The sequence below is a fragment of the Paracoccus sp. KR1-242 genome (genome assembly GCF_049446195.1).
Taxonomy (GTDB): Bacteria; Pseudomonadota; Alphaproteobacteria; order Rhodobacterales; family Rhodobacteraceae; genus Paracoccus; species Paracoccus broussonetiae.
Genome location: NZ_JBMSED010000012.1, coordinates 56,300 through 164,779 on the forward strand (window position 1 = coordinate 56,300; position 108,480 = coordinate 164,779).

Sequence of the window (108,480 nt, forward strand, 5' to 3'; positions counted from 1 at the left end):
CGCCCTCCTTGATCAGCGGCAGGCGGCGGCTGTCCTCGTCTTCCTCGTCGTCGCGGCCCTGGTCGTAGACCTTCAGGAAGCCGTCGAACATCATGACCTGGCCATTGGCCCGCAGACCGACCTGCGCGTCGGCCGACGCAATCTCGACGGTCGTGCGCTCCATCCGCGCCGATTCCATCTGGCTGGCAATGGTGCGCTTCCAGATCAGGTCATAAAGCGCCTTCTGGTCCTTCTCGGCCACCGGCAGCTTGTCCGGCGACATGAACATGTCCGTCGGCCGGATGCATTCATGGGCTTCCTGGGCGTTCTTGGCCTTGTTCTTGTACATGCGCGGCGATTTCGGCAGGTACTCCTCACCGAAGCGCTTCTTGATCGCATCGCGGGCGGCCATAACCGCCTCGGGAGCCATGTCGATGCCATCGGTCCGCATATAGGTGATATGGCCGGCCTCATACAGCCGCTGCGCCGCCGACATGCAGGCCTTGGCACCCATGCCCAGCTTGCGGCTGGCCTCCTGCTGCAAGGTCGAGGTCATGAAGGGCGGCCAGGGATTGCGGCTGGCGGGCTTGGCAGTGACGCTTGTCACGTTCAGGTCGCGCGCGGCAATGGCCGAAACCGCCAGCATCGCATCCTTCTCGGTGGCGATGTCGAAACGCTCCAGCTTCTTGCCGCCATAGACGGTCAGCGTCGCGTCGAACTGGTCGCCGCGCGGGGTCGCCAGCTTGGCATGGACCGACCAGTATTCGCGGGCCCGGAACGCCTCGATCTCCATCTCGCGGTCGACGATGACGCGCAGGGCGACCGATTGCACCCGGCCCGCCGATTTCGCGCCGGGCAGCTTGCGCCACAGCACCGGGGACAGGTTGAAGCCGACCAGATAGTCCAGCGCGCGGCGCGCCAGATAGGCGTCGACCAGCGGCTGGTCGATCTGGCGCGGGTTGGCCATCGCCTCGGTCACGGCGTTCTTGGTGATCGCGTTGAAGGTGACGCGGCTGACCCCGGCGCCCTTCTTCAGCGCGGGTGCCAGCGTCTCCAGCAGGTGCCAGGAAATCGCCTCGCCCTCGCGATCGGGGTCGGTGGCAAGGATCAGGTTCGGATCGGATGCCAAGGCATCCTTGATCGCCTTGACGTGTTTCTTCGACTCCGACGCAACTTCCCATTTCATCGCGAAATCGGCTTCCGGATCGACGCTGCCATCCTTGGGCGGCAGGTCGCGGACATGCCCGAAGGACGCCAGAACCGTATAGTCGTCGCCCAGATACTTGTTGATCGTCTTGGCCTTGGCCGGAGATTCGACGACGACGACAGGCATGGATAATCCTTCGAGATGATTCGGGCCGGAAAAATGAGCATAGCCCGGCGCAGTGTCAACGCCGGGCATTCATCGTTTCAAAAATACCCCACGGGGGTCCGGGGGTGTGAAACCCCCGGCAGCCGCCTCAGACGCCGTCGCCGACAAAGGCCTTTTCGACCACGAATTCCTTGGGATCGCTGTTGGCGCCCTCGGTCAGGCCAAAGCCTTCCAGCACCGCTTTCACGTCGACGTTGAAGGCCAGGCTGCCGCAGACCATCGCGCGGTCATTGGCAATATCCATGGGCGGCAGACCCAGATCCTCGAACACCTTGCCCGAGGTCAGGTTGTCGGTGATCCGGCCCATGAAGGGGCTCTCTTCGCGGGTGGTGGTCGGGTAATACAGCAGCCGGTTGGCGAAATCCTCGCCATAGATCTCGCCCAGCAGCGGGTCATGCTTCAGGTTCTCGACCAGCTCGCGACCATAGGTCAGCTCCTCGGTGGTGCGGCAGGTATGCATCATGATGACCTGCTCGTAACGCTCATAGGTTTCCGGGTCGCGCATCAGGCTGGCAAAGGGCGCAAGCCCGGTCCCGGTGGCCAGGAACCACATCCGCTTGCCCGGCAGCAGCGCGTCCAGCACCAGCGTGCCGACCGGCTTCGGACGCAGGATGATTTCGTCGCCCGGCTCGATCAGTTGCAGCTTCGAGGTCAGCGGCCCGTCCGGCACCTTGATCGAATAGAATTCCAGCTCGTCATCCCAATTGGGCGAGGCAATGGAATAGGCGCGCAGGATCGGCTTGCCGTTATCGCCCGGCAGACCGATCATCACGAATTCGCCCGAACGGAAACGCAGGCTGGCGGGACGCGTCACGCGGAACGAAAACAGCGTATCGCTCCAATGCTGGACCGAGGTGACGGTCTGGGCATCAGGCAGGGTCTTGGCGGGTTTCACGGCAACATCGGCCACGGAGAGATCCAGTGTCATATCAGGGTCCCGGTCTATCTAGGTCATCAGGAAGCCGGGGAAAACCCCGGCAAGCTCAGCCGGCAAGGCGCGAACGGTGATCCCATTGCTGCCAGTCGGCACGGTACAGCCACTGTTCTTGCGGCTGGCGAGCCGCCAGGGCCGCTGAGATCCGCACTTCGTCGAAACCGACGCGGCGCGCCATGGCATATTGGTCCGAAATCATCCCGCCAACCGCGCGCAGCCGCCCCTTGTAGCCCTTTTCGCGCAGGATGCGCGCCAGCGAAAAGCCGCGTCCATCGCTGAACGAGGGGAACTCGATCGCAAGAAGATCGTGGTCCAGATAGTCATCCAGCGTCGCCGGATCAACATCGGGCGCCAGCACGACAGGCTCGGCCCCGTCATCGGGGTGGAAGCCGTCATCGCGGACCAGAAAGAAATCGCTCATGAAGTCGCTCCTGCGCGGACCATGCGCCCGCCGATGAAATGGATGCCGCACTCGGTCTTCTGGCTGCCACGCCAGCGACCGGCCCGCGGGTCTTCGCCCGGCTTCACCGGCGAGGTGCAGGGGGCGCAGCCGATCGAGGCAAAGCCCTTGGAGACCAGCGGATGCCGCGGCAGATTGTTCTCGGCCATATAGTCCTGAACGTCCTCGGACCGCCAATGGGCCAGCGGGTTGATCCGCAGTCGGGCCGGAGGCTCGGCCTCGAAGAACTCCAGCTGCTGGCGCTCGCCACCCTGGAACCGCTTGCGCCCGGTGATCCAGGCATCGAACTTGCCCAGCTCGCGTTCAAGCGGGACAGTCTTGCGGAAGTTGCAGCAGGCATCGGTGCTGAACTGGTGCAGCGTGCCGTCCGGATCGTTCAGCGCGACCTCGCGTTCGGTCGCACGGACGACGCGCACATCGGTCAGCTTCAACCGTTCGGTGACCTCAAGCTGATAATCCAGCGTCTCCTGGAACAGCATCTGCGTGTCGATGAACAGGACCGGCGTGCCCGGCGCCACGACCGAGACCATGTGCAGCAGCACCACCGATTCCGAACCGAAGGACGACACCAGCGTCACCCGGCCCAGATCGGGGTCGTTGAGGGCACGCCGCAACACCTCGGTCGCGGCGTGATGCTTGTAGCGGTCGTTCAGAAGCGCCGCGCGATCGTCCAGGCTTCCATCAAGCATCGGCCGGATACAGCGCCGCCTTGAACGGAGCTGCCCCTACGCGACGATAGGCGTCGATGAAGCGTTCCTCGGCCGAGTCGCGCAGGTCCAGATAGGTATCGATCAGGCGGTCGATGGCGCCCACCACCTCCTCGGCCGGGAAGCCCGCGCCGGGCTTCTGGCCGATGGCGGGAATGTCGTAGCCGTCTCCGCCCAGCGTGATCTGGTAATTCTCGACACCGGCACGGTCCAGACCGAGAATGCCGATATGGCCCAGATGGTGGTGGCCGCAGGCGTTGATGCAGCCCGAGATGCGGATGTCGATCTTGCCGATCTCGTCTTCGATGTCACGGGCGCGGAAATGATCCGCGATTTCTTGTGCGATCGGGATCGAACGCGCGGTGGCAAGGGCGCAGTAATCCATGCCCGGGCAGGCCACGATATCGCTGATCAGCCCGGCATTCGCAGTCGCCAGCCCCGCCGCCTTCAGCTCTTGGTAAAGCGCATACAGGTCCGACTTGTGGACATGCGGCAGGACGATGTTCTGGTCATGGCTGACGCGCAGGTCGTGATGGCCGTAGCGCTCGGCCAGGTCCGCCAGCAGGCGCATCTGTTCGGCCGAGGCGTCGCCCGGCGTCTGGCCCGGCGCCTTGAAGGTCACCATCGCGCTGGCATAGCCCGGTGCCTTGTGGGCCGAAAGGTTGGTATCCGTCCAGCTGCGGAAACCCGGATTTGCAGCGCGCTGCGCTTCGAAATCGCCATCTTCCTCATTGCGGAAGGCGGGGGGCGAGAAAACGGCCTTGAACTCGGCCAGAAGCTCCTGATCGGCGCCGGTGAAGGTCGAGCGACGGTTCAGGAATTCCGCCTCGATCTCGTCCCGCATGACGTCAAGTCCGCGCTCGGCGACGGTGATCTTGATGCGGGCCTTGTACTTGTTGTCGCGACGGCCCGACAGGTTGTAGGCCGAGATGATCGCCTCGACGTAGGGAAGCAGATCACCCTCGGGCAGGAACTCGCGCACGACCTGACCCAGGATCGGGGTCCGGCCAAGGCCGCCGCCGATCCAGACCTGGAAGCCCAGCTCACCCTGCTCGTTGCGGCGCAGGCGCAGGCCGATATCGTGGGCTGCGATGACGGCGCGGTCCTTTTCGCCGCCGGAAATGGCGATCTTGAACTTGCGCGGCAGGAACTGGAATTCGGCGTGATCGGTGGACCAGGCGCGCAGCAGCTCTGCATAGGGGCGCGGATCGATGACCTCGTCGGCGGCCGCGCCGGCATAGGCGTCGGTCGTGACGTTGCGGATCGTGTTCCCCGAGGTCTGGATCGCGTGCAGCCCGGCATCCGCCAGCGCATCCAGCATGTCCGGAATGTCCACCAGTTTCGGCCAGTTGTACTGGATGTTCTGCCGGGTGGTCCAATGGCCATAGCCTTTGTCCCATTTCCCGGCCAGCAGGGCCAGCGTACGCATCTGGTCGGGGCTGATCGTGCCATAGGGGATCGCCACGCGCAGCATATAGGCGTGAAGCTGCAGATAGACCCCGTTCATCAGGCGCAGCGGTCGGAACTCGTCCTCGGTGAGGCTACCGTCCAGGCGGCGCTCGACCTGCTGGCGGAACTGCTGCGCCCGGTGGCGCAGATATTCGTTGTGCTGGGGACGGGCATCAAACATTGCTGGCCTCGAGATCGGCTTGCTTGCCATGGAAATAGTTGGACGGACCGCGGCGACGGAAAGCCTCGCGGAAATGGGTCGGCTCGGGGCGGCCATCTGCGCCGCGCTTCGCCTCGGCCAGATAGGGGCCAACGACGATGCTCGCCTGCCCGATCGCGTCCAGCAGGGCGAGATCGGCGATGGCCTCGTCCTCGAAAAGCTGCGCCTCGCGCGGATCGGCGGTCCAGCCACCGTCACTCATCCAGACGCAATGGCCCATGCGCAGATCATTCGCGGTGATGACGGCGGGTCGTGCTTGCGTGGGGGTGAAGGTCTTGGACATGGCCTTTTGCCTTTCGGATTGGGTCTGTCTTATATAGAAAATTCTCCCCCATATTGACGAGTGGGGCAGAAAAATAAGAAACCGTTTCCAGTAACCAGCCATGCAAACAGGACCAAATTTCGCGATGAGCCAAGACAGACAAACTCCGGTCCGGCTGGACGACACGGATCGTAAAATCCTGTCCCTTCTGCAGGAGGATGCCACCCTGTCGCTGGACGATATCGCGGCCCGCGTGGGCGCCTCCAAGACTCCGGTCTGGAACCGGATTCGCAAGCTGCGCGAGGCGGGGGTGATCCGTGGGCAGGTCGCGCTGCTTGATCCGGATTCACTGGGGCTGGACGCGTGTTTCTTTGTCCTGATCCGAACCAGCGAGCATGACCCGGATTGGGCGCGGAAATTCCTGACCGCCGTGCGCGCCCGCCCCGAGGTGATCGAGGCGCACCGGCTGGCAGGCGATATCGACTATATCCTGAAGGTCCGGGTCCGGAATGCGCGCGCCTATGACCGCTTCTATCAGGCGCTGATTTCCGAGGTGAAGATCCACAACGTCACCGCGCTTCTCTCGATGGAAGAACTGAAGGCGACGACCTCATTGCCGCTCGACTGACCCGCGCGACGGCAAGCGCCGCGGGGGTATTTGGAAAAACGGTGAAGCGCGCAGGCCGGCGCGCGTCAGGCGGTGCGCGCGCGCGTCAGTGCCAAGGGAAGCGCCTCGGCAAAGGCCGCCAGTTCGGCTTCCGGCCCGCAAGAGATGCGGATGCAACGGTCCATCGGCGCGACGCCGGGCATCCGTGCGAAGATGCCCTGTGCCTCAAGCGCCGACAGCACGGCACGGGCGAAGCTTCCATCACGCCCACAATCGATGGCGACGAAATTTGTGGCCGAAGGCAGCGCCGACAATCCGTTGTCTTGCGCAATCCCGGCGATCCGCAATCGGGCAGCGGCGACATTGGCGCGGGTCTGTTCCAGCCAGGCCTTGTCCTGCAACGCAGCCAGGGCCCCGATCTGTGCGGTGCGGTTGATCCCGAAATGGTTACGGATCCGGTCGAAACCCGCGATCAGTTCGCGCGGGCCGATGGCATAGCCGACACGTGCGCCCGCCATGCCATAGGCTTTCGAGAACGTGCGCATGCGGATGACGCGGTCATCCTCGGGATCGATGCGGGGAATGGCATCTTCGGGCGCGAATTCGGCATAGGCCTCGTCCAGGACCAGCAGCGCTCCTGCCGGCAGGCGATCCAGCATCGCCAGGATCGTCGCTCCGGAATGCCAGCTGCCCATCGGATTGTCGGGATTGGCGAAATAGGCCAGCCGCGCCCCCGCGTCATGCGCAGCGGCGACCAGCGCGTCCGGATCCTCGGCATCGCCTCGATAGGACACCTTGTGCAGTCGCCCGCCGAAGCCCGCCACGTGGTAATTGAAGGTCGGATAAGCCCCGTCCGAAGTCACCACGATCTCGTCCGGTGCAACCGTCAGCCGGACCAGAAGACCCAGCAGCCCGTCGATCCCCTCGCCCAACATGATCTGGGCAGGATCGATGCCATGCAGTTCGGCCAGCGCGGCGCGCAGGTCATGGCTGTCGGGATCGCCGTATTTCCAGACTTCGGCCGCGGCACGGGCCATCGCCTCGACCGCGAGGGGCGAGGGGCCAAACCCGTTCTCGTTCGCGCCCAGCCTGGCACGGAACGCGGCCCCCCGGCGGCGCTCCAGCGTTTCGGGGCCGGTGAAGGGAACAGAGGCGGGAAGGCTGGCGGGGATCGGGGCAAAGCGAAGGCGTGTCATGGCGAAACCAGAACCTCAATTGGCCCGCGGGTGCAAGGGGCGCGAACGGCGCGGCCCGCCCCCCACGGCATGGCTTCACCGTTTTTCAAATACCCCTGTAACGCCGATCGCAGGTGCAGGTTCAGCCTTCGGGCCCCGACCTCTCGCGCGCACCGTGCCGGATCAGGCGGCGATCCTCGTCCATTTCCAGCCACATCGCGTTCAGGACCGCAAAGCCCGCGGCCAGCGGCAATCCCAGGATCCAGGCGAAATACCACATCGCATTCTCCTCAATAGGCGTGACGTTCGGGGTCCTCGACATCCTCGGGGCCGACCTTGCCCCAAAGCACGCGATAGACCCAGGCCGTATAGGCCAGGATGATCGGCAGGAAGATCAGCCCCGCCACCAGCATCACGAACAGCGTCTGGTGCGAGGAAGAGGCATCCCAGACCGTCAGCGAACTGTTCGGATCGGTCGAGGACGGCAGGATGAAGGGAAACATCACCAGCCCGACCGACGAGATCACGCCGAAGATCGCCATCTTCGACCAGAGCAGCGGCGAAAGCTCTCCCTGCCCCGACAGCGCGCGCCGCGCCATGAAGGTGCCAAGGAACCCCAGCACCGGGGCAATGATGATCCAGGGCCGGGCGGAATAGGCTGCAAGCCAGCTTCCCGTGCGCGTCACCTCGGACAGAAGCGGGTTCGACGGCCCGTCATGGGGCGGCTCGGTGACGAAGGCATAACCGCCGATTCCGAAGGCCAGCCATAGCCCGGCAAGGGCATAGCCCGCCATGACGATCAGCGCCGTCGTCTGGCCAAAGCGTCTGGCGCGCGCCTGCACGTCTCCGGTTGTCTTCAACACCAGCCAGCCCGCGCCATGCATGACCAGCATCGAGATCGACACGATCCCGCATAGCAGCGCGAAGGGGCGCAACAGCCCGAACAGCTTTCCGAAAAGCCCGCCTTCATAGATTGGCATCAGGTCCGGGGTCAGATGGAAGGGCACGCCCAGAAGGACGTTCCCCACCGCCACCCCGAACAGCAGCGCGGGCAGCGCGCCGCCGAAGAAAAGCACCCAGTCCCAGAAATTGCGCCAGGCCGGGTCCTCTCGCTTGCTGCGATACTTGAACCCGACCGGACGCACGATCAGCGCGACCAGGATCAGGAACATCGCCAGATAGAAGCCCGAGAAGCTGACTGCGTAAAGCGGTGGCCAGGCAGCGAAGATCGCCCCGCCGCCCAGGATGAACCAGACCTGGTTGCCCTCCCAGACCGGGCCCACCGTGTTGATGACGACCCGTCGCTCGGTGTCGGTCTTGGCGACGAAGGGCAGCAAGGCCCCCGTCCCCATGTCGAAGCCGTCGGTCAGGGCGAAGGCGATCAGAAGCACACCCAGCAGCAGCCACCAGATCACGCGCAGGTATTCAAACGGAATAAGCTCGAACAGGATCATTTGCGCACCTCCGCACCGGCGGTCAGCAGGCTTTCATGCCGCTCGACCCAGGCCCGCGTGAACTCGACATCCTCATGCGGGCCCTTGCGGATGTATTTCAGCATCAGGCCCATCTCGACGACGAACAGCGCGGAATAAAGCAGGAAGAAGCCGCACAGCGTCAGCGCCACCTCGGCCACGCTGAGGTGGCTGACCGACAGCGCGGTTGGCAGCACCTCGGCGACCGTCCAGGGCTGGCGCCCGTATTCGGCCACGATCCAACCCATCTCGACCGCAATCCACGGGGCGGGGATCATCAGGACTGCAAGGCGCAGCGACCACCGCGGAAAGCTCATCCGCTTGAACGAGGCCCGCCAGAAGAAGAAGGCCATCGTCGCGATGAAGCAGAAGCCAAGCCCCGCCATGATGCGGAAGGCCCAGAAGATCGGCCAGACGGTCGGGATGGTGTCCATCGCCGCCTGCTGGATCTGCGCCTCGGTCGCCTGCCGCGGATCGTCCAGATACCGTTTCAACAGCAGGGCATAGCCCAGGTCGCCGCCATGCTCGCGGAACTGCGCGACCAGCGCCGGATCGACATCGCTGCTGCGCTGGTCCTGGATCTGCATGAGCAGGTCATAGGCGATGATGCCGTTGCGCACCCGGACCTCGGCCTCGCGCTCCAGATCGGCGATGCCCCGGATCTCCTCGGTCAGTGATCGGGTTCCGATCAGGCCCATGACATAGGGGATATGGATGCCCCACTTGGTCTCTCGGGCGTCCTGATCGGGCCAGCCGAACAGCGTGAAACTGGCGGGCGCGGGTTCGGTTTCCCACATGGCCTCGATCGCGGCCATCTTCATCTGCTGGTTCACCCCGGCATCATAGCCGGATTCATCGCCCAGCACGACGACCGAGAACGCCGCCGCCAGCCCAAAGGCCGACGCGATCCCGATCGAGCGTCGCGCCAGATCGACATGGCGGTTCTTCAGCAGGTACCAGGCCGAAACCCCAAGCACGAACACCGAGGCCGTGACATAGCCTGCGCTGACGGTATGGACGAACTTCGCCTGCGCGACCGGATTGAAGATGACGTCGTAGAAACTGACCATCTCCATCCGCATCGAGATCGGGTTGAACTCTGCGCCGACCGGGAACTGCATCCAGCCATTCGCGATCAGGATCCACAGCGCCGAGAAGTTCGACCCCAGCGCAACCAGCCAGCCGACGACCAGGTGCTGACGTTTGGACAGTTTTTCCCAGCCAAAGAACCACAGGCCGACAAAGGTGGCCTCAAGGAAAAATGCCATCAGACCTTCGATGGCCAAGGGGGCACCGAAGATGTCCCCGACATAATGCGAGTAGTAGGACCAGTTCATACCGAACTGGAATTCCATCGTCACCCCCGTCGCCACACCGATGGCGAAGTTGATGCCGAAAAGCATGCCCCAGAACTTGGTCATCTGCCGCCAGATCGGGCGATCGGTCATGACATAGACCGTCTCCATGATCGCGACGATGACGGACAGGCCAAGGGTCAGGGGAACAAACAGGAAGTGAAATAAAGCAGTGGCAGCAAATTGCAGACGGGAAAGCTCGACGACTCCGAATTCCATGGCTCTCTCCTCGGGGAATCGGGAAAAAGTCTAGTCCAAGGCAATGAATTGGGTAGCGAGGGCAAGGTCGCAGCGACGATGTGACGCAACCACCAGCGGAACATCGCATGAATATCGCGCAATTGCAGTCATAATCTGTGCGGCAAGGGCGTCGTCCAAGCCTTCGGTGGGTTCATCCAGCAACAGGATTGCCGGACGTTTCAGCAGGGCGCGCGCAATGGCGACGCGCCGGGCCTCGCCCCCGGAAAGCGGAGCGCCCCCGTCGGACAGGCGCATGTCCAGCCCGCCCGGCAGGTGGTCCAGCCGCATTGCGGCCAGCATTCCGGCCAGCTCCTCCTCGCTTGCCCCGGGCGCGGCCAGGGCAAGGTTCTCGCGCAGGGTTCCCGCGACCAGCGCGGTCCGCTGCGGCACCAGCGTCAGGACGGTGCGCAGCTCGTCCTCGGGCCAGTTCTGGACCTCGCGCACTCCAAGGATGATCCCGCGTCCCGCCGGCGGGATCAGCCCGGCAATCTGCGCCAGCAAGGTCGACTTTCCGGCGCCGCTTGGCCCGGTGATCCCCAGCACCTCGCCGGGGCCAACCGTGACCCCGTCCACGACCAGCGGCACCGGATTTCCTGCATTTTCCCTTACCCGCGGCATGGGCTGTTCGAGAACGGCCGCGACTCGCAGCATCGCCTGCCGGATGCGTCCCCAATCACCGACCGCGCGACGCAGCGGCGCCACCGCCTCGGACAGGGCCAGCGCGGCAAAGAAGCACATGGCGGCGATCGCGGGATCCAGCGCCCCTTGCGCGACGGCACGGCCGCCAAGGACCAGCGCCCCGACCATCGCCGCAAGGCGGCCCAGTTCCTGCACCGCCACGACTGCGCGCTCGGTCGCCTCGATCTCATCGGCAAGCGCCCCTGCCCGCCTTTCCGCAGCCATGGCCTGCGCGATCTGCGCATCGATGCGGCCGTGAACCAGCAGGTCGTCCCGCGCTGCGGCAAGATCCAGCGCGTGGCTGCGGAAATCGCTCTCGGCATCGTCAAGCGGACCGCCGAGGCGTGCGGACCGGGCAAATCCCCAGGCCCCGGACAGGCCCGAGGCAAGCAGATGGCAGCCGCAGATCCACAGCGCCATGACCCAGCCGGCCAGCCAGCCCAGGACCAGCAGCGACAGCAGGATCACCACCGCCGCCGCGACCCCCGGCAAAACCAGGCGCAGCGGCAGGCCGTCAAGGCGGTCGGTATCGGCGATGACCCGCGCCAGCGCCGGGCCGCGCCGCAGCATCAGCAGCCTTTGCCAAGGTAAGTCCGACAGACCCGACAGGACCGCGCCGCGCAGGTCGACGACCGCCCGCAGCGTCGCATCGTGGCCCAGCATCCGCTCGCCATAGCGTGCGGCGGTGCGGATCAGGGCCAGACCGCGCACGGCGGCGGCCGGGCGGAACACGTCGAACATGACGGCACCCCCGGCATAGCCCGCCAGCCCGGCCAGCGCGGCGGCGCTGATGAACCAGCCCGACAGCATCAGCAGCCCGACGCCCGCCAACAGGACCAGCACCGCCAGTCCCATCGCCCGCAGCATGGCAGAGGAACGGGCCATGACCTTCCACAGTTGCCACATCACGCCGCCCCGATCCGGTATTCGCGGCCGATGGCGCGGATCAGAGCGCCGTCATGGGTGGCGATGACCAGCCCCGCCCCGGCGCGGTGTGCTGCCAGCAGGCCCTGGATGACGCGGGCCGCCGTCTCGGCATCAAGGTCAGCGGTCGGTTCATCCGCAAGGATCCAGTCAGGCTGGCCATGCAGTGCACGGGCCAGCGTCAGGCGCCGCCCCTCGCCGCCCGACAGGCCGGCGCCACGCTCGCCCAGCCGCGTCTCCAGCCGCTGCGGCAGGACATCGACCAGATGCGCCGCCTGCGCCCCCGCCAGCGCCGGGCCCAGATCGCCGCCCCTTCCCAGCCGCAGGTTGTCCTCAAGGCTGGCGTCCAGGAAATGAACCGACTGCGGCATCCAGCCCAGGCGCGCGCGCGAAGGACGCATGACCTCGCCTCCGTCCGGCGTCTCCAGCCCGGCCAGCAGGCGCAGCAGCGTGGTCTTGCCCGCACCGCTGGGTCCAGTCACCACAAGCGCCTCGCCGGGCAGAAGCTCAAGGTCGGGATAGTCAAGTCCACGCAGCGACACCCCCCGCAGTGCAAGGCCGCTTGGCCCTTTGGCGGCAGCGTCGCGTGGCAGCATCTTTGCCGGGGCAAGCTCATCGACCAGAATATCTGCTGCGGCCTCGGCGGCAGCACGGTCATGCCACAACCCGGCCAGATCGCGCAGCGGCTGGAAGAATTCGGGCGCGATCAGCAGCAGAAACAGCGCCGGGCGGATCCCCAGTGGCCCGCCCCAGGTGCCGGTGCCGATCTCACCCAGCACCGAAAACCCGCAGAACACCGCCATCATCGCGATCCCTAGCGCCGCGAACAACTCCAGCACGGCCGAGGACAGGAACGCGATCCCCAGCACCCGCATGGTGCGCCGGCGCAGTCGATCGGCGGCCATCCTGAAGCCACGGGACAGCGCGGGCACGGCATCCAGCAGCCGGATATCGGGTAGCGCTCCGATGCGGTCGGCCAACAGCGCGCCCATATTCGCCATCTCGCCCAGTTGCGCGCGGCTGGCACGCCCCGTCGCCTGTCCGATCAGGACCATAAAGACGATGATCGCCGGCCCCGCAACCAGCAGGATCAAGCCCGCCGCCCATGCACTTGCAAATGCAGCCGCGCCAACCGCCAGCGGCACCGCCAGGCTGCGGTCGCGGATCAGCGCATTGCGCGCGGCGAATGTCCCCAGCAAGGCCAGTTGATCCCCGGCAAGCGTCGCGATCGCCCCGGCGCGGGATCGCGCGGCCCGGAGGGCAACATGCTCCAGCAGCTCGCCCCGCAAGCGTCCCACGGCAATCCGCCCGGCACGCTGCGCCAGACGTTCGGCGACCAGCGTCAACGCCAGCCGCAGCAATCCGGACCCGCCCAGCAGCCAAAGCGAGCCCGGAACCGCAGCCCGTTTCTCGATCATCGCCGACAGCATATCCGCAGCCCCCCAGGCCATCGGCAACCAAAGCAGCCCGGCCAGCACCGACAGGGCCGAGGCTCGACGCAGCAGGACAGCCTCGGGCGCGAGCAGGCGCGAAGCGGAACCGGATCGCGCATCAGACATGAACGCTCACCCGGCTTCTCCGTTTCGGAAATACCCCAGGGGAGTCGCGCGGAACGCGCGGCGGGGGCAGCGCCCCCATGCCCTCGCCCCCCGCTCAGAACGCCTTGAAGGTCATCGTCGTCAACGTGCGCGAGATATGGGGAATGTCGAATAGGTTCTCGGCCAGGAACCGGCCGACATCCTGATCCTCGGGGACATAGATCTTGGCAATCAGGTCGTAATCGCCCGAGGTCGAGTAAAGCTCGCTGACGATTTCCCGGTCGTAGATCGCATCGGCAACCTCATAGGTCTTGCCGGGCGTGCAACGAAACTGGACGAATACCGGACGCATGGCGAACCTCCTGGGCTTGGCGCGGACAACCTAGACCGCGCTCGGCGCCGGGGTCCAGTCCCCGCGCGCATGGCCGCGCCAGAACCGGCGCATCAGCAACGTCGCGGCAAGGGTCAGGCCTGCGACCAGCCCCAGCCACAGGCCCTTGGGGCCCAGTCCCAGCACAAAGGCCAGGCCATAAGCCACCGGAATCCCGACCAGCCAATAGCTGATCCCGGCAATGACCATCGGCATCCGGGTGTCCTGCACGCCGCGCAGCAGGCCAAGCGCGATCACCTGCAGCGCATCGGCCATCTGGAACAGGGCGGCATAGAACATCAGCCCGGTGGCGAAATCGATCAGGGCCGGCGTCTCGGGATGGTTCACGTCCAGATACAGGCCGACCAGCGCGCGCGGGAACAGGATGAAGGTAGCGACCGCGATCAGGGCGATGCAGACCGAAACCACGGTGACCGTTACCGCGGCATCGCGCATCCAGCCGCCATCACCCCAGCCCTTGGCCTGACCGACACGCACGGTCGCGGCATTCGACATGCCAAGATGCAGCATGAAGGTGATCGAGGCCAGTTGCAGTGCGATCCCATGCGCGGCCAGTTCGCGCGTCCCGATCCAGCCCATCATCACGTTCGAGCCGACGAACAGCCCGCCCTCGGCCACCATGGTCAGACCGATGGGCAGGCCCAGCAGGAAGACCTTGCGCATATAGGCCCAGTCAGGGCGCCAGAAACGCTTGAACAGGTGATACTTGCGCGCCACGGGCAGCCATGCCGCATAGGCCGTGATCGCGGCCAGTTGCAGGAATTGCACGATGATCGCGGCGACGGCCGCGCCTTCGACCCCCAGCGCGGGCACGCCAAGGTTGCCGAAGATCATCACCCAGTTCAGGAAAATCACCAGTGGCAGGCCCGCCAGCGTGATCCACAGCACGACCTGCGGACGCTCCATCGCGGCCAGATAGCTGTTCAGCGTCAGCTGGCACAGGACGGCCAGCAGGCCGAAACCGGCAATGCGCAGGTAATCCTGCGCCAGCTCGGCCACGACGGGGGCCTGGCCGATGGCCAGAAGGATCGCCTCGGAGTGCCACAGCAGCGGCAGCATGACGATGGCATGGATGATCGACAGCCACAGCGCCATCCGGGCCGAACGGCGGACCTCGGTCTCGTCATCGCGGGCGATCGCGGCGGCGATCACGCCCATCACACCGATGCCGAATCCCATGCCCAAGAAGAACAGGATGTTGAAGAACGAAACGGCGATGACCAGCGCCGCCAGTTCGTTGACCCCGTACCAACCGACCATGATGGTATCGGCGACGCTGATCGCCATGCGCGCAAGATGGCTGCCGACCAGTGGCAGGCCGAGCGCGAGCGTCGCGCGCAGATGGGGGGCATAGCGATCAAAGGTCATGCCCCTGCCTTATCCTTGGGCAAAGGCCAGAGCAAGCTGCACGTTTCAGGGCCGGATCTCGACCTCGGTTCCGATCCTCGCCAGCGCATAGATTTCCTCGATCTCGTCATCCAGGATGGCGATGCAACCTTCGGTCCAGTCGCCCCGCACGCGATAGCCCTTGGGGATCTGGTTCGGCTGTCCGTGGATCATGATGTCGCCGCCCGGATCGATCCCGGCCTTGCGCGCGGCCTCGCGGTGGCGGCGCTGGGGATAGTCGATGCCCAGGGACAGGTGAAAGCGGCTGCGATCGTTCAGCCTGTCGATGCGGAAAACCCCCTCAGGCGTCCTACCGTCCCCTTGCCGCGACTTGTCGCCGCGCGGGGATGAACCCAGCGCGACGCGAAATGTCTTGGGCGGCCCGTCCTGCTGAAAGACGGTCATGCGCCGGGCGGCCTTTTCGACAAGGATCCGCTCGATGGGCGATGTCAGGCGGGCGGGTTCCTCGGGTCCGGTCTGGGGGACATAGCCGCCCTGTCCGGGCCGCGTCGGAAATTCGGGCAGGCGCGCCATGATGCCCGGATGCGGGCGCACCAGCATCCACCCGCTCCAAAGCAGGAAAAGCACGGCCAAGGCCGAAAACAGCGCCGCCAGCCTTTTCATCGCTCGCTTCCTTCAACCTCCTGCTATTGCAGGTCGGCAAAGGCCTTTTTCAGACGGGCCACGGCCTCGACCACGCGCGCCCGCGGCGTCGCCAGATTGAACCGCAGGAAGCTTTCGCCCCCCGTCCCGAAGGTCGGCCCATGATTCGCCGCGATGCGCGCGCCCTGTTCGACGCGGACAGTGAATTCGGCGGCAGTCATGCCCGTGCCCGAAAAATCGACCCAGGCCAGATAGGTCGCCTGCAGCGGCATCGAGCGCAGACCGGGGATCGCGTTCACACCCTCGTCGAAGATGCGGCGGTTGCCGTCCAGGTATTCGACCAGGGCATCGACCCATTCCGCACCCTCGGGGGAATAGGCGGCGGTGACCATCTGCGGGCCGAACATGTCCGGCTTGACCCCAAGCGCCAGCAGCCGCTGCCTGATGCGGTCGCGCAGGGCTTCATCGGCGATGATCATGTTGCCGATATGCGCGCCCGCGATATTGAACGTTTTGGTCGCGGCATTCAGCGTGACCAGTCGCGGCGCCAGTTCCGGCACGACTTTCGCAGTTACCAGATGACGCGGCGCGCCCGGCATCACCAGGTCGCTATGCACCTCGTCCGAAACCAGGATCAGGTCATGCGCCTCGCAGAAGGCGGCGACTTCGAGCAATTCCTCGGCCGACCAGACACGCCCGCCGGGGTTGTGGGGCGAGCACAGGATCAGCATCTTCTCGCGCCCGGTCATCAGCGGGCGCCAGTTGTCCCAGTCCATGCGGTACTGGCCGTCGTGCATTGCCAGCGGCAGTTCGACGACCTCGCGCCCCGAGGCGCGGGCCACGCGGGCAAAGGCGTGATAGACCGGGGTCATCAGCACGATCCCGTCGCCCGGTTCGGTCAGCGCGTCGATGCAAAGCCCGGTCGCGTTCACCAGCCCTTGCGTGGTCAGGATCCAGTTCGCCTCGATCTCCCAGCCGTGGCGCGTCTTCAGCCACCAGCGGATCGCGTCGCCATAGGCGCGGGTGTCGGACGGATAGCCATAGACCCCGTGCGCGGCGATCGCCTCGACCGCACGCTGGACCGAGGCCGGGGGGCGGAAGTCCATGTCGGCGACCCACATCGCGATGCCATCCGAGGCGGACACGCCAAAGCCCTGTTCCATGTCGTCCCATTTGGAACAATCGGTGCCCACGCGGTTGATGATCTCGTCGAAATCGGGTCTGGTCATGGCGTCGCTTTCTCTCAATTCCCCGCGCCACCATAGCGGCTTGTTGCGCAAGGCCAAGGGTTGCCCTAGATCACAGTCATGACATTGCGCAGCATCATCCTTCACCCCGATCCGCGGCTGAAAAAGCCTTGCGACCCCGTCGCCCGCATCACGCCCGAGATCGAGACCCTGGCCGCCGACATGCTGGCGACCATGTATGACGCACCCGGCGTCGGCCTGGCCGCGCCGCAAGTGGGCGTGATGTCGCGCCTTTACGTCATGGATTGCGAAAAGGATCCGGACGCGCCGCACAATCCGATCGTCATGGTGAACCCGCAGATCACCTGGACCTCGGAAGGGCTGAACACCTATGAGGAAGGCTGCCTGTCTATCCCCGACCAATATGCCGACGTGACCCGCCCGGCCGAGGTCCGCGTGGAATGGCTGGGCCTTGACGGCAAGACGCATGAACGCGAATTCGACGGCCTTTGGGCGACCTGCGCCCAGCACGAGATCGACCATCTCGACGGGCGGCTGTTCATCGACTATCTCAGCCCGATGAAGCGCCAGATGATCACCCGCAAGATGGTCAAGCTGAAGCGCGAGCGCGCGCGCCCCTGACCGCAGCCGCCTCTCAACGACTTATGCAAAGGCGCCGCAGATGACCGTCCGCCCGTTCATTCCCTATTCCGATCGCCGTCTGCATGTCGCGGCCGAACCCGTCGCCGCGATCACCGAGACGGTGCGCATGATCTGGGACGACATGATCCACACGATGGACGCGATGCCCGGCGTGGGACTTGCCGCGCCGCAGATCGGCATCATGCAACGCCTGGCGGTGGTCGACGCCTCGGACAAGCGCGGGCAGGCCGTCCGCATGGCCAATCCCGAGATCCTGCACGCCTCGGTCCAGTTGCGCGCCCATGACGAGGCAAGTCCGAACCTGCCCGGAGTCTTTGCCCGGATCGAACGCCCCCGCGCCGTCACCGTCCGGTTCCTGAACGACCGCGGCGAAATCGAGGAACGCGATTTCGTCGGCCTGTGGGCGACCTCGGTCCAGCACCAGATCGACCACCTGAACGGCAAGCTCTATGTCGACCACCTGTCGCCGCTGCGCCGCAAGATGCTTGTCGCGAAATCCGCGAAGCTTGCCCGCGCCTGACACGTCAAGCGCGCTTTCCTTTGCCGAAGGCGCCGTCTAACCTTGCGCCGATGCGCCCGTCTACGCGGGTCCGATCCTGAAGGAAGGGACCGAAATCCGCATGATTTCAGTTTTGCCTTTGCTTGCCGGGCTGCTGCTGGCCGCCGCTTCACTGACGCCATCGCTGATTCCGCGTGACTGGGTCATGCAGGGGGCGCTGGCCGGTATCTCGACCGCGGCCGGTTATCTGGTGACGGTTTTCCTGCTGGCGCTGTGGCGCACGCTGCAGATCCCGATCTTGTCGCGCAAATGGGCGATGATCTGCCATTCCGTTCTGGCTGTCCCTGTGCTGGCGCTGCTGGTCCGCTGCATCGCGCTGTCCGACGACTGGCAGAACAGCATCCGCGAACGCATGCAGATGCCCCCCCTCGAGGCCGCGAACACCACCAAGATGCTGCTTCTGGCCGCGGCGGTCTTTCTGGTTCTGGTGGTGCTTGGCTGGACGCTTCAGGGGTTGTTCAACCTGCTGCGCAACCGCCTTGCCCGCTATATCCCGGCCGCCAGCGCCAACGTGCTGGGCCTGCTGCTGGCGGCGCTGATCGTGGTGACGATCACCCGAGACGGCGTCGTGAACTGGGCGCTGAAAGTGGCCGACAGTTCCTATGCCGCCGCCCAGCACCTGACCGATCCCTCGACCGCGCCGCCGACCGAAGGCTGGCGCTCGGGCGGGCCGGGATCGCTGGCGGACTGGGATCTGATGGGCAAGCCCGGCCGCGACTTCGTCCTGGACGGGCCGCGCGCCGCCGCGATCCAGGCCTTTACCGGCCGCCCGGCGCATGAGCCGCTGCGGATCTATGTCGGCCTTGCGCAGGAAAAAAGCGCCGAGGCCCGCGCCCGCGTCGCCTTGGCCGAGATGATCCGCGTCGGCGCCTTCGACCGCAAGATCCTGATCGTCTCCAGCCCGACCGGCACCGGCTGGATGGACCCGGCCAGCTATGACGCGCTGGAATACATGAACGATGGCGATGTCGCGACCGTGGCGGTGCAGTATTCCTATCTGCAAAGCCCGCTGGCGCTGATCTTCGAAACCGAATCCGGGCTTGAACAGGCGACCGCCACCATGCGCGCCGTCTATGACCATTGGCGCGAACTGCCCGCCGACGCCCGGCCAAGGCTCTACCTGCACGGCATCTCGCTGGGGGCGTGGTCGTCGATGTATTCGATGAACCCGTTCCAGATGATGAACGAGCCGATCTCGGGCGCGTTCTGGGCCGGACCGCCCTTCCCGTCCGAGCTGTGGCGGCAGGCCAACACCGCACGCCGCCCCGGCAGCCCCTTCATCCTGCCAGAGGTCGATGAGGGAGAGGTGATCCGCTATGCCAGCCAGTTCGCGCCGCCCGACCGTTCGGGCCGGCCCTGGGGCAGGCTGCGCATCCTGTTCCTGCAACATGCCAGCGACCCGATCGTGTTCTACAACCCCGCCTCATTGTGGCGCGCGCCGGAATGGATGCACGAGCCGCCAGCGCCCGATGTCTCGCCCCGGCTCAGCTTTACGCCCATCGTCACGCAGCTTCAGCTTGCGGTGGACATGCTGGTCTCGACCTCTACCCCTCCGGGATTCGGGCATATCTATGATGCCGACGAATATATCGACGGCTGGGTGTCGATCACCGCACCTCAAGGCTGGACTGCCGAGGATACCGCGCGGCTGAAGGCGAAATGCGGCAAGGGCGGGCTGATCGGATGCGACAACGGTTGATCGTGATGGGCGGAGCAGCGGCGGCAATCATCCTTGTGATCCTGGGGCTCAACACGGCGCGTAACGCGGCCGGGTGGCAGCCGATCACCCAGACCCCGGCAGAGCGGGAAGCGATGCTGGCCCCGGCCTGGGACATTCGCCAGCCGCCGACGCCCGGCCCCCACAAGGCGGCCATCCTGCTGTCCGGCTGCGACGGGGTCCATGACAACATGGATTACTGGGCCAATGTCCTGCTGGGCCAGGATCGCACGGTGATGATCCTGGACAGCCATTCACCGCGCAAGCTGGACAAGGTGCAATCCTGGCGGGCGGTCTGCGCGGGCCAGATCCTGCCCGGCTCGGAACGGGCGGGCGATCTTGCGGTAGCCATGGCCGCGCTGCGCCGGATGCCGGGGATCAGGCCCGAAGACACGATGGTCCTTGGCGCGTCGCATGGCGGCTGGACGGCGATGGAATTCATGGCCGAGCTGGACAGCGACAAGCCCCCGCCCGGCCTGACCGAATGGCCCGAGGATCCCCACTCCCTTGCCGCCCGCGTCGGCCCGGTCGTGCTGCTTTACCCCTATTGCGGGTTGCTCAGCCGGGGCGAGGAAGGCCGCTGGCCCGAGGGCGCGCGCGGTTTGATGATCCTTGCCGAGAAGGACAGCATCACCGACCCCGATGCCTGCCGCCAGATGGCAGACAAGCTGGTCGGCAAGGGCGTCGACCTGCACAGCATCACCCTGCCCGGCATCAATCACGGCTTCGACCAAAGCGAGCGGTCGGCCCTGTCCTCCTTGCAACTGGACCCTGCGGCGCGGAAGAAAGCGACAAGCCTTGTGACGCGGTTCCTGCAGGGTTTTGCATTGCGCAAGGCCGGTCTATAGGGGCCGGATCAGCACAAGGGCCAGGATCATGCGCGTCGTTTTCATGGGAACTCCGGATTTTTCAGTGCCCGCGCTGCGCGCCATCGCGGCCCGGCACGAGGTCGTCGCGGTCTATTCCCAGCCGCCGCGCGCCGCCGGACGCGGACAAAAGTCGCGCCCCTCGCCCGTCCACAAGGCGGCCGAGGAACTGGGGCTGACCGTGCGGGTACCCGAAAGCCTGAAATCGCCCGAGACTCGGACCGAGTTCGCGGCGCTGGCCGCAGATGTCGCGGTGGTCGTGGCCTATGGCCTGATCCTGCCCCGCCCCGTGCTGGACGCGCCGCGGCTGGGCTGCCTGAACATTCACGCCTCGCTGCTGCCGCGCTGGCGGGGGGCCGCACCGATCCATCGCGCGATCATGGCCGGGGACGCGGAAACGGGCGTCGCCATCATGCAGATGGAGGCGGGGCTGGACACCGGCCCCGTCCTTGCCGAAAGCCGTACCGCCATCGGCACCGACGACACGACCGCCGACCTGCACGACCGGCTGTCCGACATGGGCGCGCAACTGATCGTCCAGACGCTGGACCGCCTGCCCCTGCCCGCGATGCCGCAGCCCGAGGCGGGCGTGACCTATGCCGCCAAGATCGACAAGGCCGAGGCCCGGATCGACTGGACCCGGCCCGCGGCTCAGATCGACCGCCAGATCCGCGGCCTTTCTCCGTTTCCGGGTGCGTGGTGCATGATCGGCGAGGAAAGGGTCAAGCTGCTCCGCTCTCGACTGGCAGAGGGGTCGGGACAGCCGGGACGCGTGCTGTCGGACTTCACCATCGCCTGCGGCCAGGGCGCGGTCGAAATCGTCGAGGCCCAGCGCGAAGGCAAGCGCCCGATGCCCGCGACCGAGATCCTTCGCGGCCTGACCCTGCCCGATACGCTGGGCTAACCCGGCGGCTTTGCTGCATTTTCATCACAGGCGCCGCGTGAATTCACCCGGGCGTGGGCGCGGCGGCAAAAGCGCGTGCTATCCTCTTACAGGTTTGAACCCAAGGAGGGGCTTTCGATGGACGATTTGGTCCGCATGATGGCTGCGAACTGGTGGATGGTCCTGTTGCGCGGGATCGCGGCGGTGCTGTTCGGCATCATCGCGCTGGCCTGGCCCGGCCTGACGGTCTATGTCCTGCTGCTGACCTTCGGCGCCTATGCGGTTTTCGACGGCATCCTGGCGCTGGTCACGGGCTATCAGCGGCGCAAGACCGACGAACGCTGGTGGGCCTGGGGGCTGGAGGGGCTGCTGTCCATCGCGATCGGCCTGATGGCCCTGTTCTGGACCGAGGCCACGGCCTTGGCCTTCATCATCTGGATGGCGATCTGGGGCGTCATCGCGGGCGTCTTCCGCATCGTCGCCGCGATCCGCCTGCGTCACGAGATTGACGGCGAATGGGCGCTTGTCCTCAGCGGCGTGCTGCTGGTCATGTGGGGCCTTTTGATGGCGATGCTGCCGGCCGCGGGCCTGCTCAGCATCGCGTGGCTTCTTGGGATCTTCGCGGTGCTGATCGGGATCACCCTGATCGCGCTGTCGCTGCGCCTGCGCAAGCTGAACGCGGGCTAGGTTCCGCGCGGTTTGGCCCGCGTGGTCGGATCGGCCTCCAAGGGATTTTCGGGCCAAGGATGGCGCGGATAGCGGCCCCGCATGTCCTTGCGCACATCGGCATAGCTTCCGGCCCAGAAGCCGGGCAGGTCGGTCGTCACCGCGACGGGCTTGCCCCCCGGTGACAGCATCGAGATGCGCAGCGCCCGCCCGCCCACGACCGGATGCTGCGCGACCCCGAACAGTTCCTGCAGCTTCAGTTCGATCGAGGGCGTCTCGTGGTCATAGTCGATGGGCACCTTGCGGCCCAAAGGCGTCACGAAATGCGCGGGCGCGGCGCGGTCCAGCCGTTGCTGGCCGTCCCAGCCGATGCGCGCCTTCAGCGGCTCGGTCAGGTCCAGGCCGCGCAGGTCCGCGGCGGTCCGCACCTTGCCCAGCCAGGGCAGCAACCATTCGGGATCGGCCAGAAGCGTTTCGTCATCGACCGGGCCAAGTTCCGGGATCAGCGCGACGCGCGCCCGCAGCCGGGCCGCACCGGGCGTCCAGTTCAAGCCCGACGCACGCAAACCCTCGACCGCCGCGCGGGCGATCGCAGCCGGTTCGGGGCTGTCCAGCGCGTGATCTGCCAGCACCAAGGCCCCCAGCCGCTCTTGCCGCCGCGCCAGTATCCGGTTGTCGCGCCGCGACCATTCGACCAGTTCGACTGACCGGATCAGGTCGGGAAACAGCGCGCGAAGATCGTCTTCGTCGACGGCGGCGGCCATACGGACCCGGGCCTCGCGCGCATCTCCGTCCAGATCGGTCGCCACGATGAAGCGGGACGCGCCCAGCGCGTCGCCTTCGGGCAGGATCGCCCCCTTGCCGCCCGACAGGACATAGCGCGGCTGGTCGCCCTTGCGGCGCTGGCCGATGCGGTCGGGATAGGCCAGCGCAGCCATGGCGCCCGCCGCCATCCCCTGCCCCTCTGGCGCAAGACGACGCAGGCGGCGGGCCTCGTCGCGGATGCGCTGGACTCCCCCGGCATTGAGCGGCCAGGGATGGCGCGCCTCATAGGCCCGCGCGTCGCGGATCGCGGCAAGGCGCAGGGTCAGATCGACTGGGGCGCCGGTCAGGGGATCGCGCTCGCCCATCAGGGCGGCAAGATCGGCGGCATCCTTGCCGGCAAGAACCAGCATATGCGCAAGCCGCGGATGCAGCGGCAGGGCCACCAGCGCGCGACCATGCGCGGTGATGCGGTCACCTGCGTCCAGCGCGCCAAGATCGCGCAAAATGGTCCTTGCCTCGGCCATTCCGGCTTCGGGCGCGGGCGTCAGAAAAGCCAGGTCCGACCCGTCCGAGCCCCAGTTCGCAAGCTCCAGCGCCAGCCCCGCAAGATCGGCGACCGCGATCTCGGGTGGGGCGAAAGCGGGCAAGGCGCCTTCCTCGGCGCGCGCCCACATGCGATAGCAGATGCCCGGCGCGACCCGCCCCGCCCGACCGCGGCGCTGTTCGGCTTCGGCCCGGCTGACACGCTCGGTCACAAGCCGCGACATGCCCGAGCCGGGATCGAAGCGCGACCGGCGCGCCCGACCGGCATCGACCACCACAGTCACGTCGGGAATGGTCAGCGAAGTCTCTGCGATCGAGGTCGCCAGCACGATCCGTCGCCGCCCGCTGGCGGGGCGCATCACCGCGCGCTGCGCCTTGAAATCCATCGCGCCAAACAGCGGCGCGACCTCGGCATCGACATCCCCCAGCATCGCGGCGACCCGGCGAATCTCTCCCTCGCCCGGAAGGAAGCACAGCAGGGTGCCGCCGGTGGCGCGAGTCTCGGCCTCGGCCTGACGGACCAGCCGCGCGGCTTCGGGCACCAGCCGGACGCCTGCGGGCAGCGGACGGTCCAGCCAGCGCGTCTCGACCGGAAAGGCACGCCCATCGGACCGGATCACGGGGGCCGCGTCCAGAAGTGCCGCCACGGGTTCGGCATCCAATGTCGCCGACATGACCAGCACGGCAAGATCGGGCCGCAGCGCCTGACGCGCCTCCCATGTCAGGGCAAGGCCAAGATCGGCATTCAGATTGCGTTCGTGGAATTCGTCGAAGATCACGCAGCCAATCCCCTCAAGCGAGGGGTCGGACTGGATCATCCGGGTCAGGATGCCCTCGGTCACGACTTCGATGCGCTGGCCCGCGACGGACTCGCCCCGGATGCGATAGCCGACGGTCCGGCCCACCGGCTCGCCCAGCGTCTCGGCCATGCGTTCGGCGGCGGCGCGTGCGGCCAGCCGGCGCGGTTCCAGCATCAGGATGCGGCCCGCGACCACCGGCAGCAGCGCCAGCGGGACGCGCGTCGTCTTGCCCGCGCCGGGCGGGGCCATCAGGACAGCGCGACCCTGCGCGGCAAGCGCGGCGGTCAGTTCGGGCAGGACGGCGTCGATGGGCAGGGTCATGAATGGCTTATGGCAAAGCCATAACGGCGCGAAAAGCCTTCACACCATCCGATTGACAGGGTTCGCGACGAATGTCCGAATACCGACGCACAACTTTGTCGGGAGGCATCGTGGAAAGCCTGCTACTGCTTCTGATGGTCCCGCTTGGCGCGGCGGCGCTGGCGGAGCTGTTCAACCACGATGATGGGCATGATGACGGATCAGGGACTGAGCCTGAACCGGAGCCTGAACCTGAACCGGAGCCTGGCACCGAACCCGAGCCGCAGCCCGAGCCCGAGCCAGAGCCAGAGCCGGAACCACAGCCGGAAACGGTGATCCTTGGAACCGAGGGCAATGACACCATTTGGGCAACCGATCCCGTGACCGAGGTTCGTGCTGGTGACGGAGACGACTTTGTCGGGATCCGCGGATCGATCCTTGTCGAGGGGGGAAATGGCGCTGACCTTCTCACCAACGACTACAGCCAGGCGGGCCACTCGACCCTGTCCGGTGGCGCGGGAGATGACACAATCCGCGGGAATGACGGGATGGGCTTTCACGCCTCCTCTCAAGTCGACCAACATTCCTGGCATGTGGGATTGTCCGACGACGTCCTGCGTGGCGGTGACGGGGACGATATCATCGGCTTTGACCGCGCGGACACCGTCACCGGTGGCGCGGGGGCCGACGTGATGGACGGGTTTGTGAATCAGGGCCACATTGCCCACGTGACCGATTTCGACCCCGCCGAGGATCGCCTGCGGATCAATGTCGACCCTCAGGAATCGGCGCAGGGATCCGATCCATTCGGACGCGTCTCTGTGGTCGAGGTCAATGGCGATACCGTAATCCGGCTGGGCGGCGAAGACGTGGCCCGGATTGCCGGGCGCACTGGCCTGAACGTCGGATTCGAAACGAACTGGTATCGCGAGGAACTGGGCGGCACCGTCTATACTGTAGAGTCGAGCAGCGACCTCGAACTGGGGCCGAACCCCATCCACACGGACCTGAACGGCAACGAGGTCGATCGCGCAACGCTGGACGTTGTCATCAACGCCTATATGCGCTTCGACACCTGAGCGTGAACGCCCCCTGTAAATCCCGCACATGCCTGCATATCTTTGGACGCGCGGAACAAGGCCGGGGACAGGATGGGTATCGCTGACGATCTGATGCAGGGGCTGGGAATCTCGGACCCGGTCATCCGGTTGGGCGTGACGGGGCTGTCGCGGGCGGGCAAGACGGTGTTCATCACCTCGCTTGTCGCGAACCTTTTGGACCGCGGCCGGATGAGCGCGTTGCGCGCGGCGGCGGACGGATCGCTGAAATCCGCATGGCTGCAACCCCAGCCCGACGATACCGTGCCCCGCTTCGATTTCGAGCGTCATCTGGCGGCGATGACCGGACCCGATCCGCATTGGCCCGAGGGCACGCGCCATGTCAGCCAGTTGCGGCTGTCCCTGCGCGTCCAGCCGCGCGGCCTGCTGACGGGCTGGCGCGGACAGCAGGTGCTGCATCTGGACATCGTGGATTATCCCGGCGAATGGCTGCTGGACTTGCGCCTGATGGACAAGGACTTCGACAGCTGGTCGGCCGAGGTGCTGGACCGCATGAAGGGACGCCCCGGCGCCGCGCGGTTCCAGGACGTGCTGGCCGCGACCGACCGCACGCGCTTTGACGAAACCGCCGCGCAGGCGCTGGCGGCCGCCTATACGGGCCATTTGCACGAGGCCCGCGACGCCGGCTGGTCGGACTGCACGCCGGGCCGCTTCCTGATGCCGGGCGAGCTTGAGGGGTCGCCCGCCCTGACCTTCACGCCGCTGCCGCCCGAATTCCGCGACACCCCCGTCTGGCGCGAATTCGCGCGCCGTTTCGGGGCCTACAAGTCGCGTGTGGTGAAGCCCTTCTTCCGCGACCATTTCGCGCGGATCGACCGGCAGGTCGTGCTGATGGACGTGCTGGGCGCGATCCATGCCGGCCCCCAGGCGGTCGAGGACATGCGCCGCGCCATGGCCGACATCCTGACCGCCTTTCGCCCCGGTCGCGCGGGGTGGCTGTCGCAACTGCTGGGCTCGCGCAGGGTGGGGCGCATCCTGTTCGCCGCGACCAAGGCCGACCACCTGCACCATATCCAGCACCCGCGTCTGACCGCGATCACGGGGGCGATGCTGCGCGAGGCCCGCGACCGGGCCGATTTCTCGGGCGCGCGGACCGAAGCGATGTCGATCGCCGCCCTGCGAACCACCACGGAAGAGATCATCCATCAGGATGGCGACGAACTGCCCGCCGTGCGCGGCACCCTGATGGACGGGCGGCAGGCCGCCTTCTATCCGGGCGAGCTGCCCGCCAACCCCGCCGACCTGCTGGTCCACGCCCGGAAGGGCGCGGATCGCTGGCTGGATGGCGATTACGCGATCATGGATTTCGCACCCGCACCCGGCACCCTGCGTCCGGGCGACGGCCCGCCGCATATCCGGCTGGACCGCGCGGCCGAGTTCCTGTTCGGCGATCAGATCTGAAGGGATTCAAGATGGCTGAACCTCCGAAACGCCGCGGCCCTGTCCTGATCGAGATGGATGCCGCACCCGCCACCCGCGCGCCGGGCGGGCCGGAAACCACACCTCCGGGTGCGCAGAGCACGGCCGAGCCCGACCGCCGCAGCCGCCGCGCCCCGCGCAGCGCGCCCCGCGATGGTGAGGACGCGCCCTCGCCCGCGGATGCACCGATGATCGATGACGGGCTGTCGCCGGCGATGCCACAGCCGCGCACCATGCAGCTTGTGGCGCGCATCGCCGGGGCCGGGCCGTCGCCGCTGACCCGGTTCTTCCTGAACACCGGGGCCGCGCTTCTGACCTTCCTTTTGTCGGTCGCCGCGCTGCGCTTTCTGTCCGACCTGCTTCGGACCTATCCCCTTCTGGGATGGATCGGCATCTTCCTGATGGTGCTGTTTTGCCTTGCGGCGCTGGCGATGGGCTGGCGCGAATACCGCGCCTGGTCGCGCTTTGCCGCCATCGATGGGATCAATCGGGCGGCGGGGGCGGCGCTGGCCTCGGGCGATGTCGCGGCGGCACAGGACGTCGTCGGGCGGCTTGAACGGCTTTACCGCGCGCGTCCGGAACTGGAATGGGGACGTGAGCGGCTGGCCCGTCACAAGGCCGAGGCCTATGAGGCGCAGACGCTGATCGCGATGGCCGAGACCGAGCTTCTGGCCCCGCTGGACCAGCAGGCGCGCCGCGAAATCGAGGCCGCCTCGCGCACCGTCGCCGCGGCGACCGCCCTGATCCCGCTGGCTTTGGCCGATGTCGTCGCCGCGCTGGCAGCGAACATGCGGATGATCCGCCGCATGGCCGAGATCTATGGCGGGCGCGCCGGGGCCGTGGGCGGCTGGAGGCTGGCGCGCACCGTGATGACGCATCTGGTCGCGACCGGCGCGGTCGCGGCGGGCGATGACCTGATCCATACCGTGGCCGGGGGCGGCATCCTGGCCCGCGTCTCGAAACGCTTTGGCGAAGGCGTCGTCAACGGCGCCCTGACCGCCCGCGTGGGGATCGCCGCGATGGAGGTCTGTCGCCCCCTGCCCTTCATCCAGCAGCCGCGACCAAAGGTCGGAAACCTGATCGCGCGCGGCCTGAAAGGTCTGTTCGGCGAGGATCAAGAGGCGAAGTGACCGCCCGGTCGCTGTGCCGCGGCGGGTATTTGAAAAACGGTGAAACGGTGCGGTTCTTTCTGCTGCATCGCTGCGCTAGTTTGAAACCATGACATCGCGCCGCCTCGCCCTGATCCTTTTCGCGCTGGCCCTGGGCCTTGGCCTGGCGGCCTGGGGGCGGGACCGGGTGGATGAATGGGTCGATGCCACCCGAATGCCGCGCCTGACCGTTCCCGTCGGGACCGAGGTGCTGGCGCGCGACGGCAGCCTGCTGCGCGCCTTCCAGGTTGCGGACGGGCGCTGGCGGCTTGATCCGGGACCGGTCGATCCGCTGTTTCTGGACATGCTGGTCGCGTGGGAAGATCGCCGGTTTCCGCGCCATCACGGCGTCGACGCGCTCGCCGTCCTGCGCTCGGCCGGTCAGGCGCTGCGGTATCGCCGCGTGGTTTCGGGCGGATCGACCCTGACCATGCAGGTCGCCCGCCTGATCGAGGAGGGACCCACCGGCGAATGGGCCGGAAAGCTGCGGCAGATGCGGCTGGCTTTGGCGCTGGAGCGGCAGCTGGACAAGGCCGGGATCATGGACCTTTACCTGCGGCTGGCCCCCTATGGCGCGAATGTCGAGGGCGTGCGTGCCGCAAGCCTGCAATGGTTCGGCAAGGAGCCGCGCCGCCTGACCCCCTCCGAGGCGGCATTGCTGGTCGCCCTGCCCCAATCGCCCGAAACGCGGCGGCCCGACCGTTTCCCGAAGGCCGCGACCGCGGCGCGCAACCGCGTGCTGGAACGGGCTGCGGATCGAGGATTGATCAGCCAGGGCGACGCGCGCGCGGCGATGGCCGAGCCGGTTCCCCGCCGTCGCCGTGCTTTTCCGGCGCTGGCTCCACTGCTGTCGGGACGGCTGGCACGGGAAAACCCCGGCGCGGTGCGGATCGAAACCACGATCGATGCCGGCCTGCAGCGACGGGCCGAGGCGCTGGCCCTGCGCGCGGCACGCGGGGCGGGACGCAGCGTCTCGGCCGCGATCCTGCTGGCTGACCATCGCACGGGCGAAATCCTGGCCGATGTCGGCGCGGCCGACTGGACGAATCGCGGGGCGGCAGGATTCGTGGACATGACCCGGGCCTGGCGCTCTCCCGGATCGACGCTGAAGCCCTTTGTCTATGGGCTGGCCTTTGACCAGGGACTGGCGCATCCCGAGACGCTGATCGAGGATCGTCCGACCGTCTTCGGCCGCTGGCAGCCCCAGAATTTCGACCACATGTTCCGGGGCACGGTCAGCCTGCGGCAGGCGCTGATCTGGTCGCTGAACATCCCCGTGGTGAAATTGGCCGAGGCGCTTGGACCGAACCGCGTCGCGCAAGCACTGGACCGCGGTGGTATCCTGTTGCGCCTGCCGGGCGAAGCGCCGGGGCTTGCGCTGGTGCTGGGCGGCGGCGGGGTGACGCTGGAGGGGCTGACCTCGGGCTATGCCGCGCTGGCGCGGGGCGGGCTCGGCATCACCCTGTCCGCATTGCCGGGTGGATCGCGCGACATGCCCTCGGCCATGTTCGGGCCGGTCGCCGCATGGCAGGTCGGGAACGTGCTGGCCGCCAATCCTGCGCCACAGGGCGCGCGGCTGCGGCCGATGGCCTACAAGACCGGGACATCCTATGGGCATCGGGATGCGCTGTCGGTGGGATTTGACGGCGCCCATGTCGCCGCGGTCTGGCTGGGACGCCCGGACGGGACGCCGGTTCCCGGCGCCTTCGGCGGCGATCTTGCGGCACCGGTGCTGTTCGATCTGTTCGACGCACTGGCGCCTGTGCCGCTGCCTCCTCCGCCGCCGCAGACACTGACGGTCCCGAACAGCGCACTGCCCTTGCCGCTGCGCCGCTTTGCCCCGGCGGGCCAAGTCAGTCGCACCGCCGCGCAGCCGGCCGCGCCCGATCGGCTGGTCCTGCTTTACCCGCCCGACGGCTCGGTGCTGGATCCCGCGGGTGGGTTGATCGTCAAGGCGCGGGGCGGGCGCGGGCCGTGGACCTTTCTGGTCAACGGCGCGCCCGCCGCCCTTGCCCTGCCCCGGCCGGAAAGCCTGCTGCCCGATCCCGGTCCGGGCTTTGTGCAATTGTCCGTCATCGATGCCGCAGGAGCCTCGGCCAGTGCCACGATTTGGTTGCATCCTGCCGAATTGACGTCACGCTGAGCGAGAGTGGTCTTTTCATCCCCGCGCGTTGCGACATATTCGCGTTATGTTGCGCATTGACGATCAGATCACGATTCATGAATGGGAACTGTCCGAACAGTTCAGCCGGTCGCAGGGACCGGGCGGGCAAAACGTGAACAAGGTGGAAACCGCGGTCGAGCTGCGGTTCGAGGCCGAGCGTTCGCCCAGCCTGTCCCCGGCGGTCAAGTCCCGCCTGCAACGACTTGCGGGGCGGCGCTGGACGCAGGACGGTGCTATCCTGATCCGGGCCGAGGAAACCCGGAGCCAGTTGCGCAACCGGGAAATCGCCCGCGAGCGGCTGGTCGAACTGATCCGCAAGGCGCTGGTCGCCCCGCGACGCCGCATCGCGACGCGACCGACATTGGGAAGTCAGAAAAGAAGGCTCGCGGCCAAGACGCAAAGGGGAACCGTCAAATCCCTGCGCGGCAGGATCAGCGGGAGCGAGGAGGAAGGGTGAGGAGGAGCATTCGGGACAGGCTGACAAGCCTTCTGGGCCGCAAGCCGCCGGACATGCAGGTGGCGGCGCTTTGCCGCGACAGCCGCTCGGGGCGGGTTCTGCTGGTGACGAGCCGCGGCACCGGGCGCTGGATCGTGCCCAAGGGCTGGCCGATGCCCGGCCGCAGCCTTGCCGATGCCGCCCTGCGCGAGGCCTGGGAGGAGGCCGGCGTGCAGGGAACGGTCGTGCAGACCGCCATCGGCAGCTATCACTATGACAAGCAGCAGGAGCAGGGCTTCGCCATCCCGGTCGAGGTTCATGTCTTCGCGGTCGAAGTCGACGGGCTGTCCGAGCAGTTCCCCGAAGCCTCGCAACGACGGCGCGAATGGTTTGCCCCGGTCCGCGCGGCGGAGCTGGTCGCCGAGGCGGGGCTGAGAAAGCTGCTCCTGGCGCTGCCCGCATCGGCGCGGTCGCGGACCTGACATGCCAAAGGGCGATCGGGACTATCGCATCCTCGACAAGGATCTGGGACGCGTCACCAATGCCGAGCGTGCGGCGCTGGCCTCGGCCCGCCCGATGGTCAGGATCGGCATCGCGGTCGTCTTCGTGGCCGCGGTCGCCGAATTCGCGGCGGCTGCCACGGCCGGCCAGCCGATGCTGGGGATCATGGCAGCCTCGGTCGCGGTCGCAACTTACCTGGCGCTGTCCATCGGCGCGAACGACGTGGCGAACGCGTTGGGGCCAGCGGTCGGCGCAGGCGCGATCGGGCTGACCACGGGGCTGGTCCTGGTCGCCGGCATGGACGTGCTGGGCGCGGTTCTGGCGGGCGAGGCCGTCACGCGGACCCTGACCGAGGGGTTGATGGGCGAGACGCTGGGCGACAGCGCCCCCGCTGCCTCGATGATGCTGGCGGCGCTGATCGGTGCCGCAAGCTGGATCAGCGTCGCGACCCGGATGAACGCACCGGTCAGCACCACCCACTCGGTCGTCGGCGCCATCGCGGGCGCGGGGATCGCGACTTACGGTTTCGGCGCGGTCAACTGGTCGGCCATGGCGGTGGTGGCGCTTGGCTGGATCGTCTCGCCCGTGATTTCGGGGCTGCTGGCGGCGGGGATCCTGTCCAACCTGCATCGCCATGTGTTGGAAAAGGACGACCCGATCCGGTCTGGCAGGATCTGGCTGACGCTGCTGGTCGCCTTGGTCACGGGGCTGCTGGCGGCCATGATCGCATTGGCCTTCAAGGGGGCGGGCTGGATCCCGGTCCTGCTTTGGACTGCCGCCGGATGCGGCCTTGGCGGGATCTATTCTCATGTCATGCTGGGCCGACAGATCCGGCGCGAAGCGGGGGGCAAGCTGGCGCTGAAAAACCTGCTGGGCGTGCCCCTTACTGCGACCGCGCTGGTCATGGGTTTCGGTCACGGGGCCAATGACACCTCGAACGTCGCCGCGCCGCTGACGATCATCCTGGGCCAGATCTCGGACCGGCCGGGCGAATTGATGGACATGCAGATGGTGCTGCTGCTGTCGGGTCTGGGGATCGCGGGCGGGATCATCCTGTTCGGCGGCAAGCTGGTGACGATGGTCGGCAGCGGCATCACCCGGCTGAACCCGTCGCGGGCGCTGTGCATCTCGCTTGCGACAGCGCTGACGGTCCTGGGCTTCTCGATGATGGGACTGCCCGTCTCGACCACCCATGTCGCGATCGGCGGGGTCTTCGGCGTCGGCTTCTATCGCGAATGGCGGGACCGCCGGAAAACCAAGAAGCGCGCGCCGATGCCCGACGAGGAACTGCGCCGCCGCCATCTGGTGCGGCGGTCGCATGTGCGCACGATCCTGGGGGCGTGGCTGATCACCGTGCCGGTCAACGCGGCGCTGGCCGCCGCGTTGGTCCTGATCCTGAGGCTTTAGGCCCGGCGCTGCAGAGCCTCGCCCGCCGCGCGGGTTTCGGCCAGGGTTGCGCCTGTCGTCAGCGCCTCGGGGTCAAGGCGCAGTTCTATGACCGCAAGCGTGCCCGCCTGAACCGCCCGCTGGAAGGCGGGGCCGAAATCGTCCTGCGTCGCCACGATTTCGCCGTGACCGCCATAGGCGCGGGCAAGGGCTGCGAAATCGGGATTGCTCAGGTCGGTCCCCGACACGCGGCCGGGATAGGTCCGCTCCTGATGCATCCGGATGGTGCCATAGCGGCCGTTATTCGCCACGATCACGATCACCGCGGCGCCGTGCTGGGCAGCGGTCGAAAGCTCGTTCAGCGTCATCTGGATGCAGCCGTCGCCCGCGACGCAGACCACGGTGCGTTCGGGATGCGCCAGCTTTGATGCGATCGCGGCCGGCAGGCCATAGCCCATAGACCCTGACGTCGGCGCGACCTGGCTGCCCCAGCGACGGAAGCTGTAATAGCGGTGGATGAAGGCCGCGTAATTACCCGCGCCGTTGGTGATGACCGCATCGGGCGGCAGGTTGGCGGACAGCCACAGGATCACATCCTCCATCCGCACGGCGCCGGGCGTGGCCTTGGGCTTTTGCCACGCCAGATACCTGCCCCTCAGGTCGGCAGTCCATTCGTCCCAGCGCCGGGGCGCCGGCAGGCTGGCCAGCGCCGCCACGACTTCGCGCGGGTCCGCGACCAGCCCCGGCGCGGGGCGCCACAGGTGGCCCAGCTCATCCGGCGAGGGATGGACATGGATCACCCTTGCATGGGGATTGGCGGGCGACATCAGTTCATAGCCGCGGGTCAGCGTGTCGCCCAACCGCGAACCAAGGGACAGGATGCAATCCGCCTGTTGCAGCGCATTGCCCAGCGCCGGATTCATGCCGACGCCAAGATCGCCGACATAATGGGGATCGGCATTGTCCATGTGGCCTTGCCGGCGAAAGGGCACCGCGACCGGGAGGCCCCAATTCCCCGCAAAACGGGCCAGATCCTCGGCGGCGCGCTGCGACCACAGCGTGCCGCCCGCAACCACCAGCGGACGTTCGGCCCCGGCCAGCGCCTCGGCCAGCGCAGCGACGGATTCGCCCGCGACGGCGGACAGGGGCGGGTCATACGGGGCAAGGTCCGGCGTCTCGGCCCGGGCGGACAGAACATCCTCGGGCAGGGCCAGCACCACGGGGCCGGGACGGCCCGACATCGCCAGATGGAAGGCGCGCGCGACATATTCGGGAATGCGCTCGGTCTGGTCGATCTCGGCCACCCATTTCGCCAGTGGGGCGAACATGGCACGGTAGTCAACCTCCTGAAAAGCCTCGCGGTCGCGATCCGAGCTGGAGATCTGGCCGACGAACAGGATCATCGGGGTCGAATCCTGGCGCGCGACATGGACGCCCGAACTGGCATTGGTGGCGCCGGGTCCGCGGGTCACGAAGGCGATGCCGGGCCTGCCCGTCACCTTGCCATGCGCCTCGGCCATCATCGCCGCGCCGCCCTCGTGACGGCAGACGACATTCTGGATCCCTGAAGCATAGAACCCGTCCAGCGCTGCCAGAAAACTTTCACCTGGCACAGAAAAGACGCGATCTACCCCATTTCGTGCCAATGTATCGGCCAGGATCTGCCCACCATGCCGCATTACTGCTCCCTCCTTTTGCCTTTCCTCAACTCAGGGGGTAGCGTGCGGGCGGCATGCAAGGCAATGCCCGTCGATTGAGGAATGATATGCGAGCCCAGTCTGTTCTTTTTGTCTGCCTTGGAAACATCTGCCGTTCGCCTTTGGCCGAAGGCGCGTTGCGCGCCGCCGCAGATGAGCGCGGCACCGAAGTCATCGTGGAATCGGCTGGAACCAGCGACTGGCATGTCGGGTCCGAACCGGACCGCCGCGCCCAGGCCATCGCAGCGCGCAACGGGATCAACATCTCGCGCCTGCGCGCGCGCCAGGTGCGCCCCGACGACTTCATGCGCTTTGACCATATCGTCGCCATGGATGCCGAAAACCTTGCCCACATGCGCGCCATCATGCCCGAAGGGGCGCGCGCGCGACTGTCGATGCTGCTGGACCATGTGCCGGGGCGCGAAGGCCAGGCCGTGACCGACCCCTATTTCGGCGACAGCGCCGGGTTCGAAGGGACCTGGCAGGATGTCTCGCTGGGCATTGCCGGAATGATGGAAATGCTGGACCGGCAAGGACAGGCGCAATCTTTACTTTACGCCGCCGCGCCCCTATCTCAGCCGGATCATGGCCGCCAAGACTGACCCCAATTACAAGATCATCGCCGAGAACCGCCGGGCACGCTTCGATTACTTCATCGAAAGCGACCTTGAGGTGGGCATCGTCCTGACCGGGTCCGAGGTGAAAAGCCTGCGCACCGGGCAGTCGAACATCGCCGAAAGCTATGCCTCGGTCGAACAGGGCGAGTTGTGGCTGATCAACAGCTATATCGCCGCCTACAAGCAGGCGGGCGTCTTTGGCCATGAAGAGCGCCGCAAACGCAAGCTGCTGGTGTCGCGCAAGGAACTGGCGCGGCTGTGGCAGGCCATCGGGCGCGCGGGCATGACGCTGGTGCCGCTGGTGATGTATTTCAACGATCGCGGCACGGTGAAGCTGAAGATCGGCGTCGCCAAGGGCAAGAATGTCGCCGACAAGCGAGAAACCTCGGCCAAGCGCGACTGGAACCGCCAGAAACAGCGGCTGCTCAAGCAAGGCTGACCTTCTGCCATTGCAGGGGCCGGTCCCTCCGGTTAGATGGGGGCGCTTTCGCGTCTACCGGGGGAAGGACGATGACCACAGATCCCGATGATCCCAGGCTGCTCGTCTCGACCGACTGGCTGGCCGCGCACCTGTCCGATCCCGATCTGCGCATCCTTGATGCGACCTGGTTCCTGGAACCGGGACGGGATGCCCGCGCCGAATATGCCGCGGCGCATATTCCGGGGGCGCGCTTCTTCGATCTTGACGAAATCACCGATAAGCGCAGCAGCCTGCCCCACATGGCCCCCCTGCCCGAGCTGTTCATCAGCCGGATGCGGGCGATGGGCATCGGCGACGGCCATCAGGTCGTGATCTATGACAACTCGCCGGTGCGTTCGGCCGCGCGGGTGTGGTGGACCTTCCGCCTGATGGGCAAGACCGACGTGGCCGTGCTGGATGGTGGCCTTGGGAAATGGCTGGCCGAGGGCCGTCCGGTCGAGGATCTGCCCCCCGTCATGCGCGACCGCCACATGACCACGCAGCGCCAGGCCGCGCTGGTCCGCGACGTGACCCAGGTCGCCGCGGCCAGCAAGCTTGATTCGCATGTCATCATCGATGCCCGTTCGGCCGAACGCTTCCGGGGCGAGGCGGCCGAGCCGCGCGCCGGGCTGCGCTCGGGTCATATTCCGGGGTCGCGCAACCTGCCCTTTGGCCGGCTTTACAATCCCGACGGCACGATGAAATCCGCCGACGCCCTGCGCGTGGAATTCGAGGCGGCGGGCGTCGACCTGACCCGGCCGGCGATCACCACCTGCGGCTCGGGCGTGACCGCCGCGACGCTGTTTCTGGCGCTCGAGCGAGTCGGGCACAGGGATCATTCGCTTTACGACGGAAGCTGGGCCGAATGGGGCAGCTTCCCGGACCTTAAAATCGCAACCGGAGACGCGTGATGCTGGGCAATCTGAAACCGCAAGCCCCCGACAAGATCCTGGCCCTGATAGGTGAGTTCAGGGCTGATCCCCGTCAGGGCAAGATCGATCTGGGCGTGGGGGTCTACAAGGATGCGACCGGCCACACCCCGATCATGCGTGCGGTGTTGGAAGCCGAAAAGCGGATGCTGGAGAACGAGACCACCAAGACCTATGCCGGTCTGGCGGGTGAACCCGAATTCCAGAGGGCGATGGGCGAGCTGATCCTTGGCGCGGGCCTGAAGCCCGAGACGACGGCGGCGCTGGCCACCGTCGGCGGCACCGGCGCGATCCGTCAGGCGCTGGAACTGGCACGGATGGCGAATCCCGACCTGCGCGTGTTCGTCAGCGACCCCACCTGGCCGAACCACGTCTCGATCATGAATTTCATGGGCGTGCCGGTCGTCACCTATCGCTATTTCGACGCCGAAACCCGTGGCGTCGCATTCGACGCGATGAAGCAGGACATTTCAGCCGCGAAAAAGGGCGATGTCGTCCTGCTGCACGGCTGCTGCCACAATCCGACCGGCGCGAACCTGACGCTGGATCAATGGGCCGAGGTCGCCTCGATCCTTGAAAAGACCGGCGCCACCCCGCTGATCGACCTGGCCTATCAGGGCTTCGGCGACGGACTGGAAGAGGATGCGGCTGGCACCCGCCTGATCGCCTCGCGTATCCCGGAAGTGCTGATCGCGGCCTCGTGCAGCAAGAATTTCGGCATCTATCGCGAACGTACCGGCTGCCTGCTGGCCCTGTGCGACAATCCCGCGACCAAAGAGCTGGCACAGGGCGCGATGGCGTTCCTGAACCGCCAGACCTATTCCTTCCCGCCCTTCCACGGCGCGAAAGTCGTCGCAACCATCCTGAACGACGCCGGTCTGCGCGCCGACTGGCAGGCCGAGCTTGAGGAAGTCCGCGGCGGCATGCTGCGCCTGCGCGAGCAACTGGCGACGGAATTGCGCGACCTTGCGGGTTCGGATCGCTTCGGCTTCCTGGCCGAGCATCGCGGCATGTTCTCGCGCCTTGGCGCCTCGCCCGAGCAGGTTGCCCGCATGAAGGAAGAATTCGGGATCTATATGGTCGGGGATTCGCGCCTGAACATCGCGGGCCTGAACGAAGCCACCATCCCGGTCCTTGCGCGCGCAATCATCGAAGCCGGCGTCTGACCGGCAGCTTTCGCGGAAAAGGAAAAGCCCGGTCGCAGGACCGGGCTTTTACATTTCAGGCATGTTTGCCAAGGCGTCGCTCGATATAGTCGCGCAACTCCTCGATCTCGACATGGCTTTCCTTCAGCTCGTCCTGAACCGATTGCAGTTCGGATTCCGCCTTGCCGACTCGGCCCACCAGTTCGGCCTCGCGTTCTTCCAGCTCGCGCACGGCCTTGTCGCGCGCCTCTTCGGCGTCGTGAAGCTGCTGCGCCATGCTCTCCAGCTCGCCCATCTCGGCGCGAGTGACGCGGCCAAGACGGTGGATCAGCCAGCTTGCGAACCAGCCCAGCAAGAAGGCGGCGAACAGGATGACCGCAGTCGCGATGATGAATTCGTTGCGATTCATGCGAAACCCTTTCGGTTCGTTACCAGCGCGCGGGCCGAGGAAAAGGCCCCACGCGTCATTTCTTGTCCGCCTTCACGGCCGCCTCGACATCGGGCGGGCCCATCGGCTCAATCTTCGGCAGGTCTTCGACGGGGATGTCAGCAATCTCGCCGTCTTGCCCTTCTGCCTCGGCCACGCCCTCCATGTTGTCGGGGAAGGCAGCCTCCAGCGCGGGAACGGTCAGGGCCTCGATCACCTGGATCGAGACCTGGGCATTCGCCACCGCATTGGCGGGGGCGGTTGCCGCGGCGACAATCACCTCTGCCCCCGTCGGGCCGCCCGGATGCCCGGCATCAGCAGCCACAGGCCCCTCCAGCGCCACGCGGATGGCGCCGCTGGCAGCGGCAGCGGCTGAGCGGGCGATCTTTGCAGCCGTGACCTCGGCACTGTCGGTGATGCCCGCGAACTGTTCGGGTGCCGAGATATCGTCGTCCGAGACCGGTTCCTCGGACAGCAGGGTGAATTCGATGCGGCGGTTCGCCTCGCGCCCGGCTTCGGTTTCATTGTCGGCGATCGGGCGGCTTTCACCATAGCCGGTCGAGGTCATGTGGGGCGCAGCCACGCCATGCGCGCGGATCGCGTCCATGACCGCCTTGGCGCGGTCCCGCGACAGCTTGGCATTCATGTCCTCGCTGCCCTGACTGTCGGTATGGCCCGCCAGCTCGATCTTGTAGTCGGCGCAATCCTGCATGGCGGCGGAAATCCCCGCCAGCGTCGGTTCGGGGTCGCCCGCGATAATGGATTTGCCCGGCTCGAACCCGATTTCGGATTGCGACATGACGCTGTTCAGCCGGTCCACGCATTCCTCACCCGTCGGCACCGCCAGAAGCGGGTCCAGCCGCTTGTCATAGCGGATCGACAACTCGTAGCGCGCACCCGCGCCCAGACGCTGCGACAGCCGTGCAACGGCCATGTCGGACGCCGTCGGGCTGCCGGAGATCCCCGACAGCCGGATCAGATCGGGGGTCACGCTGACCGAACCCTGATCCAGCGTCGCCAATGCCTCGATCGCGGCGATGGTGCGCAGCGTCCAACCCTCGGGCAGGGACGGATCGATCCGCAGGCCATTATCGACATCGCCGAAGCGCGAACTGGCCAGGCTGTCGACTGCGCCGCGCATCCGTTCGTTTCCGATCCGGCCGCGCAGTTCGACGTGATCGTTGGCGATCACGGCCGAAAATTCGGCGGGGCCTCGAATGGGTTCGATCTGCTTTTCATGTTCGGCGCGCAGGTTGAACAGCGCGGGCAGCGCCGCATCCAGCTTCGCCACGGCCGCATCATAAGTCGCCGGCGGAACCGAGGCGGGGGCAAACAGCGTGATCTGGGTATCGGTCAGCGTGACGGCGCCTGCGCCAAGCGTGGCGACCGCCTGGATCGCGGGAACGGCGGCATCGGCCCAGCGCGTCGTGGGCGCGCCAAGGCCAAGCGTGCAATGCGCCTCGCCCGCGACGCCCGCGCCGGCGCCCGCGGCGACGATACGGTCGCGGCCCGCTTCATCATTGGCCGCGCAGGCTTCGAACCGGGCGCCCTTGTCATCCTTGACGAAGCGCAGGGTAAACGGGGTGATGACCGGGCGGGGCGCGGTGACATCCGCCTTCAGCGAGATCCCGGCGGGCCGGGTTTTTTCCAGCGCCGTTTCCAGATCTGCCTTTTCCAGCGCGCTGTCGGTGATCGCGCGCACCTCGACCGAACCGGGCGCGATCGAGACCTTGGCCTGATGCGCCAGCTTCGCGGCCCGAAGCCCGTAATCGAAAGCCGCCTGCCAGCCGTCGGGGGCGGGGTAATCGGCGGTCTCGACAAGATCCGAAATCTCGCCCCCCGCCGCCTCGGCCCGAAGCGAGGCGACCATCGCCTTGCGGTCCAGCGCCGCGGGAACAAGCCCGACAATCGAGATGCCGTGGTCATTGCGCAGCAACTCGATCTCGAATTGCGGCGCGCCCATGCTTTCGCGGGCGGCGACCTGGATCTCGTCGATGACGCGATCGGGTTCGACCACGGATTCGGCGCGGGATTTGGCGCGGAAGCGCTGCACCTCGTCCGGTGCGGTGCCGGTCAGGCGGACCAGAAGCCCGTCGGTGGTGACCGTCGCCCAGTCATATCCGCCCTGCTTCAAGGCCGCGGCGACCTCGGTGGCAGAGTGGGTCTCGATGAAATCCGCCGCGGCGCGCGCCCCGACGAACGAGAGGCCACCAGCGGCTGCGATTGCGATCAGGCTTGCGACGACGGCAGGACCGCGGCGCGTTCTTCGATTGGCCATAAAGGGGGGCCTTCGGCTGTTTCCGACCCGGGGGATTTAATGCCCAGGGCCGAAAATCGCAATCAGACCAGCCCAGCCAAGGCAAGAAACAACGCAACGACAAGTCCCGCATCGCGGTTTGCGCGGAAAAGTCGAAGGCATCCGGCGCTGTCATTCATGTCGAAGCGCTTGAGTTGCCACGCAAGATGCCCGGCGAAACCGACGACGCCCGCCAGAGCCAGCCACAGCGCCGCGCCATGCGGCCGCGCCGCCAGAACTGCCAGCACCAGGCAGACGACCGCACCCGCGCCAAAGCGCAAAAGCCATCGGCGCGAATCAGTTCCGAACAGCCGCGCAGTGGATTTCACGCCGATCAGGGCGTCATCCTCGGCGTCCTGGTGGGCATAGATCGTGTCATAAAAGACCGTCCAGGCGATCCCCGCCAGATAGGCGATGACCGGTGCCAGCCCGATCCCGCCCATATGCGCCGCCCAGGCCAGAAGCACGCCCCAGTTGAAGGCAAGCCCCAGAAAGACCTGCGGCCACCAGGTAAAGCGCTTGGCGAAAGGATAGATCGCCACCAGCGCCAGCGATGCGACGCCCAGCAGGATCGCAGCCTTGCCCAGCGTCAGCAGGATCACCAGCCCGGCCAGCGACTGGGCCACCAGCCAGGCGACTGCCCCCCAGACCGAGACCTGCCCCGACGGAATCGGACGAGAGCGCGTGCGGCTGACGCGGGCGTCGATGTCGCGATCGGTGATGTCGTTCCAGGTGCAGCCCGCGCCGCGCATCAGGATCGCCCCCAGGGCGCAGGCGATCACAATCCACAGGTCGCGCCAGGTCGGGCGGTCGGCGATCATGGCCAGCCCGACGCCCCACCAGCAGGGCAGCAACAGCAACCATGTCCCGATCGGGCGGTCGGCGCGCGACAGGCGCAGCCAGGGGCGCCATGCTTCGGGCGCATAGCGGTCGACCCAATTGTCGGGCGGAGCATCGGCGACGCTGCGCTGCGCCTCTGGCGTCTGGTGTGGGGTCTGCATTAGTCTGCGCCTCATCATGGCGAAAATCAGGTTGTTCATAGATCACCCGCTGACCCTCGGACAAGGCATCGCGCTTGGTTCCGACCAGGCACATTACCTTTCTTCGGTCATGCGGCAGGGCGTCGGAGACGAAGTCCTGCTGTTCAACGGCCGCGACGGCGAATGGCTGGCGCGGATCGAACGGCTGGCCAAGCGCAACGGCGACCTTGTCGCGGTCAGGCAGACGGCACCGCAGATGGACCCGCCCGACCTGTGGCTGGTCTTTGCCCCGATCAAGAAGGCCCGCACCGACTTCATCGTCGAAAAGGCGGCCGAGATGGGCGCATCCCGCATCCTGCCCGTCCAGACCGAGCACACCAATTCCGAGCGCATCCGCCAGGACCGCCTGCAAGCCCATGCGGTCGAGGCGGCCGAGCAATGCGGCGGCACCTTCGTCCCCGAGGTCACGGACCTGCTGGCGCTCTCCCGGCTTCTGGATGGCTGGGACGCGACCCGACGCATCCTTTGGGCGGATGAGGCGCTGGTCGGTCCCGCCGCCACGCTGGCCGGGCTGAAGCGCGGTCCCTGGGCGATCCTGATCGGCCCCGAAGGCGGGTGGAGCGAATCGGAACGCGCCCGGCTTTCGGCGATGGATTGTGTCACCCGCATATCGCTAGGCCCCCGGATCCTGCGCGCCGACACTGCCGCCGTCGCGTCACTTGCGTTGTGGCAAGCCGAATTGGGCGATTGGAATTAGTCGCGCCCTGAAATTGACGCAACTTCCTCCCGCGAATTGGCGGATGCGCGACAGTTTATTGCACCAAAGCCGCGCAATCACCTCTTTGTCATAAAAATTTAATGAAAACGGCGCCTTATGCGTGCGCTGCATAGCGGCAATGTCGCTGCGGTCGTAGAATTCCGAAATTGCCCAGCCTATATGCTGGCCATCAGATAACCGCCCGTATTCAGGGCATTTCCAAGAACAGGTGACATCATGTCGGCGATTGACACGAACCGCGTCCATGGCGGGACGCGCTCTTTCGGTATTGGCTCGAAATTTCTGGCGGCTTTCTCTGCCTGGAACGATGCACGCGTTACCCGTAACGCGCTGAGCCGCCTGTCGGACCGCGAGCTGGACGATATCGGTCTGTGCCGCGGCGACATTGAGCGGATTGCACGCGCCCGCTAATACCGGCGAAGAGCGATGCGAAACGGGCCCCGGTTGCTCCGCGGGGCCTTTTCAATTCCCCCTTGTCGCGATGTGAAAAACCCGCCCCTTTTCGGGGGCGGGTTTTTCCTTATTTGCGATGCACCACCAGCGTCGACCATTCGCCGTAATCGTCGCGGCGGTCCAGGGGCAGACCGCCTGCGGCATAGGCGGCAATCACCTCATCCGCCTGAGTGACCAGGATACCCGACAGGATCGCCTTGCCGCCCGGGGCAAGCTGGCGGGCCATGTCCGGAACAAGATCGATCAGCGGCTGCTTCAGGATATTGGCAAAGATCAGGTCAAAAGGAGCGGCACTCTCGATCAACGGATGGTCGAAGCCCACGGCCTCGACGCATTCGACCCGTCCATCCAGGCCGTTCGCAATCACGTTGGCCCGCGCCACGTCGACGGCGACCGGATCGATGTCGCCCGCCAGCACGATAACCGGAAAGGCGCGCGCGGCGGCCATCGCCAGAACCGCGGTCCCGCAGCCGACATCGACGATGCGCTGAGGCTGTTCGCCCGCCTCGATCATGCGGTCCAGCGCCAGCAGGCAGCCCTTGGTCGTCGCATGATGGCCGGTGCCAAAGGCCATTGCCGCCTCGATCAGCAGACCTTCCGATCCCTCGGGAACCTTGTCGGCATCATGGCTGCCGTGGACGAAGAAGCGCCCGGCCTCGACCGGGGACAGCTCGCGCTTGACATGGGCGACCCAATCGACCTCGGGCAGTTCCGAGATGACAAACGGGTCCGCCCCCCAGGCCGCGGCCATCAGAGCCAGGGCGACCTCGTCCGGGCTTTCGGTGAAGTACAGGCCCACCTCCCACCGGTCGCTGCCGTCTTCGATCTCAAAAACGCCGCTGCCGACGGGTTCCGGGGTCAGATCCTCGCCCAGCTCTGCTATGGCCTCGGCGGCCTCGCGTCCGGCGGTCTGGGTCAGCGCGGTCCAGGTGGGCATCAGATCTCCTCGGGAATATCGGTCAAAGGCGCCTCTACGCCCGTGCCGCGCAGCCCGCAATAGCCGTCCGGATAACGGTCCAGGTATTGCTGGTGATCCTCATGCGCCGGATAGAAGGGACCGGCCGGCTCGATCCGGGTGGTGATGTCCGCAAGTCCCGCGACGGCCAGACGGTTGCCGTAATCGGCCTTGCTGAATTCCGCCGCCGCCTTCTGGCTTTCGGTGAAATACATGATGAGCGAGCGGTATTGCGAACCCACGTCATTGCCCTGACGGTTACCTTGGGTCGGGTTGTGGTTTTCCCAGAACACCTGCAGCAGACGCTCAAAGCTGATGCGCGAGCTGTCATAGATCACGCGCACGACCTCGGCATGGCCGGTAGTCCCGGCGCAGACCTGCTTGTAGGTCGGATTCTCGACTGTGCCGCCGGCAAAGCCGACCTCGGTCAACCAGACGCCGTCCAACTGCCAGAACAGCCGTTCGACACCCCAATAGCAGCCCATGCCGAAAATGGCCTGGTCGAAGCCCTTGGGAACCGGCGCGTCCAGCGGCCGGCCAAAGATACGGTGGAGGGGAGCGGTCATTGACGCATCCTTTCAAAGCTATTGCCGTGGATTTAGGCACGGCCCTACGTTCGTGCAACATGGCATACCCCGTGCCGGTTGGTTCCGGCACCGGGAAAAACGAAAAGGAATCCCATGCAACCCGGTTCCCTGAACCTTATCACCGATGTCGATGGCCTACTGGTCGGAAATGCGCGGGACGATGCGCTGCGGTCGGGGACCACGGTCCTTCTGGCCGACCGCCCGTTGGCCTGCGGGGTCAGCGTCATGGGCGGCGCACCCGGCACGCGCGAGACCGAGCTTCTGGCTCCCGACAAGACAGTGCAGGGGATCGACGCGCTGGTGCTGTCCGGCGGCTCGGCCTTTGGTCTTGCCGCCTGCGATGGCGTGTCCGAGGGGTTGCGCCGTCTTGGCCGGGGTTTCCCGGTCGGGCCGGTCCGGGTGCCGATCGTGCCCGGCGCCATCGTCTTCGACCTGCTCAACGGCGGCGACAAGGAATGGGACCAGAATCCCTATCCCGCGCTAGGCAGAAAGGCGCTGGACGCCGCCTCGGCCCGGTTTGCGCTTGGCAGCGAAGGCGGCGGCACGGGCGCGCTGACCCATCGCTGGAAGGGAGGACTGGGCTCTGCCTCGGCGGTGCTTGATTGCGGCGTGACGGTTGGGGCGCTGGTGGTCGTGAACGCGCTTGGCTCGGTCACCGCTCCGGGGGGACGGCAGTTCTGGGCCGCGCCGTGGGAAATGGACCAAGAATTCGGCGGTCTCGGCTTTGCCGGTCCGATCGATGCCGCCCATGAGCCGCCAATGACAAAGCAACTGGGCGAGGCCACGACCATTGCCGTCGTCGCGACGGATGCGGCGCTGGACAAGGCGGCGTTGACCCGAATGGCGACCGCCGCGCAGGACGGCATGGCTCGTGCGATCGTTCCCAGCCACACCCCTTATGACGGGGACCTGGTCTTTGCCGTCTCGACCGGCGCGCGGCCGCTACCCGATCCGGTGCTGACACCCTTTCAGCTTGGACATGCCGCGGCATCGGTGCTGGCGCGGGCCATCGCCCGCGGCGTCCATGCCGCCATCCCCCGTCCCGGCGACCTGCAGCCCTGCTGGTCCCGGAAATGAAAGGGGCGACGGGAGAGAGAGTCCGCCGCCCCAGTCTGAACACGTCAAGAGGGAAAACCTGACGATAGGCGCTCAACGCCCAAGCCTCGATCCGGATCCATGACATTTCCGAGAGCAGGAAAAAATCCCGCCGCCCTTGCTTTGCGGGCGCGAAAGGTAAAGCTTTCGGATCGACGGAAAGCAGGAGTCTGGCGATGAACACACATGCAACCGATTTGAAAATGCTGCTGAAGGATCCGTCCCTGCTGGAAACCCGCGCCTATGTCGCGGGGGCGTGGACAGATGCAGATGACGGCGCAACCTTCGACGTCATCAATCCCGCGCGCGGGGATGTCATTGCCCGGGTCGCCGATCTGGGCCGGGCCGAGGTCGCCCGCGCAATCAGCGCCGCGGCCGAGGCAATGAAGGCCTGGACCGCGCGCACCGCCAAGGATCGCGCGCAGGTCATGCGCAAATGGTTCGACCTGATGATGGAAAACCAGGACGATCTGGGCAAGATCCTGACCGCCGAGATGGGCAAGCCACTGGCCGAGGCCAAGGGCGAAATCGCCTATGGCGCCAGCTTCATCGAATGGTTCGGCGAGGAGGCCAAGCGCATCTATGGCGAGACCATCCCCGGCCATATGCCCGACAAGCGCCTGACCGTCATCCGCCAGCCGATCGGGGTCGTCGCATCGATCACGCCCTGGAACTTTCCAAATGCCATGATCACCCGCAAATGCGCCCCGGCCCTGGCTGCGGGTTGCGGCTTCGTGGGGCGTCCCGCCTCGGAAACGCCGCTGTCGGCGCTGGCGATGGCGGTGCTGGCCGAACGCGCGGGCATCCCCAAGGGGCTGTTCAGCATCGTGCCGTCGACGAAGGCATCCGATATCGGCAAGGAATTCTGCGAAAATCCGTTGATCCGCAAGCTGACCTTTACCGGCTCGACCAATACCGGGCGCATCCTTTTGCGACAGGCGGCGGATCAGGTACTGAAATGCTCGATGGAACTTGGCGGTAACGCGCCCTTCATCGTCTTCGACGACGCCGATCTTGATGCCGCGGTCGAAGGAGCGATGGCCTCGAAGTTCCGCAACAACGGCCAGACCTGCGTCTGTGCAAACCGCATCTATGTGCAGGCCGGTGTCTATGACGCCTTCGCCGACAAGCTGGCAGCGGCGGTCGAGAAGCTGCGCGTGGGAGACGGCCTGGCCGAAGGCGTGACGACCGGCCCCCTGATCAACAAAAAGGCCGTCGAGAAGGTTCAGGACCACATCCAGGACGCGCTGTCCGGTGGCGCCCGGATCCTGACCGGCGGCAAGCCGATGGAGGGGCTGTTCTTCGAACCCACGGTCGTCACCGGGATCACCCAGTCGATGAAGGTCGCGACCGAGGAAACCTTTGGCCCGCTGGCCCCCCTGTTCCGCTTCGAGACCGAGGACGAGGGCGTGGCCCATGCCAATGACACGATCTTCGGCCTTGCGGCCTATTTCTATGCGCGCGACATCGGGCGCGTGACGCGGGTGCAGGAGGCGCTGGAATACGGAATCGTCGGCGTGAATACCGGCATCATCTCGACCGAGGTTGCGCCATTCGGGGGCGTCAAGCAATCCGGCCTTGGCCGTGAAGGATCGAGGCACGGGATCGAGGATTACCTTGAGATGAAGTATATCTGCCTGTCGGTCTGACTTTCTGGCACGAACGGCCCAGTCAGGCGGTGTCGGACCACTTGGTTCACTCCGCTTGACAACCCCCCGGCCCGAGGCGGACTGTTGGGCGCATGCATGTAGGAGGTTCTGAGAATGCCTTTCGTGCCTGCTCCCCAATATGTCGTAAACGCTCATGCCCAGGCTCAGGCAGGTCTGGTCACGCTCAACAATCCAGCAGCCACCAACGTCCCCAGAAATAACCGGACCTGGAAAGTCGCCGTCCCGCGCGCAAGATCGGCCGTCGCCCATCCCGTCCACGCGATACCGATGTCAGCCGTGACCGGCAGCGAGATCGTGCTGCGGGGCGACACCCGCACGCCGCAGGCGATCGAGGCCGCTGGCGGGCTCTATTCGCAGCGCGTCGGTCAGGCTTTGCCGACCCAGGCCGTCGGTCCCGGCACGCCGATGAGCGCGCATCGCGGTCCCACAGTCATGGAGGAATATGTCCACAATCCACATGATCCCGACGCCCATCAGGCATTCGCCCACGCGACAAGATTTGTGTCCTGCACCAGGGATATAGGCATTGCAAAGGGGTTTGCGACACCGCACGGACATGTCTATCTGGCGCGCGCGAACGTCGGTGTGGACTACAACGCCTATCGGGGCGGCGGCAATGCCGGGCAGGCCGAGGTCATGGTGATACAGGGCCTGGCAATGAACGACATCATCGCGGCAAGGCGGATGGCGGACAACGCAATCTTCATCAACAGCACCTTCCAGCAGGCCAATATGCCTCAGGCGACGTTCAATGCCGCGATGAACCTGCTGATGGGCTGATGGGCAGTATCCGCAGCGCAGCGAAACGCCCGAAATGAACCCCGAGGTAAGCGGTTCACGGCGACGGCCGCCGTGAACGGTCAGGATGCGGAAAACTCCAGAGCAATGCGCTGGAGTTCCCGGAATCAGCGCTTGTCGTCTTCGTCCTCGTCCGCGTCGTCATCCTGCGCGGGCAGGTTGAAGAAGCTGTCGGCGTCGAGGTTTTCTTCCTTCTTCGGCTTCTCGTCCGAGCCGCCAAGGGTGAAGCCCTCAAGACCGGCGATCGAGCTGGGCATCCGCGGCTCGTCCGACATGGCGAGCGAGGTTTCCGTCGACAGCAGCTTGCGACGCTCGTCATCGGTCATCGCGCCGCCTTCCGAGGCCTTGCGCTTGGCGGCCTTCTGCACGGCCGCGTCCAGTTCGGACTGGCGGCACAGGCCCAGGGCGACCGGGTCGATCGGCTGCATGTTCTGGATATTCCAATGCGTCCGCTCGCGGATCGAGGCGATGGTCGGCTTGGTCGTCCCGACCAGCTTGGCGATCTGGGCATCGGCCAGTTCGGGATGGAACTTGACCAGCCACAGGATCGCATTCGGACGGTCCTGGCGCTTGGAGAGCGGGGTATAGCGGGGGCCGCGGCGCTTTTCCTCGCCCTCGGCGGCGGGGTTGTGCTTGAGCTTCAGCTTGTAGCGTGGGTCTTTCTGACCCTTCTCGATCTCGATCGGATCAAGCTGGTTCGAGGCAACCGGATCGAAGCCCTTGACGCCTGCCGCCACGTCACCGTCGGCAATGCCCTGGACTTCAAGCTCGTGCATGCCACAGAAGTCGCCGATCTGTTTGAAGCTGAGAGTCGTGTTGTCGACCAGCCAGACGGCGGTGGCCTTGGCCATCAGCGGCTTATTCATGACCTTCTCCTTAACAATATCTTCTTCGGCCGGGAAAACGGCTTTTGGCGGGCGCCATTCCATTTTCAGGGGGGATTGACCGCGTATATAGGCGTTTCAGGGCCCGGAATAAAGCCTGAATTTCGTGGCACCGCTGGCGCGACCGGGCTAGTTTTGCGCCATGATGCGATTTCTTCTGCTTGCCGCCGCCCTGCTTTGCGCCGCCCCTGCCGATGCCCAGGACCGAAAAAGGGACCGGGCCGGAGAGTTCGACTATTACGTCCTGTCGCTTAGCTGGTCGCCCAGCTGGTGCGCGCAAGAGAAGGGGCGCGACGATGCCGGGCAATGCGATCCCGGTCGCGCGCTTGGCTTCACCGTCCACGGGCTTTGGCCCCAGCACGAACAGGGCTGGCCTTCGGATTGCCGCACGGATGCGCGCGATCCGTCCCGACGCGAAACCCGGCAGATGGCGAACTTGATGGGTTCGGGCGGTCTGGCCTGGTACCAGTGGAAGAAACATGGCCGCTGTTCGGGCCTGTCGGCGCATGATTATTTCGCAACGATGCGCGAGGCGGCAGAGCGCGTTCACCTGCCCGACGTCCTGCAGCGGCTGTCGCGCGATGTCACCCTGCCCGCCGATGTGGTCGAGGCCGCGTTTCTTGAGACCAATCCGGCGATGACCCGCGACGGCATCACCGTCACCTGCCGCGACCGCGCCCTGCAGGAGGTCCGCATCTGCCTGACACGCGACCTGGAGCCCCGCGCCTGCGCGCCCGACAGCCGGCGCGATTGCCGCGGCAGCATCCAGATGCCGGCGCCCCGCTGACGGGGCCGCAGCCGGCCTCCGGCGGGGGTATTTGGCAAACGGTGAAACCGGGCGCGCCGCCCTATTCCTCGGTTACGCGCAGGACGATCTTGCCGATATGGTCGCCCCCTTCCATCCGGCGATGCGCCGCGTCTGCCTCGGCCAAAGGAAAGCTGCTGTCCATCAGCGGGCGCACGGCCCCCGTTTCGACCAGCGGCCAGAGGTCGCGGGCAAGCTCCGCGGCGATCACGGCCTTGGCGAGGTCGGATTGCGGGCGCAGCGTGGCCCCGGTCACGGTCAGGCGGCGCATCATGATCTGGGCGAAGTTGATCTCGGCCTTGGGACCGGACAGGAAGGCGATCTGGACCAGCCGCCCTTCATCCGCCAATGCCTTCAGGTTCCGTGCGATATAGCTGCCGCCCACCATGTCGAGGATCAGGTCCGCGCCCCCTGCCTCTTGCAGGATCTGGACGAAATCCTGGTCGCGGTAATTGACCGCACGGGCACCCAGGGCCGCGCAGGCCTGACATTTGGTGTCGGAGCCCGCGGTGGCCCAGACCCTTGCGCCAAGCGCGCGGGCGATTTGGATTGCCATCGTGCCGATGCCGGACGAGCCGCCATGGACCAGAAAACGTTCGCCGCCCTTCAGCCTGCCGCGCGTCACCACGTTCGACCAGACGGTAAAGGCGGTTTCGGGAAGTGCCGCGGCTTCGCGCAGGGTCAGCCCCTCGGGAACCGGCAGGGCGTGATCGGCGGGACAAAGCGCATATTCGGCATAGCCTCCCCCCGGAAGCAGCGCACAGACGCGGTCGCCGACTTTCCAGCGCGTGACCCCCGGACCGATCGCGGCAACGGTGCCCGCGCATTCCAGGCCGGGCAGGTCCGACGCTCCGGCAGGGGGCGCATAGACCCCCATGCGCTGCAAGACATCGGGACGGTTCACCCCGGCCCAATGGACCCGGATCAGGATCTGACCGTGCCCCGCCACCGGGACCGGTCGCTTCGTCACTTCCAGCACATCGGCTGCCCCCGGCGCGGTGATCGCGACCGCCCGCATCATGTCCGGGATCATGCGTCGGCCCGCCCTTCGGGTCCGGCGGCGGGGTGGCAGACATGACCCGGCGCGGGCCGCCTGCGCGGGGCGCGGATCCAGCCGGTCGCAAAGGCGCCAAGGGCACCGACGCCCGGCAGGCTGCCCAGCTGCCCCTTGAACTTTTCGAAGCGCATCACCCCCTCGATCCGGCGGTCGAGGAAGGCGCGCGTGTCCTGAAACCCCGGCGAATCGTCGCCCAGCCAGTAGAGCACCGTCGCGCCATAGACGGTCGAGAGCGTGGCGCGCTTGGAATACCAGTTCACGTCCTCGGACGTGTCGCCAAGGCCATCCCAGATCGTATCCGCGGTTTCCCAGATCAGCCGCGCACCCAGCGCCGCGTGCTGGGGCAGCGCCATGACCACGGCCCCGGCGCGCGCCATCTCGCGGTCGGTCGAGGTCAGGCGGCGCATCACGGCATCGGTGATGCGGTCACGGAAACGGCCCTGAAGCGTGCCGCGCGCCAGCCATTCGCGCAGCGCCGCGTCCCCGCGGCGGTGATAGGCTGCGGCAAGGTCGACCCCGCCCCGGGGCAGGTGGACGCGAATCAGGCCGGGCGCCAGGCCGATGTCGCGCGCACCCGCAGCCACGGCCTTGTCGCTCATCCCGTCGAAGACGACATGCACCAGCGCCGCGTCGATCAACCTGTCCCGTTCATTCGTCATTCTTCACTCCTGCGGATCGCGGGGAAAATCTGGACAAAAGCGATTCGCCCTGTTATGAGGCCGCTTCCTGCAATTCAGATCAACTTTAACCTAGGAAGGTGGTGACAACCACATGCAGGTAAGTGTTCGCGACAATAACGTCGAACAGGCGCTTCGTGCTCTGAAGAAAAAACTTCAGCGCGAGGGGGTGTTCCGTGAAATGAAGCTCAAGCAGCATTTCGAGAAACCCTCGGTCAAGAAGGCCCGTGAAAAGGCCGAGGCCGTCCGCCGTGCCCGTAAGCTGGCGCGCAAAAAAGCGCAACGTGAAGGCGCACTGTAAGACAAGCGACACGTTTGTTTTCCAAAACCCCCGTGGCCCAGCCTCGGGGGTTTTACTTTGCTCAGACCGGCAGCGCGGTGGTGAAGGCCACCGTCTTCAGCGAGAACGAGGAATGCATCTGCGCGACGCCCGGCAGCTTGGTCAGGCGCTGGCGGTGGATGCGGGCAAAGTCGTCGGTGTCGCGGGCCACGACCTTCAGCAGGTAATCCGCCGATCCCGCCATCAGGTGACATTCCAGCACGTCGGGGATCTTGCGGACCTCGCGCTCGAACGCTTCGAGCAGCTCGTCGGCCTGACCGGACAGGGTGATCTCGACAAAGACGGTTGTCGGGCGTTCCAGCTTGCGGGCATCCAGCAGCGCGACATAGCCGCGGATCATTCCCATTTCCTCAAGCCGCTGGACGCGGCGGTGGCAGGCACTGGGGGACAGGCTGACCTCGGCCGCAAGCTCGGCATTGGTGATGCGCCCATCCCGCTGCAGAACGGTCAGGATGCGGCGATCTGTTGCGTCGATGTCGCCCATGTCGAAAGAGCCTGCCCGTTTTCTGCCCGCATGCGGGATGATGTCCCAAGCCGGTCCGGGCTGCAAGCGTCAGGGCGCGGCGCGCCCTGCCCCGGCACGCCGCCCGCATCGGCTGGCCGGAGGATCAGGCGCGGTTCGCGCGCAATTCGTCCCGGATCTCGATCAGCAGCTCCTGCTCGGACGGACCGGCGGGGGCCGCTTCCTCGACCTTTTTCTGGACGACGCTGTTTTGCAGCTTGTTCACCGCCTTGACGAGCAGGAAGACCGCCCAGGCGATGATCAGGAAATTGATGATCGCGGAGAGGAAGGAACCCCAGGCAAAGACCGAGGCGCCGGAATCGCGCGCAGCCTTCAGGCTGGCGCCATCGGGAACCTGACCCTTGAGCACCACGTAATGCCCGCTGAAATCGGTACCGCCGGTCAGCAGGCCGATGATCGGGTTGATCAGGTCGGTGACCAGCGAGTTGACGATCGCAGTGAAGGCGGCGCCGATGATGATGCCGACGGCAAGATCGACGACATTGCCGCGGGCGATGAACTCCTTGAACTCCTTGAGCATGTGCTTACCTTTCCTCAGACCTGTCGCGCCGATGGGGCAAAGCGTTCCCCGCGGCAACCATCCCTCAAAGATTGTTCAGGATCTTCCCAAGATGTCTACACTTTCCGACTTTCCGATCACGCATCGCTGGCCGCCCGTGCGTCCCGACGTGATCCAGCTTTACACATTGAATACCCCCAACGGCATCAAGACTTCGGTCATGCTGGAGGAGTGCGGGCTGGATTACGACGCCCATCGCATCAGCATCGGCGACCCCGAGGATCAGTTCACGCCGGAGTTCCTGTCGCTGAACCCGAACAACAAGATCCCGGCGATGATCGACCCGAACGGACCGGACGGAAAGCCGATCGGCCTGTTCGAGACGGGGGCCATGCTGATCTATCTGGGCGACAAGACCGGGAAGTTCCTGCCGCGCGAGGGTGCCGCGCGCTATCACACGATCCAGTGGCTGATGTGGCAGATGGGCGGCGTCGGACCGATGTTCGGCCAGGTCGGATTTTTCCACCGCTACAAGGGCAAGGAGATCGAGGATCCGCGTCCCCGCACCCGCTATTACACCGAGGCGCGGCGGCTTCTGGGCGTGCTGGACCGCCAGTTGCAGGGCAAGGACTGGATCACCGGCGAATATTCCATCGCCGACATGGCCATCGGCCCCTGGTTGCGCACCGTCCGCGTGAATTATGAGGCCGAGACCGAAACAGGCATGGCCGAGATGGGGAACGTCCAGGCCTATCTGGAACGGTTCCTGGCACGCCCTGCCGTGCAGAAGGGGATCGAGGTCGGCGCGGCGTGAACCCGCGATTGGGGGCTCTGCCCCCGACGCGCGTGCCGCGCGCCTCCCCCGGGGTATTTGGTAAACGTTGAAATGGAAAAGGCCGGGGTGTGATCCCGGCCCTTTTACATCAGCTGCGCAGCGTGCCGCCGGTGGCCTTGGTCACCTTTTCGACGATCTTCGCGCTGACGGATTCGATATCCGCGTCGGTCAGCGTCTTGTCCTTCGGTTGCAGGCGGGCGGTGATCGCGATCGACTTCCGGCCGCCTTCCAACCCGGTGAACTGGTCGAAGACCGAGACCTTTTCGATCAGCGCCTTGTCCGCGCCCGCAGCGGCATTGACCAGCGTCAGGGCCTCGACCCCGGCATCGACGACGAACGCGAAGTCGCGTTCCACCGCCTGCAGGCCGGAAAGCTCCAGCGCGGGGCGAGACGGCGTCTTGACCTTCGGCAGCGGCACGGCGGCAATGCGGATGGTGAAGCCCACCGCAGCGCCCTTGATGCCGAAATGGCGCAGGATTTTTGGGTGAATTTCGCCAAAAGTGGCCAGCGCCTTCGGTCCAAGTGCGATATTGCCCGCGCGACCGGGATGCCACCAGGCGTCAAGCTTGCGGTTGATCTGGGCCTTGGCGGGCGCGCCGATGACCTGCAGGATCGCCTCGGCATCGGCCTTGGCGTCATAGATGTCAACCTTGCGGCGCGAGGCGAAAGGATCACGGGGCGCGGTATTGCCGACGAGAATGCCGGCAAGGTGCAGATCCTGATCGCCCGGCTCGCCGCCCGAAAAGACCGGGCCGCATTCGAACAGCGCAAGATCCATGAAGCCGCGCGCCTGGTTGCGGGCCGCAGCCGCGAGCAGGCCGGGCAGAAGGTCGGGACGCATATGCGTCATCTCGCTGCTGATCGGGTTCTCGATGCGGACGGCATCGCTGCCGCCGCCGAAAAGCACCGCCGCCTGCTGGTCGATGAAGCTGTAGGTCACGCATTCGTTGTAACCAAGGCTGGCCGCCATGCGGCGGGCGGCCTTTTCGCGGCTTTGCAGCGGCGTCAGCACCGGCTGCGGCACACCCGCCTGCGGACGGGCCAGCGGCTGGCCCTTGAGCTTGGTCAGCGAGGCGATGCGCGCGACCTCTTCGACAAGGTCGGCGCTGCCCAGGACGTCGGGACGCCAACCGGGGACGAAGGCCTGATCGCCTTCCAGCCGGAAGCCCAGGGCCTCCAGCGTGGCGCGCTGCTCAGCCTCGGGGATGTCCATGCCGACCAGGCTGATGACGCGGGCCGGCTCCAGCCGATAGCTGCGGGTGGTGTCGGGAACGGCGCCGGCGGTAACGACCTCGGAAGCCTCGCCGCCGCAAAGATCAAGGATCATCCGGGTTGCAAGCTCCAGCCCCGGACGGGTGAAGCTGGGATCCGCGCCGCGCTCGAAGCGATAGCGGGCGTCAGAGTTGACCTTCAGCGCCCGGCCCACGGTCGCGATGGCGATCGGATCCCAATAGGCGCTTTCCAGGAAGACATCGACCGTGTCATCCGAACAGCCGGAATGTTCACCACCCATGATGCCGGCGATACTTTCGGGTCCATTCTCATCAGCGATGATCATGGTTCCGGCGGCGAAGGCATAAGTCTTTCCATCCAGCGCCAGAAGCTCTTCCCCCTCGCGCGCGGGGCGGACCGTCAGGTCGCCCTGCACCTTGGCGGCATCGAAAACATGCAGCGGGCGGTTCAGGTCGAAGGTGAAGAAGTTGGTGATGTCGACCAGCGTGTTGATCGGCCGCAGCCCGATCGCGGTCAGGCGCTTTTGCAGCCATTCCGGCGAGGGACCGTTCTTCACGCCACGGATCAGGCGGCCCGAGAAGAAGGGCGCGCGCGCGGCGACCTCGGCATCGATCACGACCTTGATCGGCGACGGGAAGCTGCCCGGAACCGTGATGTCCTTGACAGGCTTCAGCTTGCCCAGACCACGCGCGGCAAGATCGCGGGCGATCCCGTGGACGCCAAGGGCGTCGGGGCGGTTCGGGGTGATCTTGATCTCGATGACCGGATCGACCGTCTCCGGGCGGTTCGCGGCCAGCCAGTCGACGAATTTCTGACCGACTTCGCCCGAAGGCAATTCGATGATGCCGTTATGTTCGTCGGAAAGCTCCAACTCGCGTTCCGAGGCCATCATGCCATGGGATTCGATGCCGCGGATCTTGCCCACGCTGAGTGTGACGTCGATGCCGGGGACATAGTCGCCCGGTTTCGCCAGCACGACGGTGATGCCTTCGCGGGCATTGGGCGCGCCACAGACGATCTGCTTTTCGCCTTCGTCCGTCATCACCCGGCAGACGCGCAGGCGGTCTGCATCGGGATGCTGCTCGGCCGCAATGACCTTGGCGATGGTAAAGGACGACAGCTTCGCGGCCGGATCGGTCACGCCCTCGACCTCGAGGCCGAGATCGGTCAGCGCCTCGGTGATCTGATCAAGCGAGGCGGTGGTGTCGAGATGCTCCTTGAGCCAGGAGAAGGTGAATTTCATGGCGCGGCTCCGTCGGGTTTGGCGTCCCTTAGCGCATGGCGCGGCGGATTGGTAGGGTGGTGCGCCGCGCGGACGTGACGGAGCCGGGATTCCCTGCGTTGGCGGCGCTTTCCTTCGGTCCCTGACCTTGCGCTGGGTCCGGCCCACCCTATGTTAATGGTGTAAACATCAAGGATACGAGGTCGATGGACACCCAAAGGGAATTGCTGATCGAACAGAGGGTCGCGAATGACGCGAAGTCGCCGCTGGTGGCCTATCTGCTGGCGATCCTGCTGTGGGGCTTTGCTGCCCACCGCATGTATCTGGGCCGCTGGTTCAGCGGCATCGTCATGCTGGTGATGTGGGGGCTGGGCTGGCTGCTGACGCCCGTTTTGATCGGCTGGCCGCTGGTCGGTCTGGTCTGCCTGTGGGCGCTGATCGACCTGTTCCTGATCCCCGGCATGATCCAGGACGACAAGGATGACATGCGCCGCCGGTTGGGATCCAGCTGGGCCTGACCCCTGAGCAGTGGAATGCCCGCCCTGCCCCGTGCATGGAGCAAGGCGGGCATGGTCTGTCAGCTGACCAGCGCGCGCGCGTTCTGCGCGTGACGCCCGGCAAGGCGGCGGCCCTGCCGTCCCGAGGCCAGCACACGCGCCGGGGCGGGGACATGGTCCATCTCGGCCAGTTCAGGGAACAGGGCAAGGATCTCATCCGCCGCAGCCGGACCGACGGATTTCAGCGCCTCGCCACCGGGATAGAAGGACTCGGTCTTTGCCCCGTTTGCGATGACCACCTCGTGCCGTTCGAACAGCATGTGGAAATATTCGACTTCGGCCAGATCAGAGGCGATCTCGACTCCGGGCAGGTCCAGAAGCTGCTTGGCCGCGACAAGAACCTCGGACGTGCCGAACATGCGCTGCGCAATGCGCGAACGGACCAGCACGCGATGCTGGGGCGACACGACCAGATCCTGAACCGGCAGACCATCCCCCAGCGCACCCGCGCGGATGCGGATCGGACGCAGGTTGGCATGCAGCATCAACGCGCCAGAGCCCAGCTTGCGGGCCCCGATCCAGCGGATGGGCTGGATGCCGTTGTCCAGCGTGACGACCATGTCGCCGACGACCAGATCCTCAATCGCGACGGGACCATCGGGCGTCTCGATCAGGGTGCCCCGCGCGAAGCAGAAGATGGTGATGTCATTGCCCTGCAAGGCCATCGTGCCGACATCCTGACCATCGGCGTTAACGACGGTATAGCCGGTCGAAATCAGCGGAGGGGTTTCGGTATCATCGACGGTCGACGCCGTTTCGACTAGCGACCAGCCCGGCGGCAGATTGACGACCACGGTGTCGATCTCGCCATCCGCAGGTGCAGAGGTAACGTTAATCGTGCCAGAGAAACCTTCGCCGATGTTTACCGTGACCGTATCGTCCGAACCGCTTCCCCCCGTGGCCTGATTGTAGGAACCAAAGGTGGAGGCATCGATAACATAGTCTGCCATTCTTACTTCTCCATAAAACAGACCGCTCGGGTCGACGGAAATCGCATCTAGCGGTTGCAGGCTGCACGACTCCCGGATCAAGTGAAAGCCCGTTGCGTGAAATGCGCATAACAAGGTCGCCAGCTTCCGCGACGGAACCCGCAATTGGGCGAAATGCCGCCGGACGGGGCAGATATGCAAAACGCCCGTGAAGCGGGTTCACGGGCGTTAGTCGATCTCCGGTTCGGCCTTATCGGCTGAGGCCGCCCGACACGGTCGGCATGTCACCTGCGGCGAAACCGTAATGCCGAAGCCAGCGCAGGTCGGATTCGAAGAAGGCGCGCAGGTCGGGAATGCCGTATTTCAGCATCGCGATGCGGTCGATACCCATGCCGAAGGCAAAGCCTTGCCATTGTTCGGGATCCACCCCGGCGGCGGCCAGAACCTTGGGATGGACCATGCCCGAACCCAGGATCTCCATCCACGAGTTGCCCTGCCCCAGCGTCAGCTTGCCACCTTCCCAGGAACAGCGGATATCGACCTCGGCCGAGGGCTCGGTAAAGGGGAAATGGCTGGCGCGGAAGCGCAGCTCGACCTCGTCCAGTTCGAAGAAGGCGCGGCAGAACTCCTCAAGCGTCCATTTCAGGTTCGCCATCGAAATGTCGCGGCCAAGCGCCAGCCCCTCGACCTGATGGAACATCGGCGCATGGGTCTGGTCCATGTCCATGCGATAGACGCGCCCCGGCGCGATGACGCGGATCGGCGCGCCCGTTTCCTGCATGGCGCGGATCTGGACCGGCGAGGTATGCGTGCGCAGGACGTGCGGGGGGCGGGCATCACCTTCGGCGCGGGCCATGAAGAAGGTGTCATGCTCTTGCCGTGCGGGGTGTTCCGGCGGAATGTTCAGCGCGTCGAAATTGAACCAGTCGGATTCGATCTGCGGCCCTTCGGCGACGCGGAAGCCCATGTCGGCAAAGATCGCGGTGACTTCTTCGGTGACCTGGCTGACGGGATGAATGGTGCCTTGCGGGCGCGGACGGCCCGGCAGGGTGACGTCCAGCCATTCCTCTTTCAGGCGGGCATCCAGCGCCGCATCCTCAAGCCCCTGCTTGCGGGCGCGCAGCGCGGCGTCGATCTCGTCCTTCAGGCGGTTCAGGTCGGCACCGCGGGTCTGACGCTCTTCCGGCGTCATGCGGCCCAGTTCCTTCATCATGCCGCTGATCTCGCCCTTCTTGCCAAGGGCACCCAGGCGGACCTGTTCAAGCGAGTCACCATCGGCGGCGCCCGCGATACGGTCGAGATAGGACTGGCGAAGGGTGGTCAGATCGGACATGGCGGCTTTCCTTGCGGTTCCCGCGCGCCTTATCACGCACGGGCGGATTGCGAAAGTGCGGGGCCTCAGAAGGTTTCGGACAGGCGTTCGACCGGCCGGCACAGGCGCGTCGCCAGGGGGCCCGCGACGATCGGGCGTTCGACCAGGATCGGGTTCTGCACCATGTGATCCAGGATCGTCGCGTCATCGGCCCCGACCAGCCCGCGTTCGGCCGCGTCGGTGCCCTTGACGCGCAGCGCCTGCGTGGGCGTCAGGCTGGCCGCGCCAAGCAGCGCCGCCAGCTCGTCCCGGTCCCAGCCCTGCTGGATATAGTCTACGACGCGCGGCTCATGCCCGGCGTCCCGGATCATCTGCAAGACCTTGCGCGAGGTCGAGCAGTTCGGCTTGTGGTAGATCGTGATCACGTCTTGCTTCCAGATTGGCCTGCGGGCGCCCGGCGCGGGGCGGGACGGTCATCGCGGCTCGGGATTGTCGCAGGTGACATAGGGGATCGTGCCCGGCAGTGCAACGATGCCCGTCTTGCCGGGGGGCTTGCCCTAGCGCGGTGTAACGGTCAGCCAGACACCGCCATGCGGTCGAAGGGTCAGGATCATGCGCGGCTCGGGCGCGCGCGCGGTCAGGCCGAAGCGCAGGCCCGCGACCAGTGTGGACAGGATGATAACCGCTTCCTGCACCGCAAAGCTTGCGCCGATGCAGATTCTTGGCCCCGCCCCGAACGGCAGGAAGGCAAAGCGGTCGCGTGGCGCGCCGGGCGCAAAGCGGTCCGGGTCGAAGCGATCCGGATCCTCCCACAGCATATGGTGGCGGTGCAGCGCATAGACCGGCAGCATGATGGTGTCGCCGGGCCTGACTTCGCGCCCGCACAGGCGGTCATGGATCAGCGCCGTCCGCGACAGGAAGGCCGCGGGCGGGTAAAGTCGCAACGCCTCGTCAACGATCTGGCGCAGATAGGGCAGGCGCGGAACATCGGCCGCGGTGGCCGCGCGCGCGCCCAGAACACCGCGAGCCTCGGCCGCGGCGCGGTCCTGCACCTGAGGATCGAAGGCCAGCAGGTAAAGCGCCCAGGCCAGCGTCAGCGCCGTCGTCTCGTGCCCGGCAACGATGAAGGTCAGCAGGTTGTCCCGCAGCTCGCCCGTCGACATGGCGCGGCCCGTCTCGGGGTCCTGCCCGGCCCGCAGCAGGTCCAGAAGATCGGGCGTCGGCCGCTGCCCCGACTGCGACCGGGCACGGATGGCATCGTCCGCGACCCGCTTCATCCGCTTGAGATCGCTGCCCGACCGCACGCGGCCAGGGCGCGGGATCCAGCCGGGCAGTCCCAGGATGTCCATGACCGACAGCCGCGCCGCGCTGGAGATATAGGAATCGATCGCCTGGTGGACCGCGTCGCGATCAAACCCCTCGCCCCCGGAAAAGGTCACGTCCGAGATGACCTCGAAGGTCGCGGCGACGGTCTCGGCAAAGACGTCGACTGGCCCCGTGGCCGAGGCAAGGCGGCGCCGACTCGCTTCGGCCGCGGCGGTCATCACCGGGGCCAGGGCTTCGACATGGCGCTGCGCAAACGCGGGCGCGGCAGCCCGGCGCTGCCAGCGCCAATGCGCCCCCTCGGCGACAAACAGGGACTGGCCGATGGCAGGTTCCAGAAGCAGCTTGGTCACGACGGATTTCGGGTAATCGTCGACGCGGTCCTTCAGAACGATGGCCAGCGCGCCGGGATCCATGACCATGTGCCAGCGCTTGCCGGTCCGGCCTGAAACCATGGGCTGGCGCGTCGCAATCTCGGGGATCAGTTCCAGCACGTTGCGCCGCGCGACCAGCGCCGAGCCCAGTATGCCAAGCGGCCTGCGCCCCAAGGGGACACGGGCCGGATAGCGGGAACTTTGTTCGCTCAGCTGGGGTGCGGCAAGATCGTCCATGACGAAAAAACCCGCGCCTGGGGCGCGGGTTTCATTCACGTTCCGTCTTTTTCAGACGAAAGCGATCAGGCGGCTGCCTTGGCCTGGGCCACGACCGCAGCGAAAGCGTCGGGCTCGTGCACGGCCAGGTCGGCCAGAACCTTGCGGTCCACCTCGATGCCGGCCTTGGCCAGCGCCGCGATGAAGCGCGAATAGGTCATTTCCGCATCCACGGCGCGGACGGCGGCGTTGATCCGCTGGATCCACAGCGCGCGGAAGTTGCGCTTGCGGTTCTTGCGGTCGCGGGTGGCGTATTGGTTCGCCTTGTCGACAGCCTGGGTGGCGGTACGGAAGTTGCGCGAACGGTTGCCGTAATAGCCTTTGGCCGCGTCAAGAACCTTCTTGTGGCGGGCGTGGGTGACTTTTCCCGACTTGACTCGTGACATGTCTGGTTCTCCTTAGCGGTTGTAGGGCATGTATTTCTTGACGATTTTCGCGTCCGCATCGGACAGGATCATGGTCCCAGTCACATCGCGGATGAATTTCGTCGAGCGTTTGATCATGCCGTGGCGCTTGCCGGCCGGGCCAGCCTTGACTTTGCCCGAGGCCGTGAACGAGAACCGCTTTTTCGCGGCCGCTTTGGTCTTCATCTTCGGCATTTTACTCTCCTTGCGGTCAGAGTGAACGCACGACTCGGCAATGCCATATTGGCCGGCCGTGCGGGTGGAAGCGCGCCCTATACGGGTGCGCGGGCGAAAAGGCAAGCCCTATTGGCTGGACTGGCCGGTAGTCGGGGCACCTGCCGCCGGAGCATCAGCGGCGGGTGCGTCGGTCGAGGTCGTCGGCGAAAGCTGGCCGCTGGTCACGCGGAACCAGGATTGCGCGACGCTGTTCAGGCTTAGCGGGCGGTCGTCAAGCGCGTTGGTCGCCAGCAGCACCAGCAAACCCAGCACCAGCGAGATCGCCGCCCCGCGCGGGGCTTGTGTCCGGGCCAGCGCCAAGATCGCCAGCAGCACCGACAGGATGCACAGGGCAACGCCCGCTAGGAGCAGAATATCGATCATCGCGCCGTTCCCTCGCCTTCGCTGATCCGTCTGATCCTAGGACCTATTCTGGATCGGTGCGATAGATCAAGCGTTCGTCGCAGGGGGCGATGCGCAGGATGTTCGTGGTGCCGGCCTGATTGAAAGGCACGCCTGCGGTGACGACAATCTGGTTCGTCTCGTCGGCAAAACCGAAGTCGCGCGCTGCCTTGGCCGCGTTCACGACTGCCTGCTTGAACCGCTCGAGCGAGGGTGTCAGCACGCAATGCGTCCCCCAGGTCAGGCACAACCGCCGCAGCGTCGGCGTTTCCGAAGACATGGCAATGATCGGCACACGCGGACGTTCGCGTGCGATCAGGCTGGCCGTGGTGCCCGATTGCGTAAAGGCGCAGATGCAGGAAATGTCGGTCGTTTCAGCGATCTCGCGCGCGGCGGCGACGATGGCGTCGGCCACGGTCTGGCGCTTGGCCGAGCGCGAGCTTTCGATGATCTCGCGATAGGTGGGATCGGTCTCGACCGAGCGGGCGACATTGTCCATCGTCGCCACCGCCTCGATCGGATAGGCCCCGGCGGCGCTTTCGGCGGACAGCATGATCGCGTCGGCGCCTTCATAGATCGCGGTCGCGACATCGGACACCTCGGCCCGCGTCGGCATCGGGCTTTCGATCATCGATTCCAGCATCTGGGTCGCGACGATCACCGGCTTGGCCGCCGCGCGGCAGGCACGGGTCAGGCGCTTCTGGATCGGCGGCACGGAATGGACCGGCAGTTCGACCCCAAGGTCGCCTCGCGCCACCATGATCCCGTCCGAGACCTTGAGGATCTCGGAAAAGGCGCGGACCGCGGCGGGCTTTTCGATCTTGGACAGGATGGCGGCGCGGCCATTGGCCAGCTTGCGCGCCTCGATCACGTCCTCGGCCCGCTGGACAAACGACAGGGCCAGCCAGTCGACGCCAAGCTGGCAGGCGAATTCCAGGTCTTCGCGGTCCTTGTCGGACAGCGCGGCCAGCGGCAGGACCACGTCGGGCACGTTCACGCCCTTGCGGTTCGAGATCGCCCCACCCACGGTCACCACGCACTCGGCGAAATCGGCACCACAGCTTTCGACCTTCAGGCGGATCTTGCCGTCGTTGACCAGAAGTTCGGAGCCGGGTTCAAGCGCCGCGAAAATCTCGGGATGAGGCAGCTGGACGCGGGCGGGCGTGCCGGGCGCGTCGTCCAGGTCAAAGCGGAACGCCTGACCGGCCTGCAGATCATGCGGCCCATCGGCAAAGGCGCCAACGCGCAGTTTCGGCCCCTGCAAATCGGCCAGCACCGCGATCGGGCGGCCCGATTCGGCCTCGACCCGGCGGATGATGTCATAGCGGGCCTTCTGCTCGGCATGCGTTCCGTGGCTCATGTTCAGCCGGAACACGTCCGCGCCCGTCTCGAACAGGCGGCGGATGGTGTCGAAGTCGCTGGACGATGGCCCAAGGGTTGCAACGATCTTGACCTTGCGGTGGCGTCTCATCCGTTTCTCCGTCGTGTTTGCGCTAGCAGACGCTGTATAAACCCATGCACCGCGTCGCGGCAACTGTGCCCGGATCAGGGCTTGCACTAAACCTTGCCGCATGCAAGGCGAAGGGACCATGACGGTAGCAGCTTTTACCACCATCGGACGCGACCGGAAATCGCGCTGGCTTGTCACCTGCGACCACGCGTCGAACCGGGTGCCGGACTGGATCAATGGCGGCGATCTGGGCATCGCGGCCGAGGACATGGCCCGCCACATCGCCTTTGACGTGGGCGCGGCGGGACTGGCGCGGCATCTGGCCGACCGGCTGGACGCGCCCGGCATCCTGTCGAATTTCTCGCGTCTGGTCATCGATCCGAATCGCGGCGAGGATGATCCGACCCTGCTGATGCGGATCTATGACGGAACCGTCATCCCCGCGAACCGCGTCATGGACACGGCGGAACGCGAGCGTCGGCTGGACCGGCTTTACCGTCCCTATCACGACGCCTATGCCCGGCTCGCCGATACTCATCCGCGCCGCGCCATCTGCGCCATCCACAGCTTCACGCGCCAATTGCGCGGCCGCCCGCGCCGTCCCTGGGCGGTGGGCATCCTTTATTCGCATCGCGACGACCGCCTTGGCCCCGCGCTGGTCCGCGAATGCCGCGACAAGGGCTGGATCACGGGCGAGAACGAGCCCTATTCCGGCCATCTCGACGGCGATTCCATCGACAAGCACGCGCTGGCGCATGGTCGCCCGAACGTCCTGATCGAGATCTGCAACGACCTGATCGAGGACGAGGCGGGCCAGATTGTCTGGGCCAACCGTCTGGCCGGGGTGCTGGCAGGTATCCTGGACCGGCAAGAACTTTAGCGGACCGCGGCTTCCGCCCATGATCTTGCTTCGGCCATCGGCAATTTGCCATGTGGGGTCGGATGCCCGCCGGCTACATCTTCTCGCCCGGCAGTTTGCTTGCCTGCCTGATCCATTCGGCAAACAGCGCCTCGTCGGGTGTCTCGCCTTCCTGGATATGGACATAGCGCACATGCGCCTGCTTCGAGGCGACCGGCGGCACCGGCTCAAGCTCGGCCCCGCGGAAGAAGGCGACCTTGATGTATTTCGTCATGCAATGCAGGCTGAGGAACCAGGTCTGGCCGTCCATCCCGTAAAGGGGTGAGTTCCATTTCACAGCCTTTTGCACATCCGGCACCGTCCTGACGACCAGCCCGTCAAGCCAGGCGCCGACCCCGCTTTTCCAGCCCGGCATGGCCGCGATGTAATCCTGGACCGGTCCGTCACCATAGCCCTTGGGAATCTGGGGATTGCCACCCGAAAGCAGGACAGGCTGCGTTTTCGCTGTTGTCTTGTCGGTCATGCGTCACCTTCGTCCCGGTTGCATTCCGCCCCAGCCTAGCACGCAAAGCCCGGCGCACCGCAACCGCGGGCAGGTTGCCGCCCGTGCGCGACCGTCAGAGAAAGCCTTGCGGGTCGATGTCCACGGACAGCCGCAGGTTCGAGGGTGGCTTCGGCGCCAGCGCCAGCCAACGCGAAATCGCCGTCTGCACCGGCGCCTGCCGGGGCGCACGGATCAGCATCCTGACACGATAGCGGCCCCGGACGCGGGCAATGGGTGCGGGCGCCGGACCCCAAAGCTCGGCCCCGATCTGGTGCAGTGGATCGGCGCGACGGGCCATTTCGCGGGCATGATTCTCGACCGCCGACTGGTCGGGATGTGACAGGATGATCCCGGCCAACCGGCCAAAGGGCGGCATCCCGGCCTGCTGCCGCTGCGCAGCCTCGGCATCCCAGAACGCCTCGTCCTCGCCCGACAGGATGGCGCGGATCACGGGATGCGCAGGCTGGTGGGTCTGAAGCAGCGCAAGCCCCCGCGCGTCGCCCCCTTCGCGGCCCGCGCGCCCCGCCACCTGGCGCATCAACTGAAAACTGCGCTCGGCGGCGCGCATGTCGGCGCCCTGCAGGCCAAGATCGGCATCGATCACGCCCACCAGTGTCAGGCGTGGGAAATTGTGTCCCTTGGCCACGATCTGCGTGCCGATGATGATGTCGGTTTCCCCGGCGCTGATCTGGGCGATCGCCTCTTTCAGTGCGCGGGCCGAGTGGAACAGGTCCGAGGACAGGACCGTTGCGCGGGCATCGGGAAAACGCTCGGCCACCTCTTCGGCCAGACGCTCGACCCCCGGACCGATCGCGGTCATCCTGCCCTCGACCCCGCAGCTTGGGCAGGCGACCGGGATCGGCTTCGTTTCGCCGCACTGGTGGCAGACAAGGCGATTCTGGAAGCGGTGCTCGACCATGCGGGCGTCGCATTGGTCGCAGCCGACCTGCTGACCGCAGGCCCGACAGGCGGTGATCGGGGCATAGCCGCGCCGGTTCAGGAACAGCAGCGACTGCTCCCCCCTGCCCTTGCGCGCCCGGATCTCGGCGGCCAGTCGGGGAGAGATCCAGCGCCCCTTCTCCATCTCGGATTCGCGCAGGTCGATCGCCCCCATCTCGGGCAGGTCCGCGGTGCCATAGCGCGACCGCAGGTCGATCCGCGCGTATTTCCCCGCCCCCGCGTTCACCCAGCTTTCGACCGAGGGCGTGGCCGAGGCCAGCACCACCTGCGCCCCGGCAATACTGGCCCGCAGGACTGCCATGTCGCGGGCGCTGTAGAAGACGACGTCTTCCTGTTTATAGCTGGAATCGTGCTCTTCATCGACTACGATCAGGCCAAGGTCGGCAAAGGGCAGGAACAGGGCCGAACGCGCGCCGACCACCATGCCGACATGGTGCTGCGCGGCCATGGTCCAAAGCCGGCGGCGTTCTGTGCGGGTGATACCCGAATGCCATTCGCCGGGACGCGCGCCAAATCGCGCCTCGACCCGCGACAGGAACTCCGAGGACAGCGCGATTTCCGGCAGCAGGACCAGCGCCTGCCGCCCCTGCCGCAGGCATTCGGCCACGGCCTCAAGATAGACCTCGGTCTTGCCCGAACCGGTGACGCCTCGCAAAAGCGTGGTGCCATAGCGTCGGGTCTTCAGAGCATCGCGCAACTGTGCCGCCGCCTCGCCCTGGTCCGGGGCAAGGGGCTTGCCGGGCAGGTCGGGATCCAGCCGGGGATAGGGCGTGTCGCGGGGAGCAAGGGTTTCGGCCAGCGTCCCCGCCTTGACCAAGCCCTGCACCACGCTGCCGGTGACCCCCGCCAGTTGCGCCAACTCGCCCGGCGCGAAACCGGCACCGCCGTGATCCTCGATCACCCGCAGGACGGCGGCGCGGGCATCGGTCATCCGATCGGGCGGCGGCCCCGCCCTGTGGATGATCCGCCGCGCCGAGGGGGGCTGGTCCAGATCCGGCGCCCGCGTCGCCATGCGCAGCATCGAGGGCAAGGGCGTCAGGGTATATTCGCCCATCCGGGTCAGGAACTCGATCATCTCGGGCGCAAGCGGGGGGGCGTCGATCAGCCGCGCGACAGGGCGCAGCTTGGCCATGTCGAAATCGCCCATGCCCTGTCCCCAGACCGCGCCCATGACCCGACGCGGTCCCAGCGGCACGACGACAAGCTGACCCAGCCGCACGCCGCCCTCGGGGGCCAGATAATCCAGCACGCCCACGACTTCCTGCGTCAGCACGGCGATGCGTGCACCGTGGGGATAGAACAGCGGCCTGCTCATCCCAGGATCAGGCGGGTTCGGAACGGGAACAGGGCGGGCACGGCTTTGAGCATCGCGCGGATACTGGCACGGTGCGTCGTCGGGCCGCAAGCCGCCCGCCCGGACTTCACCCGCAGCGGTTTATGGGCTAAACCCTGCATCAAAGCCGCAACAAGGGCCATTGCCATGAAATTCTTCGTCGATACCGCCGACACCGCCGCCATCCGTGAACTGAACGACCTGGGTATGGTCGATGGCGTCACCACCAACCCCTCGCTGATCCTGAAATCGGGCCGCGACATCGTCGAGGTCACGAAAGAGATCTGCGGCATCGTCACTGGCCCGGTCAGCGCCGAAGTCGTCGCCAAGGACGCCGCCGACATGATCCGCGAAGGCAAGCATCTGGCCGAGATCGCGCCGAACATCGCGGTCAAGGTGCCGCTGACCTGGGACGGGCTGAAAGCCTGCAAGGCGCTCAGCTCGGAAGGTCACATGGTCAACGTCACGCTGTGCTTCAGCGCGGCGCAGGCGCTTCTGGCCGCCAAGGCGGGCGCGACCTTCATCAGCCCCTTCATCGGCCGTCTGGACGACATCAACCTGGACGGCATGCAGCTGATCGAGGACATCCGCACGATCTATGACAACTACGATTTCAAGACCGAGATCCTGGCTGCCTCGATCCGTTCGGTGAACCACATCACCGACGCCGCCCGTATCGGCGCCGATGTCATCACCGCGCCGCCGTCCGTCATCAAGGCGATGGCGAATCACGTTCTGACCGACAAGGGCCTGGCGCAATTCGACGCCGACTGGGCCAAGACCGGGCAGAAGATCGGCTGATGAGCGGGGATCAGGCCGTCGATCTTCCCGAGGATCTGCGCGCCCGGCTTCTGGCCCGGCCCGAACTGATCCTTTCTGACCGAGACCTGATGCGCGCGCTGATCGGCGCGCGCGAGGCCGACCGGGGCGAGAATGTCATCGACATTCGCGGCCGCGCCATGCAGGCGCTGGAAAGCCGCCTCGACCGGCTGGAGGAGACCCATGAAACGGTCATCTCCACCGCCTATGAAAACCAGTCGGGGATGAACACCGTGCATCGCGCGGTGCTGTCCCTGCTGGAGCCCATGGATTTCGCGGCATTCCTGGAAAATCTGGAATCCGCGGTCGCCCCAATTCTGCGGGTCGAAACGCTGCACCTGATCATGGAATCGGGTTCGGTCGAGCCGGCGCGCGAATTGGCCGGTCCGCTGACCATCGTGCCCGCAGGCACGATTGCGGCGATGCTGTCCGGCGGACGGCGGGCACCGCGCGCCGATGACATCATCCTGCGCGCCGTCGCCGGGGAATCGCTGCCCCATCACGGCGATGCCCGCGCACCGATCAAATCCGAGGCGCTGCTGCCGATCGACCTTGGCCCCGGCCGCTTCCCGGCGCTGCTTCTGATCGGTTCGGCCGAGGCGGGGCGCTTTACCCCGGCGCAGGGCACCGATCTGCTGCGCTTCTTCAGCCAGGCCTTCCGGCTGGTCCTGATCTCCTGGCTGCGCGAATGACCCAAGGGGCCACGCCACCGCTGGCCCTGGCCCCGATGATGGCCGAGCAATTGCAACGCTGGCTGGATGCCGAGCGCGCGGCCCGAGACCGTTCCCATCACACCATCGTCGCCTATCAGGCGGACCTGCTGGCGTTCCTGTCCTTTCTTGGCGGCTATCACGCCACCCCTGCCCTGCCGCAGACGCTGGGTCAGCTGACACAATCCGACATGCGCGCCTTTGCCGCGGCCGAACGCGGACGTGGGCTTTCGGCGCGCTCTCTCGCGCGCCGGCTGTCGGCAGTGCGCAGCTTCATCCGCTGGATGTCGGACCGCCACGGCTTCGACGCCTCGAAGGCGCTGGCATCGCGCGGGCCGAAATTCACCCGCTCACTGCCGCGTCCGCTTGCCCCCGAACAGGCGCTGGAGCTTCTCGACATCGCCGCGGAAAGCCATCGCGAACCCTGGATCGCGGCGCGCGACACCGCGGTCCTGACCCTGCTTTACGGCTGCGGCCTGCGGATCTCCGAGGCGCTGCAGCTTGACGGCTCGGACTGGCCCCTGCGCGAAGCCCTGACCATACGCGGCAAGGGACAGAAGGAACGTCAGGTTCCGGTCCTGCCCGTGGCGCGCGCGGCGATCGCCGAGTACCTGCGTCTTTCCCCTTGGCCGGTGCAAGGCGACGCACCGCTTTTCCGTGGCGCAAGGGGGGCAAGGCTGAACCCCTCGGTCCTGGCCGGCGCGATGCGCACCATGCGGCAGTCGCTGGGCCTGCCGCCGACCGCGACGCCTCACGCGCTGCGCCATTCCTTTGCCACCCATCTGCTCGCCGCCGGGGGCGATCTGCGGACGATCCAGGAACTTCTGGGCCATGCGAGCCTGTCGACCACGCAGGTCTATACCGGGGTCGATGACGCAAGGCTGCTTTCGGTCTATCGCGCCGCCCATCCCCGCAGCTAGGGGCTGGGCACGGACCAAGCAGCTTCACCGTTTTCCAAATACCCATTGCAACGCTGCGGTTGGCGCGACCTTTACAATCCGTCGCGCCGGGACCAAAGACGACGCGCCATGTTCGATCTCTCCCTCCACCTTGTCCTGATGCTGACCGGCGCCGCCTTTGCCGCCGGTTTCGTCGATGCCATCGCCGGCGGTGGCGGACTGATCACGGTGCCCGCCCTGATGCTTGCGGGCCTGCCCCCGGCCCAGGCCTTGGCGACGAACAAGGTGCAGGGCGTCTTCGGTGCCGCGACTGCTTGCATCTCCTATGCCCGTCGCGGCCTCGTCGACCTGCGCCAGCAGAAGATCGCGGCCGTCGTCGCCTTTGTCGCGGGACTGGCGGGGGCGTTTTTCGTCACCTCGATCCCGACCGACGCGCTGCGCTATGGCCTGCCGGTGCTGCTGATCGGGATTGCGGTCTTCTTCGCGCTGAAGCCGGGGCTGGACGACCGCGACCGCCATCGGCGCATGTCCTCTGCCGTCTTCACCGCCAGCTTCGTGCCCGCCATCGCGTTTTATGACGGACTGGTCGGACCGGGAACCGGGTCGTTCCTGATGCTGGGCTTCGTCCTGCTTGCCGGTTACGGCGTGCTGAAGGCGACGGCCCATACCAAGCTGCTGAACTTTGCGTCGAATCTGGGCGGGCTGGTGGCCTTTGCGCTGGTCGGCAAGCCGCTTTGGGCGCTGGGGGCGGTCATGGCCGTGGCCCAGATCGCAGGAGCGATGCTGGGCGCACGCCTTGCCATGCGGATCGGCGCAAGAGTGATCAAGCCGCTTCTGGTCATCACCTCGACGGCGCTGGCGCTGCGGCTGATCTGGCAACTTCTCTGACCGGACCCGTCCCCGTCAGACGAAATCGAACATCGAGGATTCAAGCTGCGCCATCGGCACGCCCTGCAGCGTCAGGACATTGCCATCGCCGAAGTTGAAGACGACGTTCTTGCCGACCTGGGTGGCGGCATCCATCAGGTCGCCGAAATTGTCGACGCAATCGATATCGACGGTGACGCTTTCCGCCGGGGCGCCGGTCGAGCTGCCATCGGCGCGTAACCCGGTCTCGAAATCGCGAATCACGTCCTTGCCGCCGTCGAAGACAAAGGCATCATGCCCCCAGCCACCCAGCATGGAGTCGTTGCCGGCACCGCCGCTCAGCGTATCGTCACCAAAATCGCCATGCAGCGTGTCGTTACCCGCATTTCCGGCGACGAAGTCATTGCCATAGCCGCCATGCAGGGAATCGTTGCCAGCCTCGCCCATCAGGCTGTCATTGCCTTCGACCCCGAACAGGCTGTCATTTCCGACCCCGCCAAAGACGGTGTCATTGCCAGTTCCTCCGGAAATGAAGTCGTTCCCTTCCTGCCCCCAGATCTTGTCGTTCCCAAGATCGCCGAACAGGAAATCTCCGCCGGTGCCGCCCCAGACGCTGTCATCCCCGGTGCCGGCCGAAACGAAGTCGATCCCGCCCTTGCCAAAGATCTGGTCGTTTCCGGCCAGCCCAAGCAGGCCTTCATCCCCGGATCCCCCGTAAAGGGCATCGTTGCCCATCGTTCCGTCGCGCGTGTTCAGCGAACTCAGCCGATCAAGCTGGTCATCCAGCGTGTCGGCGATATCCGCCAGCATGTCGGCATAGATGACCGAGTAAACCCTGTAGGAAAGTGTCGCCATCGCGCATCCTCCTTGCGAAGCCAAGACCCGTCGGACTGTGCAAGCCTTATGCCACGGATGCGACGCTGCCACGACGCAGGGGCAGCCTCAGGCGGGTTTTCGGCGGATTTCATCCCGCCGATCGACCGCCCCTGGGCACTCTGCCGCGCATCCCGGTCAAGGATGGGGCAGACTGCGCAACGACCGGGCAGGGTCGGCCCCGCCCCGATCCCTGATTCGTCGTGATCTTCCCTTACTGCGGAAAACCGGGAGAGCGCCGCAACTCGCCGATGACGCGCCCTCGCCAATTCGTCAGCGGACCGGTCAGGTGACGGCGGATGACCGGCGCGTCCTCGGGCAGCAGGCCCAGATGGACCAGCAATGCGGCAATCGCCGCCTCGGCCCCGCGGGTGCCGCCATCGGTGATCTTCAGCGCGATCCCAAGGCCGCGTTCCGGCAGGATACCCACGAAGACCGCCTCGGCCCCGGTCTTGACTGCGCCCTGACCGCCCAGGGCGCGCATCATTTCGGTGCAGGCCCGCCCTTCGCCGGCGACCAGTTCGGGATGGGCCATCATCGCCTGGACCAGCCGCCGCTGCGCATCCCCGCGCAGACCGGGACGCGGATCGGCGAAATCCGCCATCGCCTGCGCCAACCCAGCGACACTGCAAGCGAAATTGGGTGCCGAGCAGCCGTCGACACCCCAGCCCGCAGCCTCTTCTCCGGTCGTCTCCTCAAAGGCGGAGCGCACGGCCTTCTGCACCGGATGGTCGATCTCGACATAATCGGCATCGCCGCCAAGCACCTGATTCAGTGTCAGGAACCCCGCATGCTTTCCCGAGCAGTTGTTGTGCAACTGGCAGGGCTCGCTGTCCGAACAGATCAGGCGCTTGCGCTCGTCCGGGTCGTTGGGCAGGTGGCTGCCGCAGCGCAGGTCGGGCTCGTCCAGTCCCAGCCCTTTCAGCCAATGGGCAACGCGACCGACATGGATCTGCGCACCATTGTGGCTGGCACAGGCAAGCGCCAACTGTTCGGGACCAAGTCCGGCGCGGTCGGCCGCTCCGCTTTCGACCAGCGGCAGCGCCTGGATCATCTTGCATGAGGATCGCGGAAAGATCACCGTTCCCGGATCGCCCCAAGCCTCGACGATACCATTGGCATCGGCGACGACGGCATGGCCGCGATGCAGGCTTTCAAGCAGGCCGCCACGCCATAATTCGATCAGATTGGCCGCAGTCATGGACAGTTTTCCTCTGACAATCACGCGATATCCCGCAAGGGGGCTTTTTTGCGCGTCGATTTTTGCGTTATCCTTAAGCCGGATGGTTGAATCCACAACCGACATCGGCAACAAGTCCGGATAAACCGGACCATGGCAGGAGGCCAGAGCATGTTGAAATCCGCCCCGCATGTGGCGGCGGCAGCCGCCGCTTTCGCAATCGCCCTTTCTGCGCCCGTATTCGCGCAGGATTCGACGAACGTGATCGGCACCCAGGGCGACTGGACGGCTTTTTCGGCCTCCAGCCCGAAAGAGTGCTGGGCCGTTTCCGCACCGAAATCGTCCCAGAACACGGACTCGAGCGGCAGCCCCAAGGAAGTGTCCCGCGGCGATATCCGCCTGTACATCGCCTATCGTCCCGGCCAGTCGGGCGAGGTTTCGTTCTCGGGCGGCTATCCCTTTGCCCCGGATTCGGCGGTCGAGGTGAATATCGGCGGTAACACCTTCAAGCTGTTCACCGAGGGTGAAAGCGCCTGGACCGGTTCGCCCGCAGAAGACGGCAAGCTGATCACGGCCCTGCGCGGCGGCTCGACCGCAGTGCTGACCGGACGCTCGGCCCGCGGCACCGTGACCAAGGACACGTTCAGCCTGTCGGGCATCACCGCGATGACCAACAAGGCCCAGACCAGCTGCAAATAGGCCTCGCGGTCCCGATTTGCCGAAGATTCTCGTGAACAGGGGCTTGGGCCCCTGTTTTCTTTTTGGCTCGTTTACCCTATATAACGGCCTTCCCCCATCCGCCCCGGACGCCCAAGCCATGACCGCCCCGATCACCCAGGACCTGTTGACCATCCCGCGCAAGCTGCCGGAAACGGCGCTGAAGAACATCGTGGGCCTGACCCGCGACCAGTTGCGCGACGCGCTGGTCGAGGCCGGGACGCCCGAAAAGCAGGCGAAGATGCGCGTCGGCCAGATCTGGCAGTGGGTCTATCACTGGGGCGTACGCGACTTTGCACAGATGACGAACCTGGCGAAGGATTATCGCGCCTTCCTGGCCGAGCGGTTCGAGATTGCGGTCCCCGAAATCGTGACCCGTCAGGTTTCGGCCGACGGCACCCGCAAGTACCTGCTGCGCATCGCCGGCGGGCATGAGGTCGAGACGGTCTATATTCCCGAGGAATCGCGCGGCACGCTTTGCATCTCGTCCCAGGTCGGCTGCACGCTGACCTGTTCCTTCTGCCACACCGGCACCCAGAAGCTGGTGCGCAACCTGACCGCGGGGGAAATCGTGGGTCAGGTCATGGTCGCGCGCGACGACCTGGGCGAATGGCCGGTCCAGGGCGCGCCCAAGGACGAGACGCGCCTTGTCAGCAACGTCGTGCTGATGGGTATGGGCGAGCCGCTTTACAATTTCGACAATGTCCGTGACGCGATGAAAGTGGTGATGGATGGCGAAGGGATCAGCCTGTCCCGCCGCCGCATCACCCTGTCGACCTCTGGCGTCGTTCCCGAAATCGCCAAGACCGCCGAGGAAATCGGCTGTCTTTTGGCCGTCAGCTTCCATGCGACCACCGACGAGACCCGCAACATGCTGGTTCCGGTGAACAAGAAATGGAACATCGAGACGCTTCTGAACGCGCTGCGTGAATACCCGCGCCTGTCGAATTCGGAACGCATCACCTTTGAATATGTGATGCTCGACGGCGTGAACGACAGCGATGCGGATGCCCGCCGTCTGGTCAAGCTGATCCGCGGCATTCCGGCCAAGATCAACCTGATCCCGTTCAACGAATGGCCCGGCGTCGCCTATAAGCGGTCCAGCTGGGAACGGATCGAGGCATTTGCCGACATCGTCCACAAAGCGGGCTATGCGAGCCCGATCCGCACCCCGCGCGGCGAGGATATCATGGCCGCCTGCGGACAGCTGAAATCCGCGACCGAGCGTGGCCGCAAGACCGCCGCCCAGATCGCCGCCGAAGCGCGGGTCTGAAGCAGCGACCGGTTCGCCCGGCCCGGACCGCTGCTGGGGTATTTGAAAAACGGTGAAGTCCGAAACTCGGGCTGCCCCCTTCACGGCTTCACTGTTTCGCAAATACCCAATGCGACCTCTCCACTCGCGAATGGTGCGAGGATTCACGAATATGGGTAAGACCTGCACCGAACTTGCCCCGCGCGCCGCAGGATCGTAGAAGCGTCACGACCCGAGAATGAGGCGCGCATGACCCATCCGAAACCCGTCGTCCTTTGCATCCTCGATGGATGGGGCATCTCGTCGCGGCCCGAGCAAAGCGCGCCGGATCAGGCCAATACCCCGAATTTCGACCGGCTGATGCGCGAATGCCCGCATGGAACGCTGGTGACCTTCGGCCCCGATGTCGGTCTGCCCAAGGGGCAGATGGGCAATTCGGAGGTCGGCCACACCAATATCGGCGCTGGTCGGGTGGTCGCGATGGACCTGGGCCAGATCGATCTCGCCATCGAGGATGGCAGCTTTTACGAGAATACCGGTATCGGCGCCTTTATCGAAAAGCTGAAGGCCAGTGGTGGCACTGCGCATCTGATGGGGGTCGTCTCGGATGGCGGTGTCCACGGCCATATCCAGCACGTCATCGCTGCGGCCCGCGCCATCGCGACCCGTGGCGTTCCGGTGGTCATCCATGCAGTGACCGACGGTCGGGACGTGCCGCCGAAATCCGCGATGGGCTTCGTGACCGAGCTTCAGGGCAACCTGCCCGCGGGCGTGGCCATCGGCACTGTCATCGGGCGCTATTATGCAATGGACCGCGACAATCGCTGGGAACGTGTCAGCCGGGCCTTTGCCGCGATGGTCCGGGCGCAGGGACAGTCCGCCCCCGATGCCGCACATGCCGTCGAAGCCGCCTATCACCGCGACGAAACCGACGAGTTCATCCAGCCCACGGTGATCGCGGGCTATGCCGGTGCAAAGGACGGCGACGGCTTTTTCTGCCTGAATTTCCGTGCCGATCGCGCGCGAGAGATCCTGGCCGCCATCGGCCAGCCGGATTTCGATGCGTTCGAAACCGGGCCGCGGCCGCAATGGGCCTCGCTGCTGGGCATGGTCGATTATTCCACCAGGCATGACGAGTACATGGACGCCGCCTATCCGAAGCGGCAGGTGGAAAACACGCTGGGCGCCTGGGTCGCGAACAAGGGCCTGCGCCAGTTCCGTCTGGCCGAGACCGAGAAATATCCGCATGTCACCTTCTTCCTGAACGGCGGCAAGGAAACGCCCGAGCCGGGCGAGGACCGCTTCATGCCGCAAAGCCCGAAGGTCGCGACCTATGACCTTGCCCCCGAAATGTCGGCGCCCGAGGTCAGCGCGAAGCTCGCCTGGGCCATCGGCGAGGGTTACGATCTGATCGTCGTGAACTATGCCAACCCCGACATGGTCGGCCATACCGGCAGCCTTCCGGCAGCCATCCGCGCCTGCGAGGTCGTGGACAAGGGGCTGGGCATGATGCTTGAGACGCTGGACAAGGCCGGTGGCGCGGCGGTCGTCATCGCCGACCACGGCAATTGCGAAACCATGATCGACCCCGACACCGGAGGGCCGCATACCGCCCATACCGTGAATCCGGTTCCCGTCATCGTCTATGGTGGACCGCAGGGCGCCAGCCTGAGCAATGGCCGCCTGGCCGATATCGCTCCGACCGTGCTGGACCTGATGGGGCTGGACCTTCCGCCCGAGATGACCGGCAAATCCCTGATCGTGCGCCCATGAAGCTGAAACTCGCCCTGCCCGTCCTTCTTGCCGCGGGCCTTGCCAGCGTCGCCCCGGCCCAGCAGGCCAGCTCTGCCCAGCAAAGCGCCGCGCTTAGCCAGGCGGCGCAAGAGGCGGCCGAAGCCGCCGACATGCTGCGCAATGCGACCGGCCAGCTTGATCAGGCGCTAAGCAAGGATGACCAGGTCCGCTCGCTGACCGACATGATCCGGGCTTATGAACAGGGACTGGCTGCGTTGCGCGACGGATTGCGCCGCGCCGGCATCCGCGAGCAGGAAATCCGCGCCGAGTTCGATGCCCGCCGTGACCGTCTGGGTCGGGTCGTCGGCGTGATGACCGCCATGCAGCGTTCCCCCGAAACGATGTTGCTGCTGCACCCGGCCGGACCGGAGGCGTCGGCCCATGCCGGGATGATCCTCAGTTCGGTCGCGCCCGGCCTTCAGGCCGAGGCCGAAGACATGCGCCGCCAGCTGGAAGAGATCCAGACGGTCCGCACCCTGCAACTGAACGCCGCCAATACTCTGGCCCAGGGTCTGGGCCAGGTGCAGGAGGCACGGCGGCTGCTGGCTTCGGCCGTCACGGACCGTTCGGATCTTCCGGTGCGCTTCGGGCAGGACCCGGAAGAGCTGACCTCGCTTGTTCAGTCCGCCGATACGCTTGATGCCTTCGCATCCGGGATTGTCGGCATGGAACAGGACGTCGGCGCGCCGATGGCCGATTTCGAAGGCGCGCAGGGCAGCCTGCCCTTGCCGGTGCTTGGCACGGTCCTGCGCCGCTATAACGAGGCCGACGCCGCCGGTGTCCAGCGCCCCGGTCTGGTCATTGCGACCGGTCCTGCGGCGCTCGTGACGACGCCATGGAGCGCGACCATCCGCTATCGCGGCCCGCTGCTCGACTATGGCAATGTCATGATCGTCGAGCCGGCGCGCGGCTATCTGATGATTTTCGCAGGCCTGGCCCAGGTCTTCGGAGAGACGGGCGACGTGCTTGCCGCAGGCGACCCGGTCGGCCTGATGGGCGGCATCGAACCTGAAGCACAGGAATTCGGGGCCGAGTTCGTGGCCGACGCGGCCATGGGCAACGGCGCTGGACAGAGCGAAACACTGTATGTTGAACTGCGAAAAGGCAAGGAAACACTGGACCCGGCCGAGTGGTTCGTGATGAATCCCATCATCGGCGGGACAAGCCACAACGCAACCGGGCAGGACGGAACATCGGAATGAAACATTACCTTCTGGCCGGAGCTATCGGCACCATCGCCGGCACATTGGTCGCGACCCAGTTCGCGGGCCCCCTGGTCGCGCAGGAAACCGGCAAGAACGCCTCAGTCTATGAGCAGCTCGACCTGTTCGGCAACGTCTTCGAACGCGTCCGCAGCGACTATGTGGAACAGGTCGACGACAAGGAACTGATCGAGGCCGCGATCAACGGCATGCTGACCTCGCTTGATCCGCACAGCTCGTTCCTGTCGGCCAAGGATTACGAGGACATGCAGACCCAGACGCGCGGCAGCTTCGGCGGCCTTGGGATCGAGGTCGGGCAAGAGGACGGGATCGTCAAGGTCATCTCGCCCATCGACGACACACCCGCGGCCGAGGCGGGCGTCAAGGCGGGCGACTATATCACCCATGTGAATGGCGAATCGCTGGTCGGGCTGACGCTGGATCAGGCGGTCGAGAAGATGCGTGGCCCGGTCGGGTCCGAAATCAAGATCACCATCCTGCGCGAAGGCGAGAAAGAGCCCTTCGACCTGACCATCGTGCGCGACACCATCAAGCTGACCGTGGTCAAGACTCGTGTCGAGGGCCATGCCGTTGTCCTGCGCGTCTCGACCTTCAACGACGAGACGATGGACACGCTGAAGACCCAGATGGCCAAGGCGGTCAAGGATGCCGGCGGGATGGACAAGATCACGGGTTTCGTTCTTGACCTGCGCAATAACCCCGGCGGCTTGCTGAACCAGGCCATCGAGGTTTCGGACGCCTTCCTCGACAAGGGCGAGATCGTTTCGACCCGCGGACGCAAGCCCGAGGAATCGGAACGCTGGAACGCCGAAAAAGGCGATCTGGCGCAGGGCAAGCCGATGGTCGTTCTGATCAACGGCGGTTCGGCCTCGGCCTCGGAAATCGTGACCGGCGCGCTTCAGGACCACCGTCGCGCCATCGTCGTCGGCACCAAGTCCTTCGGCAAGGGATCGGTCCAGACGGTGATGCCCGTGACCTCGGACAGCGCCATCCGCCTGACCACGGCACGCTATTACACGCCGTCGGGGCGTTCGATCCAGTCGCTTGGCATTCAGCCGGACATCATCGTTGAACAGCCCCCGGCCAAGCCCGTGGACGAGAACGAGGACAAGCCCAAGACCGAGTCGAAATTCCTGAACTCGGAAGCCGACCTGCGCGGCGCTCTGAACAACGACGCGATCAGCGACGATGAGCGCAAGCAGATCGAGGAAGAGGCCAAGCAGGTTGAAGCGACCGCCAAGCTGCGGGACGAAGATTACCAGCTTGCCTATGCCGTCGACATCCTGAAGGGGCTTTCCGCGGTGAACTTCCAGGCCAGCGCCGTTCCCGACAGCGTGAAGCCCGCGATCACCGGCGAGGATGCCACCCAGGAAGACGAGGAAGGCGCGGAACGGCAATGACAGGGCAATTGCTCGGCCCGTCGGGCCTGCCCTATCGCCCCTGCGCGGGTGTCGTCCTGATCGACAAGCGGGGTCTGGTCTTTGCCGGGCAGCGCATCGACAATCCGGGTCATGCCTGGCAAATGCCGCAAGGCGGGATCGACGCGGGGGAAACCCCGCGCGAAGCCGCCCTGCGCGAGTTGGTCGAGGAAACCGGTGTCACCCCCGATCTGGTCGAGGTCATCGCCGAATCCCCCGAATGGGTCACCTATGACCTGCCGCCCGAGCTTCTGGGCAAGGTCTGGAAAGGGCGCTTCGGGGGTCAGCAGCAGAAATGGCTGGCGCTGCGCTTCCTTGGCTCGGACAAGGACGTCCGGATCCAGACCGAGCACCCCGAGTTCGACCGCTGGCAATGGATGCGCGCCGCCGACCTGACCTCGTCGATCGTGCCCTTCAAGCGTTCGGTCTATGAACAGGTGTTCAAGGATTTCGCGAACTTGGTGTCCTAGGGGTTTTTCTCAACCTGAAATTGAAATGCCGCACTCCACCGGAGCGCGGCATTTTCATTGGGAGTCCCGCGACCAGTCATCACCGGCAAAAATTGGCCGAAGAAATGGAAAAACCTCCCCAAAATACGAAGCTGATCAATTCGCAATATAATGTTTTGATGCTTTGGCCGGAAATAATCCATTCCGCACATATCGTTGCAAACCGCGTCGCCAATCAATTCACGCGCTGAAAACAAACCGGTGATCTCAGGAACAAAGAACCCTGCGAAAGGCTTCATCCTCCAGTCGAAAGGAGATCAGCCATGAAACGCCTTTTCCTCATTCCCGGAGCCATCGCCGCGATTGCCGCCGGATCCGCCTTGGCCCAAACCACTGTCGTGACGCCGGGCCAGCCGGTCGTCGTGACCCAGCCCCCGGCAACCGCGCAAGTCCAGACCAATGATCCCCCGACCAGCGGTGGCGGCGCGGTCGGCGGCGCAACCACCGGAGCCATTGCCGGTGCGATTGCCGGCGGGCCGGTTGGGGCTGCCGTGGGCGGTATCGTTGGTGCCGTCACCGGTGATGTGACCGAGGACGCGATGACGCCGGCGACCCGCACCTATGTGCTGCAAAATCCGGTCCAGTCTGTTCCGGTTCAAGGCAATGTCGTCGTCGGCTCTCAAATCCCCGACGCGGTCCAATTCCAGCAGATCCCGGATTCGCCCTATCAGTATGTCTATGTGAATGACCAGCCGGTGATCGTCGAACCGCAAACACGCAAGGTTCTTTATGTGGTCCGGTAATTCCGGTTCCCAATAAACAATCCGATGGGCCGGTTTCGAATACTGGCCCACCGATATTTATCTGAATGACGTGGAATTGGCATTCGCCAAATCCAATGAAGCCATTCAGCAATTAAGGCCCTTGAATTGCCGCATCCCCTGCCCTATCTGCAGGGGCGAGGACGACCTCTCCATCATGGATATCAAGCGGGACGGCCCGATCTTTCGACAGGAGATCAGGCATGGCTTGGTTCTATCTTCTTGCTGCAGGCATTCTGGAAGTCGTCTGGGCTTACGCGATGAAGAAATCCGCGGGCTTCACAATCCTTACCCCCTCGGTCGTCACGATCGTCGCCATGATCGCCAGCTTCGCGCTGCTGTCCGTCGCGATGAAGACGCTGCCCCTGGGCACTGCCTATACGATCTGGACCGGCATCGGCGCGGTCGGGGCCTTCATCCTGGGCATTACTTTGCTGGGTGAGGCCGCAAGCCCCGCGCGCATCATCGCCGCCCTGCTGATCGTCAGCGGCATCGTCACGATGAAGCTGGCCTCGGGCCATTGACGGCCAAGCCAGACCCGGTCGGGTGCGGGTCGGCTGAGCGAACCGCCTGACCTGTATAATATAGCGTCAGGGCAGAGATCCACCACGAGCGGGAATCACGCCTCAAGCGGAAATGGGCAGGACGCCTTGCGCGCCCTGCCCCGGATCCTCGTCGCAAGATCACAGTGTCTTGGCCAGCGCCTCAAGCTGATCCGCCGCCATCCCCCAGCCGGTGTGAAAACCCATCGCCTCGTGCTCGGCCTTGGTTTCGGCATTCCAATGCATGGCGCGAGCCTCGTAATCCGTGCCGCCGCCCTCCGCATCCGACAGCGTGACGCTAGCCGCCATGAAGGGCTTGCCTGCAGGCCGCCAGCCCGGTTCGAAGGCGTCGGTGAAAATCAGCCGTTCGCCGGGCAGGATCTCAAGGAAAACGCCGATATTGTCGAAACGCTCACCCTCGGGACCGTTCATGACGGTAGAGAACTGACCGCCCGGTCGCAGCTCGATCCGCGCTTCCGAGACATTCCAGGGCTTCGGGCAGAACCATTGGACCAGCAGGTCAGGTTCGGTCCAACAACGCCAGATCGCGGCGCGCGGCGCTGCCAGAAGGCGTTTCAGGACAAGGTCGTTCTCGGATTCGTTCATCTGCAACCCTCCAATTTGCGGGGGCAGGATAGCATGTCAGGCGGCGGCGCCCAAACCCGCCAGCCGCGCCTTCAGCGCCTCGCGCGGAACTTCAGCGCGGGTGCCCTGCAGGACCGCCCGACCGCGTTCCAGCATCAGGAAGCGGTCGCCAAGGTCATGGGCAAAGTCGAAGAACTGCTCGACCAGGACGATCGCCATGTCGCCACGGTCACGCAAGCCTTTGATGACACGCCCGATCTGCTGGATGATGTTGGGCTGGATCCCCTCAGTGGGCTCATCCAGCAGCAGGACCCGAGGGCGGGGGATAAGCGCCCGCGCGATGGCCAGTTGCTGCTGCTGCCCGCCGGACAAGTCGCCGCCGCGACGGTGGGCCATTTCAGCCAGAACAGGGAAATGGTCAAAGATCTCGTCGGGAATCCGCCGCTCGCCACGGGGCAGAAGCGCAAGGCCCGTTTCCAGATTTTCGCGCACGCTCAGCAGCGGAAAGATCATCCGCCCTTGCGGGACATAGCCCACGCCGCGGACCGCCATGCCCTGCGCATTGACGCGACCCAGTTCTGCGCCATTCAGCCGCAGGCTGCCGCCCGAGCGCGGATGACTGCCCGACAGAACCTTCAGCAGGCTGGTCTTTCCGACGCCGTTATTGCCCATGACGCAGGTGACCTGCCCCGGCTCGGCGATCAGGTCGACACCGTGCAGGATCTGGCTGCCGCCGTAATGCAGGGTGATGTCGCGTGCTTCCAGCATGTTTAGCCCCTTCCCAGATAGACGTCGACGACCTGCGGATTCGCGGTGACGTGGTCCAGGCTTCCCTCGGCCAGCACGGCGCCTTCGTGCAGCACCGTCACCTTGCATTCCAGCCGACGCACGAAGTCCATGTCGTGTTCGACCACGACAACGGCGTGCCGTTCGGCCAGCCGGCGCAGCAGCGTGGTCGTCTGCTCGCGCTCGGCCAGCGTCATCCCGGCGGCGGGTTCGTCGACCAGCAGCAGGCGCGGTTCCTGCGCCAGCAGCATCCCGATTTCCAGCCACTGCTTCTGGCCGTGGCTCAACTCTCCGGACTTGCGCCCCAGATGTTCGGCAAGACCCACTTCCTCTGCAAGCTCAGCCACGCGAGCGACGCTGTCGGCCGAAGGGCGCCAGCGCAAAACGCGGAACGGCCCACGGGCAGCGCTCAGCGCCATGGTCAGGTTCTCGGCCACCGTTTGATCCTCGAAGACCGTCGGACGCTGAAACTTGCGGCCGACCCCGGCGCGTGCAATCTGCGCCTCGTTCATCCGAAGCAGACTTTTCGAGCTTTCGCCCCACAGCACCTCGCCTTCATTCGGGCGGGTCTTTCCTGTCACGATGTCCATGAAGGTCGTCTTGCCCGCGCCGTTCGGCCCGATGATGGCGCGCAGTTCACGCTCGCCGATTTCGAAGGACAGGTTGTTGATGGCGCGGAACCCGTCGAAACTGACCGAGATGCCGCGAACCTCCAGCAGCGCGCTCATTCCACCGCCTCCTTTTCGCGCAGGGCGCCCATGTCGGGGCCAAGGGCGGCCCCCCGGCGGTGGGGCGGGCGCAGCCCCTCGAACCAGTCGACCAGCCCGGAAATGCCCTTCGGCGCGAACAGGGTGACCAGCACGAAGGACAGGCCCAGCAGCACCTGCCACCAGTCGACCCATTTGATGGTATAGATGCCCAGATTCACGTCCGGCGCACGGCCGCCGGTGAACCAGCTTGACAGAAGCGACACGAAGACGGCCCCGATCGCCGCGCCATAAAGCCGCCCGCGCCCGCCGATCGCTACCCAGACCGCCAGATAGATCGAGGCGATGGGCGCAAGCTCGGCCGGATTGATGATCCCCGCCTGTGGATAATACAGCGCCCCGGCGATGGCGGTCACGATGGCGGACAGCACAAAGACCACCAGCTTGTAGCTTTCGACCGAATAGCCCAGAAAACGCACCCGCGCCTCGTCGTCGCGGATGGCGCGGGTAACGCTGCCGAATTTCCCCGAGGCGACCCAGGCGATCAGCAGATAACCCAACCCCAGCGCCAAAGCCGAGGCCCAGAGGAACCAGACCGACAGCCTTTCCTGCCCCACGCCATCCAGGCCGGGGATGTTTTGCAGGCCCGACAGGCCGTTGTTCCCGCGCAGGCCGGAATCGTTCTGGAACAGGTAAAGTGCCAGCGCCAGCGTCATCGCCTGCGTCAGGATCGACAGGTAAACCCCGTTCACGCGTGAACGGAAGGCCAGCCAGCCGAAGACCAGCGCCAGCAGCCCCGGCACCAGCACGACCAGCGCCAATTGTGCCGGAAGCGAGCCGGCAAAGGTCCAGATCGCCGGGAAACGGTCCGACCCCACGACGCCAAAGATCTGGGTGGCGACGGCGGCGGAAATCTCGGCCTCGGTCGGCGGGATGGGCAGGTTCGCAAGCGAGCCGGCGACGATCCCCTCGGTCCGGGCGACCATCAGCCACATGCCGATCATGTAGCCGCCAAGCGCGAAGAAGGCCATTTGCCCAAGGCTCAGGATACCGGCATAGCCCCAGACCAGATCCATCGCCACTGCCGCCAGTGCAAGGCAGAGCGTCTTGCCCAGCGTCTTGACCATGCTGGTCGAGATGACACCAGTGCCATAGCCCGCCGACAGCACCGTGACCGCGACGGTAAAGACCGCCAGCACGGCAAGGAAGACAAGGATCGAAGGGTGCCGCAGGACCAATGGTTTGCGCATGTCAGGCCCCCGCCGCCCGGCCTCTGGCGGCAATGATGCCGCGCGGCCGAAACTGGATGAAAATGATGATGAACAGGATCATGTAGGTCTGGGCGGCCAGCGTATTGGCCGGGTTGAACCATTCGATCCCCTTTTGCAGGAAGCCGATCAGCGCCGCGCCCGCCAGCGTGCCCCAGATATTGCCGACCCCGCCGACAACGACCGTCATGAAGCTTTGCACGATGTAGTCGCTGCCCAATTCGGACGTGACCTTGGCAAAAAGCCCGATCGCCACGCCCGCGATTCCGGCAATGCCCGAGCCAAGTCCGAAGGTCAGCATGTTGATGCGGTCCGGGCTGATGCCCATGCTGGCCGCCATGCCGGGGTTCTGGGTCACGGCGCGGACCTCCAGCCCCAGCCGGGTGCGGTTCATGATGAACAGGTAGAGGCCCAGGAAAACCAGCGCGAGGACCAAGATCGCGATGCGGATATAGCTGATCGAGACCACGTCGTTGAAGGTCAGCGCGCCGTCCAGCCATGCGGGCGCAGTCAGCGGCCGCGCCTGCGTGCCGAAGATGTTCTTGGCCAGCTGCTGCAACGCGATGCTGACGCCGAAGGTGGCCAGCAGCGTCTCCAACGGGCGCTTGTAAAGATGGCGGATCACCAGCCGCTCCAGCGCGACGCCCGCGGCGAAGGTGACGGCAAAGGCCAACGGCAGCGCCACGATCAGCGACAGCGTACGGTCAGATATGAACTGCTGCACGACATAGCCGGTATAGGCGCCCATCATGATGAATTCGCCATGCGCCATGTTGATGACGCCCATCACCCCAAAGGTGACTGCAAGCCCGATGGCGGCCAGGAAATAGATCGAGGCCAGCGACAGCGCGTCAAGCGACAGGTCCGCGGCCTGCATCAGCCCGATCCGCGTTTCCGTGCCGCGCAGCGCGGCGCGGGCGGCGTCCGTGACCTGCGGGTTTGGCTCAGCGTAAAGATCAAGGAAACGGTGCCGGGCCAGCGCCGCGTCGACCTCATCCTCGCTGGCGGCGGGCTGGACAAGGCCCTGACCCTCCAGCGCGGTATAGGCGCGGTCGCGCGCCTGCTGATCACCAAGTTCGGCAACAGGAATGCCACCGACAGCCCCATTGGCAATATGGCCGGACAGCGTCGCGCGCATCGCGTCTGGCGTCAGCCGCGCCGGGGCAAGCCCAGCGGAGACCAGCATCCCATAAGCCTCGTCGCGGCCAAGATCGCCACCGACGGAAAGTTCACGGGCGATATTCGCACCCGCCGGGACAGCCTCCAGCGCGACCCGCTTCTTCGCTAGGATCGGATTCAGGCTCGCGCGGAAATCCAGCCCGGTATCACCGCCGAAGCCTTCGATCGCGGCGATGCGTGCATCGGGATCAGGATCATGCTGGATGGTCAGCAACCGCTCCAGCCGCGCCTTGCGCGCGGCAAGCGCCGGGTCGGGATCGTCCCTTGCCTCGCGCAGCAGCTGCAACTGCCCGGCATCGGCACGACGGGCCAGTGCGTCCAGCGCCTCGGCCCGGCGTTGCGGATCAGGATCGGACAGGGCATTCCCGGCCAGGGCGGCCGCGATGACGCCACGCACACCTGAATTCGGGCGCAGAAGGGTCAGATCCGCCTCGACAGCCGCGCCCAGATCGGCACCGGTCACCGCGTCCTGCATCCGCAGGCCCTGCCCCTCGGGCGCGGTGATGACCAGCAGCCCGTCGCTTTTGCGCAGCGCGAGCAGGCGGTCACCCCAGGCCTGCAGCAAAGCCGCGCCTTGTGGACCAGTGGCGGCAATTTCCTCGACCACCGGTCCGACCGACTGGCGAGAGGGTTTCTCGATCTGCGCGCGATGGCTGGCGACGACCACCGCCAGGTCGGGCGCTTGCGCCCGCGCGGCAAGGGGCAGGACCAGCGCCAGCAGCGCCAGGACAGACAGAAGGTGACGCATGAAATCCTCGGACCGCAAAGGGGCGGCGACGACCGCCGCCCCGGTCAGGCTCAGTAGTTCGACTGCGCCTGCACGCAGCTTTGGGTCTCGGTGTTCCACATGCCGCATTTCTTGCCCGGCCAGTCGGCGTCCAACTTGGCGCTTTCGGGCAGGAAGTCGGTCCAGGCATCGCCAGCGACTTCGTCGGTCTGGCTGACAATGTCGAATTGACCATCGGCGCGGATCTCGCCGATCAGGACGGGCTTCGTCAGGTGGTGGTTCGGCAGGACCTTGGCGGTTCCGCCGGTCAGGTTCGGCACCTGGACCCCCACGATCGAGTCAAGAACGGCGTCGGTATCGGTCGACCCCGCCTTTTCCACCGCCGCGACCCAGGCGTTGAAGCCGATCATCGTCGCTTCCATCGGGTCGTTGGTCACGCGATCATCCTTTCCGGTGAATTTGTGCCACTGCTCGATGAAGGCCTTGTTCTCGGGGCTGTCGGCGGACTGGAAATAGTTCCATGCGGCCAGGTGCCCGACCAGGTTCGCGGTATCCAGGCCAGCCAACTCCTCCTCGCCGACCGAGAAGGCCATGACCGGGATGTCATCGGCCGAAACGCCCGCCGCCGCCAGTTCCTTGTAAAAGCCGATATTCGCGTCACCGTTGATCGTCGAGACGACGCCGACCTTCTTGCCATCTGCCCCCAGCGCGACCACGTCCGCGACGATCTTCGACCAGTCGGAATGCCCGAAGGGGGTATAGTTAACGAAGATATCGCCCTCGGCCACGCCCTTGCCCTTCAGATAGGCGTCAAGGATGTTGTTCGTGGTGCGGGGATAGACATAGTCGGTTCCCAAAAGCGCCCATTTCTCGACGCCCAGTTCCTCCATCATGTAATCCACAGCCGGGATCGCCTGCTGGTTCGGCGCGGCACCGGTATAGATCACGTTCTTCGAGGATTCCTCGCCCTCATACTGGACGGGATAGAACAGCAGCCCGTTCAGCTCCTCGATGACCGGCAGGACCGACTTGCGGCTGACGCTGGTCCAGCAACCGAAGATCGCATCGACCCCGTTGACCGAAATCAGCTCGCGCGCCTTTTCCGCGAAAAGCGGCCAGTCCGAAGCCGGGTCCACGACCACCGCCTCGATCTTCTTGCCCAGCAACCCGCCCTTGGCGTTCTGCTGGTCCACCATCATCAGGACCGTATCCTTCAGCGTGGTTTCCGAAATCGCCATCGTCCCGGACAGTGAATGCAGGACCCCGATCTTGATCGTGTCTTCCTGCGCCCATGAGGCGCCCGCCAGGCCGACCGACAGAAGGGCGGCGGCCAAGGCGCGATTGTGATGTTTCATCCCTGTTTCCCTCTCGTTGATTATGCCGCGTGGCGGCTGCAACGATCAGGTCAGCGACACCGGATTTTGCCAAGTTCCGGGGCAACTTCGTTCGAAACCGTTCGGAACTGCCCGATTTTCTGCCAGTTTTTCGGGCGACAGGCGTTGCGATGCGGCAAATGGAAAAGGGGCGGCCTGCGCCACCCCCTTCCGCCCACAATCTGTCCGGGTCTAGCTGCGCAGCATCGCCAGAAGCTGGCTGTCGGCATAGCCGTCCGGGACCAGTCCGCGCGAACGCTGATAGGCCTTGACCGCCTCGACCGACTTGGCGCCCAGCTTGCCGTCGACTCCGCCGGTGTCGAAGCCCTTGGCCATCAACAGGCGCTGGATCTCGGCCTTTTCGCCATTCGACAGGGTGCGGTCGCCACGCGGCCAGCTGCCGCGAATGCCCGGTCGTCCGGCAATCCCGTCCGCGAGATAGGAAACCGCCAGCGCATAGCTGTCCGAGGCGTTGTATTTCAGGATGGCGCGGAAGTTGTCGGTGATCAGGAAAGCCGGGCCGCGCGCCCCTGCAGGCGCAAGGATCGCCCCCGAGGGCACCGCGCCGCCATTCGCCGCGCGCACGCCCATGGCCGCCCACTGGCTGCCCGACTTCACCACCGACTTGCCGACATGGTTGAAGTCGAAGCCCTGTGGCAGCACGACCTCGGTTCCCCAGGGCTGACCCGGACGCCAGCCGTTCTGGCGCAGATAGGACGCCGTCGAGGCCAGCGAGTCCGTCGGATCGTCCGACCAGATGTCGCGGCGGCCATCGCCGTTGAAGTCGACGGCATGGCTGAGGAAGGACGAGGGCATGAACTGCGTATGTCCCATCGCGCCCGCCCAGCTTCCGACCATGTGCGAGCTGTCGACATCGCCGGCCTGGATGATGCGCAGCGCGCTGACCAGCTCGCCCGCGAAGAATTCGCCCCGGCGGCCGTCATAGGCCAGCGTCGCCAGCGCGGGCACGATCTGCGTGCTGCCGCGGTTCGCGCCGAAATTGGATTCCATGCCCCAGATCGCCAGGACATATTCGCGCGGAACGCCATAGCGCGCCTCGATCGCGGACAGGGTGCTGTTGTAGCGCGCCGACATCTGCCGGCCGGTTGCGATCCGGCTGCCGCCGACCGCACCGTCAAGATAGTCCCAGATCGGCTTGCTGAACTCGCTTTGCTTGCCGTCCAGCGCCACGATACTGGGCTGGAAATGCGCCCCGGCCATGTTGCTGTCGAACACCGCCGGAGAGATGCCCGCCGCGATCGCGCGGGGGCGGAAGCTTTGGACCCAATAGCGGAAACCGGCCTCCGAACCCTGGCCGCCCGCCGTCGGCAGGCCGCTGAAATTGCCTCCGCCTGCACCGGGGGCCCGGCTTGATACGCCGCAACCCGCCAGCGCGCAGACCAGAAGGATCGCGCCCGCCAATCGGAAATGTCCTGCCCTCATTTCTTGCCTGTCCCGTGCTCTTGTTCTGGTTGAGAACCAGTCTAACCCAGCAAGGCACGATTTGGATAGGCCCGGATCAGGCGTCGTCGTCTTCCGCGTCCTCATCCTCGTCGCCGAACAGGGGCTCCATCTGCGCGACGATGACGGCATTCTCCTCAAGCGCGCGATCCATCAGGGCGCGCTCTTCCTCCGGGATGTCGTGGCCTTCAGCCAGCCGCTCCTCGACGGTGCCGTGGCCGGTGACTTCGATCGGCGAAAGCCCCGCCTGCTTCAGGATGGCCACCGTTTCGCGCACGGCCTCTCCTTCGTCCGTGCCCGAGGCATAGCAGACCAGCGCCGCGCCGGTTGCGTCTTCAGGCAGGCCGTCATCGGCGGCACGGCCGACCTCGACCAGAAGCGTATAGACATGCTGCGCCATGGCTTTCCCCTTGATGCGATTTGCGCTCATATCCCCGAAACATCGGAGAGTGACAATGAGCAAGAGCCTTGCCCGGGTCCGTGCCGCGCTGGAAGCCGCCGGAGCCACGACCCAGATCCGCGAAACCGACGACCGCGCGCGAACCGCAGCGGGCGCGGCCGAAGTCGTCGGCTGCGAGGTCGACCAGATCGCCAAGTCTATCATCTTCCGTGGCGAAGAGTCGGGCCATATCGTGCTGTTCCTGACCGCGGGCGGCAACCGCGTCGATTCCGGCAAGGCGGCCGAGGTCGCGGGACAGGATTTGGGCAAGGCCGATGCCGACCAGATCCGGGCCGAGACGGGTTTTGCGATCGGCGGCGTCGCCCCGGTCGGACATCTGCAACGGATCGAGGCCTATATCGACCCGCGCCTGACCGAATTCCCCGAGGTCTGGGCGGCGGCGGGGACGCCGCGACACCTGTTCTCGATCTCGCCGCAGGAGTTGATCCGCATCACCGGCGCCCGCATGGCCGAGTTCACCGAATGAAAAAGGGGGGCGATCTCGCCCCCCGTCTATGGCTATTTGGCGACCGCCCGGTATAGCCAGATCAGGATCACCGCGCCGACCAGTCCGACGAAACCCTGTGCGATCCAGCTTCCGGGCTGAGCGTTCAGCCCCAGGACGCCCAGGATCGCGTTGCCGACCACGGCGCCCACGATGCCCAGGATGACGTTCAGGAAAATCCCGGTATCTGCCTTCATGATGTTGCTGGCGATCCAGCCCGCGATACCGCCCACGACGATGGCGGCGATCCAGCCCAAGCCTTCCATGCACGTCTCCTTTGGAAAGGGTGTCCGACGCCTTAACGCCGCGACCCCCAATGAAGTTCACATGGCTCGGGGCGGAATCTGGGGCGCGCCGGACGCGCCCCATTCCGTCGTGTTTCAGTCGCGCAGAAGCTCGTTGATCGAGGTTTTCGAGCGCGTCTGCGCGTCCACGCGCTTCACGATCACCGCGCAATAAAGGTTCACGCCGTTCTTCGAGGGCAGCGAGCCCGCGACGACGACCGATCCGGCGGGCACCTCGCCATACATGACCTCGCCGGTTTCGCGGTCGACGATCTTGGTCGACTTGCCAATGAAGACGCCCATGCCCAGAACCGATCCTTCGCGCACGATGCAGCCCTCGACCACCTCGGAACGCGCGCCGATGAAGCAATTGTCCTCGATGATGGTCGGGCCGGCCTGCATCGGCTCCAGCACGCCGCCGATGCCCACGCCGCCGGACAGGTGGACGTTCTTGCCGATTTGCGCGCAGGAACCGACCGTGGCCCATGTATCGACCATGGTGCCTTCGTCGACATAGGCGCCCAGGTTCACGAAGCTGGGCATCAGGACCACGCCCTTGGCGATGAAGGCCGATTTGCGCACGACCGCATTCGGCACCGCGCGGAAGCCCGCGTCGCGCCAGCGGTTTTCGCCCCAGCCGGCGAACTTGCTGTCCACCTTGTCCCACCAGCCGCCATTCTGCGGACCGCCAGCATGAACTTCCATGTCCTTCAGGCGAAAGCCCAGCAGAACGGCCTTTTTCGCCCACTGGTTGACGTGCCAGTCGTTGCCGCGCTTCTCGGCCACGCGCAGCGTGCCGCGGTCCAGGGCGTCAAGCGTGGCCTCGACAGCCTCGCGCGCCTCGCCGGTGGTGGCGGGGGTGATCTGGTCGCGAATGTCCCAGGCGGATTCGATGGCGGCTTCAAGCTGGGCGTTGGACATGGGATCTCTCTGTTGCTGGAACTCGGGTGGAAACTGTCTCGCAAGGGCTATAGACCGGGGGCGTGCAGCCGCGCAATCCGCGCCTGCCCCACGTCAGAGGTTTCGATGATCGAAGAAGACGAGCGCCACCACCCGATCCGTGACAGCCAGCAGGACGCCGTGGCCGCGCGCCAACTGCCCGACACGCCCCAGACCCGTGCGCCCGCCTATCGTCTTGCCTTTACCGACCACGAATTCCTGCTGCGCGAGGAACTGCGTCCCGTCCGGCTGCAGCTTGAACTGCTCAAGCCCGAGATGATCATGGATGCGCGCGGCATCCGCTCGACCATAGTGCTGTTCGGCGGTGCCCGCATCCCTTCGCCCGCGAAGCGCGACGGCGCGCGCACCCCGGCCCTGGCCGAGCTGTCGCGCTATTATGAGGAAGCCCGCCGGTTTGCCCGGATGATGACCGAGCGCAGCCTTGAAAGCTATGGCGCCGAAAACGTCATCTGCACCGGTGGCGGACCCGGCGTGATGGAGGCGGGAAACCTTGGCGCGCACGAGGCCGGGGGGGCGTCCATCGGCCTGTCGATCGTGCTTCCGCATGAACAGGCGCCGAACGAATTCGTGACGCCCGACCTGTGCTTCAACTTCCATTACTTCGCGATCAGGAAGATGCATTTCCTGATGCGCGCCAAGGCCGTGACGGTGTTCCCCGGCGGCTTCGGCACCATGGACGAGATGTTCGAGGCCCTGACCCTGATCCAGACCGGCCGCATGAAGCGTGTCCCCTTCATCCTGTTCGGTGCAGAATTCTGGAACCGGATCATCAACTGGGACGCGCTGGCCGAGGCCGGCACGATCAACCGCGAGGATCTGGGGCTGATCAGCTTTGTCGAAACCGCCGAGGAAGCGGTCGCAATCATCGACAACTGGGTCGTGCCCTGCCCCTGAGCGGGTGGGTCAGACCCGGTGATAGGGGCTGCCCCCCAGAATGGTGGTCGCGCGATAGATCTGTTCGGCCAGCATGACGCGGACCAGCATGTGCGGCCAGACCATGCGCCCAAAGCTGATCGCCAGATCGGCGCGGTCCCGCAGGGCCGGATCGATCCCGTCCGCGCCGCCGATGACAAAGGCGATGTCACGCGCCTGATCGCGGAAACCCGCAATCTTCTGGGCAAATTCGGGTGAAGTCAGCATCTGCCCGCGCTCGTCCATCACGACCAGCGCGGCACCGTCGGGGATCGCACGTTCCAGCAGCGGAGCCTCGGCGGCCATGCCGCCACCGCGCTTGTCCTCGACTTCGGAAATCGTGACCGGAGGCAGGCCAAGCGCGCGTCCGGCCTTGGCATGACGGTCAAGGTAATCGGCGATCAATTTCGCCTCGGGGCCCTGCCGCAGCCGCCCGACCGCGGCAATGACCATGCGCATCGTCTGTTCCGGTCAGTTCTGGGGCCGGCGGGCCTCTTCAGCCGCGTGATCTGCGCGCATCCGCTCAAGCGTGGCAGAACGCAGCGCATCCGCCGGCATCCACATCTTTTCAAGCTGATAGAATTCGCGCACTTCCGGGCGGAACAGGTGAACGATCACATCATCGGTGTCGATCAGGACCCAATCCCCGGTTTCCTTGCCCTCGATCCGGGCGGTGCGGCCGGTCTGTTCCTTCAGACGCTGCACCAGCTTTTCGGCGATGGCGGCCACCTGGCGCGACGAACGACCCGAGGCGATCACCATGTGATCGGCCATGGCAGAACGACCGCGCAGGTCGATGGTCACGACCTCTTCGGCCTTGTCGTCATCAAGCGAGGTGAGAATGCGGTCCAGTAGCTGATCGCTGCTCAGCTCGGACTCCGCGGTGGACGCAGCCGGCGAAGGGGCCGGCGAAGCGGTATTGGACAGGGGTTCATCCTCCGGTCATCGAGCCGAAAAACCCCGGCACTGGGTTCCATCAATGTAGCATGAATCGCCGTCCGCTCAATGTTCCGGGCCGGTTTTTGTTGACGATGACGCCGCGGGACAGGCGAAATCCCGCGGATTTTCCTGCCTCTCCGGGCAGTTGAGCCCGGACTGGACCCAGGCAAGCTGGTTCGTTTGAAGCCGCGTCATCTCGTCCCGGCGGTCGCTTGCCCCATCACGGACCAGCGCATCAAGCGCAAAAAGCGCCGCAATCACCAACGGAACCACCCGCAGCAGGATGCGAATCGTCATGTCCTGGCCCTCCATCCGACTGGGCCGGGATGATAACGCAGATGACACGAAGGGGAATTGACAGGCGCGTGTGTCGATATTGCCTGGCCCGTCAATTCATCGTAATACTGCCGCCATGCGAGGATTCGTCTATTTCGACATCCATGACCGCGCCCGCCTGCCGGGGCGGTTTTACGGCGAAAGCCTGTCCGTCACTGCACGACTTTGACGGTCGACGGCGCGTGCCAGCGCCCTGCCGCGTATCGCGGCGCCAATTTTCGCGTTTTCCCAGCTACTCTTTCGGAAAGAGAAAGCCATGACCGGCAACACCAATATGGGCGCACCGCGCACCCTCTACGACAAGATCTTCGACGCGCATGTGGTCGACCGTTCCGATGACGGGACCTGCATCCTTTATATCGACCGTCACCTGGTCCACGAAGTGACCTCGCCCCAGGCATTCGAAGGCCTGCGCATGGCCGGCCGCAAGGTGCGCCGCCCCGACCAGACCATCGCCGTGCCGGACCACAACGTTCCGACCACCGCCGACCGGGTGAACGGGATCGAAAACCCCGAGGGCCGCATCCAGGTCGCCGAACTGGACAAGAACGCGCGTGAATTCGGGCTGAACTATTACCCGATGTCGGATGTCCGCCAGGGCATCGTCCATATCGTCGGCCCGGAACAGGGCTGGACCCTGCCCGGCATGACCGTCGTCTGCGGCGACAGCCACACCGCGACGCATGGCGCCTTCGGCTCGCTTGCCCACGGCATCGGCACGTCCGAGGTGGAACACGTCCTGGCCACCCAGACGCTGATCCAGAAGAAGTCCAAGAACATGAAGGTCGAGATCACCGGCAAACTGCTGCCGGGTGTGACCGCCAAGGACATCACCCTGGCCGTCATCGGCAAGACCGGCACCGCCGGCGGCACCGGCTATGTCATCGAATATTGCGGCGAAGCGATCCGCGAGCTGTCGATGGAAGGTCGCATGACTGTCTGCAACATGGCGATCGAAGGCGGCGCACGCGCCGGTCTGATCGCCCCGGACGAAAAGACCTTCGCCTATGTGAACGGCCGCCCGCACGCCCCGAAAGGCGCTGCCTGGGAAGCCGCGCTGAACTGGTGGAGGACGCTCTACACCGACGAAGGCGCGCATTTCGACAAGGTCGTGACCATCCGCGGCGAAGATATCGCCCCCGTCGTGACCTGGGGTACCTCGCCCGAGGACGTGCTGGCGATCACCGACAAGGTTCCCGCCGCCGAAGACTTCGAGGGTGGCAAGGTCGAGGCCGCGCGCCGCAGCCTTGACTATATGGGTCTGCAGCCCGGCACCCCGCTGAACGAGATCAAGATCGACGCGGTCTTCATCGGGTCCTGCACCAACGGCCGGATCGAGGATCTGCGCGCCGCCGCCGGCATCCTCAAGGGCCAGCATCTGGCCGAGGGCGTGCGCGGCATGGTCGTGCCCGGCTCGGGTCTGGTTCGGCTTCAGGCCGAGGAAGAGGGTCTGGACAAGATCTTCACCGATGCCGGCTTCGAATGGCGCCTTGCCGGTTGCTCGATGTGTCTGGGCATGAACCCCGACCAGCTTGCCCCGGGCGAACGCTGCGCCGCGACCTCGAACCGCAACTTCGAAGGGCGGATGGGCCGTGGCGGACGCACGCACCTGATGTCGCCGATGATGGCGGCAGCAGCGGGCATCAAGGGCCACCTGACCGACGTGCGCGAATTCATGGCCGAGACCGTCTGACTTCGGCGCGGCGGGGCACCCTGCCCCGCCGCAGCAGAAGCACGGCGTTCACTGCAATCAGCACCAGCCCGGCATTCTCGAACCAGAAGTTGAAACGGATGTTCGCGAAATCCATGCTGATGAGACGGTCGACATGATGGAACCCCACCGCCCGCACCAGAACGAAGCCGCAAAGCACGGCAAGGCCCAGCAGGGCCAGGCCGTTTGCGTGCAACTGACCGGAAAGCGAGCGCAGGGCAACCAGCAGGGCGACCAGCACGATCAGAACCAGCACCGCGATGAAGGCGATCTGTACCAGCCAGCGCTGGTCATACCAGCCCTGCACATGTGCCAGACAGCGCCCCGTCGCGGTCAGCGCGGTTTGCAGGTCAAGCTGCTTGTTGATGGCCAGGAACGCCATGATCGCCGCGATCGTGCCCCACAAGCCGCGCGCCGCACCCTGCGGCTGGCGGCGCAGGACCATGATCGCCAGCACAAGGCATATCACATACGAGACCACCGTCAGCCAGCCGGTGATCTCGGGATCCCCGATCTGCGGCCTCCAGTCGCCAAAGATGCAATCGCTCAGGCCGGACAGGCCGGGGAAACCAAACATCGAACATACCTCACGGACGGTGGCAAACTGCCGTCGCCAAAAAGCTAACGGCCACCCACGCGGCCAGTCAATTCTGCGAGGAAGCAAATGGACAAGTTCACCACATTGACCGGGATCGCCGCTCCGATGCCGCTGGTCAATATCGACACCGACATGATCATCCCCAAGCAGTTCCTGAAAACGATCCATCGTTCGGGACTGGGCAAGAACCTGTTCGACGAGATGCGCTATGATTCCGAAGGCAATGAGGTTCCGGATTTCGTCCTGAACCAGCCCGCCTATCGGCAGTCGCAGATCATCGTCGCGGGCGACAATTTCGGCTGCGGGTCGTCGCGCGAACATGCGCCCTGGGCGCTGATGGATTTCGGCATCCGCTGCGTCATCTCGACCAGCTTCGCGGACATCTTCTTCAACAACTGCTTCAAGAACGGCATCCTTCCGATCGTCATGCCCAAGGAAGTCGTCGACGTGCTGATGGAGGACGCCCGCAAGGGGGCGAATGCCCGCATGACCGTCGATCTGGAAAATCAGGTCGTCACCACCTCGGACGGGCAAAGCTTCGCGTTCGAGGTCGACGCCTTCCGCAAGCATTGCATGCTGGAAGGGCTGGATGACATCGGCCTGACGATGGAGAAATCCGGCTCGATCGACAGCTTCGAGACCCAGATGGCCCAGAGCCGCCCTTGGGTCTAAGGGCGCTTGCCGGGGCGGTCCTTCTGGCCGCCCTGGGTTCCGCCACCGCGGCCGCGCCCCTGCGGATCGCCACGTTCAGCCCCGACCTGTCGCGAGACGGGCCGGGGCTTCTTTTGCGCGATCTTGGCCGCACGGACGCCCAGATCGACGCGGTCGTCCGGGTGATCGCTGAAACCCGACCCGATATCCTGCTGCTGACAGGTTTCGACTGGGATCTGGACGGGCTGGCCTTGGCCGCCTTCCGCGCCCGGTTGTCGGCGGCTGGCGCGGATTATCCGCACAGTTTCTCGGCCCGTCCCAACGCGGGCATGCCCAGCGGGCTGGATCTGGATGGAAACGGCAGGGCCGGGACCGCCAATGACCGGCAGGGCTTTGGCCGCTTTTCCGGGCAGGGCGGCATGGCGATACTGTCGCGTCACCCGATCGGCCCGGTCCTTGACCACTCGGCGTTCCTGTGGCGCGATCTGCCCGGCAATCTGATGCCCCCGGCCGCGCCCGAGGTGGCGGCCGTGCAGCGCCTGTCCTCAGTCGCACATTGGGACGCGACGCTGACCGTCGCGGGAAAGCCGCTGCACCTGCTGGCCATGGCGGCCTCGCCCCCGGTTTTCGACGGGCCCGAGGATCGCAACGGCAGGCGCAACCATGACGAGTTGGCCTTCTGGCTGGACCGGCTGCCCGGCGCGCCCTTCGTGCTGGCGGGGCAAGCTGAACATCGACGCTGCCGACAGCGAGGGGCGCCCCGATGCGCTGGCCCGGATGATGGCGCGCGTGACCGATTCCCTGCCCGCAAGCGAAGGTGGCAGGGCCGCCGGCAGCGCGGGCGTGAACGCGGCGCAAAAGGGCGACCCAGCGTTGGATACCGGCGACTGGCCCGACGACAAGCCGCCCGGAAACCTGCGCGTCGATTACGTCCTGCCGCAAAAGGGCCTGAAGGTGCTTGGCTCGGGCGTCTTCTGGCCCGCGACGGGCGAACTGGCGCAGGTGGCGCTGGCGGCCTCCAGCCATCGGCTGGTCTGGGTCGATATCGACTGGCCGCCCGCCGAGCGGTGAGCTGACCTAGAACTCGACCCCCGGCTGCGCCTTGATGCCCGCGCGGAAGGGATGCTTTACCGCCTCCATCTCGGTCACGAGATCGGCGGCCTCGATCAGGGCCGGATCGGCATTGCGCCCGGTCAGCACGACATGGGTCATCGGCGGCTTCTCACGTTGCAGGAAATCCAGCACCTCCCCCACCTGCAGATAGCCATAGCGGAGCGCGATGTTGATCTCGTCCAGCAGGACCATGCGGATGCGGGGGTCGCGGATCAGCTCTTGCGCCTTGTCCCAGCCCGCGCGCGCCGCAGCAATGTCGCGGTCGCGATCCTGGGTTTCCCAGGTGAAGCCCTCGCCCATCGCGTGAAACTGGCACAGATCGCCGAAATGCCCGGTCAGCAACCGCCGCTCGCCCGTGTCCCATGCGCCCTTGATGAACTGCACTACCGCGCAGGGCATGTCATGGGCGATGCATCGCAGGATCATCCCGAAACCCGAGGACGACTTGCCCTTGCCCTTGCCGGTATGAACGATGACCAGCCCCTTTTCGCCGGTCTTGTCCTGCATCATCCGGTCTCGGGCGGCCTTGATCCGGGCCATCTTCTCGGAATGGCGGGTATTCCCTTCGGCTGACATCGCGACTCCCTTGCTTGACAAGTGCGGGCGCCCGGCGCACTTCTTTGCCTGCGCTGGTCCTGCCTTATGGCAGGCTAAGAGGGAATGCGACAGGCCTTGGCCTGGAAAGCAGCCGCCCCCGCGACCGTGACCGGAAAGGTCGCCCTATGCCACTGGCTTCGGCCGGGAAGGTGGGCCGACCGTTGGCGAAAGCCTGAATCCGCAAGCCGGGAGACCTGCCTGCGCCTTGTTTGACCGGCGGACGGGGTGTTCCTGCTTGGGTTCGTGGCACGAATCCCGTGCCCGCATACCCGCACCGCGCCCGCCACATGGAAATGAAGGGCGCATGGACGTTTCATTGCTTGTCTGCACCACCTGCCGCGCCGGCCAGCCGGTCCTGGATGGCCAGCCCGTCGCGGGCGCAAGGCTGCATGCTGCGCTGGACGGCGTGGCCCCGCCTCCGGGCGTCCGCATCATTCCCGTCGAATGCCTCTCGGCCTGCAACAGCGGCTCGGCCATCGCGCTCAGCGGGCCGGGCCGGTGGAGCTATGTCTATGGCCGGATGGAGATCGCGGACGTGCCCGAGATCCTTCAGGGCGCGGCCGCCTATGCCGCCAGCGCCGACGGCATCGTGCCATGGCGCGACCGCGTCGCGATTTTCCGCAAGCGCAGCATCGCGCGCATTCCTCCGATTGGGTGAAAGATGACCGACCTGACCAAGACCCCCGTCACCGTGATCACAGGCTTCCTTGGCGCGGGCAAGACCACGCTGATCCGGCACCTGATGCAGAACCCGCAGGGCAAGCGGCTTGCCGTTCTGGTCAACGAATTCGGCACCGTGGGCGTCGACGGCGACATCCTGAAATCCTGCGCGGATGAAAGCTGCCCGGTCGAGAACATCGTCGAGCTGTCGAATGGCTGCATCTGCTGCACCGTCGCCGACGACTTCATCCCGACGCTGGAAGCACTGATGGCCCTGCCCCGGAAGCCGGACCACATCCTGATCGAGACCTCGGGGCTGGCGCTGCCCAAGCCCTTGCTGAAGGCCTTCGACTGGCCTGCCATCCGTTCGCGCATCACCGTCGACGGCGTCATCACCCTGGCCGATGCCGAGGCGGTGGCCGCGGGCCGCTTTGCCCCGGACGAGGACGCAGTGCAGGCCCAGCGCGAGGCGGATGAAAGCCTGGACCACGAAACGCCGCTGTCCGAGGTATTCGAGGACCAGATCGCCTGCGCCGATCTTGTCCTGCTGACCAAGGCCGATCTGGCGGGAGAGGCCGGCCTTGCCGCCGCCCGCGCCGTGGTCGAGGCCGAGGCGCCGCGCAAGCTGCCGATTCTGTCCTTGTCCGAGGGTGTGATCGATCCGCGCGTGATCCTGGGCCTGAAGGCCGCCGCCGAAGATGACCTGTATGCCCGCCCCAGCCACCATGACGGCGCGGATGACCACGAGCATGACGATTTCGATTCCGTCGTGATCGACCTGCCCGAGATCGCCGATCCCGCCGACCTGTCGGATCGGATCGCCCGGCTGGCGCGTGAACGGAACATCCTGCGGGTCAAAGGCCATGTCGCCGTCGCGGGCAAACCCATGCGCCTGCTGGTGCAGGCCGTGGGTGCGCGGGTCCGCCACCAGTTCGACCGCCCCTGGGGCGACAGCCCGCGCCAGTCGCGCCTTGTCGTCATTGCCGAACATGACGACATCGACGAAGCCGCGATCCGGCACATCCTGACGGCCTGACCCATGCATGTCGTCTTCCGCGAAAGCCGTGGGCTTGAGGAGACCGAGGTTCCGACGGACCCCGGCCAGACCTCTGCCGACATGGTCGTGCTGTCCTTTTCGGACAGCGACCTTGGTGCTTTCGCGGCAGGCTGGCATCGGGGCGGGCTGCCCTCGCTTCGTCTGTGCAATCTTTCGGCCCTGCGCCACCCCCTGTCGGTCGACCAGTATTGCGAGACGGTCCTGTCCGGCGCGCGCGCCGTTCTGGTCCGCCTGATCGGGGGCGAGGGGTATTGGCCCTATGGCATCGCCAGCCTTCAGGATCTTGCCCGGCGGCGGGGCATCGCGCTGGCCATCCTGCCCGGCGACGGGCACGAGGACGCCACCCTCGACCGCCTCTCGACCCTGCCGGTGCCGGTGCTGCGCAGACTGGCCGCGCTTTGCGACAGTGGCGGCGCTGACGCGGCCCGCAGCGCGCTGGCCGTGTTGGCCGCATCCGCGGGACTGGACGGGCCAGAGGTCGCGGATGCGCCCACCGTCCCGACTTTTGGCTTCCATGATCCGGATGCCGGGATATTGGCCGCGCCACTTGTCGGGCCGCGCCCGGTTCTTGTCAGCTTCTACCGCAGCTATCTGACCAGCGCCGATCTTGACCCGGTCGACGCCCTGATCCGGGCGCTGCGGCAAGCGGGCTTTGCCGCGACCGGGGTCTTTGCCCCCTCGCTGAAATCCCCCGGTTTTGGGGAATGGCTTGCCCCGCACCTGCCCGGACTGGCCGCGGTGGTGAACATGACCGCGTTTTCGGCACGGGACGACGCTGGCGCGACGCCCTTTGACGGCGCGGATTTCCCGGTATTTCAGGTGGCGCTTGCCACCTCGACGCGCGATCTGTGGCTTGGGGAAGAGCGCGGGCTGTCCGCCGCCGATCTTGCCATGCATGTCGTCCTGCCCGAAATCGACGGACGGATCTTTCTGGGCGTGGTCAGCTTCAAGGCCACCCAGCCGCGCGATCCGGTCCTGCAATTCTCGCGCCAGATCCACAGGGCCGATCCGGCGCGCATCGCGGCGGCGGTGGCAAGGTTCGCGGGCTGGCACCGGCTGCGCGCGCCGGTGGCACAAGCGGCGGCACGGGCGGTGGTCTTGTCCACCTATCCCGGAAAGCCCCATCAGCTGGCGCATGCCGTCGGGCTGGACGCGCTGGCCTCGTGCGGCGCGATGCTGGGCATTCCACATCACGATCTTGGGCAGCGGCTGATGCGCGAACGCCTGGACTGGCCGCTTGCGGATTATTGCACCACGCTGGCAGCCCTTCCCCCCCGCCTGCAGGACGATCTGGCAAAGACCTGGGGCGATCCGGCGGCTGACCCTGCGGTGCAGGACGGGGTCTTCCGCTTTGCCGCGATCCGACACGGGGATGCGCTGGTCGCGCTGCAACCCGAAAGGGCCGAGGTCGCCACCCGGTCCGAGGACTATCACGACCTGATTCGCGTGCCCCGCCATGGCTATGTCGCCTTTCACCTGTGGCTACGGCAGCAGGTTCGGGTCATCATCCACATGGGCGCGCATGGTACGCTGGAATGGCTGCCCGGCAAGGCGGTGGCCCTGTCCGACGATTGCTGGCCCGAGGCGCTGCTGGGCGACCTGCCGGTGACCTATCCCTTCATCGTCAACGACCCCGGCGAGGCGGCGCAGGCCAAGCGTCGGCTTGGCGCGATCACGCTGGGCCACCTGCCCCCGCCTTTGGTCGATTCCGGCCTGCCGGAAACCCTTGCCGGGCTGGAACGCCTGCTGGACGAATATTCGACCGCCGACGGGCTGGACCCGCGCCGGCGCGACCGCCTGATCGGCGCGATCCGGGACGAGGCCCGTGCCGCCGGGATCGAAGCCGATCTTGGCCTGCCCGCCGACGCCTCGGCCGCCGAGGCAGTGCCCCGCATCGACCGCTTCCTGTGCGATCTCAAGGACAGCCGCTTTGGCCATGGCCTGCACGTCTATGGCAGCGGGGATTGCGGGACCGAGGAGCGCGAAGGTCTGGCCCGCGCAATGGCGGGGCTGCGCGTCGCACCCGGTCCGTCGGGCTCGCCCGCGCGCGGGCGCAGGGACGTGCTGCCGACCGGGCGCAACATGTTTGCCGTCGATCCGCGCGCCGTGCCCACGCGCGCGGCCCATGCGCAGGGTGTGAAGCTGGCGGCAGAGTTGTTGCGCCGCCACCTGCAGGATCACGGCTACTGGCCCCAAGGGCTGGTCGTCGACCTGTGGGGCAGCGCCACGATGCGCACCGCGGGCGAGGATTTCGCCATGGCGCTGCATCTGGCGGGACTTGCGCCGCGTTGGGATGCGACCTCGGGTCGCGTGACCGGGGTCGAGGCGTTGGCACTGGCCGAGCTTGGCCGGCCCCGGATCGACGTGACACTGCGCGTCTCGGGCCTGTTTCGTGACGTGTTTCCGGGTCTGGCCCAGATGTTCCAGACCGGGGCCGCGATGCTGGCCGCGCGGGACGAGCTGCCCGAGGACAACCCCTATCGATCCATCGCGCCGCGCGTCTTCGGTCCCCGACCCGGCCAATATGGTGTCGGCATCGGTGCACTGGCCGAAACCTTCACGCCCGAGGCCCGCCGCGCCGCGGGCGAGGCCTGGCTTGCCGCATCCGCGCACGCGATCGGTGCGGACGGACAGGTCCGCCACGCCCCCGACGCGATCCGCGCGCGGCTGGCGCAGGCGGATGCCTTTGTCCATGCGCAGGATCTGCCGGAAACCGACCTGCTGCTGGCCGCCGACCATGCCGCGCATGAGGCGGGCTTTGCCGCGGCAATGGCGCGGCTGGGGGCGCCCGCACCGGCGCTTTACCATCTCGACACGACCCGCCCCGACGCACCCCGCGCCCGCACCCTGTCCGAAGAGATCGCCCGCGTCACCCGCGCCCGCGCCGCGAACCCGGACTGGGCCGGCGGCATGATGGCCCACGGTTTTCGCGGTGCGGCCGAGATTGCGGCGACGCTGGACCACATGGCCGCCTTTGCCAATCTGGCGGGCGTGGTCCCCGGCCATCTGTTCGATCTGTACCATCGCGCGACGCTGGAACGCCCCGAGGTTGCGGCCTTCATGGCCCGCGAAAACCCCGCCGCGCTTGCCGCGATGCGGGACATGTTCGCGCGCCTGCTGGCATCGGGGCTGTGGGTCACGCGGCGGAACTCGGTCCATGCCGGGGGTGAGGAATGACGCCGCAGGTCAAGGGCTGGTGTCCGGGCGCGCTTCGCCCCATGCGGTCCGGCGACGGATTGATCCTGCGCATCCGGCCCCGGAATGGACGGCTGGAGGTCGGCCAGATTGCGGCGCTGGCGGAACTGTCGCAGCGCCACGGCAACGGGCTGATCGACTTGACCTCGCGCGCGAACCTGCAGCTTCGCGGGCTGGACGAACCGGGCCACCGGGCAGCGCTGGACGTGCTGGCGGGGATGGATCTGCTTGACGCCTCGCCGCGGGCCGAGGCGCGGCGGAACGTGATCCTGTCGCCACTTGCGCCATTGGACAGCCCCGCCTGGAGGATCGCGACGGCGCTTTCGGACCTGTTGTCGCGGGACGACGCGCCCGATCTGCCGGGCAAGTTCGGCTTCGCGGTCGATCATGGCGCACGGCTGCTGGAGGGCGCCCCCGCCGATATCCGCTTGTCGCCCGATGCGGATGCTGGCTGGCAGATCCGTCCAGATGGCGCGGCGTGGGTTCTGCGCGCCCCCTATGACAAGGCGGCAGACGTCGCGCTGGGGCTTGCCCGCTGGTTCGTCGCGCAGGGCGGATGCCCCGGTGGTCGCGGGCGGATGCGCGATCTGATCCGGCGGGGTCCTCCTCCCCCGTCGGGGGCGGTGCCGGGCGGGCGGACCTCGCCCGAGCCGGCACCGCAACCGGGTCCGGTGGCACAGGGCTGGCTGCTGGGCTTTGCCTTTGGCCAGATCACCGCCCCCCAGCTTGCCGCGATCAGCGCACCGGTGCGCCTGACGCCGTGGCGGATGCTGCTGGTCGAGGATGCCCGCCCCCCCGCGATTGCCGGCGCGATCACTGCGCCGGACGATCCCCTGATGCGGATCCACGCCTGCACGGGCGCGCCCGCCTGCCCCGAAGCGCGGGCCGACATGCGCGCGCTGGCCCGCAAGCTGGCCCCGCAGATGGGGACCGGCACACTGCATCTCAGCGGCTGCGCCAAGGGCTGCGCGCATCCGGGTCCTGCGGCCCGGGTGCTGGTGGCGCGGTCCCCCGATCATTTCGACCTTGTGCAGAATGGCCGGGCCAGCGACCCGCCCCTGCGCCGGGGACTGACCCTTGCCATGGCGGCGGGCCTTGTCGCCACGCCCGCCGACACACCCGATCTCAGCACGGACAGGACCATGCATCACTATGAAACCAATGGCGCGCGGATCTATCGCCAGTCCTTTGCAACCATCCGGGCCGAGGCGGATTTGGACCGCTTCGACCCCGACGAGGAACCCGTCGCCGTCCGCATGATCCATGCCGCGGGCCTTGTCGGGCTGGAACGCGAGATCGAATTCTCGCCCGGCATGGCGAGGGCGGCGCGCTTGGCCTTGCAGGGGGGGGCCGCGATCCTTTGCGATGCCCGCATGGTCAGTGAGGGGATCACCCGCAACCGCCTGCCCGCCGGGAACCGGGTCATCTGCACGCTGGGGGATCCGGGCGTCCCCGGACTGGCCGAGCGGATGGGGAACACACGTTCGGCCGCGGCGCTGGAATTGTGGCGAGCGGACCTGAAGGGCGCTGTCGTCGCCATCGGCAATGCCCCGACGGCGCTGTTTCACCTGCTGAACATGCTGCGTGATCCCACCTGCCCGCGGCCCGCCGCGATCATCGGTTGCCCGGTCGGATTTGTCGGGGCCGCCGAATCCAAGGCCGCGCTGATGCAGGATCTGCCCGTTCCCGCCCTGACCGTGCACGGGCGGCTGGGCGGCTCGGCCATCACGGTCGCGGCGATCAATGCGCTTGCCAGCCGACAGGAGGCATGATGGGCCGGATCATTTGCGCCGGGCTTGGCCCCGGCGACCCCGACCTGATCTCGGTCCGCGCGGATCGCGCCATCCGGAGCGCGCGCCAGATCGCCTATTTCCGCAAGAAGGGGCGACCCGGTCAGGCGCGCCGCATCGTCGAGGGAATGCTGCCCCCCGGCGTCGCGGAACATCCGATGGAATACCCGGTCACGACCGAGATCCCCTTCGACAGCCCCGAATACAACCGCCTGCTGTCCGCGTTTTACGACGAATGGACCGCAAGGCTGGCGGCACTGGCCGCGCAGGATGACATCGTCGTGCTGTGCGAAGGCGATCCGCTTTTCTACGGCTCGTTCATGCATCTGCAAACGCGGCTGGCCCCGATCGCAACGGTCGAGGTGATCCCCGGCATTCCCGGCATGACCGGCTGCTGGAACGCGATCGGAACGCCGATGACCTGGGGCGACGATGCGATGACCGTGCTGATGGGCACCCTGCCCGAGCACGAACTGGCCCGCCACATGCGCGCCGCCGACGCGATCGTGGTGATGAAGACCGGGCGCAACCTGCCCAAGATCGCCCGCGCACTGGCCCTGGCCGATCGTCTGGACGATGCCTGGCTGGTCGAGCGTGGCACCATGCCCAACCAACGGATGATGCCCCTGGCGGGGGCCGACCTTGCCGCCTGCCCCTATTTCGCGACGGTCCTTGTCCACGGGCGCGGACGCCGCCCCGCATCCGAGGCAGCGGAATGACCGGCTGGCTGGCCGTGGCAGGGCTGGGACCGGGCGACGCCGCCCTGGTCACGCCCGAGGTCGAAGCGGCATTGGCGCAGGCGACCGACATCGTGGGCTATGCCCCCTATGTCGCGCGCGTGCCCCCCCGGCCGGGGCTGACGCTGCATCCGTCGGACAACAGGGTCGAACTGGACCGGGCCGCGCTGGCGCTGGACATGGCCGCGCGGGGCGCACGGGTCGTCATCGTCTCGTCCGGGGATCCGGGGGTCTTTGCCATGGCCTCGGCCCTGTTCGAAACGCTGAAGACCCGGCCGGGCCATGATCCCGACATCCGCATCCTGCCCGGCATCACCGCAATGCTGGCCGCCGCCGCACGGCTTGGCGCGCCGCTGGGCCATGATTTCTGCGCGATCAACCTTTCCGACAACCTGAAGCCCTGGGATCTGGTCGAACGCCGCCTGCGGCTGGCGGCGCAGGCCGATTTCGCGATGGCGCTTTACAATCCGCGCTCGCGCGCAAGGCCGCAGCAATTCGCGCGCGCGCTGGAGATCCTGCGCGATGAATGCGGGGAAAAGCGGCTGATCTGCTTCGCCCGCGCTGTCACGACGCCAGAAGAGAGCCTGTCGACCCTGCCCCTGTCCGAGGCCCGGCCCGAGATGGCCGACATGCGCACGGTCGTGATCCTTGGCAACAGCGCCACCTGCCGCGTCGGGCGCTGGGTCTATACCCCGCGATCGGCATTGCCATGAAGCCAGTCCATCACCTCGACCGGGGTTGCGGCAAGTCGGCGCGGCGGCAGGTCGGGACGCCGGATCATGACGACCCCCAGCCCCAATTCGCGGGCGGCGACCAGCTTTGCCTGCGCCGCAGAGCCACCCGCATTCTTGGTGACGACATGACGGATGTCGTGGCGCCGCATCAGCTGGACATCCCCCGCCACCGTGAATGGCCCGCGCGACGCGATCAGCGTGGCCCCCGGCAGGGGATGCGCCGCCACCTCGGCAAAGCGCAAAAGCCAGCGCTGCCGGATGGCAAGGAAGGGCGCAAGATTCTGGCGGCCGATGGCCAGGAACACCCCCTCCCCATCGCCCGGCAGGGCAGCAGCGGCGGCAGGGAAATCAGCGACGTCTATCCAGTGGTCGCCGGGCTGCTCGACCCAGGCCGGACGCTCCAGCGCGATCAGGCCGCTGCCGATCAGGGCGCTCGCCGCCACCGCGTTCCGGCTGATCTGCGCGGCAAAGGGATGGGTCGCGTCGATCACATGGGTCACGGCCGTTTCGCGCAGGAACGCGGCCATGCCCTCGACCCCGCCGAACCCGCCGATCCGCATCGGCAGGGGCTGGCCGACCGGGGCGCTGGTCCGGCCCGCATAGGAATAGATCGCGTCGATCCCGGCCGCGGCCAGCAGGCGGGCCATGCTGCCCGCTTCCGTCGTCCCCCCCAACAGAAGGATGCGCATCTTGGCTGACCCCTGGCTTTCGATCATCGGACTGGGCGAGGATGGACCCGCCGGGCTTTGCCCCGCAAGCCGCGAGGCGCTGGAGGCAGCCGATATCGTCTTTGGTGCCCCCCGTCACCTGGCGCTGGCGGGCGTCGGCACGGGAGAGGTCTGGCCCGTTCCCTTCGACATCGCGCCGCTGCTCAGCCGGCGTGGGCGGCGGGTGGCCGCATTGGTTTCGGGCGATCCGTTCTGGCACGGCGCGGGGGGCGCGCTGGCGGCGGCGCTGGCACCGGGCGAATGGCGCGCCTTTCCGGTGCCGGGCACCTTCTCGCTGGCGGCGGCGCGGCTGGGCTGGCGACTTGAGGACGTCGCCTGCCTTGGCCTGCATGCCAGCCCATTTGCGCGCCTGCGCCCGGTCATGGCACGGGGCGCGCGCGCGATCTGCCTGATGCGCGACGGGGAAGCCCCGGCCGAGCTTGCCCGCTGGCTGACCCGCCACGGCCTGGGCGAGACGCAGATGATCGCGCTTGAATCGCTGGGCGGGCCGCGCGAGCGGATGCGCAAAAGCACGGCGGCGCGGTTCTCGCTGCCCTGCCGGTCCCCGGTCGCAGTTGCGCTGGATGGCAGTGCGCTGCCCGCCGGGACCGGCCTGCCGCATGGCTTCGGCCTGCCGGACGAGGTCTTCGCCCATGACGGGCAGATCACCCGCCGTGCCATCCGCGCGATGACGCTGGCCGCACTGTCGCCACGAGCGGGCGAAACCCTGTGGGACATCGGCGGCGGCTCGGGCTCGGTCGGGGTCGAATGGTGCCTGAATGGCGGTCGCGCCCTCAGCATCGAGCCACGTCCAGACCGGCAGGCGAACATCGCGACGAATATCGAGGCTTTCGGCCTGACCGGGCGGATGCGCCTTGTCCCCGGCACCGCGCCCGAGGCGCTGGCGGACTTGCCCTTGCCGGACGCGATCTTTGTCGGTGGCGGGGCGGATGCCGCGCTGTTCGATGCCCTTCCCCCCGCCCGGATCGTGGCCAATGCCGTCACGCTTGAGACCGAGACGCTGCTGGCCCAGCTTCACGCCGCGCGCGGGGGCAACCTGACCCGGATTTCACTGCAGGAAACCGCGCCGCTGGGCCGGATGCGCGGCTGGACCCCCTTACGAACCGTCACACAATGGAGCTTGCCATGAGAATTGCCGGACTGGGTTTCCGCAACGGCGCGACCCTTGCCTCGCTGCGCGAGGCGCTGGCCCGCGCCGGGCGGGCGGATGCGCTGGCGACCTGCGCCAGCAAGGCCCATGCCCCCGCATTGCAGGCGCTGGCGCGACACCTGGACCTGCCGCTGATGGCGGTGCCGGTCGCGGGGGTCGCGACCCCCACCCGCTCAAGTCGGGTCGAGGCGATGCATGGCACCGGGTCGGTCGCCGAGGCTGCGGCACTGGCCGCACTTGGCGCCGATGCGCGGATCGTCGTGCCCCGCGTCACCTCACGCGATGGCATGGCGACGGCGGCCATTGCCGAAGGAGATGCCCCGTGACCGTCCATTTCATCGGTGCGGGTCCGGGTGCGGCGGACCTTATTACGCTGCGCGGGCGCGATCTGATCGCGGCCTGCCCGGTCTGCCTTTACGCGGGATCGCTGGTTCCACGCGCGTTGCTGGACCATTGCCCACCCGGCGCACGCATCGTCGACACCGCCGCCCTGAGCCTCGATGACATCATGGCTGAGATCCGGGCGGCACATCAGGCAGGCCATGACGTGGCGCGACTGCATTCGGGCGACCTGTCGGTCTGGTCTGCGATGGGCGAGCAGCTTCGCCGCCTCCGGGCGCTTGGCATCCCCTATGACGTGACGCCCGGCGTTCCGTCCTTCGCGGCGGCGGCGGCGGCTTTGGGGGCTGAACTGACCCTGCCGGGGGTCGCGCAATCGGTGGTGCTGACGCGGACCTCGGGCCGCGCCTCGGCCATGCCCGAAGGCGAGACGCTGGCGGCCTTTGCCGCGACCGGCGCGACGCTGGCGATCCACCTGTCGATCCATGTCCTTGATCGCGTACGATCGGAGCTGCTGCCCCATTACGGACCCGACTGCCCGGTCGCGGTGATCTTTCGCGCAAGCTGGCCGGAACAGCGCATCCTGCGCACGACGCTGGCCGCGCTTGATCCGGCGATCGG

At 66.1% G+C, this 108,480-nt stretch carries 113 protein-coding genes, 2 pseudogenes and 1 riboswitch (2 of these 116 only partly in view); of the genes and pseudogenes, 56 read left to right on the top strand and 59 right to left on the bottom strand.

Going from position 1 to position 108,480, the window contains the following annotated elements; genetic code table 11:
• From topA to ACO2Q4_RS17770, 6 genes are all read right to left on the bottom strand, one after another.
• Nucleotides 1-1,312, bottom strand: the 5' portion of a protein-coding gene (gene topA, locus ACO2Q4_RS17745) for a type I DNA topoisomerase (protein ID WP_395131291.1). 1,280 nt of this gene lie to the left of the window's left edge; the window shows 1,312 of its 2,592 coding nt (coding positions 1-1,312); its start codon is at nucleotides 1,310-1,312; its stop codon lies beyond the left edge, outside the window.
• 127 nt (nucleotides 1,313-1,439) lie between these two features.
• On the bottom strand, nucleotides 1,440-2,279 hold the full coding sequence (locus ACO2Q4_RS17750; RefSeq protein ID WP_423320928.1) for a ferredoxin--NADP reductase: 840 nt from the start codon (nucleotides 2,277-2,279) through the stop codon (nucleotides 1,440-1,442).
• Between the two features lie 55 nt (nucleotides 2,280-2,334).
• On the bottom strand, nucleotides 2,335-2,706 hold the full coding sequence (locus ACO2Q4_RS17755) for a DUF934 domain-containing protein (protein ID WP_395131294.1): 372 nt from the start codon (nucleotides 2,704-2,706) through the stop codon (nucleotides 2,335-2,337).
• On the bottom strand, nucleotides 2,703-3,434 hold the full coding sequence (locus ACO2Q4_RS17760; protein WP_395131296.1) for a phosphoadenylyl-sulfate reductase: 732 nt from the start codon (nucleotides 3,432-3,434) through the stop codon (nucleotides 2,703-2,705). Before ACO2Q4_RS17760 ends, ACO2Q4_RS17755 begins: the two co-directional genes overlap by 4 nt.
• A complete protein-coding gene (locus tag ACO2Q4_RS17765) occupies nucleotides 3,427-5,082 on the bottom strand; it encodes a nitrite/sulfite reductase (protein ID WP_311757634.1) in 1,656 nt (551 codons plus the stop codon). Before ACO2Q4_RS17765 ends, ACO2Q4_RS17760 begins: the two co-directional genes overlap by 8 nt.
• A complete protein-coding gene (locus ACO2Q4_RS17770; RefSeq protein WP_311757635.1) occupies nucleotides 5,075-5,404 on the bottom strand; it encodes a DUF2849 domain-containing protein in 330 nt (109 codons plus the stop codon). Before ACO2Q4_RS17770 ends, ACO2Q4_RS17765 begins: the two co-directional genes overlap by 8 nt.
• Before the next feature lie 124 nt (nucleotides 5,405-5,528).
• On the opposite strand from ACO2Q4_RS17770, the gene ACO2Q4_RS17775 reads away from it, so the two are divergent.
• A complete protein-coding gene (locus ACO2Q4_RS17775; protein WP_311757636.1) occupies nucleotides 5,529-6,011 on the top strand; it encodes an Lrp/AsnC family transcriptional regulator in 483 nt (160 codons plus the stop codon).
• Nucleotides 6,012-6,076: 65 nt separating this feature from the next.
• Here the strand turns inward: ACO2Q4_RS17775 and ACO2Q4_RS17780 are convergent, their stop codons facing one another.
• From ACO2Q4_RS17780 to ACO2Q4_RS17825, 10 genes are all read right to left on the bottom strand, one after another.
• Entirely contained in the window at nucleotides 6,077-7,186 is a 1,110-nt protein-coding gene (locus tag ACO2Q4_RS17780) for a pyridoxal phosphate-dependent aminotransferase (RefSeq protein WP_423320932.1), read from the bottom strand.
• A gap of 121 nt (nucleotides 7,187-7,307) precedes the next feature.
• On the bottom strand, nucleotides 7,308-7,445 hold the full coding sequence (gene cydX / locus ACO2Q4_RS17785; protein ID WP_311757638.1) for a cytochrome bd-I oxidase subunit CydX: 138 nt from the start codon (nucleotides 7,443-7,445) through the stop codon (nucleotides 7,308-7,310).
• Between the two features lie 10 nt (nucleotides 7,446-7,455).
• The gene (gene cydB / locus ACO2Q4_RS17790) at nucleotides 7,456-8,619 is read right to left on the bottom strand and encodes a cytochrome d ubiquinol oxidase subunit II (protein ID WP_423320937.1); all 1,164 of its coding nucleotides are present in this window, start codon (nucleotides 8,617-8,619) and stop codon (nucleotides 7,456-7,458) included.
• Entirely contained in the window at nucleotides 8,616-10,211 is a 1,596-nt protein-coding gene (locus ACO2Q4_RS17795) for a cytochrome ubiquinol oxidase subunit I (protein WP_311757640.1), read from the bottom strand. The genes cydB and ACO2Q4_RS17795 overlap by 4 nt, the downstream gene beginning before the upstream one ends.
• Nucleotides 10,212-10,241: 30 nt before the next feature.
• Nucleotides 10,242-11,816 carry an amino acid ABC transporter ATP-binding/permease protein gene (locus tag ACO2Q4_RS17800; protein WP_423320941.1) on the bottom strand — a complete coding sequence of 525 codons (1,575 nt, stop codon included), beginning with the start codon at nucleotides 11,814-11,816 and terminating at the stop codon, nucleotides 10,242-10,244.
• The gene (locus ACO2Q4_RS17805) at nucleotides 11,816-13,393 is read right to left on the bottom strand and encodes an ATP-binding cassette domain-containing protein (protein WP_423320943.1); all 1,578 of its coding nucleotides are present in this window, start codon (nucleotides 13,391-13,393) and stop codon (nucleotides 11,816-11,818) included. The genes ACO2Q4_RS17800 and ACO2Q4_RS17805 overlap by 1 nt, the downstream gene beginning before the upstream one ends.
• 94 nt (nucleotides 13,394-13,487) lie before the next feature.
• Nucleotides 13,488-13,724, bottom strand: a complete 237-nt coding sequence (locus ACO2Q4_RS17810; RefSeq protein ID WP_311757643.1) for an Lrp/AsnC ligand binding domain-containing protein — start codon at nucleotides 13,722-13,724, stop codon at nucleotides 13,488-13,490.
• 30 nt (nucleotides 13,725-13,754) lie between these two features.
• A complete protein-coding gene (locus ACO2Q4_RS17815; protein ID WP_423320945.1) occupies nucleotides 13,755-15,131 on the bottom strand; it encodes an MATE family efflux transporter in 1,377 nt (458 codons plus the stop codon).
• Between the two features lie 45 nt (nucleotides 15,132-15,176).
• Nucleotides 15,177-15,773, bottom strand: coding sequence for a L,D-transpeptidase family protein (locus tag ACO2Q4_RS17820; RefSeq protein ID WP_311757645.1), 597 nt, complete (start codon nucleotides 15,771-15,773; stop codon nucleotides 15,177-15,179).
• A gap of 23 nt (nucleotides 15,774-15,796) precedes the next feature.
• Nucleotides 15,797-16,981 carry a MalY/PatB family protein gene (locus tag ACO2Q4_RS17825; RefSeq protein WP_423320947.1) on the bottom strand — a complete coding sequence of 395 codons (1,185 nt, stop codon included), beginning with the start codon at nucleotides 16,979-16,981 and terminating at the stop codon, nucleotides 15,797-15,799.
• Between the two features lie 78 nt (nucleotides 16,982-17,059).
• Between ACO2Q4_RS17825 and def (ACO2Q4_RS17830) the strand changes: the two genes are divergently transcribed.
• The 6 genes from def (ACO2Q4_RS17830) to ACO2Q4_RS17855 all read left to right on the top strand — a co-directional run bounded on the left by def (ACO2Q4_RS17830) (nucleotide 17,060) and on the right by ACO2Q4_RS17855 (nucleotide 22,314).
• Nucleotides 17,060-17,581: a peptide deformylase gene (gene def / locus ACO2Q4_RS17830; RefSeq protein WP_311757647.1), complete on the top strand. Its 522-nt coding sequence runs from the start codon at nucleotides 17,060-17,062 to the stop codon at nucleotides 17,579-17,581.
• Nucleotides 17,582-17,621: 40 nt separating this feature from the next.
• Nucleotides 17,622-18,122, top strand: a complete 501-nt coding sequence (gene def / locus ACO2Q4_RS17835; RefSeq protein WP_423320949.1) for a peptide deformylase — start codon at nucleotides 17,622-17,624, stop codon at nucleotides 18,120-18,122.
• 100 nt (nucleotides 18,123-18,222) lie between these two features.
• Nucleotides 18,223-19,860 (top strand): alpha/beta hydrolase, encoded by a 1,638-nt coding sequence (locus ACO2Q4_RS17840; protein ID WP_311757649.1) that lies wholly within the window; start codon nucleotides 18,223-18,225, stop codon nucleotides 19,858-19,860.
• Nucleotides 19,845-20,726, top strand: a complete 882-nt coding sequence (locus ACO2Q4_RS17845) for a dienelactone hydrolase family protein (protein ID WP_423320951.1) — start codon at nucleotides 19,845-19,847, stop codon at nucleotides 20,724-20,726. The genes ACO2Q4_RS17840 and ACO2Q4_RS17845 overlap by 16 nt, the downstream gene beginning before the upstream one ends.
• Nucleotides 20,727-20,754: 28 nt before the next feature.
• Entirely contained in the window at nucleotides 20,755-21,648 is an 894-nt protein-coding gene (gene fmt, locus ACO2Q4_RS17850; RefSeq protein ID WP_423320953.1) for a methionyl-tRNA formyltransferase, read from the top strand.
• Nucleotides 21,649-21,765: 117 nt separating this feature from the next.
• The gene (locus ACO2Q4_RS17855) at nucleotides 21,766-22,314 is read left to right on the top strand and encodes an HdeD family acid-resistance protein (protein ID WP_311757652.1); all 549 of its coding nucleotides are present in this window, start codon (nucleotides 21,766-21,768) and stop codon (nucleotides 22,312-22,314) included.
• Here the strand turns inward: ACO2Q4_RS17855 and hrpB are convergent.
• Complete coding sequence (hrpB, locus tag ACO2Q4_RS17860) at nucleotides 22,311-24,722, bottom strand: ATP-dependent helicase HrpB (RefSeq protein WP_423320955.1); 2,412 nt, start codon at nucleotides 24,720-24,722, stop codon at nucleotides 22,311-22,313. The two genes, ACO2Q4_RS17855 and hrpB, sit on opposite strands and share 4 nt — an antisense overlap.
• A gap of 110 nt (nucleotides 24,723-24,832) precedes the next feature.
• Between hrpB and ACO2Q4_RS17865 the strand changes: the two genes are divergently transcribed.
• The 7 genes from ACO2Q4_RS17865 to ACO2Q4_RS17895 all read left to right on the top strand — a co-directional run bounded on the left by ACO2Q4_RS17865 (nucleotide 24,833) and on the right by ACO2Q4_RS17895 (nucleotide 32,894).
• Nucleotides 24,833-25,780, top strand: coding sequence for a hypothetical protein (locus ACO2Q4_RS17865; protein WP_423320957.1), 948 nt, complete (start codon nucleotides 24,833-24,835; stop codon nucleotides 25,778-25,780).
• Between the two features lie 72 nt (nucleotides 25,781-25,852).
• Nucleotides 25,853-27,220: a YcjX family protein gene (locus tag ACO2Q4_RS17870; protein ID WP_395131322.1), complete on the top strand. Its 1,368-nt coding sequence runs from the start codon at nucleotides 25,853-25,855 to the stop codon at nucleotides 27,218-27,220.
• A gap of 11 nt (nucleotides 27,221-27,231) precedes the next feature.
• The gene (locus ACO2Q4_RS17875) at nucleotides 27,232-28,368 is read left to right on the top strand and encodes a YcjF family protein (protein WP_423320961.1); all 1,137 of its coding nucleotides are present in this window, start codon (nucleotides 27,232-27,234) and stop codon (nucleotides 28,366-28,368) included.
• Between the two features lie 88 nt (nucleotides 28,369-28,456).
• Nucleotides 28,457-30,529 carry a penicillin-binding protein 1C gene (pbpC, locus tag ACO2Q4_RS17880; protein WP_423320963.1) on the top strand — a complete coding sequence of 691 codons (2,073 nt, stop codon included), beginning with the start codon at nucleotides 28,457-28,459 and terminating at the stop codon, nucleotides 30,527-30,529.
• 46 nt (nucleotides 30,530-30,575) lie between these two features.
• The gene (gene arfB / locus ACO2Q4_RS17885) at nucleotides 30,576-31,007 is read left to right on the top strand and encodes an alternative ribosome rescue aminoacyl-tRNA hydrolase ArfB (protein WP_311757658.1); all 432 of its coding nucleotides are present in this window, start codon (nucleotides 30,576-30,578) and stop codon (nucleotides 31,005-31,007) included.
• Complete coding sequence (locus tag ACO2Q4_RS17890) at nucleotides 31,004-31,468, top strand: NUDIX hydrolase (RefSeq protein WP_311757659.1); 465 nt, start codon at nucleotides 31,004-31,006, stop codon at nucleotides 31,466-31,468. Before arfB ends, ACO2Q4_RS17890 begins: the two co-directional genes overlap by 4 nt.
• A 1-nt stretch (nucleotide 31,469) precedes the next feature.
• On the top strand, nucleotides 31,470-32,894 hold the full coding sequence (locus tag ACO2Q4_RS17895; RefSeq protein ID WP_311757660.1) for an inorganic phosphate transporter: 1,425 nt from the start codon (nucleotides 31,470-31,472) through the stop codon (nucleotides 32,892-32,894).
• Here the strand turns inward: ACO2Q4_RS17895 and ACO2Q4_RS17900 are convergent.
• A complete protein-coding gene (locus ACO2Q4_RS17900) occupies nucleotides 32,891-34,552 on the bottom strand; it encodes a thiamine pyrophosphate-binding protein (RefSeq protein ID WP_423320966.1) in 1,662 nt (553 codons plus the stop codon). The two genes, ACO2Q4_RS17895 and ACO2Q4_RS17900, sit on opposite strands and share 4 nt — an antisense overlap.
• Nucleotides 34,553-34,638: 86 nt before the next feature.
• Here ACO2Q4_RS17900 and ACO2Q4_RS17905 point away from each other — a divergent pair, with 86 nt between their 5' ends.
• From ACO2Q4_RS17905 to ACO2Q4_RS17920, 4 genes are all read left to right on the top strand, one after another.
• Complete coding sequence (locus ACO2Q4_RS17905; protein ID WP_423320968.1) at nucleotides 34,639-35,172, top strand: low molecular weight protein-tyrosine-phosphatase; 534 nt, start codon at nucleotides 34,639-34,641, stop codon at nucleotides 35,170-35,172.
• Nucleotides 35,156-35,626, top strand: a complete 471-nt coding sequence (smpB, locus tag ACO2Q4_RS17910) for an SsrA-binding protein SmpB (protein WP_311757663.1) — start codon at nucleotides 35,156-35,158, stop codon at nucleotides 35,624-35,626. The genes ACO2Q4_RS17905 and smpB overlap by 17 nt, the downstream gene beginning before the upstream one ends.
• 71 nt (nucleotides 35,627-35,697) lie before the next feature.
• Nucleotides 35,698-36,558 carry a 3-mercaptopyruvate sulfurtransferase gene (gene sseA / locus ACO2Q4_RS17915; protein ID WP_311757664.1) on the top strand — a complete coding sequence of 287 codons (861 nt, stop codon included), beginning with the start codon at nucleotides 35,698-35,700 and terminating at the stop codon, nucleotides 36,556-36,558.
• Nucleotides 36,558-37,742, top strand: coding sequence for an aromatic amino acid transaminase (locus ACO2Q4_RS17920; protein WP_423320970.1), 1,185 nt, complete (start codon nucleotides 36,558-36,560; stop codon nucleotides 37,740-37,742). The genes sseA and ACO2Q4_RS17920 overlap by 1 nt, the downstream gene beginning before the upstream one ends.
• A gap of 55 nt (nucleotides 37,743-37,797) precedes the next feature.
• Here ACO2Q4_RS17920 and ACO2Q4_RS17925 read toward each other — a convergent pair whose 3' ends face one another.
• From ACO2Q4_RS17925 to ubiA, 3 genes are all read right to left on the bottom strand, one after another.
• Nucleotides 37,798-38,130: a hypothetical protein gene (locus ACO2Q4_RS17925; protein ID WP_423320972.1), complete on the bottom strand. Its 333-nt coding sequence runs from the start codon at nucleotides 38,128-38,130 to the stop codon at nucleotides 37,798-37,800.
• A 55-nt stretch (nucleotides 38,131-38,185) separates the two neighbouring features.
• Nucleotides 38,186-40,426, bottom strand: coding sequence for an OmpA family protein (locus tag ACO2Q4_RS17930; protein ID WP_423320974.1), 2,241 nt, complete (start codon nucleotides 40,424-40,426; stop codon nucleotides 38,186-38,188).
• A 62-nt stretch (nucleotides 40,427-40,488) separates the two neighbouring features.
• Nucleotides 40,489-41,445 carry a 4-hydroxybenzoate octaprenyltransferase gene (ubiA, locus tag ACO2Q4_RS17935; RefSeq protein WP_423320976.1) on the bottom strand — a complete coding sequence of 319 codons (957 nt, stop codon included), beginning with the start codon at nucleotides 41,443-41,445 and terminating at the stop codon, nucleotides 40,489-40,491.
• Nucleotides 41,446-41,461: 16 nt separating this feature from the next.
• Between ubiA and ACO2Q4_RS17940 the strand changes: the two genes are divergently transcribed.
• Nucleotides 41,462-42,181 carry a 16S rRNA (uracil(1498)-N(3))-methyltransferase gene (locus ACO2Q4_RS17940; RefSeq protein WP_395131335.1) on the top strand — a complete coding sequence of 240 codons (720 nt, stop codon included), beginning with the start codon at nucleotides 41,462-41,464 and terminating at the stop codon, nucleotides 42,179-42,181.
• 237 nt (nucleotides 42,182-42,418) lie between these two features.
• A complete protein-coding gene (locus tag ACO2Q4_RS17945) occupies nucleotides 42,419-42,613 on the top strand; it encodes a DUF1127 domain-containing protein (RefSeq protein WP_311757670.1) in 195 nt (64 codons plus the stop codon).
• Between the two features lie 109 nt (nucleotides 42,614-42,722).
• Here ACO2Q4_RS17945 and ACO2Q4_RS17950 read toward each other — a convergent pair whose 3' ends face one another.
• Complete coding sequence (locus tag ACO2Q4_RS17950) at nucleotides 42,723-43,592, bottom strand: 50S ribosomal protein L11 methyltransferase (RefSeq protein ID WP_423320979.1); 870 nt, start codon at nucleotides 43,590-43,592, stop codon at nucleotides 42,723-42,725.
• Complete coding sequence (gene msrA, locus ACO2Q4_RS17955) at nucleotides 43,592-44,176, bottom strand: peptide-methionine (S)-S-oxide reductase MsrA (RefSeq protein WP_423320981.1); 585 nt, start codon at nucleotides 44,174-44,176, stop codon at nucleotides 43,592-43,594. The genes ACO2Q4_RS17950 and msrA overlap by 1 nt, the downstream gene beginning before the upstream one ends.
• Nucleotides 44,177-44,290: 114 nt before the next feature.
• Here msrA and ACO2Q4_RS17960 point away from each other — a divergent pair, with 114 nt between their 5' ends.
• From ACO2Q4_RS17960 to ACO2Q4_RS17970, 3 genes are all read left to right on the top strand, one after another.
• Nucleotides 44,291-45,274, top strand: a complete 984-nt coding sequence (locus ACO2Q4_RS17960; RefSeq protein WP_423320983.1) for a P1 family peptidase — start codon at nucleotides 44,291-44,293, stop codon at nucleotides 45,272-45,274.
• A gap of 194 nt (nucleotides 45,275-45,468) precedes the next feature.
• Nucleotides 45,469-46,941: an NAD-dependent succinate-semialdehyde dehydrogenase gene (locus tag ACO2Q4_RS17965; protein ID WP_423320985.1), complete on the top strand. Its 1,473-nt coding sequence runs from the start codon at nucleotides 45,469-45,471 to the stop codon at nucleotides 46,939-46,941.
• A 288-nt stretch (nucleotides 46,942-47,229) separates the two neighbouring features.
• On the top strand, nucleotides 47,230-47,742 hold the full coding sequence (locus ACO2Q4_RS17970) for a hypothetical protein (RefSeq protein ID WP_423320987.1): 513 nt from the start codon (nucleotides 47,230-47,232) through the stop codon (nucleotides 47,740-47,742).
• Between the two features lie 125 nt (nucleotides 47,743-47,867).
• Here ACO2Q4_RS17970 and ACO2Q4_RS17975 read toward each other — a convergent pair whose 3' ends face one another.
• A complete protein-coding gene (locus tag ACO2Q4_RS17975) occupies nucleotides 47,868-48,626 on the bottom strand; it encodes a DUF1013 domain-containing protein (RefSeq protein WP_311757676.1) in 759 nt (252 codons plus the stop codon).
• Nucleotides 48,627-48,789: 163 nt separating this feature from the next.
• Between ACO2Q4_RS17975 and ACO2Q4_RS17980 the strand changes: the two genes are divergently transcribed.
• The gene (locus ACO2Q4_RS17980; RefSeq protein WP_423321100.1) at nucleotides 48,790-49,431 is read left to right on the top strand and encodes a ribonuclease T2 family protein; all 642 of its coding nucleotides are present in this window, start codon (nucleotides 48,790-48,792) and stop codon (nucleotides 49,429-49,431) included.
• A 61-nt stretch (nucleotides 49,432-49,492) separates the two neighbouring features.
• On the opposite strand, the gene ACO2Q4_RS17985 is transcribed toward ACO2Q4_RS17980, so the two are convergent.
• Nucleotides 49,493-50,482, bottom strand: a complete 990-nt coding sequence (locus ACO2Q4_RS17985; RefSeq protein WP_423320989.1) for an NAD(P)H-quinone oxidoreductase — start codon at nucleotides 50,480-50,482, stop codon at nucleotides 49,493-49,495.
• Nucleotides 50,479-51,165, bottom strand: coding sequence for a COQ9 family protein (locus ACO2Q4_RS17990; RefSeq protein ID WP_423320991.1), 687 nt, complete (start codon nucleotides 51,163-51,165; stop codon nucleotides 50,479-50,481). Before ACO2Q4_RS17990 ends, ACO2Q4_RS17985 begins: the two co-directional genes overlap by 4 nt.
• A gap of 112 nt (nucleotides 51,166-51,277) precedes the next feature.
• On the opposite strand from ACO2Q4_RS17990, the gene rpsU reads away from it, so the two are divergent.
• On the top strand, nucleotides 51,278-51,484 hold the full coding sequence (rpsU, locus tag ACO2Q4_RS17995) for a 30S ribosomal protein S21 (RefSeq protein WP_011748553.1): 207 nt from the start codon (nucleotides 51,278-51,280) through the stop codon (nucleotides 51,482-51,484).
• Between the two features lie 61 nt (nucleotides 51,485-51,545).
• Here the strand turns inward: rpsU and ACO2Q4_RS18000 are convergent, their stop codons facing one another.
• Entirely contained in the window at nucleotides 51,546-52,007 is a 462-nt protein-coding gene (locus tag ACO2Q4_RS18000; RefSeq protein ID WP_423320995.1) for an Lrp/AsnC family transcriptional regulator, read from the bottom strand.
• A gap of 124 nt (nucleotides 52,008-52,131) precedes the next feature.
• Complete coding sequence (gene mscL / locus ACO2Q4_RS18005) at nucleotides 52,132-52,566, bottom strand: large conductance mechanosensitive channel protein MscL (RefSeq protein WP_311757681.1); 435 nt, start codon at nucleotides 52,564-52,566, stop codon at nucleotides 52,132-52,134.
• A 91-nt stretch (nucleotides 52,567-52,657) separates the two neighbouring features.
• Here mscL and ACO2Q4_RS18010 point away from each other — a divergent pair, with 91 nt between their 5' ends.
• Complete coding sequence (locus tag ACO2Q4_RS18010; RefSeq protein ID WP_311757682.1) at nucleotides 52,658-53,359, top strand: glutathione binding-like protein; 702 nt, start codon at nucleotides 52,658-52,660, stop codon at nucleotides 53,357-53,359.
• Between the two features lie 109 nt (nucleotides 53,360-53,468).
• Here the strand turns inward: ACO2Q4_RS18010 and pheT are convergent, their stop codons facing one another.
• Complete coding sequence (gene pheT / locus ACO2Q4_RS18015; protein ID WP_423320997.1) at nucleotides 53,469-55,856, bottom strand: phenylalanine--tRNA ligase subunit beta; 2,388 nt, start codon at nucleotides 55,854-55,856, stop codon at nucleotides 53,469-53,471.
• Nucleotides 55,857-56,041: 185 nt separating this feature from the next.
• Here pheT and ACO2Q4_RS18020 point away from each other — a divergent pair, with 185 nt between their 5' ends.
• Complete coding sequence (locus ACO2Q4_RS18020) at nucleotides 56,042-56,353, top strand: TM2 domain-containing protein (protein ID WP_423320999.1); 312 nt, start codon at nucleotides 56,042-56,044, stop codon at nucleotides 56,351-56,353.
• A gap of 59 nt (nucleotides 56,354-56,412) precedes the next feature.
• On the opposite strand, the gene ACO2Q4_RS18025 is transcribed toward ACO2Q4_RS18020, so the two are convergent.
• The 8 genes from ACO2Q4_RS18025 to pyk form a co-directional block, all read right to left on the bottom strand.
• Nucleotides 56,413-57,342: a Hint domain-containing protein gene (locus ACO2Q4_RS18025; protein WP_423321001.1), complete on the bottom strand. Its 930-nt coding sequence runs from the start codon at nucleotides 57,340-57,342 to the stop codon at nucleotides 56,413-56,415.
• Between the two features lie 229 nt (nucleotides 57,343-57,571).
• Nucleotides 57,572-58,654, bottom strand: a complete 1,083-nt coding sequence (gene pheS / locus ACO2Q4_RS18030; RefSeq protein WP_395131352.1) for a phenylalanine--tRNA ligase subunit alpha — start codon at nucleotides 58,652-58,654, stop codon at nucleotides 57,572-57,574.
• Nucleotides 58,655-58,719: 65 nt separating this feature from the next.
• Nucleotides 58,720-59,058 carry an arsenate reductase family protein gene (locus ACO2Q4_RS18035; RefSeq protein ID WP_311757687.1) on the bottom strand — a complete coding sequence of 113 codons (339 nt, stop codon included), beginning with the start codon at nucleotides 59,056-59,058 and terminating at the stop codon, nucleotides 58,720-58,722.
• A 132-nt stretch (nucleotides 59,059-59,190) separates the two neighbouring features.
• Complete coding sequence (locus tag ACO2Q4_RS18040) at nucleotides 59,191-60,567, bottom strand: cytochrome P450 (protein ID WP_423321102.1); 1,377 nt, start codon at nucleotides 60,565-60,567, stop codon at nucleotides 59,191-59,193.
• Between the two features lie 65 nt (nucleotides 60,568-60,632).
• Nucleotides 60,633-60,992: a 50S ribosomal protein L20 gene (gene rplT, locus ACO2Q4_RS18045; protein ID WP_311757689.1), complete on the bottom strand. Its 360-nt coding sequence runs from the start codon at nucleotides 60,990-60,992 to the stop codon at nucleotides 60,633-60,635.
• A gap of 12 nt (nucleotides 60,993-61,004) precedes the next feature.
• Nucleotides 61,005-61,205, bottom strand: a complete 201-nt coding sequence (rpmI, locus tag ACO2Q4_RS18050; RefSeq protein ID WP_020949155.1) for a 50S ribosomal protein L35 — start codon at nucleotides 61,203-61,205, stop codon at nucleotides 61,005-61,007.
• Between the two features lie 108 nt (nucleotides 61,206-61,313).
• Complete coding sequence (locus ACO2Q4_RS18055; protein ID WP_395131363.1) at nucleotides 61,314-61,610, bottom strand: hypothetical protein; 297 nt, start codon at nucleotides 61,608-61,610, stop codon at nucleotides 61,314-61,316.
• Between the two features lie 43 nt (nucleotides 61,611-61,653).
• Nucleotides 61,654-63,099 carry a pyruvate kinase gene (gene pyk, locus ACO2Q4_RS18060; RefSeq protein ID WP_311757691.1) on the bottom strand — a complete coding sequence of 482 codons (1,446 nt, stop codon included), beginning with the start codon at nucleotides 63,097-63,099 and terminating at the stop codon, nucleotides 61,654-61,656.
• Nucleotides 63,100-63,217: 118 nt separating this feature from the next.
• Here pyk and ACO2Q4_RS18065 point away from each other — a divergent pair, with 118 nt between their 5' ends.
• Nucleotides 63,218-63,958 carry an N-formylglutamate amidohydrolase gene (locus ACO2Q4_RS18065; RefSeq protein ID WP_395131366.1) on the top strand — a complete coding sequence of 247 codons (741 nt, stop codon included), beginning with the start codon at nucleotides 63,218-63,220 and terminating at the stop codon, nucleotides 63,956-63,958.
• Nucleotides 63,959-64,031: 73 nt separating this feature from the next.
• Here ACO2Q4_RS18065 and ACO2Q4_RS18070 read toward each other — a convergent pair whose 3' ends face one another.
• From ACO2Q4_RS18070 to ACO2Q4_RS18080, 3 genes are all read right to left on the bottom strand, one after another.
• A complete protein-coding gene (locus tag ACO2Q4_RS18070; RefSeq protein WP_311757693.1) occupies nucleotides 64,032-64,460 on the bottom strand; it encodes a DUF1801 domain-containing protein in 429 nt (142 codons plus the stop codon).
• A 94-nt stretch (nucleotides 64,461-64,554) separates the two neighbouring features.
• Nucleotides 64,555-66,756 (bottom strand): primosomal protein N', encoded by a 2,202-nt coding sequence (locus ACO2Q4_RS18075; protein WP_423321006.1) that lies wholly within the window; start codon nucleotides 66,754-66,756, stop codon nucleotides 64,555-64,557.
• Nucleotides 66,753-66,923 carry a hypothetical protein gene (locus ACO2Q4_RS18080; protein WP_395131373.1) on the bottom strand — a complete coding sequence of 57 codons (171 nt, stop codon included), beginning with the start codon at nucleotides 66,921-66,923 and terminating at the stop codon, nucleotides 66,753-66,755. The genes ACO2Q4_RS18075 and ACO2Q4_RS18080 overlap by 4 nt, the downstream gene beginning before the upstream one ends.
• On the opposite strand from ACO2Q4_RS18080, the gene fsa reads away from it, so the two are divergent.
• The 4 genes from fsa to ACO2Q4_RS18100 all read left to right on the top strand — a co-directional run bounded on the left by fsa (nucleotide 66,922) and on the right by ACO2Q4_RS18100 (nucleotide 70,090).
• Complete coding sequence (fsa, locus tag ACO2Q4_RS18085) at nucleotides 66,922-67,575, top strand: fructose-6-phosphate aldolase (RefSeq protein WP_311757695.1); 654 nt, start codon at nucleotides 66,922-66,924, stop codon at nucleotides 67,573-67,575. The genes ACO2Q4_RS18080 and fsa overlap by 2 nt on opposite strands.
• Complete coding sequence (locus tag ACO2Q4_RS18090) at nucleotides 67,575-68,285, top strand: DUF484 family protein (protein ID WP_311757696.1); 711 nt, start codon at nucleotides 67,575-67,577, stop codon at nucleotides 68,283-68,285. The genes fsa and ACO2Q4_RS18090 overlap by 1 nt, the downstream gene beginning before the upstream one ends.
• Nucleotides 68,282-69,223 carry a tyrosine recombinase XerC gene (locus tag ACO2Q4_RS18095; RefSeq protein ID WP_423321009.1) on the top strand — a complete coding sequence of 314 codons (942 nt, stop codon included), beginning with the start codon at nucleotides 68,282-68,284 and terminating at the stop codon, nucleotides 69,221-69,223. Before ACO2Q4_RS18090 ends, ACO2Q4_RS18095 begins: the two co-directional genes overlap by 4 nt.
• Before the next feature lie 108 nt (nucleotides 69,224-69,331).
• Nucleotides 69,332-70,090: a TSUP family transporter gene (locus tag ACO2Q4_RS18100; RefSeq protein WP_423321010.1), complete on the top strand. Its 759-nt coding sequence runs from the start codon at nucleotides 69,332-69,334 to the stop codon at nucleotides 70,088-70,090.
• A 15-nt stretch (nucleotides 70,091-70,105) separates the two neighbouring features.
• Here ACO2Q4_RS18100 and ACO2Q4_RS18105 read toward each other — a convergent pair whose 3' ends face one another.
• Both ACO2Q4_RS18105 and ACO2Q4_RS18110 read right to left on the bottom strand, forming a co-directional pair.
• A complete protein-coding gene (locus ACO2Q4_RS18105) occupies nucleotides 70,106-70,924 on the bottom strand; it encodes a calcium-binding protein (protein ID WP_423321012.1) in 819 nt (272 codons plus the stop codon).
• Between the two features lie 232 nt (nucleotides 70,925-71,156).
• On the bottom strand, nucleotides 71,157-72,143 hold the full coding sequence (locus tag ACO2Q4_RS18110) for an asparaginase (protein ID WP_423321014.1): 987 nt from the start codon (nucleotides 72,141-72,143) through the stop codon (nucleotides 71,157-71,159).
• A gap of 150 nt (nucleotides 72,144-72,293) precedes the next feature.
• On the opposite strand from ACO2Q4_RS18110, the gene ACO2Q4_RS18115 reads away from it, so the two are divergent.
• From ACO2Q4_RS18115 to ACO2Q4_RS18140, 6 genes are all read left to right on the top strand, one after another.
• Entirely contained in the window at nucleotides 72,294-72,821 is a 528-nt protein-coding gene (locus ACO2Q4_RS18115) for a hypothetical protein (protein ID WP_311757701.1), read from the top strand.
• 118 nt (nucleotides 72,822-72,939) lie between these two features.
• Nucleotides 72,940-74,112, top strand: a complete 1,173-nt coding sequence (gene rlmN, locus ACO2Q4_RS18120) for a 23S rRNA (adenine(2503)-C(2))-methyltransferase RlmN (RefSeq protein WP_395131382.1) — start codon at nucleotides 72,940-72,942, stop codon at nucleotides 74,110-74,112.
• 228 nt (nucleotides 74,113-74,340) lie between these two features.
• Nucleotides 74,341-75,864 (top strand): 2,3-bisphosphoglycerate-independent phosphoglycerate mutase, encoded by a 1,524-nt coding sequence (gpmI, locus tag ACO2Q4_RS18125; protein ID WP_423321016.1) that lies wholly within the window; start codon nucleotides 74,341-74,343, stop codon nucleotides 75,862-75,864.
• Nucleotides 75,861-77,087 (top strand): murein hydrolase activator EnvC family protein, encoded by a 1,227-nt coding sequence (locus ACO2Q4_RS18130; RefSeq protein WP_311757704.1) that lies wholly within the window; start codon nucleotides 75,861-75,863, stop codon nucleotides 77,085-77,087. Before gpmI ends, ACO2Q4_RS18130 begins: the two co-directional genes overlap by 4 nt.
• Nucleotides 77,084-78,508, top strand: a complete 1,425-nt coding sequence (locus tag ACO2Q4_RS18135) for a S41 family peptidase (RefSeq protein ID WP_311757705.1) — start codon at nucleotides 77,084-77,086, stop codon at nucleotides 78,506-78,508. The genes ACO2Q4_RS18130 and ACO2Q4_RS18135 overlap by 4 nt, the downstream gene beginning before the upstream one ends.
• Nucleotides 78,505-78,996 (top strand): RNA pyrophosphohydrolase, encoded by a 492-nt coding sequence (locus ACO2Q4_RS18140; RefSeq protein WP_311757706.1) that lies wholly within the window; start codon nucleotides 78,505-78,507, stop codon nucleotides 78,994-78,996. The genes ACO2Q4_RS18135 and ACO2Q4_RS18140 overlap by 4 nt, the downstream gene beginning before the upstream one ends.
• Here the strand turns inward: ACO2Q4_RS18140 and ACO2Q4_RS18145 are convergent.
• Nucleotides 78,993-79,274 carry a hypothetical protein gene (locus ACO2Q4_RS18145; protein ID WP_311757707.1) on the bottom strand — a complete coding sequence of 94 codons (282 nt, stop codon included), beginning with the start codon at nucleotides 79,272-79,274 and terminating at the stop codon, nucleotides 78,993-78,995. The genes ACO2Q4_RS18140 and ACO2Q4_RS18145 overlap by 4 nt on opposite strands.
• Before the next feature lie 24 nt (nucleotides 79,275-79,298).
• On the opposite strand from ACO2Q4_RS18145, the gene ACO2Q4_RS18150 reads away from it, so the two are divergent.
• Nucleotides 79,299-79,778, top strand: a complete 480-nt coding sequence (locus ACO2Q4_RS18150) for a DUF1236 domain-containing protein (RefSeq protein ID WP_311757708.1) — start codon at nucleotides 79,299-79,301, stop codon at nucleotides 79,776-79,778.
• A 221-nt stretch (nucleotides 79,779-79,999) separates the two neighbouring features.
• A complete protein-coding gene (locus ACO2Q4_RS18155) occupies nucleotides 80,000-80,320 on the top strand; it encodes a DMT family transporter (protein WP_311757709.1) in 321 nt (106 codons plus the stop codon).
• Nucleotides 80,321-80,479: 159 nt separating this feature from the next.
• Here the strand turns inward: ACO2Q4_RS18155 and ACO2Q4_RS18160 are convergent, their stop codons facing one another.
• From ACO2Q4_RS18160 to ACO2Q4_RS18195, 8 genes are all read right to left on the bottom strand, one after another.
• Nucleotides 80,480-80,944 (bottom strand): SRPBCC family protein, encoded by a 465-nt coding sequence (locus ACO2Q4_RS18160; RefSeq protein ID WP_311757710.1) that lies wholly within the window; start codon nucleotides 80,942-80,944, stop codon nucleotides 80,480-80,482.
• 36 nt (nucleotides 80,945-80,980) lie between these two features.
• Entirely contained in the window at nucleotides 80,981-81,691 is a 711-nt protein-coding gene (urtE, locus tag ACO2Q4_RS18165; protein WP_395131394.1) for an urea ABC transporter ATP-binding subunit UrtE, read from the bottom strand.
• A 2-nt stretch (nucleotides 81,692-81,693) separates the two neighbouring features.
• A complete protein-coding gene (gene urtD, locus ACO2Q4_RS18170) occupies nucleotides 81,694-82,437 on the bottom strand; it encodes an urea ABC transporter ATP-binding protein UrtD (RefSeq protein WP_311757712.1) in 744 nt (247 codons plus the stop codon).
• Nucleotides 82,434-83,666, bottom strand: a complete 1,233-nt coding sequence (urtC, locus tag ACO2Q4_RS18175) for an urea ABC transporter permease subunit UrtC (RefSeq protein ID WP_423321020.1) — start codon at nucleotides 83,664-83,666, stop codon at nucleotides 82,434-82,436. Before urtC ends, urtD begins: the two co-directional genes overlap by 4 nt.
• 1 nt (nucleotide 83,667) lies before the next feature.
• A complete protein-coding gene (urtB, locus tag ACO2Q4_RS18180) occupies nucleotides 83,668-85,611 on the bottom strand; it encodes an urea ABC transporter permease subunit UrtB (RefSeq protein ID WP_423321022.1) in 1,944 nt (647 codons plus the stop codon).
• Nucleotides 85,612-85,661: 50 nt separating this feature from the next.
• Complete coding sequence (urtA, locus tag ACO2Q4_RS18185; RefSeq protein ID WP_423321023.1) at nucleotides 85,662-86,945, bottom strand: urea ABC transporter substrate-binding protein; 1,284 nt, start codon at nucleotides 86,943-86,945, stop codon at nucleotides 85,662-85,664.
• 210 nt (nucleotides 86,946-87,155) lie between these two features.
• Entirely contained in the window at nucleotides 87,156-88,406 is a 1,251-nt protein-coding gene (locus tag ACO2Q4_RS18190) for a lytic murein transglycosylase (RefSeq protein ID WP_311757715.1), read from the bottom strand.
• Nucleotides 88,407-88,482: 76 nt separating this feature from the next.
• A complete protein-coding gene (locus ACO2Q4_RS18195; protein ID WP_311757716.1) occupies nucleotides 88,483-88,824 on the bottom strand; it encodes a hypothetical protein in 342 nt (113 codons plus the stop codon).
• A gap of 55 nt (nucleotides 88,825-88,879) precedes the next feature.
• On the opposite strand from ACO2Q4_RS18195, the gene ACO2Q4_RS18200 reads away from it, so the two are divergent.
• A complete protein-coding gene (locus ACO2Q4_RS18200) occupies nucleotides 88,880-89,350 on the top strand; it encodes a YbaK/EbsC family protein (protein ID WP_395131402.1) in 471 nt (156 codons plus the stop codon).
• A gap of 32 nt (nucleotides 89,351-89,382) precedes the next feature.
• On the opposite strand, the gene ACO2Q4_RS18205 is transcribed toward ACO2Q4_RS18200, so the two are convergent.
• Together ACO2Q4_RS18205 and dapD are read right to left on the bottom strand one after the other, a co-directional pair.
• A complete protein-coding gene (locus tag ACO2Q4_RS18205) occupies nucleotides 89,383-89,634 on the bottom strand; it encodes a GlsB/YeaQ/YmgE family stress response membrane protein (RefSeq protein ID WP_311757718.1) in 252 nt (83 codons plus the stop codon).
• A 114-nt stretch (nucleotides 89,635-89,748) separates the two neighbouring features.
• Entirely contained in the window at nucleotides 89,749-90,573 is an 825-nt protein-coding gene (gene dapD, locus ACO2Q4_RS18210; protein WP_423321026.1) for a 2,3,4,5-tetrahydropyridine-2,6-dicarboxylate N-succinyltransferase, read from the bottom strand.
• Between the two features lie 105 nt (nucleotides 90,574-90,678).
• Here dapD and ACO2Q4_RS18215 point away from each other — a divergent pair, with 105 nt between their 5' ends.
• Nucleotides 90,679-91,506 (top strand): LOG family protein, encoded by an 828-nt coding sequence (locus tag ACO2Q4_RS18215; protein WP_311757720.1) that lies wholly within the window; start codon nucleotides 90,679-90,681, stop codon nucleotides 91,504-91,506.
• Nucleotides 91,507-91,515: 9 nt separating this feature from the next.
• Here ACO2Q4_RS18215 and rlmH read toward each other — a convergent pair whose 3' ends face one another.
• From rlmH to ACO2Q4_RS18230, 3 genes are all read right to left on the bottom strand, one after another.
• Nucleotides 91,516-91,983, bottom strand: a complete 468-nt coding sequence (gene rlmH, locus ACO2Q4_RS18220; RefSeq protein WP_311757721.1) for a 23S rRNA (pseudouridine(1915)-N(3))-methyltransferase RlmH — start codon at nucleotides 91,981-91,983, stop codon at nucleotides 91,516-91,518.
• A 12-nt stretch (nucleotides 91,984-91,995) separates the two neighbouring features.
• Nucleotides 91,996-92,451 (bottom strand): ribosome silencing factor, encoded by a 456-nt coding sequence (gene rsfS / locus ACO2Q4_RS18225; RefSeq protein WP_390907809.1) that lies wholly within the window; start codon nucleotides 92,449-92,451, stop codon nucleotides 91,996-91,998.
• A 75-nt stretch (nucleotides 92,452-92,526) separates the two neighbouring features.
• A complete protein-coding gene (locus ACO2Q4_RS18230; protein ID WP_423321028.1) occupies nucleotides 92,527-92,760 on the bottom strand; it encodes a hypothetical protein in 234 nt (77 codons plus the stop codon).
• Between the two features lie 313 nt (nucleotides 92,761-93,073).
• Here ACO2Q4_RS18230 and leuC point away from each other — a divergent pair, with 313 nt between their 5' ends.
• Complete coding sequence (gene leuC, locus ACO2Q4_RS18235) at nucleotides 93,074-94,492, top strand: 3-isopropylmalate dehydratase large subunit (protein WP_423321104.1); 1,419 nt, start codon at nucleotides 93,074-93,076, stop codon at nucleotides 94,490-94,492.
• Here the strand turns inward: leuC and ACO2Q4_RS18240 are convergent.
• Entirely contained in the window at nucleotides 94,473-95,087 is a 615-nt protein-coding gene (locus ACO2Q4_RS18240) for a hypothetical protein (RefSeq protein ID WP_423321030.1), read from the bottom strand. The genes leuC and ACO2Q4_RS18240 overlap by 20 nt on opposite strands.
• 87 nt (nucleotides 95,088-95,174) lie before the next feature.
• Between ACO2Q4_RS18240 and leuD the strand changes: the two genes are divergently transcribed.
• The 3 genes and pseudogenes from leuD to ACO2Q4_RS18255 all read left to right on the top strand — a co-directional run bounded on the left by leuD (nucleotide 95,175) and on the right by ACO2Q4_RS18255 (nucleotide 96,830).
• On the top strand, nucleotides 95,175-95,780 hold the full coding sequence (gene leuD / locus ACO2Q4_RS18245) for a 3-isopropylmalate dehydratase small subunit (RefSeq protein WP_395131413.1): 606 nt from the start codon (nucleotides 95,175-95,177) through the stop codon (nucleotides 95,778-95,780).
• 161 nt (nucleotides 95,781-95,941) lie between these two features.
• Nucleotides 95,942-96,421, top strand: a pseudogene (locus tag ACO2Q4_RS18250) (endonuclease/exonuclease/phosphatase family protein); the annotation flags it as partial.
• 1 nt (nucleotide 96,422) lies between these two features.
• Nucleotides 96,423-96,830, top strand: a complete 408-nt coding sequence (locus ACO2Q4_RS18255; RefSeq protein ID WP_423321112.1) for a hypothetical protein — start codon at nucleotides 96,423-96,425, stop codon at nucleotides 96,828-96,830.
• A gap of 6 nt (nucleotides 96,831-96,836) precedes the next feature.
• Here the strand turns inward: ACO2Q4_RS18255 and cobO are convergent, their stop codons facing one another.
• Nucleotides 96,837-97,448 (bottom strand): cob(I)yrinic acid a,c-diamide adenosyltransferase, encoded by a 612-nt coding sequence (cobO, locus tag ACO2Q4_RS18260; RefSeq protein WP_395131419.1) that lies wholly within the window; start codon nucleotides 97,446-97,448, stop codon nucleotides 96,837-96,839.
• Between the two features lie 37 nt (nucleotides 97,449-97,485).
• A riboswitch (cobalamin riboswitch) is annotated at nucleotides 97,486-97,685 on the top strand.
• 88 nt (nucleotides 97,686-97,773) lie between these two features.
• On the opposite strand from cobO, the gene ACO2Q4_RS18265 reads away from it, so the two are divergent.
• The 7 genes and pseudogenes from ACO2Q4_RS18265 (at nucleotide 97,774) to cobJ (ending at nucleotide 105,621) form a co-directional block, all read left to right on the top strand.
• Nucleotides 97,774-98,127: a DUF1636 domain-containing protein gene (locus ACO2Q4_RS18265; protein WP_423321032.1), complete on the top strand. Its 354-nt coding sequence runs from the start codon at nucleotides 97,774-97,776 to the stop codon at nucleotides 98,125-98,127.
• A 3-nt stretch (nucleotides 98,128-98,130) separates the two neighbouring features.
• Nucleotides 98,131-99,165, top strand: coding sequence for a cobalamin biosynthesis protein CobW (cobW, locus tag ACO2Q4_RS18270; protein WP_423321034.1), 1,035 nt, complete (start codon nucleotides 98,131-98,133; stop codon nucleotides 99,163-99,165).
• A 3-nt stretch (nucleotides 99,166-99,168) separates the two neighbouring features.
• Nucleotides 99,169-102,363, top strand: coding sequence for a cobaltochelatase subunit CobN (gene cobN, locus ACO2Q4_RS18275; protein WP_423321036.1), 3,195 nt, complete (start codon nucleotides 99,169-99,171; stop codon nucleotides 102,361-102,363).
• Nucleotides 102,360-103,379 (top strand): annotated as a pseudogene (locus ACO2Q4_RS18280) (precorrin-3B synthase); the annotation flags it as partial. The gene cobN and the pseudogene ACO2Q4_RS18280, both read left to right, overlap by 4 nt.
• 144 nt (nucleotides 103,380-103,523) lie before the next feature.
• On the top strand, nucleotides 103,524-104,153 hold the full coding sequence (locus tag ACO2Q4_RS18285) for a precorrin-8X methylmutase (protein WP_423321106.1): 630 nt from the start codon (nucleotides 103,524-103,526) through the stop codon (nucleotides 104,151-104,153).
• The gene (cobI, locus tag ACO2Q4_RS18290) at nucleotides 104,153-104,890 is read left to right on the top strand and encodes a precorrin-2 C(20)-methyltransferase (RefSeq protein ID WP_395131431.1); all 738 of its coding nucleotides are present in this window, start codon (nucleotides 104,153-104,155) and stop codon (nucleotides 104,888-104,890) included. Before ACO2Q4_RS18285 ends, cobI begins: the two co-directional genes overlap by 1 nt.
• Nucleotides 104,887-105,621, top strand: coding sequence for a precorrin-3B C(17)-methyltransferase (gene cobJ / locus ACO2Q4_RS18295; protein WP_311757731.1), 735 nt, complete (start codon nucleotides 104,887-104,889; stop codon nucleotides 105,619-105,621). Before cobI ends, cobJ begins: the two co-directional genes overlap by 4 nt.
• Here the strand turns inward: cobJ and ACO2Q4_RS18300 are convergent.
• Nucleotides 105,594-106,331: a cobalt-precorrin-6A reductase gene (locus tag ACO2Q4_RS18300; RefSeq protein ID WP_423321039.1), complete on the bottom strand. Its 738-nt coding sequence runs from the start codon at nucleotides 106,329-106,331 to the stop codon at nucleotides 105,594-105,596. The two genes, cobJ and ACO2Q4_RS18300, sit on opposite strands and share 28 nt — an antisense overlap.
• Nucleotide 106,332: 1 nt before the next feature.
• Here ACO2Q4_RS18300 and cbiE point away from each other — a divergent pair, with 1 nt between their 5' ends.
• The 3 genes in view from cbiE to cobM are tightly spaced (each overlapping or abutting the next) and all read left to right on the top strand, a layout consistent with a single transcriptional unit that may run on beyond the window.
• A complete protein-coding gene (cbiE, locus tag ACO2Q4_RS18305) occupies nucleotides 106,333-107,499 on the top strand; it encodes a precorrin-6y C5,15-methyltransferase (decarboxylating) subunit CbiE (RefSeq protein WP_395131439.1) in 1,167 nt (388 codons plus the stop codon).
• On the top strand, nucleotides 107,496-107,846 hold the full coding sequence (locus tag ACO2Q4_RS18310; protein ID WP_311757734.1) for a cobalamin biosynthesis protein: 351 nt from the start codon (nucleotides 107,496-107,498) through the stop codon (nucleotides 107,844-107,846). Before cbiE ends, ACO2Q4_RS18310 begins: the two co-directional genes overlap by 4 nt.
• Nucleotides 107,843-108,480 carry the 5' portion of a precorrin-4 C(11)-methyltransferase gene (gene cobM / locus ACO2Q4_RS18315; RefSeq protein ID WP_423321041.1) on the top strand. It continues 136 nt past the right edge of the window, so 638 of the gene's 774 nt are visible here — the first part of the coding sequence; its start codon is at nucleotides 107,843-107,845; the stop codon falls past the right edge of the window. The genes ACO2Q4_RS18310 and cobM overlap by 4 nt, the downstream gene beginning before the upstream one ends.

Bases quoted from the DNA above. Each gene is read 5' to 3' on its own strand.
- ACO2Q4_RS17800 (WP_423320941.1), bottom strand. From the start codon at position 11,816: ATGTGGCAACTGTGGAAGGTCATGGCCCGTTCCTCTGCCATGCTGCGG.
- ACO2Q4_RS18105 (WP_423321012.1), bottom strand. From the start codon at position 70,924: ATGGCGACACTTTCCTACAGGGTTTACTCGGTCATCTATGCCGACATG.
- urtC (WP_423321020.1), bottom strand. From the start codon at position 83,666: ATGCGCAAACCATTGGTCCTGCGGCACCCTTCGATCCTTGTCTTCCTT.
- cobI (WP_395131431.1), top strand. From the start codon at position 104,153: ATGGGCCGGATCATTTGCGCCGGGCTTGGCCCCGGCGACCCCGACCTG.
- ACO2Q4_RS18310 (WP_311757734.1), top strand. From the start codon at position 107,496: ATGAGAATTGCCGGACTGGGTTTCCGCAACGGCGCGACCCTTGCCTCG.
- dapD (WP_423321026.1), bottom strand. From the start codon at position 90,573: ATGTCCAACGCCCAGCTTGAAGCCGCCATCGAATCCGCCTGGGACATT.
- ACO2Q4_RS17780 (WP_423320932.1), bottom strand. From the start codon at position 7,186: ATGACACGCCTTCGCTTTGCCCCGATCCCCGCCAGCCTTCCCGCCTCT.
- pheT (WP_423320997.1), bottom strand. From the start codon at position 55,856: ATGAAATTCACCTTCTCCTGGCTCAAGGAGCATCTCGACACCACCGCC.
- hrpB (WP_423320955.1), bottom strand. From the start codon at position 24,722: ATGACCCTGCCCATCGACGCCGTCCTGCCCGAACTGACCGCCGCGCTT.
- rplT (WP_311757689.1), bottom strand. From the start codon at position 60,992: ATGTCACGAGTCAAGTCGGGAAAAGTCACCCACGCCCGCCACAAGAAG.
- ACO2Q4_RS18145 (WP_311757707.1), bottom strand. From the start codon at position 79,274: ATGAAGCCTTTCGCAGGGTTCTTTGTTCCTGAGATCACCGGTTTGTTT.
- ACO2Q4_RS17875 (WP_423320961.1), top strand. From the start codon at position 27,232: ATGGCTGAACCTCCGAAACGCCGCGGCCCTGTCCTGATCGAGATGGAT.
- ACO2Q4_RS18110 (WP_423321014.1), bottom strand. From the start codon at position 72,143: ATGACTGCGGCCAATCTGATCGAATTATGGCGTGGCGGCCTGCTTGAA.
- cobO (WP_395131419.1), bottom strand. From the start codon at position 97,448: ATGTCAGCCGAAGGGAATACCCGCCATTCCGAGAAGATGGCCCGGATC.
- cydB (WP_423320937.1), bottom strand. From the start codon at position 8,619: ATGATCCTGTTCGAGCTTATTCCGTTTGAATACCTGCGCGTGATCTGG.
- msrA (WP_423320981.1), bottom strand. From the start codon at position 44,176: ATGACCGCTCCCCTCCACCGTATCTTTGGCCGGCCGCTGGACGCGCCG.
- ACO2Q4_RS18090 (WP_311757696.1), top strand. From the start codon at position 67,575: ATGAGCGGGGATCAGGCCGTCGATCTTCCCGAGGATCTGCGCGCCCGG.
- leuD (WP_395131413.1), top strand. From the start codon at position 95,175: ATGGACAAGTTCACCACATTGACCGGGATCGCCGCTCCGATGCCGCTG.
- ACO2Q4_RS17840 (WP_311757649.1), top strand. From the start codon at position 18,223: ATGATTTCAGTTTTGCCTTTGCTTGCCGGGCTGCTGCTGGCCGCCGCT.
- ACO2Q4_RS18195 (WP_311757716.1), bottom strand. From the start codon at position 88,824: ATGGCGCAGCATGTCTATACGCTTCTGGTCGAGGTCGGCCGTGCCGCC.
- urtD (WP_311757712.1), bottom strand. From the start codon at position 82,437: ATGAGCGCGCTGCTGGAGGTTCGCGGCATCTCGGTCAGTTTCGACGGG.
- ACO2Q4_RS18070 (WP_311757693.1), bottom strand. From the start codon at position 64,460: ATGACCGACAAGACAACAGCGAAAACGCAGCCTGTCCTGCTTTCGGGT.
- ACO2Q4_RS18265 (WP_423321032.1), top strand. From the start codon at position 97,774: ATGGACGTTTCATTGCTTGTCTGCACCACCTGCCGCGCCGGCCAGCCG.
- ACO2Q4_RS18205 (WP_311757718.1), bottom strand. From the start codon at position 89,634: ATGGAAGGCTTGGGCTGGATCGCCGCCATCGTCGTGGGCGGTATCGCG.
- ACO2Q4_RS18200 (WP_395131402.1), top strand. From the start codon at position 88,880: ATGAGCAAGAGCCTTGCCCGGGTCCGTGCCGCGCTGGAAGCCGCCGGA.
- rpmI (WP_020949155.1), bottom strand. From the start codon at position 61,205: ATGCCGAAGATGAAGACCAAAGCGGCCGCGAAAAAGCGGTTCTCGTTC.
- ACO2Q4_RS17990 (WP_423320991.1), bottom strand. From the start codon at position 51,165: ATGACGAATGAACGGGACAGGTTGATCGACGCGGCGCTGGTGCATGTC.
- ACO2Q4_RS18040 (WP_423321102.1), bottom strand. From the start codon at position 60,567: ATGGACGATCTTGCCGCACCCCAGCTGAGCGAACAAAGTTCCCGCTAT.
- def (WP_311757647.1), top strand. From the start codon at position 17,060: ATGACATTGCGCAGCATCATCCTTCACCCCGATCCGCGGCTGAAAAAG.
- ACO2Q4_RS18115 (WP_311757701.1), top strand. From the start codon at position 72,294: ATGTTGAAATCCGCCCCGCATGTGGCGGCGGCAGCCGCCGCTTTCGCA.
- rlmH (WP_311757721.1), bottom strand. From the start codon at position 91,983: ATGCGCATGGTCATTGCCGCGGTCGGGCGGCTGCGGCAGGGCCCCGAG.
- ACO2Q4_RS17755 (WP_395131294.1), bottom strand. From the start codon at position 2,706: ATGAGCGATTTCTTTCTGGTCCGCGATGACGGCTTCCACCCCGATGAC.
- ACO2Q4_RS18095 (WP_423321009.1), top strand. From the start codon at position 68,282: ATGACCCAAGGGGCCACGCCACCGCTGGCCCTGGCCCCGATGATGGCC.
- sseA (WP_311757664.1), top strand. From the start codon at position 35,698: ATGACCACAGATCCCGATGATCCCAGGCTGCTCGTCTCGACCGACTGG.
- ACO2Q4_RS17960 (WP_423320983.1), top strand. From the start codon at position 44,291: ATGCAACCCGGTTCCCTGAACCTTATCACCGATGTCGATGGCCTACTG.
- leuC (WP_423321104.1), top strand. From the start codon at position 93,074: ATGGGCGCACCGCGCACCCTCTACGACAAGATCTTCGACGCGCATGTG.
- ACO2Q4_RS18055 (WP_395131363.1), bottom strand. From the start codon at position 61,610: ATGATCGATATTCTGCTCCTAGCGGGCGTTGCCCTGTGCATCCTGTCG.
- mscL (WP_311757681.1), bottom strand. From the start codon at position 52,566: ATGCTCAAGGAGTTCAAGGAGTTCATCGCCCGCGGCAATGTCGTCGAT.
- ACO2Q4_RS17770 (WP_311757635.1), bottom strand. From the start codon at position 5,404: ATGTCCAAGACCTTCACCCCCACGCAAGCACGACCCGCCGTCATCACC.
- ACO2Q4_RS17980 (WP_423321100.1), top strand. From the start codon at position 48,790: ATGCGATTTCTTCTGCTTGCCGCCGCCCTGCTTTGCGCCGCCCCTGCC.
- ACO2Q4_RS17825 (WP_423320947.1), bottom strand. From the start codon at position 16,981: ATGACCAGACCCGATTTCGACGAGATCATCAACCGCGTGGGCACCGAT.
- rpsU (WP_011748553.1), top strand. From the start codon at position 51,278: ATGCAGGTAAGTGTTCGCGACAATAACGTCGAACAGGCGCTTCGTGCT.
- fsa (WP_311757695.1), top strand. From the start codon at position 66,922: ATGAAATTCTTCGTCGATACCGCCGACACCGCCGCCATCCGTGAACTG.
- ACO2Q4_RS17845 (WP_423320951.1), top strand. From the start codon at position 19,845: ATGCGACAACGGTTGATCGTGATGGGCGGAGCAGCGGCGGCAATCATC.
- ACO2Q4_RS17930 (WP_423320974.1), bottom strand. From the start codon at position 40,426: ATGGCCAATCGAAGAACGCGCCGCGGTCCTGCCGTCGTCGCAAGCCTG.
- ACO2Q4_RS18140 (WP_311757706.1), top strand. From the start codon at position 78,505: ATGACAGGGCAATTGCTCGGCCCGTCGGGCCTGCCCTATCGCCCCTGC.
- ACO2Q4_RS18255 (WP_423321112.1), top strand. From the start codon at position 96,423: ATGACGAGTTGGCCTTCTGGCTGGACCGGCTGCCCGGCGCGCCCTTCG.
- gpmI (WP_423321016.1), top strand. From the start codon at position 74,341: ATGACCCATCCGAAACCCGTCGTCCTTTGCATCCTCGATGGATGGGGC.
- urtB (WP_423321022.1), bottom strand. From the start codon at position 85,611: ATGCGTCACCTTCTGTCTGTCCTGGCGCTGCTGGCGCTGGTCCTGCCC.
- ACO2Q4_RS17905 (WP_423320968.1), top strand. From the start codon at position 34,639: ATGCGAGCCCAGTCTGTTCTTTTTGTCTGCCTTGGAAACATCTGCCGT.
- cobW (WP_423321034.1), top strand. From the start codon at position 98,131: ATGACCGACCTGACCAAGACCCCCGTCACCGTGATCACAGGCTTCCTT.
- ACO2Q4_RS18000 (WP_423320995.1), bottom strand. From the start codon at position 52,007: ATGGGCGACATCGACGCAACAGATCGCCGCATCCTGACCGTTCTGCAG.
- ACO2Q4_RS17975 (WP_311757676.1), bottom strand. From the start codon at position 48,626: ATGAATAAGCCGCTGATGGCCAAGGCCACCGCCGTCTGGCTGGTCGAC.
- ACO2Q4_RS18020 (WP_423320999.1), top strand. From the start codon at position 56,042: ATGGACACCCAAAGGGAATTGCTGATCGAACAGAGGGTCGCGAATGAC.
- rlmN (WP_395131382.1), top strand. From the start codon at position 72,940: ATGACCGCCCCGATCACCCAGGACCTGTTGACCATCCCGCGCAAGCTG.
- ACO2Q4_RS17965 (WP_423320985.1), top strand. From the start codon at position 45,469: ATGAACACACATGCAACCGATTTGAAAATGCTGCTGAAGGATCCGTCC.
- ACO2Q4_RS18010 (WP_311757682.1), top strand. From the start codon at position 52,658: ATGTCTACACTTTCCGACTTTCCGATCACGCATCGCTGGCCGCCCGTG.
- ACO2Q4_RS17775 (WP_311757636.1), top strand. From the start codon at position 5,529: ATGAGCCAAGACAGACAAACTCCGGTCCGGCTGGACGACACGGATCGT.
- ACO2Q4_RS17925 (WP_423320972.1), bottom strand. From the start codon at position 38,130: ATGAATCGCAACGAATTCATCATCGCGACTGCGGTCATCCTGTTCGCC.
- cobN (WP_423321036.1), top strand. From the start codon at position 99,169: ATGCATGTCGTCTTCCGCGAAAGCCGTGGGCTTGAGGAGACCGAGGTT.
- ACO2Q4_RS18300 (WP_423321039.1), bottom strand. From the start codon at position 106,331: ATGCGCATCCTTCTGTTGGGGGGGACGACGGAAGCGGGCAGCATGGCC.
- ACO2Q4_RS17900 (WP_423320966.1), bottom strand. From the start codon at position 34,552: ATGCGGCATGGTGGGCAGATCCTGGCCGATACATTGGCACGAAATGGG.
- ACO2Q4_RS17940 (WP_395131335.1), top strand. From the start codon at position 41,462: ATGGCGAAAATCAGGTTGTTCATAGATCACCCGCTGACCCTCGGACAA.
- ACO2Q4_RS17820 (WP_311757645.1), bottom strand. From the start codon at position 15,773: ATGAAAAGGCTGGCGGCGCTGTTTTCGGCCTTGGCCGTGCTTTTCCTG.
- ACO2Q4_RS18215 (WP_311757720.1), top strand. From the start codon at position 90,679: ATGATCGAAGAAGACGAGCGCCACCACCCGATCCGTGACAGCCAGCAG.
- ACO2Q4_RS18080 (WP_395131373.1), bottom strand. From the start codon at position 66,923: ATGGCAATGGCCCTTGTTGCGGCTTTGATGCAGGGTTTAGCCCATAAA.
- ACO2Q4_RS17760 (WP_395131296.1), bottom strand. From the start codon at position 3,434: ATGCTTGATGGAAGCCTGGACGATCGCGCGGCGCTTCTGAACGACCGC.
- ACO2Q4_RS18240 (WP_423321030.1), bottom strand. From the start codon at position 95,087: ATGTTTGGTTTCCCCGGCCTGTCCGGCCTGAGCGATTGCATCTTTGGC.
- ubiA (WP_423320976.1), bottom strand. From the start codon at position 41,445: ATGCAGACCCCACACCAGACGCCAGAGGCGCAGCGCAGCGTCGCCGAT.
- ACO2Q4_RS17750 (WP_423320928.1), bottom strand. From the start codon at position 2,279: ATGACACTGGATCTCTCCGTGGCCGATGTTGCCGTGAAACCCGCCAAG.
- ACO2Q4_RS18155 (WP_311757709.1), top strand. From the start codon at position 80,000: ATGGCTTGGTTCTATCTTCTTGCTGCAGGCATTCTGGAAGTCGTCTGG.
- ACO2Q4_RS18150 (WP_311757708.1), top strand. From the start codon at position 79,299: ATGAAACGCCTTTTCCTCATTCCCGGAGCCATCGCCGCGATTGCCGCC.
- ACO2Q4_RS18075 (WP_423321006.1), bottom strand. From the start codon at position 66,756: ATGAGCAGGCCGCTGTTCTATCCCCACGGTGCACGCATCGCCGTGCTG.
- ACO2Q4_RS18285 (WP_423321106.1), top strand. From the start codon at position 103,524: ATGCATCACTATGAAACCAATGGCGCGCGGATCTATCGCCAGTCCTTT.
- urtA (WP_423321023.1), bottom strand. From the start codon at position 86,945: ATGAAACATCACAATCGCGCCTTGGCCGCCGCCCTTCTGTCGGTCGGC.
- ACO2Q4_RS17985 (WP_423320989.1), bottom strand. From the start codon at position 50,482: ATGATCCCGGACATGATGCGGGCGGTCGCGATCACCGCGCCGGGGGCA.
- def (WP_423320949.1), top strand. From the start codon at position 17,622: ATGACCGTCCGCCCGTTCATTCCCTATTCCGATCGCCGTCTGCATGTC.
- ACO2Q4_RS17870 (WP_395131322.1), top strand. From the start codon at position 25,853: ATGGGTATCGCTGACGATCTGATGCAGGGGCTGGGAATCTCGGACCCG.
- ACO2Q4_RS17945 (WP_311757670.1), top strand. From the start codon at position 42,419: ATGTCGGCGATTGACACGAACCGCGTCCATGGCGGGACGCGCTCTTTC.
- pheS (WP_395131352.1), bottom strand. From the start codon at position 58,654: ATGTCCGATCTGACCACCCTTCGCCAGTCCTATCTCGACCGTATCGCG.
- ACO2Q4_RS18135 (WP_311757705.1), top strand. From the start codon at position 77,084: ATGAAACATTACCTTCTGGCCGGAGCTATCGGCACCATCGCCGGCACA.
- ACO2Q4_RS17805 (WP_423320943.1), bottom strand. From the start codon at position 13,393: ATGTCTGATGCGCGATCCGGTTCCGCTTCGCGCCTGCTCGCGCCCGAG.
- ACO2Q4_RS17920 (WP_423320970.1), top strand. From the start codon at position 36,558: ATGCTGGGCAATCTGAAACCGCAAGCCCCCGACAAGATCCTGGCCCTG.
- cobJ (WP_311757731.1), top strand. From the start codon at position 104,887: ATGACCGGCTGGCTGGCCGTGGCAGGGCTGGGACCGGGCGACGCCGCC.
- smpB (WP_311757663.1), top strand. From the start codon at position 35,156: ATGGCCGCCAAGACTGACCCCAATTACAAGATCATCGCCGAGAACCGC.
- ACO2Q4_RS17895 (WP_311757660.1), top strand. From the start codon at position 31,470: ATGCCAAAGGGCGATCGGGACTATCGCATCCTCGACAAGGATCTGGGA.
- ACO2Q4_RS17795 (WP_311757640.1), bottom strand. From the start codon at position 10,211: ATGGAATTCGGAGTCGTCGAGCTTTCCCGTCTGCAATTTGCTGCCACT.
- ACO2Q4_RS18065 (WP_395131366.1), top strand. From the start codon at position 63,218: ATGACGGTAGCAGCTTTTACCACCATCGGACGCGACCGGAAATCGCGC.
- ACO2Q4_RS18190 (WP_311757715.1), bottom strand. From the start codon at position 88,406: ATGAGGGCAGGACATTTCCGATTGGCGGGCGCGATCCTTCTGGTCTGC.
- ACO2Q4_RS18160 (WP_311757710.1), bottom strand. From the start codon at position 80,944: ATGAACGAATCCGAGAACGACCTTGTCCTGAAACGCCTTCTGGCAGCG.
- ACO2Q4_RS18100 (WP_423321010.1), top strand. From the start codon at position 69,332: ATGTTCGATCTCTCCCTCCACCTTGTCCTGATGCTGACCGGCGCCGCC.
- fmt (WP_423320953.1), top strand. From the start codon at position 20,755: ATGCGCGTCGTTTTCATGGGAACTCCGGATTTTTCAGTGCCCGCGCTG.
- ACO2Q4_RS17810 (WP_311757643.1), bottom strand. From the start codon at position 13,724: ATGCGTCCGGTATTCGTCCAGTTTCGTTGCACGCCCGGCAAGACCTAT.
- ACO2Q4_RS17950 (WP_423320979.1), bottom strand. From the start codon at position 43,592: ATGCCCACCTGGACCGCGCTGACCCAGACCGCCGGACGCGAGGCCGCC.
- arfB (WP_311757658.1), top strand. From the start codon at position 30,576: ATGTTGCGCATTGACGATCAGATCACGATTCATGAATGGGAACTGTCC.
- ACO2Q4_RS17855 (WP_311757652.1), top strand. From the start codon at position 21,766: ATGGACGATTTGGTCCGCATGATGGCTGCGAACTGGTGGATGGTCCTG.
- ACO2Q4_RS18025 (WP_423321001.1), bottom strand. From the start codon at position 57,342: ATGGCAGACTATGTTATCGATGCCTCCACCTTTGGTTCCTACAATCAG.
- pbpC (WP_423320963.1), top strand. From the start codon at position 28,457: ATGACATCGCGCCGCCTCGCCCTGATCCTTTTCGCGCTGGCCCTGGGC.
- pyk (WP_311757691.1), bottom strand. From the start codon at position 63,099: ATGAGACGCCACCGCAAGGTCAAGATCGTTGCAACCCTTGGGCCATCG.
- urtE (WP_395131394.1), bottom strand. From the start codon at position 81,691: ATGCTGGAAGCACGCGACATCACCCTGCATTACGGCGGCAGCCAGATC.
- ACO2Q4_RS18130 (WP_311757704.1), top strand. From the start codon at position 75,861: ATGAAGCTGAAACTCGCCCTGCCCGTCCTTCTTGCCGCGGGCCTTGCC.
- ACO2Q4_RS17815 (WP_423320945.1), bottom strand. From the start codon at position 15,131: ATGACCTTTGATCGCTATGCCCCCCATCTGCGCGCGACGCTCGCGCTC.
- ACO2Q4_RS17765 (WP_311757634.1), bottom strand. From the start codon at position 5,082: ATGTTTGATGCCCGTCCCCAGCACAACGAATATCTGCGCCACCGGGCG.
- ACO2Q4_RS18230 (WP_423321028.1), bottom strand. From the start codon at position 92,760: ATGACGATTCGCATCCTGCTGCGGGTGGTTCCGTTGGTGATTGCGGCG.
- cydX (WP_311757638.1), bottom strand. From the start codon at position 7,445: ATGTGGTATTTCGCCTGGATCCTGGGATTGCCGCTGGCCGCGGGCTTT.
- ACO2Q4_RS17970 (WP_423320987.1), top strand. From the start codon at position 47,230: ATGTCAGCCGTGACCGGCAGCGAGATCGTGCTGCGGGGCGACACCCGC.